The organism is Clostridium beijerinckii (assembly GCA_003129525.1).
GTDB lineage: Bacteria > Bacillota > Clostridia > Clostridiales > Clostridiaceae > Clostridium > Clostridium beijerinckii_D.
In genome coordinates, this window is record CP029329.1 from 3,816,030 (window position 1) to 3,931,372 (window position 115,343).

Annotated in this window: 107 protein-coding genes and 2 pseudogenes (2 of these 109 cut by a window edge); 15 read left to right on the forward strand and 94 right to left on the reverse strand. The window is 27.9% G+C overall.

Features of this window, described 5'->3' with window-relative positions; all coding sequences use genetic code 11:
- From DIC82_17195 to DIC82_17240, 10 genes are all read right to left on the reverse strand, one after another.
- A protein-coding gene (locus DIC82_17195) for a V-type ATP synthase subunit A (protein AWK52623.1) crosses the window boundary here: on the reverse strand, positions 1-820 show its start. The gene continues 959 nt to the left of window position 1, outside the view; only the first 820 of its 1,779 coding nucleotides appear in the window; it begins with the start codon at positions 818-820; its stop codon lies off the left edge, out of view.
- 19 nt (positions 821-839) lie between these two features.
- Entirely contained in the window at positions 840-1,151 is a 312-nt protein-coding gene (locus DIC82_17200; protein AWK53120.1) for a V-type ATP synthase subunit F, read from the reverse strand.
- Positions 1,144-2,145 (reverse strand): V-type ATP synthase subunit C, encoded by a 1,002-nt coding sequence (locus DIC82_17205; protein AWK52624.1) that lies wholly within the window; start codon positions 2,143-2,145, stop codon positions 1,144-1,146. Before DIC82_17205 ends, DIC82_17200 begins: the two co-directional genes overlap by 8 nt.
- 12 nt (positions 2,146-2,157) lie before the next feature.
- A complete protein-coding gene (locus tag DIC82_17210; GenBank protein ID AWK52625.1) occupies positions 2,158-2,748 on the reverse strand; it encodes a V-type ATP synthase subunit E in 591 nt (196 codons plus the stop codon).
- Positions 2,749-2,769: 21 nt separating this feature from the next.
- Positions 2,770-3,255: a V-type ATP synthase subunit K gene (locus DIC82_17215; protein ID AWK52626.1), complete on the reverse strand. Its 486-nt coding sequence runs from the start codon at positions 3,253-3,255 to the stop codon at positions 2,770-2,772.
- 13 nt (positions 3,256-3,268) lie between these two features.
- Positions 3,269-5,221 carry a V-type ATP synthase subunit I gene (locus DIC82_17220; protein AWK52627.1) on the reverse strand — a complete coding sequence of 651 codons (1,953 nt, stop codon included), beginning with the start codon at positions 5,219-5,221 and terminating at the stop codon, positions 3,269-3,271.
- Entirely contained in the window at positions 5,208-5,534 is a 327-nt protein-coding gene (locus DIC82_17225; GenBank protein AWK52628.1) for an ATPase, read from the reverse strand. Before DIC82_17225 ends, DIC82_17220 begins: the two co-directional genes overlap by 14 nt.
- A gap of 347 nt (positions 5,535-5,881) precedes the next feature.
- Entirely contained in the window at positions 5,882-6,154 is a 273-nt protein-coding gene (locus DIC82_17230; GenBank protein ID AWK52629.1) for a hypothetical protein, read from the reverse strand.
- 207 nt (positions 6,155-6,361) lie between these two features.
- The gene (locus tag DIC82_17235; protein ID AWK52630.1) at positions 6,362-7,963 is read right to left on the reverse strand and encodes a multifunctional 2',3'-cyclic-nucleotide 2'-phosphodiesterase/5'-nucleotidase/3'-nucleotidase; all 1,602 of its coding nucleotides are present in this window, start codon (positions 7,961-7,963) and stop codon (positions 6,362-6,364) included.
- A gap of 433 nt (positions 7,964-8,396) precedes the next feature.
- Complete coding sequence (locus DIC82_17240; protein ID AWK52631.1) at positions 8,397-8,948, reverse strand: hypothetical protein; 552 nt, start codon at positions 8,946-8,948, stop codon at positions 8,397-8,399.
- Between the two features lie 189 nt (positions 8,949-9,137).
- Between DIC82_17240 and DIC82_17245 the strand changes: the two genes are divergently transcribed.
- A complete protein-coding gene (locus DIC82_17245) occupies positions 9,138-9,698 on the forward strand; it encodes an ECF transporter S component (protein ID AWK52632.1) in 561 nt (186 codons plus the stop codon).
- A gap of 205 nt (positions 9,699-9,903) precedes the next feature.
- Here DIC82_17245 and DIC82_17250 read toward each other — a convergent pair whose 3' ends face one another.
- On the reverse strand, positions 9,904-11,568 hold the full coding sequence (locus tag DIC82_17250; GenBank protein ID AWK52633.1) for a B12-binding domain-containing radical SAM protein: 1,665 nt from the start codon (positions 11,566-11,568) through the stop codon (positions 9,904-9,906).
- Entirely contained in the window at positions 11,543-12,097 is a 555-nt protein-coding gene (locus DIC82_17255; GenBank protein AWK52634.1) for a hypothetical protein, read from the reverse strand. Before DIC82_17255 ends, DIC82_17250 begins: the two co-directional genes overlap by 26 nt.
- Positions 12,098-12,253: 156 nt before the next feature.
- Here DIC82_17255 and DIC82_17260 point away from each other — a divergent pair, with 156 nt between their 5' ends.
- Positions 12,254-13,732 (forward strand): ISNCY family transposase, encoded by a 1,479-nt coding sequence (locus DIC82_17260; protein AWK52635.1) that lies wholly within the window; start codon positions 12,254-12,256, stop codon positions 13,730-13,732.
- Positions 13,733-14,331: 599 nt separating this feature from the next.
- On the opposite strand, the gene DIC82_17265 is transcribed toward DIC82_17260, so the two are convergent.
- Positions 14,332-15,651: a hypothetical protein gene (locus DIC82_17265; protein AWK52636.1), complete on the reverse strand. Its 1,320-nt coding sequence runs from the start codon at positions 15,649-15,651 to the stop codon at positions 14,332-14,334.
- A gap of 410 nt (positions 15,652-16,061) precedes the next feature.
- Between DIC82_17265 and spoVB the strand changes: the two genes are divergently transcribed.
- Positions 16,062-17,561, forward strand: coding sequence for a stage V sporulation protein B (spoVB, locus tag DIC82_17270; GenBank protein ID AWK52637.1), 1,500 nt, complete (start codon positions 16,062-16,064; stop codon positions 17,559-17,561).
- A 128-nt stretch (positions 17,562-17,689) separates the two neighbouring features.
- On the opposite strand, the gene DIC82_17275 is transcribed toward spoVB, so the two are convergent.
- The 4 genes from DIC82_17275 to DIC82_17290 form a co-directional block, all read right to left on the reverse strand.
- Positions 17,690-19,309: a polysaccharide biosynthesis protein gene (locus tag DIC82_17275; protein ID AWK52638.1), complete on the reverse strand. Its 1,620-nt coding sequence runs from the start codon at positions 19,307-19,309 to the stop codon at positions 17,690-17,692.
- Positions 19,310-19,318: 9 nt separating this feature from the next.
- On the reverse strand, positions 19,319-20,293 hold the full coding sequence (locus tag DIC82_17280) for an RluA family pseudouridine synthase (GenBank protein AWK52639.1): 975 nt from the start codon (positions 20,291-20,293) through the stop codon (positions 19,319-19,321).
- 190 nt (positions 20,294-20,483) lie between these two features.
- On the reverse strand, positions 20,484-21,665 hold the full coding sequence (locus tag DIC82_17285; GenBank protein ID AWK52640.1) for an amidohydrolase: 1,182 nt from the start codon (positions 21,663-21,665) through the stop codon (positions 20,484-20,486).
- A 107-nt stretch (positions 21,666-21,772) separates the two neighbouring features.
- Positions 21,773-23,881 carry a cell division protein FtsA gene (locus DIC82_17290; protein AWK52641.1) on the reverse strand — a complete coding sequence of 703 codons (2,109 nt, stop codon included), beginning with the start codon at positions 23,879-23,881 and terminating at the stop codon, positions 21,773-21,775.
- 468 nt (positions 23,882-24,349) lie between these two features.
- Between DIC82_17290 and DIC82_17295 the strand changes: the two genes are divergently transcribed.
- Positions 24,350-24,979: a hypothetical protein gene (locus DIC82_17295; protein ID AWK52642.1), complete on the forward strand. Its 630-nt coding sequence runs from the start codon at positions 24,350-24,352 to the stop codon at positions 24,977-24,979.
- Between the two features lie 149 nt (positions 24,980-25,128).
- On the opposite strand, the gene DIC82_17300 is transcribed toward DIC82_17295, so the two are convergent.
- The 3 genes from DIC82_17300 to DIC82_17310 form a co-directional block, all read right to left on the reverse strand.
- A complete protein-coding gene (locus DIC82_17300; protein ID AWK52643.1) occupies positions 25,129-27,246 on the reverse strand; it encodes a hypothetical protein in 2,118 nt (705 codons plus the stop codon).
- 200 nt (positions 27,247-27,446) lie between these two features.
- Positions 27,447-28,433 carry a hypothetical protein gene (locus DIC82_17305; protein ID AWK52644.1) on the reverse strand — a complete coding sequence of 329 codons (987 nt, stop codon included), beginning with the start codon at positions 28,431-28,433 and terminating at the stop codon, positions 27,447-27,449.
- A gap of 288 nt (positions 28,434-28,721) precedes the next feature.
- Complete coding sequence (locus DIC82_17310; GenBank protein ID AWK52645.1) at positions 28,722-30,725, reverse strand: ATP-dependent helicase; 2,004 nt, start codon at positions 30,723-30,725, stop codon at positions 28,722-28,724.
- A gap of 518 nt (positions 30,726-31,243) precedes the next feature.
- Here DIC82_17310 and DIC82_17315 point away from each other — a divergent pair.
- A complete protein-coding gene (locus DIC82_17315; GenBank protein ID AWK52646.1) occupies positions 31,244-32,728 on the forward strand; it encodes a nicotinate phosphoribosyltransferase in 1,485 nt (494 codons plus the stop codon).
- Positions 32,729-32,803: 75 nt separating this feature from the next.
- On the opposite strand, the gene DIC82_17320 is transcribed toward DIC82_17315, so the two are convergent.
- From DIC82_17320 to DIC82_17330, 3 genes are all read right to left on the reverse strand, one after another.
- Positions 32,804-33,031 carry a hypothetical protein gene (locus DIC82_17320; GenBank protein AWK52647.1) on the reverse strand — a complete coding sequence of 76 codons (228 nt, stop codon included), beginning with the start codon at positions 33,029-33,031 and terminating at the stop codon, positions 32,804-32,806.
- Positions 33,032-33,395: 364 nt separating this feature from the next.
- Complete coding sequence (locus DIC82_17325; GenBank protein AWK52648.1) at positions 33,396-33,713, reverse strand: hypothetical protein; 318 nt, start codon at positions 33,711-33,713, stop codon at positions 33,396-33,398.
- A 217-nt stretch (positions 33,714-33,930) separates the two neighbouring features.
- Positions 33,931-34,248, reverse strand: a complete 318-nt coding sequence (locus DIC82_17330) for a hypothetical protein (GenBank protein ID AWK52649.1) — start codon at positions 34,246-34,248, stop codon at positions 33,931-33,933.
- 340 nt (positions 34,249-34,588) lie between these two features.
- On the opposite strand from DIC82_17330, the gene DIC82_17335 reads away from it, so the two are divergent.
- Positions 34,589-34,996, forward strand: a complete 408-nt coding sequence (locus DIC82_17335; GenBank protein ID AWK52650.1) for a transcriptional repressor — start codon at positions 34,589-34,591, stop codon at positions 34,994-34,996.
- Between the two features lie 125 nt (positions 34,997-35,121).
- A complete protein-coding gene (locus DIC82_17340; GenBank protein ID AWK52651.1) occupies positions 35,122-36,048 on the forward strand; it encodes a hypothetical protein in 927 nt (308 codons plus the stop codon).
- A 396-nt stretch (positions 36,049-36,444) separates the two neighbouring features.
- On the opposite strand, the gene DIC82_17345 is transcribed toward DIC82_17340, so the two are convergent.
- From DIC82_17345 to hisZ, 23 genes are all read right to left on the reverse strand, one after another.
- A complete protein-coding gene (locus tag DIC82_17345) occupies positions 36,445-36,993 on the reverse strand; it encodes a hypothetical protein (GenBank protein AWK52652.1) in 549 nt (182 codons plus the stop codon).
- Between the two features lie 114 nt (positions 36,994-37,107).
- A complete protein-coding gene (locus DIC82_17350) occupies positions 37,108-37,359 on the reverse strand; it encodes a hypothetical protein (GenBank protein AWK52653.1) in 252 nt (83 codons plus the stop codon).
- A gap of 31 nt (positions 37,360-37,390) precedes the next feature.
- Entirely contained in the window at positions 37,391-37,831 is a 441-nt protein-coding gene (locus DIC82_17355) for a hypothetical protein (GenBank protein AWK52654.1), read from the reverse strand.
- Positions 37,832-38,108: 277 nt separating this feature from the next.
- Entirely contained in the window at positions 38,109-38,705 is a 597-nt protein-coding gene (locus tag DIC82_17360; GenBank protein AWK52655.1) for a YihA family ribosome biogenesis GTP-binding protein, read from the reverse strand.
- Positions 38,695-41,025 carry an endopeptidase La gene (gene lon, locus DIC82_17365; GenBank protein ID AWK53121.1) on the reverse strand — a complete coding sequence of 777 codons (2,331 nt, stop codon included), beginning with the start codon at positions 41,023-41,025 and terminating at the stop codon, positions 38,695-38,697. The genes DIC82_17360 and lon overlap by 11 nt, the downstream gene beginning before the upstream one ends.
- 331 nt (positions 41,026-41,356) lie before the next feature.
- Positions 41,357-43,033, reverse strand: coding sequence for an ATP-dependent protease LonB (gene lonB / locus DIC82_17370; GenBank protein AWK52656.1), 1,677 nt, complete (start codon positions 43,031-43,033; stop codon positions 41,357-41,359).
- 293 nt (positions 43,034-43,326) lie between these two features.
- Positions 43,327-44,616, reverse strand: coding sequence for an ATP-dependent Clp protease ATP-binding subunit ClpX (locus DIC82_17375; GenBank protein AWK52657.1), 1,290 nt, complete (start codon positions 44,614-44,616; stop codon positions 43,327-43,329).
- 41 nt (positions 44,617-44,657) lie between these two features.
- Positions 44,658-45,257, reverse strand: coding sequence for an ATP-dependent Clp endopeptidase proteolytic subunit ClpP (clpP, locus tag DIC82_17380; protein ID AWK52658.1), 600 nt, complete (start codon positions 45,255-45,257; stop codon positions 44,658-44,660).
- A gap of 158 nt (positions 45,258-45,415) precedes the next feature.
- Positions 45,416-46,699: a trigger factor gene (locus tag DIC82_17385; GenBank protein AWK52659.1), complete on the reverse strand. Its 1,284-nt coding sequence runs from the start codon at positions 46,697-46,699 to the stop codon at positions 45,416-45,418.
- Between the two features lie 96 nt (positions 46,700-46,795).
- Complete coding sequence (locus DIC82_17390) at positions 46,796-47,617, reverse strand: hypothetical protein (protein AWK52660.1); 822 nt, start codon at positions 47,615-47,617, stop codon at positions 46,796-46,798.
- A gap of 128 nt (positions 47,618-47,745) precedes the next feature.
- Positions 47,746-47,940, reverse strand: a complete 195-nt coding sequence (locus DIC82_17395) for a hypothetical protein (protein ID AWK52661.1) — start codon at positions 47,938-47,940, stop codon at positions 47,746-47,748.
- 352 nt (positions 47,941-48,292) lie between these two features.
- Positions 48,293-48,916: a class II aldolase gene (locus DIC82_17400; GenBank protein ID AWK52662.1), complete on the reverse strand. Its 624-nt coding sequence runs from the start codon at positions 48,914-48,916 to the stop codon at positions 48,293-48,295.
- A 44-nt stretch (positions 48,917-48,960) separates the two neighbouring features.
- Complete coding sequence (locus tag DIC82_17405) at positions 48,961-50,508, reverse strand: 3-oxoacid CoA-transferase (protein ID AWK52663.1); 1,548 nt, start codon at positions 50,506-50,508, stop codon at positions 48,961-48,963.
- 435 nt (positions 50,509-50,943) lie between these two features.
- Positions 50,944-51,270, reverse strand: coding sequence for a phosphoribosyl-ATP diphosphatase (hisE, locus tag DIC82_17410; GenBank protein AWK52664.1), 327 nt, complete (start codon positions 51,268-51,270; stop codon positions 50,944-50,946).
- 189 nt (positions 51,271-51,459) lie between these two features.
- Positions 51,460-51,789: a phosphoribosyl-AMP cyclohydrolase gene (locus DIC82_17415; GenBank protein AWK52665.1), complete on the reverse strand. Its 330-nt coding sequence runs from the start codon at positions 51,787-51,789 to the stop codon at positions 51,460-51,462.
- A gap of 293 nt (positions 51,790-52,082) precedes the next feature.
- Positions 52,083-52,844 (reverse strand): imidazole glycerol phosphate synthase subunit HisF, encoded by a 762-nt coding sequence (locus DIC82_17420; protein ID AWK52666.1) that lies wholly within the window; start codon positions 52,842-52,844, stop codon positions 52,083-52,085.
- 156 nt (positions 52,845-53,000) lie between these two features.
- Entirely contained in the window at positions 53,001-53,717 is a 717-nt protein-coding gene (gene hisA / locus DIC82_17425; GenBank protein AWK52667.1) for a 1-(5-phosphoribosyl)-5-[(5-phosphoribosylamino)methylideneamino]imidazole-4-carboxamide isomerase, read from the reverse strand.
- Positions 53,714-54,334, reverse strand: coding sequence for an imidazole glycerol phosphate synthase subunit HisH (gene hisH / locus DIC82_17430; GenBank protein ID AWK52668.1), 621 nt, complete (start codon positions 54,332-54,334; stop codon positions 53,714-53,716). Before hisH ends, hisA begins: the two co-directional genes overlap by 4 nt.
- Positions 54,335-54,345: 11 nt before the next feature.
- On the reverse strand, positions 54,346-54,933 hold the full coding sequence (locus DIC82_17435) for an imidazoleglycerol-phosphate dehydratase HisB (protein AWK52669.1): 588 nt from the start codon (positions 54,931-54,933) through the stop codon (positions 54,346-54,348).
- Positions 54,934-55,099: 166 nt separating this feature from the next.
- A complete protein-coding gene (locus DIC82_17440; GenBank protein ID AWK52670.1) occupies positions 55,100-56,140 on the reverse strand; it encodes an aminotransferase class I/II in 1,041 nt (346 codons plus the stop codon).
- Positions 56,127-57,425 (reverse strand): histidinol dehydrogenase, encoded by a 1,299-nt coding sequence (gene hisD / locus DIC82_17445; protein ID AWK52671.1) that lies wholly within the window; start codon positions 57,423-57,425, stop codon positions 56,127-56,129. Before hisD ends, DIC82_17440 begins: the two co-directional genes overlap by 14 nt.
- A 131-nt stretch (positions 57,426-57,556) precedes the next feature.
- Positions 57,557-58,186 (reverse strand): ATP phosphoribosyltransferase, encoded by a 630-nt coding sequence (locus DIC82_17450; protein ID AWK52672.1) that lies wholly within the window; start codon positions 58,184-58,186, stop codon positions 57,557-57,559.
- A gap of 1 nt (position 58,187) precedes the next feature.
- A complete protein-coding gene (gene hisZ / locus DIC82_17455) occupies positions 58,188-59,333 on the reverse strand; it encodes an ATP phosphoribosyltransferase regulatory subunit (GenBank protein AWK52673.1) in 1,146 nt (381 codons plus the stop codon).
- 331 nt (positions 59,334-59,664) lie between these two features.
- On the opposite strand from hisZ, the gene DIC82_17460 reads away from it, so the two are divergent.
- The gene (locus DIC82_17460) at positions 59,665-60,360 is read left to right on the forward strand and encodes a DUF1275 domain-containing protein (GenBank protein ID AWK53122.1); all 696 of its coding nucleotides are present in this window, start codon (positions 59,665-59,667) and stop codon (positions 60,358-60,360) included.
- Between the two features lie 137 nt (positions 60,361-60,497).
- On the opposite strand, the gene DIC82_17465 is transcribed toward DIC82_17460, so the two are convergent.
- The 5 genes from DIC82_17465 to DIC82_17485 all read right to left on the reverse strand — a co-directional run bounded on the left by DIC82_17465 (position 60,498) and on the right by DIC82_17485 (position 64,799).
- Positions 60,498-60,722 carry a hypothetical protein gene (locus tag DIC82_17465; protein AWK52674.1) on the reverse strand — a complete coding sequence of 75 codons (225 nt, stop codon included), beginning with the start codon at positions 60,720-60,722 and terminating at the stop codon, positions 60,498-60,500.
- A gap of 148 nt (positions 60,723-60,870) precedes the next feature.
- Complete coding sequence (locus DIC82_17470) at positions 60,871-61,122, reverse strand: hypothetical protein (GenBank protein AWK52675.1); 252 nt, start codon at positions 61,120-61,122, stop codon at positions 60,871-60,873.
- Positions 61,123-61,483: 361 nt separating this feature from the next.
- A complete protein-coding gene (locus DIC82_17475) occupies positions 61,484-62,641 on the reverse strand; it encodes a tRNA 4-thiouridine(8) synthase ThiI (GenBank protein AWK52676.1) in 1,158 nt (385 codons plus the stop codon).
- Positions 62,641-63,789, reverse strand: a complete 1,149-nt coding sequence (locus DIC82_17480) for a cysteine desulfurase NifS (protein ID AWK52677.1) — start codon at positions 63,787-63,789, stop codon at positions 62,641-62,643. Before DIC82_17480 ends, DIC82_17475 begins: the two co-directional genes overlap by 1 nt.
- Positions 63,790-63,980: 191 nt before the next feature.
- Complete coding sequence (locus DIC82_17485) at positions 63,981-64,799, reverse strand: GTP pyrophosphokinase (GenBank protein AWK52678.1); 819 nt, start codon at positions 64,797-64,799, stop codon at positions 63,981-63,983.
- Between the two features lie 194 nt (positions 64,800-64,993).
- Between DIC82_17485 and DIC82_17490 the strand changes: the two genes are divergently transcribed.
- Positions 64,994-66,637, forward strand: a complete 1,644-nt coding sequence (locus tag DIC82_17490) for a hydroxylamine reductase (protein AWK52679.1) — start codon at positions 64,994-64,996, stop codon at positions 66,635-66,637.
- Between the two features lie 320 nt (positions 66,638-66,957).
- Here DIC82_17490 and DIC82_17495 read toward each other — a convergent pair whose 3' ends face one another.
- Both DIC82_17495 and DIC82_17500 read right to left on the reverse strand, forming a co-directional pair.
- Positions 66,958-68,427 carry a DEAD/DEAH box helicase gene (locus tag DIC82_17495; GenBank protein ID AWK52680.1) on the reverse strand — a complete coding sequence of 490 codons (1,470 nt, stop codon included), beginning with the start codon at positions 68,425-68,427 and terminating at the stop codon, positions 66,958-66,960.
- 128 nt (positions 68,428-68,555) lie between these two features.
- Positions 68,556-68,742: pseudogene (locus DIC82_17500) on the reverse strand (MBL fold metallo-hydrolase).
- Between the two features lie 157 nt (positions 68,743-68,899).
- Here DIC82_17500 and DIC82_17505 point away from each other — a divergent pair.
- Positions 68,900-69,772, forward strand: a complete 873-nt coding sequence (locus DIC82_17505) for an AraC family transcriptional regulator (GenBank protein ID AWK52681.1) — start codon at positions 68,900-68,902, stop codon at positions 69,770-69,772.
- 26 nt (positions 69,773-69,798) lie between these two features.
- On the opposite strand, the gene msrA is transcribed toward DIC82_17505, so the two are convergent.
- From msrA to DIC82_17530, 5 genes and pseudogenes are all read right to left on the reverse strand, one after another.
- Positions 69,799-70,272, reverse strand: coding sequence for a peptide-methionine (S)-S-oxide reductase (msrA, locus tag DIC82_17510; GenBank protein ID AWK52682.1), 474 nt, complete (start codon positions 70,270-70,272; stop codon positions 69,799-69,801).
- Between the two features lie 309 nt (positions 70,273-70,581).
- Positions 70,582-71,736, reverse strand: a pseudogene (locus DIC82_17515) (hypothetical protein).
- Positions 71,737-72,291 (reverse strand): RNA polymerase subunit sigma-24, encoded by a 555-nt coding sequence (locus tag DIC82_17520; protein AWK52683.1) that lies wholly within the window; start codon positions 72,289-72,291, stop codon positions 71,737-71,739.
- Positions 72,292-72,526: 235 nt separating this feature from the next.
- Complete coding sequence (locus tag DIC82_17525) at positions 72,527-73,597, reverse strand: hypothetical protein (protein AWK52684.1); 1,071 nt, start codon at positions 73,595-73,597, stop codon at positions 72,527-72,529.
- Between the two features lie 564 nt (positions 73,598-74,161).
- The gene (locus tag DIC82_17530; GenBank protein AWK52685.1) at positions 74,162-75,226 is read right to left on the reverse strand and encodes a galactose ABC transporter substrate-binding protein; all 1,065 of its coding nucleotides are present in this window, start codon (positions 75,224-75,226) and stop codon (positions 74,162-74,164) included.
- Between the two features lie 332 nt (positions 75,227-75,558).
- On the opposite strand from DIC82_17530, the gene DIC82_17535 reads away from it, so the two are divergent.
- Positions 75,559-76,323 (forward strand): dioxygenase, encoded by a 765-nt coding sequence (locus DIC82_17535; GenBank protein ID AWK52686.1) that lies wholly within the window; start codon positions 75,559-75,561, stop codon positions 76,321-76,323.
- Positions 76,324-76,803: 480 nt separating this feature from the next.
- Here the strand turns inward: DIC82_17535 and DIC82_17540 are convergent, their stop codons facing one another.
- From DIC82_17540 to DIC82_17555, 4 genes are all read right to left on the reverse strand, one after another.
- On the reverse strand, positions 76,804-77,241 hold the full coding sequence (locus tag DIC82_17540; protein AWK52687.1) for an ACT domain-containing protein: 438 nt from the start codon (positions 77,239-77,241) through the stop codon (positions 76,804-76,806).
- Positions 77,241-78,137 carry a homoserine kinase gene (locus tag DIC82_17545; protein ID AWK53123.1) on the reverse strand — a complete coding sequence of 299 codons (897 nt, stop codon included), beginning with the start codon at positions 78,135-78,137 and terminating at the stop codon, positions 77,241-77,243. The genes DIC82_17540 and DIC82_17545 overlap by 1 nt, the downstream gene beginning before the upstream one ends.
- A gap of 18 nt (positions 78,138-78,155) precedes the next feature.
- Positions 78,156-79,613 carry a threonine synthase gene (locus DIC82_17550; protein AWK52688.1) on the reverse strand — a complete coding sequence of 486 codons (1,458 nt, stop codon included), beginning with the start codon at positions 79,611-79,613 and terminating at the stop codon, positions 78,156-78,158.
- 235 nt (positions 79,614-79,848) lie between these two features.
- A complete protein-coding gene (locus DIC82_17555) occupies positions 79,849-80,787 on the reverse strand; it encodes a hypothetical protein (protein ID AWK52689.1) in 939 nt (312 codons plus the stop codon).
- A gap of 246 nt (positions 80,788-81,033) precedes the next feature.
- On the opposite strand from DIC82_17555, the gene DIC82_17560 reads away from it, so the two are divergent.
- Positions 81,034-82,011 (forward strand): lipase, encoded by a 978-nt coding sequence (locus DIC82_17560; GenBank protein ID AWK52690.1) that lies wholly within the window; start codon positions 81,034-81,036, stop codon positions 82,009-82,011.
- Between the two features lie 31 nt (positions 82,012-82,042).
- Here DIC82_17560 and DIC82_17565 read toward each other — a convergent pair whose 3' ends face one another.
- The 9 genes from DIC82_17565 to DIC82_17605 all read right to left on the reverse strand — a co-directional run bounded on the left by DIC82_17565 (position 82,043) and on the right by DIC82_17605 (position 90,585).
- The gene (locus DIC82_17565; GenBank protein AWK52691.1) at positions 82,043-82,240 is read right to left on the reverse strand and encodes a hypothetical protein; all 198 of its coding nucleotides are present in this window, start codon (positions 82,238-82,240) and stop codon (positions 82,043-82,045) included.
- 19 nt (positions 82,241-82,259) lie between these two features.
- Positions 82,260-82,817 carry a DUF3867 domain-containing protein gene (locus tag DIC82_17570; protein ID AWK52692.1) on the reverse strand — a complete coding sequence of 186 codons (558 nt, stop codon included), beginning with the start codon at positions 82,815-82,817 and terminating at the stop codon, positions 82,260-82,262.
- 91 nt (positions 82,818-82,908) lie between these two features.
- A complete protein-coding gene (locus DIC82_17575) occupies positions 82,909-83,541 on the reverse strand; it encodes a hypothetical protein (protein AWK52693.1) in 633 nt (210 codons plus the stop codon).
- Between the two features lie 43 nt (positions 83,542-83,584).
- Positions 83,585-84,883 carry a glutamate-1-semialdehyde-2,1-aminomutase gene (gene hemL, locus DIC82_17580; protein ID AWK52694.1) on the reverse strand — a complete coding sequence of 433 codons (1,299 nt, stop codon included), beginning with the start codon at positions 84,881-84,883 and terminating at the stop codon, positions 83,585-83,587.
- Positions 84,884-85,023: 140 nt separating this feature from the next.
- Positions 85,024-85,989 (reverse strand): porphobilinogen synthase, encoded by a 966-nt coding sequence (locus DIC82_17585; GenBank protein ID AWK52695.1) that lies wholly within the window; start codon positions 85,987-85,989, stop codon positions 85,024-85,026.
- Positions 85,990-86,240: 251 nt separating this feature from the next.
- Positions 86,241-87,698, reverse strand: coding sequence for a uroporphyrinogen-III C-methyltransferase (cobA, locus tag DIC82_17590; GenBank protein AWK52696.1), 1,458 nt, complete (start codon positions 87,696-87,698; stop codon positions 86,241-86,243).
- Positions 87,699-87,757: 59 nt separating this feature from the next.
- Positions 87,758-88,630 (reverse strand): hydroxymethylbilane synthase, encoded by an 873-nt coding sequence (locus DIC82_17595; GenBank protein AWK52697.1) that lies wholly within the window; start codon positions 88,628-88,630, stop codon positions 87,758-87,760.
- 99 nt (positions 88,631-88,729) lie between these two features.
- Complete coding sequence (locus DIC82_17600) at positions 88,730-89,422, reverse strand: precorrin-2 dehydrogenase (protein ID AWK52698.1); 693 nt, start codon at positions 89,420-89,422, stop codon at positions 88,730-88,732.
- A complete protein-coding gene (locus DIC82_17605; protein ID AWK52699.1) occupies positions 89,380-90,585 on the reverse strand; it encodes a glutamyl-tRNA reductase in 1,206 nt (401 codons plus the stop codon). Before DIC82_17605 ends, DIC82_17600 begins: the two co-directional genes overlap by 43 nt.
- A gap of 445 nt (positions 90,586-91,030) precedes the next feature.
- Here DIC82_17605 and ade point away from each other — a divergent pair, with 445 nt between their 5' ends.
- Entirely contained in the window at positions 91,031-92,800 is a 1,770-nt protein-coding gene (gene ade / locus DIC82_17610) for an adenine deaminase (GenBank protein AWK52700.1), read from the forward strand.
- A 156-nt stretch (positions 92,801-92,956) separates the two neighbouring features.
- On the opposite strand, the gene DIC82_17615 is transcribed toward ade, so the two are convergent.
- From DIC82_17615 to DIC82_17625, 3 genes are all read right to left on the reverse strand, one after another.
- Positions 92,957-94,054 (reverse strand): HD family phosphohydrolase, encoded by a 1,098-nt coding sequence (locus DIC82_17615; protein ID AWK52701.1) that lies wholly within the window; start codon positions 94,052-94,054, stop codon positions 92,957-92,959.
- Positions 94,055-94,181: 127 nt separating this feature from the next.
- Positions 94,182-94,988 (reverse strand): sugar-phosphatase, encoded by an 807-nt coding sequence (locus DIC82_17620; GenBank protein AWK52702.1) that lies wholly within the window; start codon positions 94,986-94,988, stop codon positions 94,182-94,184.
- Positions 94,989-95,117: 129 nt separating this feature from the next.
- Positions 95,118-96,116 carry an oxidoreductase gene (locus DIC82_17625; protein AWK52703.1) on the reverse strand — a complete coding sequence of 333 codons (999 nt, stop codon included), beginning with the start codon at positions 96,114-96,116 and terminating at the stop codon, positions 95,118-95,120.
- Between the two features lie 227 nt (positions 96,117-96,343).
- On the opposite strand from DIC82_17625, the gene ytaF reads away from it, so the two are divergent.
- Positions 96,344-96,970 carry a sporulation membrane protein YtaF gene (gene ytaF, locus DIC82_17630; GenBank protein ID AWK52704.1) on the forward strand — a complete coding sequence of 209 codons (627 nt, stop codon included), beginning with the start codon at positions 96,344-96,346 and terminating at the stop codon, positions 96,968-96,970.
- A gap of 149 nt (positions 96,971-97,119) precedes the next feature.
- Here the strand turns inward: ytaF and DIC82_17635 are convergent, their stop codons facing one another.
- The 18 genes from DIC82_17635 to DIC82_17720 form a co-directional block, all read right to left on the reverse strand.
- Entirely contained in the window at positions 97,120-97,629 is a 510-nt protein-coding gene (locus DIC82_17635) for a hypothetical protein (GenBank protein AWK52705.1), read from the reverse strand.
- 56 nt (positions 97,630-97,685) lie between these two features.
- On the reverse strand, positions 97,686-98,201 hold the full coding sequence (locus DIC82_17640) for a hypothetical protein (GenBank protein ID AWK52706.1): 516 nt from the start codon (positions 98,199-98,201) through the stop codon (positions 97,686-97,688).
- A 159-nt stretch (positions 98,202-98,360) separates the two neighbouring features.
- On the reverse strand, positions 98,361-99,857 hold the full coding sequence (locus DIC82_17645; protein ID AWK52707.1) for a cobyric acid synthase CobQ: 1,497 nt from the start codon (positions 99,855-99,857) through the stop codon (positions 98,361-98,363).
- A gap of 238 nt (positions 99,858-100,095) precedes the next feature.
- A complete protein-coding gene (locus DIC82_17650; GenBank protein AWK52708.1) occupies positions 100,096-100,764 on the reverse strand; it encodes a diphthine--ammonia ligase in 669 nt (222 codons plus the stop codon).
- A 25-nt stretch (positions 100,765-100,789) separates the two neighbouring features.
- On the reverse strand, positions 100,790-101,524 hold the full coding sequence (locus DIC82_17655) for a cell wall-binding protein (protein ID AWK52709.1): 735 nt from the start codon (positions 101,522-101,524) through the stop codon (positions 100,790-100,792).
- Positions 101,525-101,597: 73 nt separating this feature from the next.
- Positions 101,598-102,680, reverse strand: a complete 1,083-nt coding sequence (locus tag DIC82_17660) for a threonine-phosphate decarboxylase (protein AWK52710.1) — start codon at positions 102,678-102,680, stop codon at positions 101,598-101,600.
- Between the two features lie 101 nt (positions 102,681-102,781).
- On the reverse strand, positions 102,782-103,732 hold the full coding sequence (locus tag DIC82_17665; GenBank protein AWK52711.1) for an adenosylcobinamide-phosphate synthase: 951 nt from the start codon (positions 103,730-103,732) through the stop codon (positions 102,782-102,784).
- A 114-nt stretch (positions 103,733-103,846) separates the two neighbouring features.
- On the reverse strand, positions 103,847-104,455 hold the full coding sequence (locus DIC82_17670; GenBank protein ID AWK52712.1) for a histidine phosphatase family protein: 609 nt from the start codon (positions 104,453-104,455) through the stop codon (positions 103,847-103,849).
- 236 nt (positions 104,456-104,691) lie between these two features.
- Positions 104,692-105,066 carry a cobalamin biosynthesis protein CobU gene (locus DIC82_17675; protein AWK52713.1) on the reverse strand — a complete coding sequence of 125 codons (375 nt, stop codon included), beginning with the start codon at positions 105,064-105,066 and terminating at the stop codon, positions 104,692-104,694.
- Between the two features lie 184 nt (positions 105,067-105,250).
- Positions 105,251-106,009 carry an adenosylcobinamide-GDP ribazoletransferase gene (locus DIC82_17680; GenBank protein AWK52714.1) on the reverse strand — a complete coding sequence of 253 codons (759 nt, stop codon included), beginning with the start codon at positions 106,007-106,009 and terminating at the stop codon, positions 105,251-105,253.
- Entirely contained in the window at positions 106,006-106,611 is a 606-nt protein-coding gene (locus DIC82_17685; GenBank protein AWK52715.1) for an adenosylcobinamide kinase/adenosylcobinamide phosphate guanyltransferase, read from the reverse strand. Before DIC82_17685 ends, DIC82_17680 begins: the two co-directional genes overlap by 4 nt.
- 10 nt (positions 106,612-106,621) lie before the next feature.
- Positions 106,622-107,152 (reverse strand): cob(I)yrinic acid a,c-diamide adenosyltransferase, encoded by a 531-nt coding sequence (locus DIC82_17690; protein AWK52716.1) that lies wholly within the window; start codon positions 107,150-107,152, stop codon positions 106,622-106,624.
- Positions 107,153-107,274: 122 nt separating this feature from the next.
- Positions 107,275-108,369, reverse strand: coding sequence for a nicotinate-nucleotide--dimethylbenzimidazole phosphoribosyltransferase (gene cobT / locus DIC82_17695; protein AWK53124.1), 1,095 nt, complete (start codon positions 108,367-108,369; stop codon positions 107,275-107,277).
- A gap of 327 nt (positions 108,370-108,696) precedes the next feature.
- A complete protein-coding gene (locus DIC82_17700) occupies positions 108,697-109,476 on the reverse strand; it encodes a cobalt-precorrin-6A reductase (protein ID AWK52717.1) in 780 nt (259 codons plus the stop codon).
- An 83-nt stretch (positions 109,477-109,559) separates the two neighbouring features.
- On the reverse strand, positions 109,560-110,288 hold the full coding sequence (gene cobJ, locus DIC82_17705) for a precorrin-3B C(17)-methyltransferase (GenBank protein AWK52718.1): 729 nt from the start codon (positions 110,286-110,288) through the stop codon (positions 109,560-109,562).
- A gap of 6 nt (positions 110,289-110,294) precedes the next feature.
- Positions 110,295-112,067, reverse strand: a complete 1,773-nt coding sequence (locus DIC82_17710; GenBank protein ID AWK52719.1) for a GGDEF domain-containing protein — start codon at positions 112,065-112,067, stop codon at positions 110,295-110,297.
- Positions 112,068-112,439: 372 nt separating this feature from the next.
- Positions 112,440-112,844, reverse strand: a complete 405-nt coding sequence (locus DIC82_17715; GenBank protein AWK52720.1) for a glyoxalase — start codon at positions 112,842-112,844, stop codon at positions 112,440-112,442.
- Positions 112,835-113,407, reverse strand: a complete 573-nt coding sequence (locus DIC82_17720; GenBank protein AWK52721.1) for an N-acetyltransferase — start codon at positions 113,405-113,407, stop codon at positions 112,835-112,837. The genes DIC82_17715 and DIC82_17720 overlap by 10 nt, the downstream gene beginning before the upstream one ends.
- 137 nt (positions 113,408-113,544) lie before the next feature.
- On the opposite strand from DIC82_17720, the gene DIC82_17725 reads away from it, so the two are divergent.
- Positions 113,545-113,862, forward strand: a complete 318-nt coding sequence (locus tag DIC82_17725; protein AWK52722.1) for a hypothetical protein — start codon at positions 113,545-113,547, stop codon at positions 113,860-113,862.
- Positions 113,863-114,059: 197 nt separating this feature from the next.
- On the opposite strand, the gene DIC82_17730 is transcribed toward DIC82_17725, so the two are convergent.
- Positions 114,060-115,160, reverse strand: coding sequence for an IS4 family transposase (locus DIC82_17730; protein ID AWK52723.1), 1,101 nt, complete (start codon positions 115,158-115,160; stop codon positions 114,060-114,062).
- Positions 115,161-115,289: 129 nt separating this feature from the next.
- Positions 115,290-115,343, reverse strand: the 3' end of a protein-coding gene (locus DIC82_17735; GenBank protein AWK52724.1) for a hypothetical protein. The gene runs 948 nt beyond the window's last position; the window shows 54 of its 1,002 coding nt (coding positions 949-1,002); its start codon lies off the right edge, out of view; the stop codon is at positions 115,290-115,292.

Here is a 115,343-nt window from a genome sequence, read left to right on the forward strand (position 1 = left end):
GGAACTCATTTAAAACGTCTGTCATTTCATTACCACGTTCTCCGCAACCAACATAAACAACTATTTGCGCATCTCCCCATTTAGCAATTTGATGTTGAGTAACTGTTTTACCAGCTCCAAATGGACCTGGAATTGCAGCTGCTCCACCTTTCGCAACAGGAAAGAAAGTATCTATAACTCTTTGTCCTGTAAGCATTGGTTCAACTGGATTGATTTTTGCTGCGTATGGTCTACCTTTTCTTACTGGCCATTTTTGCATTAAAGTTACTTTTCTATCACCATTTGCAGTTTCAACAACGCATATAGTTTCAGTAACTGTAAAATCTCCATCTTTGATTTCTTTAATCTTACCTTCAATACCGATTGGTATCATTATTTTTTGTAAAACAACTGCTGTTTCTTGAACTGTTCCTATAACATATCCTTGAGATACTTTATCTCCAACCTTTGCAGTTGCTTTGAATCCCCATTTTCTAGTTCTATTTAATGATGGAACTGAGATACCTTTTTTTAAGAAATTAGACTGAGCTGCCTCCATAAATGCATCTAGTGGTCTTTGTATTCCATCAAACATTGATTCAATAAGTCCTGGTCCAAGTTCAACGCTTAGTGGTTCTCCAGTGCTTGTAACTGGATCTCCAGGCCCTATTCCTGATGTTTCTTCATATACTTGGATTGATGCCTTATCACCTCTCATTTCGATGATTTCACCGATAAGTCCACTTTGTCCAACCTTACAAACGTCATATATATTAGCTTCATCCATACCTTCAGCAATTACTAAAGGTCCTGAAACCTTAATTATTTTTCCGGTTTTCACCTTTTCAACCCCTACCTTTCTATAATATATTAACGCCTACAGCTTTTTCTACGTTATCACTAATTCTTTGCATACCTATATTTAATGTTCCTTGATTGCTTGGAATTAATATTACAGCAGGAAGCATTTCCCTAGCATATCTTTCAATTGTCTCTTGTATACCTTCCGCAACTTGTTCAGTTACAAAGATGACTGCATAATTATCCATAGCCAATTTATCAACAGTTTTCCTAGCTTCATCCTTATTAACCACTGGAAATACGTCTATTCCTAAAGCTTTAAATGCTAAAACTGAATCTTTATCTCCAACTACACCTATCTTCTTAAACATAACTATCACGCAGCCTTTCTCTTACTACTTCCGCAGAAATATTGTTGAGTTTACCAACCATTATAATTCTTATAATTTTTATTTCTGTTTCTTTAGCATAAATATAAGCTAGCAATGGCTCAACACCAAAAGGTATTATTTTTGCATTTTTCATAATATCCATTATAAAATTATCAACTAACTTTTCAAGTAAACTTACTGATTTAGTTTTAGTATAATGTTCTATACCACTTTTTATAAATTCAGCATAATTGCTAAAGGCAAGTTTAGTAGATATATTTTCAACTGCATCATTTATCATACCTAAAAGTTTATCTTTATCTATAGATCCACCTTCAATAATAACTGAATCAAAGAATTCTCTATCTTTATTTTGTTTTTTCACTCTTAAAAGAGTCTTTAAATTTGTAGAATCAATAAGGGCTACTACATATTTATCAACAAATTTATCGTTTATTTCATTCTTAATTTGTACTAATGCTTTAAACATATATTTATCTAATATAATATCAACTATTTGAGGATCCTTAGTCTTTTCAAAACTAGACATTGCTTCTTCAATTGATTCCCTCATAATTGGCTCTAAATCTCTTATATCACTATTTTCTATGGAATATTTTAATTTTGAAACATCAACAGTTCCAACAGGAATTAGCAAATAGGATAAGTCTTCTTTAAGAAACATACCTTTTAAAATAACTTTTATATTTTGATAATCATATTTAATACTCATTAAATCAACAAGCGATTTTACTGGACTTATGTCATACATTACATGAAATACTCTTTTCAATTCTTCACTTAATATTACTTCATAATCTTCTGCTTTTTTAATATTATTCATAAGGCTTCCATACTCTGTTTCTTGAAGCACTTTTAAAGATTCGTTTGCAGAATTTGAATCAATCATTCTGTCAATCTTTGATTTATCAAGGAGTCTTGTCTCATATACTCTAAGTCTTGGTATAACTTGACTAAATTTCATTTTATCCATTAGTTAACCTCCTTAACTAAATAGCACTTTTGCAACATCTGAGCATAAATCATCCTTTAATGAATTAACTAAAGCTTCAAAAGTATTATTCATTTCTATACCATTCTTCTCTAAGATAAATCCACCTTTAAAGTTTCTAGTCTCTTCACATAGAGTTACACTAGCTTTTGATCCAAGTTCCTTATTTATTTCACATACTAAACTCGTTTTGTCAATTTTATTGTATGTATCATTAAAAATAATTTTTTGTTCTCCTTCAATATTACTATTTAATATTGAATCTTTGACAAATCCTTTAAAATCATCTTCACTTAAATTGCAAAGAGCTTCTATACTCATTTGAAAAACTTCGCTTATAACCTCTTGTTTTGCTCTTAATTTTTCATTTCTGGCTTGCAATTCTGCACTTGAAAGTATTCTTTCTTTTCTTGAAATAGCTTCTCTTTCAGCTTTTTCTATAATAACTTTTTCAGTGGCACTAGCTTCTTCTTGTTTCTTGCTAAATATTTTACTTTTTTCTTCTTTGGCCTCTGACAGTATAATTTCTTTTTTATCTTCTGCATCTTTTATTATTTTAGAAGTTAAATTATTTATATTAGACATTATTTTCACATCCTAATCTTACTAAAATACACCATTTACTAATAAGAATGATACAACGAATCCTAATAATGCATATGTTTCAACCATCGCTGCAAGAACAAGTCCCTTAGTATTGTGCTCTGGATTTTTAGCTAATATTTGAATACCTGCTGCCGATACTTTACCTTGAGAAATACCTGACCATAAACCCGCTATAGCAATTGGCATACATGCAAATAACAAATATAAACCTTGTGCAAATGAAGTTTCTGGACTTAATTTAAAAAATACAAGTAATCCTATAACAAATCCATAAAGACCTTGTGTACCTGGTAGTAATTGAAGAATTAATGCTTTACCAAACTTTTCTGGTTGTTCTGATAATAACCCTGCTGCTGCCTCACCTGCTATACCAACACCTTTAGCTGATCCTATACCTGACATTCCAACGGCTAAAGCCACACCTAATGCCCCTAAAATAAATCCCCCGTTATTGTCTACAAGAAACTGAACTAAACTCATTTCCATTTTTAATTTCCTCCTAATCTCTTTTTAAATTAATATATTTATTTGTTGTTTCAAATGGTTTAAACGGTCTTCCTCCACCATCATAAAACTTTGAAAAGTATTCAACATAAGTAAGTCTAAGTGTATGAACATATCCGCTTAATAATGATAATAATAAGTTTACTGTTTGGAATATTATAAATAATAATGGGCCAATAATAAATATTCCAATTGGTCCTGGAACCATTTTTATAATCATATTAATGGCACCTGCAATAGAACCTCCTGATAATCCTATGGCCATAAGTCTTGTATATGATACTAAATCACCTATATAACTTGTAATACCATATAGTTCATATAGTCCTTGACCTATTTTTCCTCCTATTGATTCTGCAGCTCTTCCTTGAGTAAACACTATAAGTAATGCGCCTATTATTGCTCCTGCAATTGATATTGTTTTTAATACAGGTAAATCAAGCATTGAACCTGCTCCTATTCCACCAAGAGACAATAAGGTTATTGTCCAAGATCCTACATCCATAAAAGCGTCTAGCGGCTTACCCATTCTAATTAATACAAATGCCTTTATTGCTAGTCCAAAGAATATTTGTATAACTCCAAATACAAGGGACAATATTAATATTGTCATAAAATCTTTATTTGTATCAATCAAGCCTTTAAATTTTATTAAATCGCCAAATACTGATCCATACATCAAACCAAATACAATTGTTGGAAAACTTAAATACATAAAAAATTTAACCATTTTCTTCATCCCATCGTCAAAATGGAAAAACTTAAGTGCTAAAAGAGTTCCTATTAACATTAATAAACCATATCCTGCATCTGCTACCATCATTCCAAAGAATATTAGATAAAATGGGGTAACAAGTGGTGTTGGATCTAAATAATTATATTTAGGTAAGCTATACATTCCTGTTACAGCTTCAAATGATGAATTTAAATCATTATTTTGCAGTAAAATAGGAACATCATCAATTTCTTCTTCTTTTACATCTTCAAATTTTAAATAATAATCCTCACCTAAAACTTCTTTAGCTATTGTAGTAAATTTTTCATTTTGATTAATAGGCACCCAGCCTTGTATTAGCGTAGTACTCTCCGTTTTCAAAAAATTACTACTAATAGTCTTTCTAGACACTAAATTGTTATAGTATTCATAAGTTAATTTCATCATTTTTATTTCTTCATCATATCTAGCTAATTCTTCTTTTAATATTAATTTATCAGATCCAATAAGTGATATTCCCTCATTATAATCCTGAATTAATTTTAACGGTGTTTCTTCTTCATCAGACTTAAAAGGTCTAAACCCGCATTCTCTAAGTGTTTCTTCTACTATATTTACATTTTCTTTATTAGCTAATATAAAGAAATAAGTCTCTTGATTATCCTTAGATATTATTTCTACATAACAATCATTTAAATTATTTTTAAGCGTTTCTTCATATGGATTACCAACACTTCCTAAAAAATATGAAGTTTGTTTTAATTCTTTTAATGAGCTCAAAGGAGCATTAAAATTTTCATAAGGTTTTAAGTTTTCAAGACTTACTTCTAGCTTTGTCTTCTCATTTTCTAATTTAGCTAATTCATTCTCTTTTTCTTTTAATTTTTCATAGACTTCTTCCCAGTTACTATCTAAAACTTTAGATTCAAGTTCTAACATAGTTAAAGAAATCTTTTCTTGACGTAAAGATTTTATTAATGATTGTTTAGGCACATACTTTTCTAAAAACTGTATTGCAAATTTTACTTTTGATAATTGATCTTCCCACTTTGCCAAATCAGAATCAACTTGATCCTTAGTTAACTCTTTAAGAACTTCATTATTTTCTAGAAGATTTTCATCTTGTAGATTAATAAACTCAGTATTTGAAAAAGCTTGTAACTTTTCAATTAACTCCTCTTTCTTTGATTGAAAGGCTAACAAAGTGAATTTATTCATTTTAACTATTGCCATGAATTTTCACTATCCTCTCAACCACTAATTTAACAGCATTATTTTTTTTGTCCTTTGATATATTTCTTATATCTTCACATTCTTTTTTGCCTTTATCTAATATAGGCATTGCTTCATTGTTACCACTTTGAATAGCCTTGTTAATAATACTATTAGCTCTATCTTTTGCTTTAAACAAAACATCATTATACTGATTTTGTGCTTCTACGAATGATTTTTGAATAACATCTTTTGCTTCAACAGTTGCACTCTTTACAATTTCTTCTGCTTTAGTTTCGAACTTTCTTATTTCTTCAATTGCTTCTAATGCCAAAATATCACCCCCTTATATTTCTCAATTCTCTAAAAAATAAAATGACTATTGTTATATATAGTATTTATTACTTTATAGGTATATTATACATACTATCCATAATTTTCACAACATTTTCAACGTTAATATGTAGATTAAGTTATTTTATTATAAATAACTTTACACCTATACAAACTATCGCATAAAATCTTTAGTAATTTATTTAGATAAAAATTTAACTAAATTTTTATCAATCTCTATTTTATTCATAATTTTTTCATCATAAGTATCTATTGAGTAAGGTAGAACTAATACAGCACGATATAATAATAACGATACTATTTAATCACCATCCATAATCTTTCCTTTTAGATGATAATTATGCCTTTAATTGTAGTTTCGTTAAATAAAATATTATTATTGTCTGCTACAATACATCCGTCTTTCCCCAATTTAATTACAACAATTTGAGGTCCCATAGATAGTAATCTTGCACATACTTTTTCAGCGTTATTTTTACCAAACAAAAATTCGCATTCTGAATTACCAGGATAAACTATTGGATCTTTATGTTCATGGAATTCCTTAAAATAGATAGTTGTCTGTATCTGATTATATATATTTACCTTTAATACATCCACACCTTCACCGCGAACAGTCGATAATAAAAATTGTCCAAGTCAATATTTATAATTAAAAGGACGTCCTTTTGATGCAAAAATGTTAAAGACAAACCTTTAACATTTTTGAAGGTTTGTCTTTATATTATAAGATCTATTAGACTAAATTGTTGATATAAGCATATTAAACTATGTAGTTCTGTTTTTAATTATCCCTTAGTACACAAATTAAGAATATTGTTTCTCCTTATTATATTGATACTCCATATGTATAATATGGGTTAAAAATAATGTGGCAGCATTTTCATTGGTTATTTCTTTTACTGCTATTCTTCCACTTAATTCTGAGCCTTTAGTTCCATTACTATTTAAATAATTTGCAAATATTTCTTCATATGTTCCAAACTCTGCAATTACTTTTGTTTTAAACATGTCATATCCATCTCCACCTACTGCTAAAAAGTCATTAATAGCTACCGTATATTGTTTGGTTAAATCTATATCTTTCTCATTAACTTTAAGCTCTGAAACTCTATTACCGTTTTCCTTAGAAGCATCAAATGAAAATTTTATTCCACTTACTTGCAAAAATCCTCCTTGGTCTTCAGGATATGCACCTACTGATACCTCTAATGCTTTTTTAACATCTTCACCAGTTAATTTAATTACTTTAATTGTATTTCCAAATGGAAATACTTCTGCTAACTTTCCTTTTGTAATTTCACCTGGTTCAATTGTAGTTCTGATGTTTCCTCCATTTACAAATGCTATATCACTTTTTGTTTCATTTTTTATTGCATCTGCTGATAAATTTCCAAGATTGGTTTCTTTATTTCTTACATTTTCTCTTGCTCCATCTAACTGTATATCAGTACTTGCTACAACTTCAGAAAATATAGCATGATTTGCTGTTTTAATTTCATCTACTACAGCGCTTATATTTTTATCTTCTGCTAGTCCTAGATAATCAGTAGCTTTTAGTAGTTTAGCAAATTTATTTGTGACTTTGTGATTATCAATATTTATTTCAACCACGCCTAAATTTTGGTCATATTCCCCAGTTTGTGCTATTAGTGTATTGTTTATAACTAATCCTTCTGGTAAGTCAGTATGGCTATGTCCATCTATTATTACATCAATTCCATTTACTTTTTGCGCTATTTCTTTTGAAGTAACCGTTGAGCTTTCATCAAGTCCAATATGCACTAAGGCAACTATTACATCAGTTTTCTTATCTAATTCTCGAACCATATTTTTTGATACTTCTATTGGATCTTTAAATTCTACATTTTTTACGTTTGAAGGGTTTGTTTTGTATGCTGTTTCAGGAGTACACAATCCAAATATCCCTACTTTCATCCCGTTCATATCAACTATTTCATAAGGTGTTAACATTGTGTTTCCACTCTTGTTTAAAAGATTTGCACTTAGCATTTTAAATTTAGACAACTTACCTAATTCTATAAGCCTATCTGTTCCATAGTTAAAATCATGATTACCTGGAACCATAAAATCATACCCAACAGCATCTAAAATTTTAACAGCATTTTCTCCTTTACTAACATTTATTATTGGCATTCCATGCAAAGCATCCCCTGCATCAACAACTAAAGTATTTGGATTTTTTTCTTTGGTTTGTTTAACTATTGTAGCTATTTTTCCAAACCCGAAACCTCCATCATCAACTAGTACTCTTCCATGAGTATCATTAGTATGAATAATAGTAATTGACGTAGATTCTTTGACATTATCTTCTGCAAAAGTAAAAGTTACATTACTAAAGATTAAAGTTAAAGATAAAATTGAACTTAATATTACTTTTTTTCTCAAAATATCCTCTCCTTATTAGTAAATTTTATTATATAAATAATTTATCCATATATAATCAAAATTATGTTAACTCTATACACTTCTAACACTTATCATTACAATTCGGAAATTTAGTTAATTTAAGAGCTCTAGCTACATTACGCTCTAATTATCAATAATATTCTTTGCATCAAAATGGGACTATCTAAAAGTATAAATTTAATATCTACTTTTAGATAGTCCCATTTATTAATATAGCTCTAACTTGTAATTCTAACATTTTAATGCTTATTTCAGCAGCTACGTTGCATTATCTAGCATTTCCAATGCATATATTAACTCAATATAAATAACAAGTATCAATTATTAGTTTAATTCCTCCACCAAGTAAATATAATGTGATAATGATAAGAAAATTTTAAGTGCTCTCATTATTATAGTTTTTTTGTTTAATCTATAACAACTCTGCTATAGTTTTCATAGTTGCCTCTTCATTTTCTTCATCTATAGATATAATGTTTATTTTTATATTTTTTTCCATTAACATATTTTCTATTTCTTCCATAAAAGTACCTGATTTATCTATAAACTTCAAATCATTTATTTTTTTATCAGTATTTTCCTTGTTTATAAATTCCCCTCCCCATATAGGTGAAGAACATGTCAAATTATATCCACAGCTTGGACTACCATTTATAGCGATTAACGCTTTTATTTTATAATCATTATTAATATAGTCTTCAATTTGTTCTAATATTGGTTCAAATATATTTCTACAATGTTTTCTATAATAAGGAGTATCAAATTGTTCTTTAACATGTCCCCATCTTTTTATTCCATAAATTGTAATTTCAGGACATGGAAGTTGAATTATTCCATAATCGTTATCCATTAAATATTTTATTAAATTGTTTGATGTATTTCTAAATTCGCATAATCCTTCTACTTTTGAGTTCACGTTTAATATACAGTGACTCACAAGTACAATTTTTTTTGTTTTTTTCATGAATTCATCCCCTTACTATATATAATACAAAATCCAGAGTAATTTATGTTTAAAAGATAACTTTTTTCTATCTCCTTTTAAAATATACTCCCTTAGCATTATAGTAATTTATACTTTATATTACAATATTTTTCTGATATACTCATTAATGTAAATAATAATACATTGTTAAAAATGGGAGGTAAAAATATGACAAACAAGAAAACTTTCATTATTATAGTCTGTGCATTTGCAGCCGCAATGAATATTGTATTAGGCACATTAGTTGCACAACTAAAAATTCCTTTAATTTTCCTTGATACTATAGGTACCATTTTTGCTGCAATTTATTTTGGTCCTTTGTATGGTGCCACTGTAGGTGCAGTATCCAATATTATTACAGGAATGATTTTTAGTCCTAAAGATATTCCTTTTTTCTTAGTCAATGTAGTTGTTGGACTAATAGTAGGATACATAGTAAAAAAATATAGTTATAGCTTAACTACTGCTGTTGTAACAGGACTTATTCTCTCAGTTATTTGTCCATTAATAGGGTCTCCAATTGCCATTTGGCTATATGGAGGCATTACAGGTTCAGGAAATGATTTTTTAGTTCTATTACTTAGGCAAACTGGGTCTGATATTTTCACTTCTACTTTTATTCCAAGAATTACAGGAAATATTGTAGATAAAGTTGTATCAGCAGTTTTGGTTTGGGCCTTGATAAAAAAGCTTCCTGCTCAGTACAAGCCAGAAATAAATAATGTTTAATCCTGAAAATTAAAAACTAAATTTATCAGCAAAACAAATTTACTGGAATTAATATACATAATACTAATTCCAGTAAATATTTTATACACACCTATTTTTATTTGATTTACTAAAATATTCATGTAAATATGAATATTGTTATCTAACAGAGCCTTATATTAATTTGATAGTCATGTTTACTATTACAAATCAGTGATAACATATTTTATATATTCTGCAAATAGACATATTCATTATTATTGTTGAACACATAATATGAATCATCTTCTATTATTTCATTGCTTAAAACATATTTTTCTAAATTTACACTGAATTTTTCTAAATGATATTCTTTAAATGAATATTGATCTTTTAGTTTTTCTTTAATGTTCTTCTCTTCTTCTTTTTCCATATCACTTCTTAGAAACTCTGGTAATCCACGTTTCTTGTTAAATATCAAATAGTTAAATCTAACTATCTCTTTTAAATTTTTATTACTTTCCTCTAATATACTTTCATTAAAATCTAAAAATACTTTGTAATACTCTGCATTTCCAATGTTTCTATTAAAGTACCCTTTGTTCTCAAAAAACATTCCTAAACTATAATAAAAATCAAATGGAGAATCAAATTTTCCCTCAAAATATTTAATTATGTAATTAAACTTTAAAGAATTATAATATTTATCTACCATCTCTTCTACTTTTTTAAGCTTTAGCAACTCTTCATAAGAAAGCTTATCTGTTTTTAAAATTTCATATGGTGGATATGGTGAGTATTCCATTCCATATTTATCAGCATCTTCTCTCATGGAAGATCCCTTTAATAACTTTAGAAAACCAAGTTGTATTTCCTCTGGTTTTATTTCATACATATCATTAAAAGACTTTTTAAAAGAGTTATAATCTTCTCCTGGAAGTCCTGCTATTAAATCTAAATGCTGGTCTATATTTCTTAATGCTTCAATTTCTAAAACTTTCTCTTTTATATCAGTAAAATTAACAAACCTATTTATATTTTTTAAAACATCATCATTTGTTGTTTGAACTCCAACTTCAAATCTAAACCTTCCTTTTGGGGCATTTGCTAAAAGTTTTATTTCTTCTTCATTTAATATATCTGCTGATATTTCAAAATGAAATTGAGTATTTGTATCTTGTTTTATTAAGAAGTCCCATATAGCCATAGCAAATTTAGGATTACAATTAAATGTACGATCAACAAATTTAACTAATCTAACTTTTTTATTTATAAAATACATTAAATCCTTTAATACTCTATCAACATCTAAAAATCTAACTCCATGACTTGTAGATGAAAGGCAGTACTTGCAGTTAAAAGGGCAACCTCTTGAACCCTCATAATATACAATTTTATTGCTTAAATCCTCATCTTCCTCATACGGAAAAACTATTTCATCCATAGACATAAGTGGGCGTTTTTCATTGGAAGAAACTACATCATTGATTTTATAATGAAGCCCCCTAACCTCTTCTATCTTAATTTCTCCTAATTTGTATAAAATAAAATCCCTATACGTCTTTTCTCCTTCACCTTCAATAACATATTCCCCTACATTATTTTGAAGAAAAGTTCTTGCATCAAAAGAAACTTCTGGACCACCATAAAGAATTTCTATTTGAGGATTTACTCTTTTTATTAAATTAGCAACTCTTGAAATAAGTTCAACATTCCAAATATAAGTTGAAAATGCTACAATATCTGGTTTTTCTTTAATTATTTCTTCTAATATTCTCTCTTCTCTATCATTTATGGTAAGTTCTTTTATTTTAGCTTCATAATCAAGATCCTTTGTAAAATTCTTCAAATATCTAACAGCTAAATTACTATGAATAAATTTAGAATCAATTGCTGTAATCAGTACCTTCATGTTTAAATTTCTCCTCTGCGTTAACTTTTGTGCTTATTTTTTTGCCTCTTATAAAAAAAACATCTTCCCATTCTTTAGTTTCCTCTATTTCAAAATATTTTTCAAGGATTTTTTTTATTTCTTCAATATTTGAGCTTAAAAGTATATTCAAATTTCTAAATGTGAATTCTCTAACTTTTTCATTAGGCAATATAATCTTTATTTTATTATTAAACACCTTTCCTCTTTCCTTATTTATATCCCAAATAAATATTTCACCACATTCTTTTAAATATAAACTTATTTCCTTAATTAATTTCTCTTTTTCTAAACTGGTCCATATCTTGTTTAAATCAAAGAAGAATGTACATGCATCATATTGTCTATCTTTCAATTCTATTTTAGTATCACTAGATACATAATCTAATGATAATTCATCCTGTGCTTCTTTAGATATATTATATATAATTCCAAGATTTTTTTCTCCAACATCCAATATGTCTCCTTGTAAAATAACATCTTCTAAATCAAGTACTAATGTTTTCCCCATAGCTTTTCCTCCTACTTATTAATATTTGTAGTTGCTTGCGGAATTCCGCAAGCATTGATTTACCTAACTTTTTTCAAGTTAGGTATTTATATTTTCCTCCAGTATGTCAAAATATTAATAACAACAAAAATAAAAAACAAATGGAGGTAAAATAACATGTTTTCACTTAATAAAATTAAGCAATTAAATTTGTTTGATCAAGTTTCCGAATTAAACTATCTTTCAACTAAACAACCAGTAGGTTTTTTAAACTTACTTTCTGATAATTTCGACCTGGAAAGTTTTATTCCAGAATCCTTCTCAAATCACTATTACTCTACATTAGGCCGGGATAGAGATTATAAATTATCTTCAATATTATCTGCACTAATACTAATGCAAATATTTCATATTCCTACTAATGTTTTATTACATCTTTTTCTTATATTTTCTACTGAAATAAGAGAATTCTGCGGATTCTATGATTCTGTTCCTGCTGAATCATACTTTAGTAGATTTAAAACCGATTTTGAAAAAGATATAGCAGATTTATTTAATTCTTTAGTTCCTAATGTAATTGATATTTGTAACGAATTTAATCTTTCATTGCCGGATAATTCACCCTATAAAGACCGTAATTCTATGCTTATATATGATACTTCTGGCTTAAAGCCAAAAGTTAAAGAAAACAATCCTAAGACCCTTGTTTCTGAAATTAATAAGCAAAAATCGTACGCGAAAGCCATTAAGAAGAAAGATTACAATGCATACGCTGCGGCATATAAAAACATGCCTAAATTTTCAGAAGCTAATCCTAGTATAAAATTAGATTTTGTTAATGGTCATTTTGGATATTTTTATAAATTTGGTATTTTAACTAACGGATTAGGAATTCCACTTGGAATAAACTTCTTTGATGAAAACTTTTATTCTTCTGTAAAACAAGAATTTGAAACTCCTGAAGAACAAAAATATGCTTATGATAATGCTTCATTAAAATCAGTTGTTAAGCCATTTATAAATAATCTAAAATCAAAAACTAATTTTCAATTTAAAACTTTTTTAGGTGATTCAGAATTTGATAGTTATGAAAATTTCGGACTTTTAAAACAACTTAATTTTCAAAAAGTATTTATTCCCTTAAACTCTCGTAATCAAAAAAATACTAAAATTAATGATTTAGAATTTAATACATCGGGAATTCCATTATGTCCGCTAACCAAAGAACAATTTAAATCAGAAGGTAGTTGTGGTGGTAAAAACCGAAGCGTACGCTATAAATTCACCTGTCCTAAATCTTATAGGGATAAGAAAGGCAAATGCTATCTTACATGTGAAACTCCATGTACTGATAATAAAAGTGGTCGAATGACTTACGTCTATCCGGATAAAGATTTCAGACTTTATCCAGGTATACAAAGGAATTCCGATGAATGGGCTAAAACTTACAAAATACGTACTATTATTGAAAGAGAAATATCTTGTTTTAAGTTTAATCCTTGCATACAGTCACCCAATACAGTAAATACAACCACTATGCGCTCTGACCTTTATTTAACAGCTATATCAAAACTAATAAACGTTATATTGTCTCATTCTCTAAATAACCCCGAATATATTAGGAGCATTAGAAAACTTATTGCAATTGCAGCTTAATAACATATCCACAAATCAAAATATATTTTTATGATTTTTTAAACCTTTTATTAAAGGTTTTATTGTTATGCTCTTTTTTATGTGGATATGATCTTAATTTTAAAAAATTATCCACAGATTTTATTTTTCTATTTTGCAATCAACTAATTAATATTTGTCCACTAGCTAGAATCTGTAACATTCCAGTATATATGAAATTACATTTGAATCTAATAATCATTCTATAATTATATTCTAACATTTTTTTCCATAAGAATGAATACGTAAAGCTTATTTGTTTATTCTATTCTCAGAAATAATAAAACTGCCTAAAAATAATTATTCAATTATTTAAGGCAGTTTTATCGCTTTTTTTAACTTTAAGCACACTCGAAAATTTGCTTTACAGATTTTTCAATGTACAATTAATACATTTTAGTGTACTGTAAGGATAATTATTTTATAATTTTTTATAAGTTCTTGGTTGCGCTTCGCTCTTTTTTATTTGTGAAATATTCTTATTTTTTCTTAAAAAGTTCTTGGTTGTGCTTCGCACTTTTTTTTATTTGGGCGCACTTTTTTTATTGGTGAAAAGATCTTAATTGTGCTTCGCACTTTTTTTATTTGGGCGTACTTTTTTTATTTGTGTATATTTTGAAATATAATTTAGTTATTACTAAACAAGTTAATATAACTAAAAATGCACCTATAAATATCCAGACTAACTTTGGAAGATTAAATGTTGAGTTTAGATTGTTGCATTGTAATTTATAAATGCATCCTATTCCACTATCTAATATATAAATGTCACCTTCTGAGTATCTTATTCCTTTTATTTTGCTTTCATCTTTTAATTTTAATAAATCAGATTTAATACTGTCTGTATTTATTGCTGCTATAATATTTTCTTTAATATCAAAATATACTTTTGTATTCTGACCTAATATTTTGCCTTCTTTATCTATAGCTAAATACCTAGTGACTCCAACATCTGAATATTGGTAGATAGGTGCAGAAACAATTTTATTAGGAGGATTTGCAATAAGCGTTGAAACCAATTTTTCGCCTTTAAATCTAGGTGAACTTATAGGGTCACCACCACTAAAATCTGGCCAACCATACCACTTTCCTTTGTCTATTTTGTATAAATAATCGAAATCTCTATTTATAGGTCTATCTCCAACATTCTCCATGCCTCCAACAATTCCAATTAATTTCCCTTCACTATCTAGATCCCAACCTTTAATATTTCTTATTCCTGAAGCATATAATGATACCTTGTCATCATCTAAATTTACTTCGACTACACAAGCATTTGCTAACTTTTCTGCTTTTATCCTTTGTCCTTCTTCAGACGAATTTCCATATGGCATAAAAGCACCTGTTTTCTTTTCTCCATAATTAAATCCATTTAATGTTATATCCATAGAACTTTTATCATAAGGGATTTTATCTAAAGAATAATCATTTTCATAAGAAGCTACCCCTGAATTTGTAACAGTCCCTATAGATAAAAGAATCTTTGAATCTTTTATAATTAAATTTCTATCTAGATATTTGCCTTCACAAGGTATATCTCCTAAAATTGATTTTAAATTTTTTTTTTCTAAATCATACTTATACAAATTAGACTTAGAAATAAAATATAATTTATTTTTATAAAAGACCACATTTTCTATTTTTAACGTTTTATCTTGCAGCAGTGTTTCTTCTCTTCCATCGTCTTTAATAACCTTAATATAATTATCATAAGCTATATAAGTATTTTTATTTTCATCTTTATCAAAAGCTATAGAATTCTTACAATTCTTGTATGCAACACTCCAACTGATATTATTTTTTAAAATACTCATTTTATATTGATTAGAAAATTTAAATACTCCAAAGGCTAAAACAACTATTACAATTGAAATAATTAAAAATTTTAGAAACCTTTTCACTTCACTCTCCCCTTACTGTTTTAATTATGAATATGAAAAAATAACAAGTCAAAGATGCAATGTATATTTTGAGTCAGGCACGGAGGTATGTTTTCCTCATAGTGGCTCATTAGGTGAACATGCAGACGACCCATGACGCAAAATAGACTAGTATACTGACTTGTTATTATTTTGAATATCCTTTAAGCATCAGAAATAAATATCCATCTAAATATATCTTATGTATAATGTCTCTGTTAAATTTATATTGTAAAAATAATAAAATAAGACCTCTATTTGAAAATCTTGTTTATATTAGTTGTAGAATTTAAAAATTCATATTTAACTACTTATTTGAATATTCTTTATATTAAGGCACCTTCGGACTGTTGTTTTATTTGATGTGCCTAATTTAAAGGAGTGAATGAACTTTGGATAAAGATAACTTTTTAAAGAATTCTTTTTTACTTATTGTGTCTAATGTAACTACAGGAATACTTGGTTTTATATTTAACATATATCTTTCTAAAGTTTTAGGCGCTGAAGGAATGGGTCTTTATAATTTAGTTATGCCTATTTACAATTTATTTATATGTCTTATGACTGCTGGAATAGTTGCATCGATTTCCAAAATAACTGCTGTCTATAACCAAAAAGGCGAACATAATAATATAGTAAGAACTATTAGGGTTGTTTCTATGTTTAATATATCTTGGGCGTTTTTAATAGGAATTATAGTATTTTTTTCAGCTCCACTAATTGGGAAATATGGTGTCAATGATGTTCGAACTATAGATGCTATCCGAGTAATTTGTCCTGCTATGGTGTGTATTGCTATTTCAAATATACTTAAAGGATATTTTTATGGAACTTCTAAAATTGCAGTGCCAGCTATAATTGATATTTTTGAAAAAGCTATGAGAATTGTAACTGTAAGTTTGCTTATTTTCTTAACTCAAGCTCAAACCCTTGAAAGTATGGTAACCTTGGCTACGGTTGCGTTATGCATAGGTGAATTTCAAAGCCTATTTTTCCTATTCATTTATTATAAATATTCCATAAACAAAATGCCTGTTTCTTATGAAAAATCCGAAAGCAGATTCCAGCTTCTTTTTGATGTAGTACTTATATCAGTACCTCTTCTTATGAATGGATTCTTAACTAATATTCTAGGAACCCTTTCTACTCTTATTGTTCCTAGGCGCTTGATTGTCTCTGGCTTTAGTTATACTGATGCTTTAAGTATGATAGGACGATATAATGGAATGGCACTAAGTATAATTACAATCCCTTTAATTGTAGTTTCTACAATTAACACTCTACTAATTCCAGACCTTTCTCAAACTCTAGTTTTAGGGAAGCAATATGAGGCTTCACTTAGAATAAAAAAAGTTATTAAATTTGCATTCTTACTTGGAATAGCAACTACAACAATTTGTAGTGTAATTCCAGATGCCTTAGGTCAAATGTTTTATGGTAGAAATGATTTAGGATCATATATTAGATTTGCTTCACTTACTGCACCAATATTCTTTCCTGCAGTAACCATGTTTGGAATATTAAACGGACTTAATAGACAAGGTATAATTCTTAGAAACTCTTTAATTGAGGCTATAATTGAATTAATATGTTTATACATATTTACTGCAATCCCTTCAATTAATATATTTGGATATAGTCTAACCATGTTTATAGCTTGTTCAATTGGACTAGTGCTTAACATGTATGAAGTCAATAAGCATATTGAGCTTAATTTAAATAAATCAAATATAATAATATATATCTTGCTTGGATTTTTAACTTTCTTAATTATTAACACAATTTCAAAACACATATTCATAAACTCTCTAATCATAAACAATTTTATGGTAATCGGATTTGTTTTCTTAATATTTACCTACTTTGGAACCTTTGGAGAAAATGATAATTAAAAAATAAAAGATACATTCTTCTAGATTTCTAGATAGAATATATCTTCTATTTTTATTAGGCACAATCAAAAAAAATAACAAGTCCATCTGCTAGCATATTTGGGACTTGTTATTTTCTTTCATGTGCCTTATTTAAGTTTTACTCTTATAAATCTAGGTAGTAAATTAAATATTCTTGGGGATATGCTATCAATATCACTCTTTTTAATTCCACCCAACAATAGCATTATGTATAAGTAAACAAATCCTCCTATTGCAATAATCAATAGTGTTGTAATTCCTTTTAACATAATACCTGCTTTTGTTATTGTTATTAACATTAATGCAGGTGATTTTATGGTAAATATTACCCCTGCCATTACTATTGATGCAGTAAGTGGTTTAATTATATTTCTAAACATATGTATTTTTACCCTAAGAACCTTTTTTAGTGCTCTTTGATTTAAAAACATCGGTATTGCAAACCATAAAAAATTTCCTGCAACTACTCCTAAAATATTTATACTTGGCATTCCTACTAATATATAGTTAGCAATTATCTTAGCAACGATACCTATGCTAAACGTTCCAAGAACAAAATAAAGTTTATTCATACTTTGAAGTATTACAGTTTGTATTTGTACAACTGCCATAAGAATTAGTACTACCGATCCCATTACCATTAATTCAAAGCCTTGATCCGTTCCATATAACAATTCAAAAACTTCTCTTCCTAGTGAAGACAATCCTATTGCCGCTGGTATTGTTATTATAAAAATCATTCTAAATGCAAAAGTTGTTTTTCTTCTTATTTCTTTTTTATCTTTTAATGCCATAGCTGTTACTATTGCTGGTAATACGGTTGTCCCAAGTGCAGTTACAATTATAAGCGGAACTGATAATAATGTTTTATATCTTCCAAGAACTCCATAAAGTACTTGAGACTCCTGCAAATTAAATCCTGCAACTGCTAGCCTACTATTTACATTTACCATATCTACAAGACTACCAAAATTTTGAAGCCCTGAACATAAAGTAATTGGTAGACCATATTTTATTAGTTTTTTAATTATGTGCTTCGTTCTTATCCTTTTATTTGTGCCTTGAGCTTCTATAGAATCCTCTTCAAATCTTTTCTTTCCATAAATATAAACCATGTAAAGACACGCAACAAAAGCGCCTATTGAAGTACCAACAGTCCCTCCAGCACTACCATATTCAATACTTATTTTCACTAAGAAAAATGCACAAGTTAAACTAATTATAATATTTATAACTTGTTCTAGTACTTGAGATATTGCTATAGCCGTCATACTATTTTTACCTTGAAAATATCCTCTATAAGAGGATAAAATGGATGTTACAAATATACTTGGTGCGAGCATTAAAATTCCATAAGATGCCGCAGGATTTCCAATTGCACGTCCAATAGGAAAGGCAAATAGCATTAAGAATATAGTTAGTATTGCTCCAACTAAAGCTAAAAGAGTTCTCGCTATTTTAAGAGTTCTTACAGCATCGTTGGATTTTCCTATAGCTGTAAGTTCAGCAACTACTTTCGCAATGGCTGGCTGAGTTCCTAAATTTGTAACTGCATATACAAATAAAAATACCTCATAACAATTTTGATATATTCCATATCCATCAAGCCCTATTATCCTTTGGAGTAGAGGTATATAAAATACTGATATTACTTTAGTTAAAAGACCTGCTATCGAAAGAATTAAAAAGCCTCTATTACTGCTACTATTGGCTGATTGCTCTTCCATAATTACCTCCTATCTAATTGAAAATTTAAACACATCTTGTTTTATTTTTTTTAATATTGGAGGTATTGCTACTGCTATGGTCTTATTCTTTAAATAACTTAGCTTATCATTAACATTTCTAAAAATTAATTTATAAGCATATAAATATTGATAGTTTAAGCCATATTTATTTTCAAAAAATGAATTTAATTTCTTATCTCCATATTTATTGTCCCCAATTATTGGATTTCCCAAATGTGCCAAATGAGCTCTTATTTGATGACTTCTTCCTGTAATTAAATTAATATCTAAGAATGAATATGCACCATTAGTTTCTACTACACTTATTTCCATTGCTATTCTTTTAGAATTCTTAACTTCTGTGTCATGTACTGTTGATATATTAGTTTCAAGATTCTTTACTATATACCCTTCATAAAGACCATCTCTTACTTTACCTTTTGCTAAAGTATAATAATGTTTTCTTATTTCATCTTCTCTAATAGCTTCGTTTATGCACTTTAATCCATCGAAACTCTTTCCAAAGATAATTAAACCAGATGTATTTCTGTCTAATCTATTACATGCTGCTGGAGTGAATGTCAATTCATTTTCTGGCACATAATCTCCTTTAGCATTCAAATATGAAAGAACATAATCTGTAAGTGTTGGTTCTTTACTAGTATTGCTATCTGAATGAACTAATACATTTATCCATTTCTCAAGTATTAACATATTTTCATCTTCATATGCAATTTTGATTCCTTTCGGATCAACTTTAATAAACTTTTCTGTTTTATCTTCTTTCTTACTTTGTATGTATTTAATTTCTACTATATCGCCTTCTTGCAAAAAGTACTTTTCATTTTGCTTTGCACCATTGACTCTTATATCTTTTTTTCTTAAAGCTTTAAAAATTGCACTTAAAGGTACATCCTTTAACAATTTTCTTAAGAATTTATCTAATCTCTGACCTGCTTCATTTGGGCCTATTTCTATTTTCAAATATAATCACTCCTAATTTTTCAATGCACAATTGACAATGTACAATTGTGGTACAATTTCCTTTGGAAATCGAATCATTTTATATATTAAATGCCAAGGCATTTCTTATTTTTCTAATTGTTTCAAATCCCACAGGATTTGGTCCCTAATTGTTCATTGTACATTGTAAACTGTACATTGTCAATTGAAACTACTTTGTTAAATAGTTGAATGCTGCCAAAGCTTGAATAGAAACTCCAATTGGTAGACAATCTTCATCTATATTAAATAAATTGCTATGAGCAGGTTCTGTAGTTTTCTTTTCTTTGTTACCTGATCCTAAGAAATAGAATGCTGAAGGCCTTTCATTTGCAAAGTATGCAAAACTTTCAACTCCCATTTTAGGTGCCCTTTGCTCTAAAACATTTTCCTTACCTATAACTACACTTGCAGACTCTGTTATTAAATCTACAAATTCATCATTATTATAAAGACAAGGATAACTTTCATCTACATTTATTTCTGCCTTTGCCCTTGACATAGTTGCAATTCCATCTACAATTTCATTTAATCTTTTTATAGCAAATATTCTATCTTCCTTAGTCATTGTTCTGATCATTCCACTTAAGGTAGCTTCTCCTGGAATAATATTTTGAGCTGTTCCTGCATGAAGCGTTCCAACAGTTATAACAATTGGATTTACCGGAGCTATTTCTCGGCTTACTATTGTTTGAAGTGCTATTACAATATGACTTGCTATAACTATAGGATCAACAGTTGTATGAGGTGATGCTCCATGACCTCCTTGACCTATTATTTTTATGCTGAATGGATTTGATGCAGCATTAACCACACCCTTTTTTATTTTTATAGTGCCACATTCTGTTTCTTCATCCACATGAAGCCCAAGAATACAATCAACCCTTGGATTTTCTAGAATTTCTTCGCTTATCATATGCTGAGCTCCACCTGTAGTTTCTTCTGCTGGTTCAAATAATAACTTTACAGTTCCTGAAAATTTGTCTTTATTATCATTTAATATCTTTCCAGCACCCATAAGTATTGTTGTGTGAGCATCATGACCACAAGCATGCATCTTACCCTCAATCTTAGACTTAAAATCACAAGTTTTCATATCTTTAATAGGAAGTGCATCTATATCTCCTCTTAAAGCTATAGTTTTATTATTTCCTTCTTTTGTCCCTTTTATAATTCCACATACTCCTGTTTTTGCTACTTCAATATACGGAATTTCATTAGCTTTTAAGAAATCTTTAATAACTTTGGATGTTCTAATTTCCTCAAATCCGATTTCAGGATGTTCATGTAAATCTCTTCTTATTTGTATAAGTTCATCTTTTATATCCTCAGCTTCTTTTTTAAAATCTATCACTCTATTAGTTCCTCCATAATTCATTTTTTTATTTTCAAAACAAATACTTCATACTACCAACTTAATTCTCATACATATTAAATAAAATAACAAGCCAAAGATATATATTAAATAACACTCCAAAAAACTTCTATTATATCTCCGTCTTTTATGTTTGCTGTATATGATGATTTTTCTCCATTTAAATTTAAATTAATTATTCCTTTTGCTATTGTTAAATCAAAATCTATATAATCAAATATATCTACAATTATATATTGTAATTTTCCCTTTAATGTTGTATTTTGTCCATTTATATTTACTGTTATACTAGAAAATCCTTCTTTAGTAATTGCCACTTCATTTTGAGTTGTCATTTCAGTTTTATTTGGATTATTAATATAGTCAAATTTTATATTTTCATCATTATTATCTTCTGTTATATCATCTATATTATTTTCAAAATCTTTAACCTCTTCTGACAATTGACTTTCTTTAGGATTTTTAATTTGTTTTATAATATAATCTCCTTCGCAAATTTCATAATTGTCTTCTAAGATGCTTTCCTCTTTAAGTAAATTCACATCCTCTTTTAAGATATATTTTTTAAAATCACATACTTTGCAAGGCAAAAACACTTTTACTTCATCACCATTGCTTATTACATAATCTAAATCTCCTTTTTTCCCATTAACAAATATTACCGGATCGATATTTATAATTTTTCCATCTAAATAAATAGAAATTGAATTTATGTTCTTAATATGCTGTGATAATCTTGGTTGTGAATCTTTTCCATTCTGTGCATATTCTAATGTAATATTATCACTTGCTTTTACTTCTGTTTCAAGAGTTGCTTCTTGCCCATTAATTGTAATTTTAGCATTAGTTCCATATTCACCAAAAACAATTCTTTTACATCCATTATAATTAAATCTAACGCTTTTCCCATTTTTGCTTATTAATAATGAAGGATTTATTCCAGCTTGAAGTAATACATCCATTATAGTATGTTTATGAGAATTAAATAAACTAATTGGGTCATTATTTAAAATCACATCAATAAAATCATTACCTAAACTTCTTATTGCAGTTAAAGCTATTCCAAGAACAGTTACTCCAGCTGAACCCAATACATTGTCTGAAACACATTCTGTAACTGCTTGTCTATCTTTAATGGCAATTCTTTGAGGTTGCAATTTCAACTTATCTGCAATTGTTTCTAAAATACCTGGTGTGTGCGCTCCACCACCTACTAAAAACACAGCACTAGGAGCTTTGTCACCATTTAATTCTAAAATCTTCTTAGAAATTTCTTCCGATACTTTATTAACTATGACACTAACTAATTTAAATACATTTTCTGATAATATTGTATTTTCAATACCAAAAATATCAGTATATGTTACTTCTTTTTCTTTTCCAATAGATTTTTTTATATTTTCAGCAGTATTAAATTCAACTAAATATTCTTGAACAATAGCTTCTGTAATTTCATCGCCTGCCATTGGAACCATTCCATAAGCTGAAATGCTTTCTTTATAGCTTATTGCTATATCTGATGTGCCCGCACCAATATCTACTAATGCAATATTTAAAAGTCTTAAATTCCTTGGGATTGCAGCTTCCATTGCTGCTATTGGTTCTAATGTTAAATTTACAACTTTTAAATTAACCTTATTCATCACTGAATAAAGAGAGTCAATTACAGATCTCGGTAAAAATGTCGCAATAACTTCTTCTCCAATATTTTGACCCTTATGTCCAATTAAATTAGATATTAAAAATCCATTTAAATAAAAACTTTTTACTGAATAACCAACACAATATAATTTTCCTTCAGTTGTAGCAGCTATTTCTCCTTCTGCTTTTTTTACAGCACTTAATTCAAGACTTCGTACAATTTCTTTATCCACTTCTTCATCTTCATTAAGTTCAATATCTGCTTTTATATCAACCGTTCTTAAAAATCTACCTGCTGCTGCAATAGATACTTCATTTAATTGTATTTGAAGTTCTTCTTCCAGATAAGCTTTAACTTTTTGAACAACTGATGCAACTAGCGTAATATCATGTATTTGACCATCTATCATAGCTCTTTCTTCATGTTCTAAGTATTTCTCACATACTACGTGGAACTTCTTATCCTTTATTATACCTACTGTTCCTATAATTGATCTTGTCCCTATATCTAAGGCAAAAATTATATCTTTTTGATTAAATCTTTTCAATTCCATATAAACACAACCTTTATTGCTTTATTTATCCGATAGCTAGCATCCGTAACACTCCCACCTTTTCAAGTGGGATATTATATCTTCTTGTTATCTTTTTATATGCCTAAATCTACTATAAATTATATATTATATACTAAATTCATACAATCACCTAAAGGATTTGTTTACACTTTTTTCTATAAGGTTCAACTAGATTCAAGTAGAATTTTATATTCTATGTAAATTTAGTTAAACTTGTAATCTTAAGGATTATCTCACCTATTAAAACAAAATATGAGATAATTCTAACTTATTTACTTATTGTCCTTCCTCTGCTAAAATAATATAGTCATGATAAATGAGCAATTAGCTATACTAATATATTTAACTACTAACACTTATGTGAAATCTGTAAAAATTATTTAAGGCACTATCATACTAATTTGTTATTCTCTTAAATGTGCCTAAAAATTAAAAAGGTGGGATAATATGCAAAATAGATCTAATACATCTTTATTAAAAAATACGTATTTAGATGCTTATCATGCCGTAGAGGCTTGTTTAATACAGCATAATTTTGGTCTTTTATTTTCAAGAAAAGTAGAAAATCAAGTTTTTGATATTATGATTACAGCTCAAAATCAAAAAGTTCCAGTTAAAAAACTAGAATGTCATAAAGATTTGAATAAATTTTGTGATGATTTAATAAATGAATATAATAAATCTATTTCAATTATGCAACAAATTATTGAAGGAATATTTACTTTTTCATTACTCGTTTTCTTTTTTACTTTACTAGATGTAATATTTGAAAAAGGAGTATTAAAAAGTACATTAATAACTTGTCTATTAATCTTCATAGGATATTTTATTTCAAATACAATTTTAAGATTTAAAAAAAGTGTTACTTCTAAAATACGATCCCTTTTGATTTTGGGGATTGTACTAATCCCGTTTGTGTTAATGTCTTTCTTAAAAATCAAATTTGATTTATTAACTACAACCTTATCCTTTCCTAATAGCCTATTTTTAGTTCTATTAACTTGTGGAATTTCAGTAGTTTTTTACTTAATACTTTCAAAAAAATATGATTTATTTATATTTATAAAAAGTAATTAATTTTACCTAAAATATTTAATAATAATAGTTTATTTCTATTCTTTATGTCTCTAAAGCATCTATATATAATAAAAAGATAGCAGATATGTTTATATAAAAAACTATCTACTATCTTTATTTTCACATTTAAATTTTGGGTTTAAAACTGACTATAAGTATATATCTGAGAATTCAATATCTACTGTTTCAGTACTATTTTTTTCACAAAGTATATGTTTTCCTATGTCCGAGGATAGTTTGTTGTCTTCACTATCAAAAGGAAATGTTACTAAAAATTCAGTTCCCTCATTAAGTTTACTTCTACAAGTTATAGTGCCCCCTTGAATTTCCACAAGAGATTTTACAATAGATAAACCTATACCACTACCTTCATTTTTTCTAGATAAACTTGTGTCAACTTTTTTGAATCTCTCAAAAACTTTTTTCTGCATTTCTTCTGGTATACCTATTCCATCATCTTTTACACTAACAACCATGTTATTTTGATCTGTTTTATAGATATAAACCTTAATAGTACCATTTTCTTTTCCATACTTCACTGAGTTAGATAACAGATTTAACATTATTCTTTCTATTGAATTAGCATCAAATTTGAAATATAATTCTTCCATTTCTGTATCAAAAACTAAATTTATTTTCTTATTTTCCGCATAAGTTGTAATTGACAAGGTTATATTTTCAATTATACTTATAATATTTCCAACTACAAATAATGGTTTAAAGAAACCAGCTTCTATTTTGGATAAATCAATAATATTGTTGACTAATCTTATTAATCTCAAGCAGTTTTGTTTAATTATTTTATTATACTTTATAATATCATCTATGGTTAAATTGTCATAATATTTCATTTCCATTTGCAAAACAGAATAAATAACATTTAATGGAGTTCTTAACTCATGAGATATATTTGTAAAGAATTCATTTCTTTCTTCTAATAAATGATGTTCATTAATTACTTCTTTCTTATTATAATCAATGCAGTTAGACCATACATTCAATCCGTTATAAATACATTTAGCCATAGTTTTACAAGAACCGTAGCCGCATGCTGAACAGTTAATATTTCTCGACTCTTCACTTAGCTTGTTCATTTTAATGAATATTTCATCATATTGTTTATCAGAAGGTTCAATTATATCATCAACAATAATATTTTTGTTATATAATCTTTTAAAATCTTGAAGTTTTAAATTTTTATCGAAATAATTATGTAACCAATTAAATTTCTTCCGAATTAACTTTCCGCCTTTGTCTGTTTTTTTTATCTTCTTTAGCTTATCGAATTTATAATCAACTTCATCTATAGTAGTAGAATTTTCATACTTATTACAGGTGCCTGTACCAAAATTACAACCGTAAGAACAATTAAGAATATCTACAACTAATGGTATTTGTTTGTTGCTTTTTAAATTGTTATTATAGTCTTCAAGGTATTTATACGCATTGTGTGGACCGTTTATTTGTCTTATCCAAGCATCTTTTATATGTAGCTCAATATTTTCCTTAAGTCCTCCTGGTCTGCTGAAAAGAAACCCTAAACTACATCCTATATCATCAAATTTACCTTCCTCATATTGAGATAAATCTATGTGCTTAGCTTCCAAATATTCTGTAAGTTTTTTAAAGGTTACATTGTATTTTACATAACCATACGTATTTATATCATTAATTTCATCAGCTTTTGCCACACAGGGAGATAAAAATGCAATATCATCATGTATATTGGCATATTTTTTCATATAAATAGCTGTACACATCATTGGACTATGTACAGGTGCAAGTTTATCAATTAACTCTGGTTGATATTTTTGTATGTAATTAACTATTGGAGGACATGGTTGTGCTATCATGGTATTCAAATTATCTTTTTTCATTGTTCTTAAATATGCCCAAACAGTTATATCAGCACCAAAGGATACATCATAAATAAGGTTTACCCCTAGATTTTTTAAGTAACCTAATAATTTTTTATATTCATCAAAGTTTACTATAAGAGATGGCGCAGCAATTATTGATATTTTCTTTCCATTGCATAGATCTTGAAAAAATCTTTCTGTATCATCTTTGAAGTCTCTAGCATTATGATCACAAACTTTAATACATTTTCCACAATGAATGCATTTTTCAGTATTTATTTTTATTTTATTATTTCCATCAACAAGATAAACAATGTTAGCACCAGTAACTGGACAATTAGTAAGGCATTTATTACAGCCTACGCACTTTTCCTCATTTGAGTATATTTGTTCTACAAAGTTGTACATTTATAATTCCTCCTAAAAGCTAGTGAGTTTTATTTGGAGTTACTAGAAATTATTGTCTACACTTAACAAAAACTACTTTGAAATGTTTACTGTTTTTGTCATACATAACTCTCCTTCAATTAACTAGACTTTGCACTTTAAAGGGACAGTAAATAGTTTTAGCGTTTACACAAAACTATCTACCGTCACTTATTATATTACTATTTCACCCAAGCACCATTTACATCCAGCTTATAACCATCTATTGTAGTATTTTTAGCCATCTTTCCTGATGATTGTAGGTAATACCAATTTCCATCTGCATCTTTAATCCAACTTATTTTCATTTTTCCATTGTTATCTAAGTAATACCAGTTTTGATCTGTATCTCTATACCAACCTGTTTTCATTTTCCCATAATCATCTAAATAATACCAGTTTTTATCCGTATCTTTCAACCAACCTTTTTTCATATTTCCATCGTTATCTAAATAGTGCCATGCTCCATTTTCATTTTTCCATCCTTTATGAAATCCATTATTTCCAGTACTATTTTTATCTCTCCAACCGTTATGAAGACCATTGTTTCCATCAAAATTACCTTTTTCTTGTGTTGCATCTGTTCTAACAATCTTTAAATTGTATGTTTTTGTATTATCGTCATCTTCAGTATTTTCTACTTTAATTGTATATTGATTATAATCAGAGCTAGAATAGACTTTATTCTCATCATATTCATCTTTATATACTCTTACTTTAAATGTAGTTGTTGTTTCTGATGAAATAGTAATATCATCATTCACCTTATATACAGTATTAGAATTTTCTTTAAATATTCTTATATTATCTTCATCAGCTCCATGTATACCCTTTATTACTACGTTACTTGATGAAGTATTGGTATAATATGTTCTGTTGACTTCTAAATCACCTGATAATTCATGGTCATAATCATTATCTTCATAAAGATCTAAATTACGTCCACTCGAAGTAGCTAATTCTAAGTCTGTTAATTCATTGGCATCTAATGTTGAAGCATGAGCCTCTGTTGTAAATATATTATAGTTTGTTTGACCTACTACTGAAAATGCTCCTATTGTGAGTGCCATAGCAATTGTACGTTTAACATTTTTATTCATATATCTAGTCTCCTCCTCTAATTTTAATATGTTATATACATAAATATAGTCAAATATTTTTAACAACATTATCCATAATACATACTAGCTTTTTAATACTATTTGTTCATAATGTGTAAATTTATTATTTTAATTCCTAAATTTACCTCATATAATACATTTCGTAATTCTATTAAAAATCTGACAAACTAAATAATAAATATATACATTTTATCTAACAGCATTCACAACTTTGAAAGTTTTATAGTCATTTTCATTTTGCAATAAAATCATTCCACTACTTATACTAAATTTTAACTAAACAAGGTATGAAACAAATTTATATTCGCAAGAATATTACCATATATGTATTGGTAATTATATCTTCTGTATCAAATTATTATCAATCAATACCTTCAAAGAAAAACTCCTTAGAGTATTATCAAAACTTATTGTTAATTTATCATCATTGAGTTCTTCTACTTCTCCAATACCATAAGCCTTATGAGCTATCTTATTACCCACTTCATAGCCATAGGTCTCCACAGGCATATCATTTAGTTTCCCCTCAACTATGAATCTTGAAACATCCTTAAATTGCCCTTTTCTATTTCTTGGAGAAAATAAATAAAGCTCATCTATTGCTCTTGTTATACCAACATAAAATAATCTTCTTTCCTCTTCTAAGTTTTCTTTCATACTAGATGCATGAGGGATTGTTTCCTCACAGCAATTAATAACATATACATTTCTAAACTCCATGCCTTTTACTCCATGTATAGTACTTAAGATAACCCCTTCTCTTTTTGTTTTTTTCTTACTCTCTTCTATAGTTTGTTTTATTTCTTCAATATGTTGCAAAAATTCAAAAATAGTTTTAAAGCTTTCTGCTGATAATTTAAATTCTTCTATTATGTCTTCTAAGTCATCGCTACTTTGATTGAATTTTTGAGCATATCCTTTTAAGTGATCTATATAGCCTAAATCCATAACTATATATGCAATTGCAGATGATAATGACACTCTGTTTAAGTAGTGTATATCTTTCCTTAAGTCATCAAGTTTTTTCTTTTGGAAAGGTGGTGTGTCTTGTTTATCAATTAATATTGTAAATGGATTTTCTTCTTTTACATAATTTTTTATATAAGCAATGTTACTTTTACTTATATATCTAAAAGGTTTATTTATTATTTGCAAAAAACTATTTGTATCAAATTGATTAATTGATAATTTTAAATATGCAATTAAATCTCTACATATAAAATGTTCAAAGAAATTATATTCTCTATCTAGTAATGTAAATGGAATCTTTCTTTTTGTTAAAACGTCTATCATTGTCATAGACTCCATATTTGTTCTATATAATACTGCATTGTCTTCATAAGAAATACCCAACTTTTTATTTTCTATAATTATATCTGTTAAGCTTTCAGCCTGCATTTTTTCATTATAAGGACTAAACCATTTAATGATTCCATAACTATCTTTATTCCACTTTATCTCTTTATTGTTTCTTTTTTTATTGAAGCTTATTACATCTTTTGATTTATCAACTATATTCATTTTGCTTCTATAATTAATTGATAAGTAATATTTTTTACCATTTTTAAATATCTTATCAAAACTAACCATATATTCAGGCTTTGAGCCTCTAAAAGAATAAATGCACTGATCCTCATCTCCAACTGCAAAAAGGTTATTATTTTCTCCATCATTTATTAACTTTAAAAAGTCAATTTGCATTTCATCACAATCTTGAAATTCATCTACTAATACATATTTAAATAATTTCCTATATGCTAAAAGCATATCTTCATCTTTTTTAAGTAATTCCAATACTTCTATCGCTAAGTCATCAAAATCTCGTTTATTATGTTCTTTTTTATATCCTTCATACTTTTCTAAAGCTTCCTCAAAAATTTCTTTTGTAAGAGTTGGTTCGAATTCATTTAATGAAGCTCTAGAGGTTTTATATAAAGAAATATTATTTATTGCCTCTTTTATTTTATCTTCATTAACCTCATCAAAATATTTGCTTAAAACATTGCTAACTATTTTATGAGCAATACCACCTTCTATTATATCTATGCTTTCCCCACACCTTAAAAGCATCTTATAAAATAATCCATGAAATGTTCCAAAAAATGGAGATGTATTTTTATTAAAAGCATCTTGATATCTCTTTTTCATATTTTGAGCTGCAGCCTTTGTAAAAGTTATTACTATTATATTCCCATTAGAAACTTTTTTATTTTCTACTAGGTGATTAACTTTGTTTATTATAACTGTTGTCTTACCTGAGCCTGGTGCTGCAACTATCAAAGCATTTTTTTCTTCTGCTTGTACTGCACTCATCTGATATTTGTCAAGGTTGTACCCCACTATTTAAATCCTTCTTTCTTTTCACTTAGGAACGTTTAAAAATAACAAACCAGCATCTTATTATATTTTGTGTGATGCAAAATATACATAGCATCTTTAACTTGTTATTTTCTTTCATATGCCTTATATTAATTTTAATTATGTTAAATTTAAATTTTCTTGAATATACTTTATTTCTTATTCATATCTAGATTATCTATATTCACTTTAAATTCTGCCCATAATTATTATTTCTAAATAAAACTCTGAACTCCAAAATTCTCAATTTTTTCATGTTTTGGTTATGCTTTATGCGTTTTTCCTATGTGATAATTCTTTAAATTCAACTTAAAATTTTGAATATTGTTATTTTTATTTTGAAAACTTCAATAGATGTCAAACTTTAAGTTATAATCAACTATATTGTAATCAAAGAATTATAGTTGTACAATAGTTTTATATATTTTTATTTATAATAAAATTATACAACTATTATTAAAGAGAAATTATTTTATATATTTTATTCAAAGGAGATTATTATGAATAATAAATCTAGTTTCAATGTAAAAGATGAAAGAAACTTAACAATGTTAGTTGATTTTTATGAATTAACTATGGGCAATGGTTATTTTGATAAAGGACTTCAAGACAAAATAGCTTATTTTGACATGTTTTTCAGAAGAATTCCTGATGAAGGTGGCTATTGTATAATGGCTGGTGTTGAGCAGTTAATAGAATACTTAAAGTCTTTAAAATTTACAGATGATGATATCACTTATTTAAGAGATAAAAATACTTTTTCTGAAGAATTTCTTGAATATTTAAAGAACTTTAAATTTAGTTGTGACGTTTGGGCAGTTCCTGAAGGAAATCCAGTATTCCCAAATGAACCACTTGTAACAGTTCGTGGACCTGTAATTCAAGCACAATTTCTTGAAACAATGATTCTTTTAACTATAAATCATCAAACTTTAATTGCTACAAAAGCCAATAGAATCTGTAGAGCTGCTGAAGGTCGTCCTGTAATGGAATTCGGTTCAAGACGTGCTCAAGGATATGATGGTGCAATTTACGGTGCCAGAGCTGCTATTATTGGCGGTTGTAGTTCAACAGCTTGTACTCTATCGGATAGAATGTTTAATATCCCTGCTGTAGGTACCATGGCACATAGCTGGGTTCAATTATATGATACTGAATATGATTCTTTTAAAGCTTGGGCTGAAATCTATCCAGATGACTGTGTATTGTTAATTGATACTTATAATGTTGTAAAGTCAGGGATTCCAAATGCAATAAAAGTGTTTGATGAAATTTTAAAACCACTTGGTAAAAGACCTAAAGGTATCAGAATAGATTCTGGTGATATTACTTATTTAACAGGCAGATGCAGAGAAATGTTAGATAAGGCTGGCTACGAGGATTGTAAAATAGTTATTTCCAACTCTCTTGATGAACATATTATAAAAGATGTTTTAGATCAAGGTGCAAGTATTGACTCTTTTGGCGTTGGAGAAAGACTTATAACAGCAAAATCTGAACCCGTTTTTGGTGGTGTTTATAAATTAGTTGCATTAGAAAATAATAATGAGATAATTCCTAAAATTAAAATAAGTGAAAATGAAGAAAAAATAACTAATCCTGGTTTTAAAAAAATAATAAGAATCTTTGATAAAAATTCCCATAAAGCATTAGCTGATTTAATTACCTTAAGAGATGAAAAGATTAATGAAACTGAGCCTTTAGTCTTATTTAATCCTATTCATACTTGGAAGCGAAAAAAAATCAAAAATTATTATACTAAAGATCTTCAAGTACAAATATTCAAAAGTGGGAAGTGTATATATGAATCACCTAGTGTTTTAGATATCAAACAATTCGCTAAAATTGAAGCTGATAAACTTTGGGCTGAAGTACTCAGGTTTGAAAATCCTCATACTTATTATGTTGATTTATCACAAAACCTATGGGCTTTAAAACACTCTTTACTTCATAAATATACAGCTTCATATGAATCACAAGATTAAGTGTAAGTGAGAATCCAAAATAAATAGAGATTATAATATCTTAAATAAGATATTATAATCTCTATTTATTTGTATTTAGTAGTTAATATTTATAATTTTCTCATCTTCATACATGGATAAATTCAGAAAATTATAATCTTCTTTTATACTATCTTTAAAATTCAAACTACTTGATTCTGTGCACTCCTGAAAAATGCACTTTTCACCATCTTGCCCTTCTGATGATTCACCTACTAATATAGGACATTCCCTATAGCATTCAAATGTTTCTATTGCTGTTGACCAAAATGGACACCTACCCATAAACCCCGCCATCCTTTTCTTATCTCTCATAATTCATGAAGTGATTCTTAGCTTCAAATAAAATCTGTTAATAGTGACGTATAATTTTCTGTATCTGAAACTTAGACAAACTTATACCCCCAAGGGTAACAATGTGACCTAGATAGAGTATCCCCTCCACGTTATGCAACCGTTATCTGCCTCTAAAAAAAAGTAGAATAATTGCGTATGCAAGCGATGAGATAAACCTCACAATTTACAATTCCATTATATTACATATAATGTGAAAAGTAAAGATTTTACAATAATAATTGCATAATTAAAAAAATAAAAGAGCTCCTCATTTTATAGAGTGCTCTTCCTTAAAATATTATCCTTAAATGTTCTAATTATTCTTAAAAACAGAAATGTTTATAAGCTCATTTTGGAAAGCTCTAAGTAATGCTTTTTCCAAAACTTTCTCTTTATCAAAATTTTCTATATCCTTACATTCTGCGAAGACTTTATTTTTTTCACCTCTAGCACTTTTATACGTCAAAGTTACATTTGGCTTATCATATTCTACTTCTAATATCTTTATTCCCCATGATATTTGAGCGAAATCACCATCAACTGTTAATTTTGTTAATTCCTTTAATTTAGTATTATCTTTGCTTGGATCCTTTATTACTATTAATTCATCTCCAACTTTATATTTGCACATAAAAATACGCCTCCTTATTATTTATATATTTATACCATCGGTTATATTATTTACACTCTGTAATAAGATTACTCTATATTTATATAATCTCTAATGAATGTTAATAATTTAACATTCGTACTTTATTTATATTTTAACAGATTTTTTATTAAAATACAATATCTTTTAATTATGAATTGAACTAATAATCTTTATAATTTACTATTTCTTAAAATCTTTATTGATTTTTAAAAACAGAAATATTTATAAGCTCATTTTGGAACGCTCTGAGTAATGCTTTTTCCAAAACTTTTTCTTTATCAAAATTTTCTATATCCTTACATTCAGAAAAAACTTTATTTTTTTCACCTTTAACATTTTTATTAGTTAAAGTTACATTGGGCTTATTGTATTCAACATCCAATATCTTTATTCCCAAAGTTATTTGAGCAAAATCCCCCTCAACTGTTAATTTAGTTAGTTCTTTTAGTTTAGTAACATCCTCATTCGGATCATTTACTACTATAAGTTCATCTCCAACTTTATATTTCCCCACCAAAATACGCCTCCTTGTTATTTATATGCTTCTATTTTTACTCCAAGTTATATAATTTAAAACTTAAAATAAAATTCAATATTTTTTTTATTGTAACTATTCACACCATGCTATGATCAGTCACTATGTTAATTAATTAACACACTGTCCTTGTTTATATTTTAACAGACTTTCCCTTACTATTCAATGCTTTTTATTCAAATTATTCAGATTATTCAAACTTTCTAATAAATTGAATTAATAATCATTATTTCTAAATAATATTAATTAATTCATTGACTATTTATTTATATCTATGCTATAATTTCTACATAAAACTATTATAAGTGAGGTATTTAAAATGGATTATATAGCTTCTATTTTCAAAGAAAAAAAGCTAAAATTAACTCCTCAAAGACTTGCCGTATATAATTATCTAATTAATACAACTTCTCATCCTTCAGCTGATATTATATATACAGATATTCATGTCCAGTATCCAACTATGAGCTTAGCTACAGTTTACAAAGCTCTAAAAACATTAGTTGATGTTGGCTTAATTCAGGAAATAAACGTTGGTGAAGGTAATTTTAGATACGATGGAAATTCTTCTTCACATCCTCATTTACAATGTCTAGGTTGTGGCAAAGTTAATGATTTTAGAGATTTATCTCTTGACAATCTCAATTCTTTAGCCGAGGAGCATACTGATTATAAAATCATCTCTAATAAAGTTTATTTTTATGGTTATTGCACCGATTGTCAATAAAAATTATCTTTTGACTATAATTTTAAATACATGTTTATTTAAAATTATAGTTTTTTTATTTTATTACCTCTAGATGATTAATATGCACATAACTATTAACATATAATTTATTGAGGTGATACATAATGAAGATCTTAATAATAAATAAAAAACTTTTAGTAAATATACTATTCAGTATATTATTACTTTTTTTAATTGCAACTCTCCTTTATTTTGTTTCCAATAAATTTAAATATGTTCAAACTATATCTCCAATAAACATTTCTGAGAATAAACAATTTGACTTAACAGGTGATGGTAAAAAAGATACTCTACAAATATTAAATTCTCAAAATAAAATTGACTTTATTATAAATTGCTTTGATGATAATTTCTATCTTTCTAATCAAGTCGATGATAAACTCCTTTTTACCCCTAATAACCATTGGGAACCAAGAGTTCTTCTTAGTGATATTTCTAGGGATAACATACCTGAAATTATAATTCAAGGTTCAAAAAATAATAAATGTATTTCCTATGTATTTCATTGGAATAAAAAAAATTTCAATTTAATTTTTTCAAATAATAACAATATTTTTGGTATACTAGACAGTAAAAATTCTAGGACTCCTAAATGTTATTCAATATCCTCATCTGAAGGACTTACTTCATTAAATAGTTTTATGCTTATTAATGATGCAACTTTAGATACTAGCAAAGAAATTTCAACTCTTCCATCATTGGATTCTGTGACACAATTTATAGACATAATTCAACTTCCTTATGTACTTGATGATATTCCCGATATTTTTACTTCTTCAATTGATAAAGATAGTTTATCTTTACTTTGGAATTTAGATAAAGAAAATTATTCTTATTCCTTTCAAAATGCTTTTTTTTATGATTATAAATGGACTGATTCGGGAGATCCTTCATTAATACGATGGAGATTATCTTTCGAAAAAAGTAGTATTAAAGGTGGGGAAAATGATAAAACTGAATTACTATTACTAATAGATTTACAAAAAGATGATTCTTCTTATAAAATTAATAACATACAAAAAATCAAATAAAATTTTAAAGACCGCATAATGCGGCCTAAAGGGGGATGAGGGGTTACTTAATGAAGTAAACATTTATCCGCTAACTAACTGCTACTAATATGCCAGCCCTTTTAGGTTGGTATATTGGTACTAAGTTCCTGGACAATGTACCCATTATGGATATAAGTTCAACTAATATTCAGATGGGGATCAAGTTTCACTTATTAATTCATTAAGGTTGTAAAAGAATATTTTCTCTATTACATTAATATTATTGACATGTTTTCTTTTTGTATACATACTTTCAAAATTAATTTAGGATTTTAACATATTCAAAAAATAATAAGTCAGGGTGCTAATTTATTTGGTCTTAAAATATAATATCCTTCACGTTTTGACTTATTATTTTCTTTCATATTATTTGTTTTAAATATCTGTAAATTCTCCACTTTTATACGCTTCTATAATTTTATCTATAAACTGTATTCTATCAGGATGAGCATAGCTCCTTAATGCCATTAAAAAGTCTAAATTTTCATCATTATCATTAACATTAACATTAACATTTTTATTATTAGTACTCTTTTTATTATTTTTATCAACATTTGAACTTACAGTATTTTTTGAGCTAGTATTGTTACTAGGATTTGATTTCATATTTCGACTAGCATTTGAATACATATTTTTATTAATATCGTTATTTGTACTATTCATATTTCCTTGTGGAAAATTATTATCTAAATTCAAACCCATCATTTGAGCTAATGACCCTAGATTTCCAAAATTGAATCCATCGGTATTCATTGAGGATAACATATTGCCCATATTACTCATATCAAAATTTCCACCTAGTAATCCCATTAATTGCATGGGATCTATGCCAAAAGGGATATTTTTATTATTAGTATTACTATTATTAGTAGTATTGCTATCATTTATTATTGGATTTTGTTCCCTATGTTTATGCTTAGCCATTTTTTAATCCTCTCAATTATAATTGCCTCATTTTAATATATGTATTTATATATAAAAATGTTTATATTTTTAAGCATTTTTTTAGAGGGCTTATAAAGCCCTCTATCAACTATTCTAACAGCAACAATTAGATCCTTCGTTTCCAGAACCTAAAAATTTAGAAAAACTTCCACCACATAATAAGAATAGTAAAATAATTAAATATGATTTATTACAATTTAATAATCCTGATCCACATGCTATTAGCAGAAATAAGATTGGTGTACATCCACCACCTCCGAATAGTCCAGAACCACTAGACATTGAATCGTAACAACAGCACTCATCATGTTTCTTTTCACAACAACATTTATTCTTCTTAGACATATTTATCTCTCCTTCCTAAAAATTCTGGATACTAACAACCAATTCCACAACCAATTGGTGATCCGCCTCCGAATCCACCTAAACCACATCCTCCACCAAAGTTGGATTTTCCACCACTATTGCAAAGGAATAATATTACTAATAAGAACAAGTATGATGAACAGTTACCTAATCCCCCACCACCATGACTTTCTTTTTTACAGCAACAATCATGTTTTTTTTCACAACAGCAGTTATCATATCCGCCTCTTCCATAGTTACCTTTTCCACAACCACAATAAAACAATATTAATAAGATCCAAATCCAGCTTCCAAATCCACATCCGCCAGCAGCTCCTTGGCCAAAACCACCTGGAAAACATCCATTTCCTTGTCCTCCGAAGTTTGACCCGCAATCACAACTGTTAGACATTGAATTAGAGCAATCGTCATCGCATGAATTTAAACCATTTAGGATATCATTCATCTCCATATTTATTCCTCCTTGGAAATATTTTTTTCTTTTTTATATTATATATTATTCCCATTCAGAATTTTTGACACATTTATTATGGATATATTGCAAATATAATTTTTTTTAAATATATCACTAGAAATTAAAGTATAATTTCTAATAAATAAAACTACCTTTAACAGAAAATTACCCCCTACAGATTGTAGAGGGTAATTTTCTATTTTTATTACCAATAGGAAAGGAAATATTAATTCAAATATACTATCATACTAACTTGTTATTTTTTGAATATCCTTTAATCTAAATCAGTTGCAAATTCTAAGAAAAGATTATCAATAAGCTCATCGCTTCCATTTCTATTTAAAGATGAAAAAAAGTATAACTTGTCCTCTGCATTTAATTTTAATGTTTCTTTTATCACCTTTTCACTCTTTTTCAAATCATTTTTTGTAAGTTTATCGCTTTTTGTTCCAACAACTACAACATTATATCCAAAATGTCTAAACCATTCATTCATCATTATATCATCACCCGATGGTTTATGTCTTGAATCCACAAGCAATACAACTCGTTTTAATTGTTCTCTATTGGTTAAATACATCTCAACTGTTTTTCCCCAACTGTCTTTTTCGGATTTTGATACTTTTGCATATCCATATCCAGGCAAATCCACTAAATAAAAATCATTATTTATAAGAAAAAAGTTGACTAATCTTGTTTTTCCAGGCGTTTGACTAACTTTTGCTAATTTTTTTCTGTTTGTCAAAGAATTTATTATCGAACTTTTTCCTACATTAGATCGTCCAACAAAAGCAACTTCAACTCTATTGTCTAACGGATATTGTTCTCTTTTTACTGCTGAGGTAATAAATTCTGATTGTTTAATTCTCATTAGTATCCTCTCCAATTAACGCATTTTTTAATACCTCATTTATTTCTTTAGCAGAAATAATATTCAAACTTTTCCTGATTGAATTTGGTATCTTATCTATATCTTTCTCATTTTCCTTTGGAATTATTATAGTATCTACTCCAGCTCTAAATGCAGCTAAAGACTTTTCCTTTAATCCTCCAATAGGTAATACTCTACCTGTTAATGTGACTTCTCCAGTCATAGCTACATTGTGCTTAACCTTTTTACCTGATAACGCCGAAACAAGTGCTGTTACCATTGTAACTCCTGCTGATGGACCGTCTTTAGATACAGCACCTTCTGGTGCATGTATGTGAATATCTTTTTCTTTATAAAAAGCTTCATTAATTCCAAATTTAACAGCATTAGCTCTAACATAACTATACGCAGTTTTTGCTGATTCTTGCATAACAGTTCCAAGCTTACCTGTAAGTTCTAGTTTGCCTGTACCTGACATAACCATAGCTTCTATAGGAAGAGTATCTCCTCCATAGGCTGTCCATGCCATTCCCGTTACCACTCCAACCTTATCCACCTTATCAATTTTATCAAAATCAAAGATTCTCTTACCTAAGAATTCTTCAATTTTATCATTATTTATATCAAATTCCTTTTTCCCTTGCTTTAACATCTCTGCTAATGCTTTTCTTATAAGTGAACTTAACTTTCTTTCTAATCCACGCACACCAGATTCTCGTGTATATCCTTCTATAACTTCTTTAATAGAAGAATCTTCTATTTTAATTTTATTAGGTGCTATATCTAGTTCTTTAAATATCTTAGTTAATAAATGATTTTTCGCTATATGGAACTTTTCTTCATAAGTATATCCTGATACTTCTATAATTTCCATTCTATCTAATAGTGGTCTTGGTATAGTTTCTAAAGTATTTGCTGTTGCTATAAACGTAACCTTTGACAAGTTCATCGGAACCTCTAAATAGCTATCTCTAAATGTTTTGTTTTGTTCACTATCCAATATTTCTAATAAAGCATCAGATGGATCACCATTATAGCTTGAATTAATCTTATCTATTTCATCAAAAAGCATAAGTGGATTCATAGATTTTGCTTCCTTCATTGCATAAACAATTCTTCCTGGAATTGCACCAATATACGTCTTTCTATGCCCTCTAATTTCAGCTTCATCTTTCATTCCGCCAAGAGATATTCTCGTATACTTTCTATTAATAGCATGAGCTATAGATTTTGCTATAGATGTTTTTCCGACACCAGGAGGACCAACTAGACAAAGAATCGGACCTTTTTGAGATTTACTAAATTGCTTTACAGCTAAATACTCTATAATTCTATCTTTTACATCCTCTAATCCATAATGTTCATTATCTAAAATTTCTCTTGCTTTAATGACATCAATACTTTCCTTTGTGTACTTACCCCAAGAAATATCTAATACCCAATCTAAATAAGCTTTAATAACATTACCTTCGGATGATGTAGCACTCATATTCTTAAGTCTTGATAATTCATAGCTAACTTTATCTTTAACTTCCTTAGTAAGCTTTGCTTTCTCAATTCTTTCTTCATATTTTGCTATTTCCTTCTTTTCTTCATCATCGTCTCCCAATTCTTCTTGAATTGCCCTTATCTGTTCTCTTAAATAAAATTCTTTTTGTTCCTTTGCAACAGTATTCTTGACTTTATCAGCAATCTTTTTTTGAATTTTTGCTATAGAGATTTCTATTTTAACTCGTTCTAAAACCATCTCTATTCTTTTTGTCAAGTTAACAGTTTCTAACACTTCTTGCTTTAACTTTTCATCCGTAATAGAATAAGAAGCTACCATATCTGTAAAGTTGCTTGGTTCTTCTGAAGAATTTATTAATTTAACAATCTCTCCATAATTCTCTTCATTAAGCTTTAATAATTTTTTAAATTCTTTATCTAAATACTTAACATAAGCATCTAATTCTTCATTATTAACTACTTTATTACTTAATTTTTCTACTGAAACCTTTATATAATCCTCTTCATCCTCTATATACTTAACTATTTTACCTCTTTCTTGACCTTCTACAAGAACTCTAATAGTATTATCTGACATTTTGAGAATTTGCTTTATTTTACATATAGTTCCAATCGAATAGATTTCATCTTGATTAGGTTCTTCTACTACAGAATTTTTTTGACCTACAAGAAAAATTTCTTGTTCATCTAACATAGCTTGTTCAATAGCTGCTGTAGATTTTTCTCTTCCCACATCAAAATGTACCACTACATTAGGAAAAACAGTTAATCCTCTTAAAGGAATTAGTGGAATTGTATATAACTTTTTCATATTACTATTTCCCCCCATATCATAATCACCTTATTTATTTTGACTTATCTAGTATACACATAATAAATAATTTTTTCAATGATTCTTAAGATAAAAAACTTACTATTATAGTATACTTTTTACAAAATAAGTAAAAACAAATCATTTGCACTTTTAAATTTATTATAATAAGTTTTTATCAAACTATTTTTTACAAATTTAATAAAAGCAGATTTTTTGAATTATCTATTATAACATATATATTAATATTAAAAAGAAAAAGTGTGTAATAAAAATTTCAATGGACAATCCATAGTTAATTGTCCATTCTACATTTTCTGAAACAATTTCTTTAATTTTTTAAAATATTATTTCCTTCAGCCGATAATATTTCTCTATCATTTTCACTAATAATATTTTCTTCCTCTATAGCAACTTTAATTACATCTCTTAAGTTTCTTACTGAGATTATATCTATTTCGCATATTTCATTTAATACTTCATCATAATTTTCTTCTGGAATAATAACAATGTGCGCACCGCCTTTATAAGCTGCAGATATCTTTGCTTTTACCCCTCCTATAGCTTTTACAGATCCTAGTATACTTATTTCTCCTGTCATTGCAACAAATCTATTTACTTTTTGCTTTGTTATTGCACTATATATAGCTGTTGCAATACTTATTCCTGCAGATGGTCCATCAACTGGCATCCCTCCTGGAATATTTACATGTATATCATATTTATCAGTACACAAATCAAATAAATTATCTAAAGCAGTTAATACGTTTTGTACCGATGAATAAGCAGTACTTTTCATCTTAATTTTTTTATTATTATTAGTTATTTCTTCTTCCTCAACTATTCCTGTTATCTTAAGTTCTCCTCTTCTTTCCTTAACCTTTTTACAACTAACTTCAAGAGGCATTAACATTCCTACATTGGCTCCATATACTGCTAATCCATTAACAACTCCGATTTTAGATTTAGATGAAATTTTATTGCATATTATCTTATTATATTGACCATTCTCTAATACCCACTTAATATCATCTAATGTTATTTCTTTCCTATCCTCATTGATTGCAATCCCAGATGCTAATTGTATTAAGTTTATTACTTCCCTACCATTCGTACAATACTTACTTACCTCTTCAACTCCTTCTTTCATAATTCTTAGTCCAACCTTATTAACAGAATTTATTGCGATAACTTTTATTTCTTCAGGTAATAAAGCTCTAAAAAATACTTCAACGCATCTTGATCTTATAGCGGGTATTATATCCTGTGGAGATCTCGTTGTAGCTCCAATTAATCTAAAATCTGCTGGAAGCCCATTTTCAAATACTTCCTTTATATATTTGGGCATATTAGCATCTTCTGAACTATAATATGAACTATCCAAAAACACTTTTCTATCTTCTAATACCTTTAAAAGTTTATTTAATTCAATTGGATGAAGTTCACCGATTTCATCTAGAAATAAAAGTCCACCATGAGCTTTAGTAACTGCTCCTGCTTTTGGTTGTGGAATCCCTGCTACCCCTAGTGAACCAGCTCCTTGATATATTGGATCATGCACTGAACCTATAAGTGGGTCTGCAATTCCTCGTTCATCAAATCTTAAAGTTGTTGCATCCAATTCAACAAATTTTGCTTTATCTGCAAAAGGTGACAAATTTGATTTTCTAGCTTCTTCTAATACTAACCTAGCTGCTGCTGTTTTTCCTACTCCTGGTGGTCCATAAATAATAACATGTTGTGGATTTGGACCACACAATGCAGCCTTTAATGCTTTTATACCTTTTTCTTGGCCTATTATTTCTTCAAAGGTTGAAGGTCTACTCTTTTCTGTTAAAGGTTCTGTTAAACTTATTTGTCTAAGTTTATTTAAATTATCTAGCTCTTTTGTATTTTCTCTATCAATTACAATACTTCTACTTTTTTGTGGTTTATTTATTGAATTAAACATGACATAAACCATAAGAATTAATATTACTATTTGGAAAACAATTAATATATTTGTCATATTTTTTAAATATATTTATAAGTAATAATATGTTATGTATTTTTCTATATTTTATTATTATTAATTTAAATATACTTTTCCTCCTTCTATTTTTATTATTACTATTATTTGCTTATGCTTACAAATATATTCTTAATTTATAAAAAATATTAAAATAACCCCATCATTTAATTATTTTTACATAAATTAAATGATAGGGTTATATAAGTGATGTTCAAAAAAATAACAAGTCTTAATAAATAAAAATTTAAGTCACATCTTTTGCTTATTATCTTCTTTAATCTGCTATTAGTCTAAGCAGATTCAATATCTTTTTTAGCTCTAGCTTTTACTAGAGTAGGTCTAATTTTTCCATCTTCCAATCTTTCAATTGTAGGTTCTTTCTTATCTTTGATAGCTTCTTCAGTTATTATAACCTTAGTTATACTCTTATCAGAAGGAATATCATACATTACTTCATTCATTATATCTTCTATAATAGCTCTTAAACCTCTAGCACCAGTTTGTCTAGTTATAGCTTCTTCTGCTATTGCAACTAAAGATTCTTCATTAAAATCTAACTTAACATCATCTAGCTCAAATAATTTTTTATATTGCTTTACAAGAGCATTTTTAGGTTTAGTTAAAATTTGAATTAAAGCTTCTTTATCTAAAGATTCTAATGTAACAAGTATTGGAAGTCTTCCAACAAATTCTGGAATCAAACCAAATTTCAATAAATCAGCTGGCATAATTTCCTTAAGCAAACTTCCAACATCTTTTTCATGTTTAGATTGAATTTGTGCTCCAAATCCCATAGAACTTTTTGTTGTTCTATTTTCAATTATTTTATCAACTCCATCAAAGGCTCCACCACAAATAAATAATATATTAGAAGTATTTATTTGAATAAATTCTTGATGAGGATGCTTCCTTCCGCCTTGTGGTGGAACAGATGCAACAGTTCCCTCTAATATTTTTAGTAGAGCTTGTTGTACACCTTCTCCTGATACATCACGAGTAATAGATGGATTTTCAGATTTTCTTGCAATCTTATCTATTTCATCAATATAGATTATTCCTCTTTCAGCCTTTTCTACATCATAATCTGCATTTTGAATTAACTTAAGAAGAATATTTTCAACATCTTCTCCAACATACCCAGCTTCTGTCAATGTTGTCGCATCAGCTATTGCAAAAGGTACATTTAAGAATCTTGCTAACGTTTGAGCAAGTAATGTTTTACCTGAACCAGTTGGTCCGAGTAGTAAAATATTACTTTTAGACAATTCAACTTCCATCTCTTCTTTATTAGTATTAATTCTTTTGTAATGATTATAAACTGCTACTGCTAAAGATTTTTTTGCTCTTTCTTGCCCAATAACATACGAATCTAAATATTCTTTAATTTCATTTGGTTTTGGGATACTTTTAGGATCAAAGTCAACAGTTTCTTGGAATTCATCTGCTATAATTTCAGAACATAAATCAATACATTCATCACAAATGTATACTCCTGGGCCTGCAATTAATCTTTTCACTTGCTCTTGAGTTTTGCCACAGAATGAACATTTCAACTGTTTCTTTTCATCAAATTTAGCCATATACTCACCTCACTTAAAACGTATAAATTAAAATTTTTCTCTTATTTATCTTTTCCTATTTTGTGTGTAGATATTACATCATCTACTAACCCATAATTTTTAGCTTCATCTGCACTCATGAAATTATCTCTTTCCACATCTGCTTTAATTGTTTCTAAAGGCTTACCAGTATTTTCACTTAAGATTTTATTTAAAGATTCTTTAATCTTTAATATTCTCTTTGCATGTATTTCAAAATCTGTTGCTTGCCCTTGGAATCCACCAAGCGGTTGATGTATCATTATTTCTGAATTTGGAAGTGCATATCTCTTACCTTTAGCTCCACATGTAAGCAAAAATGCTCCCATTGAAGCTGCCATTCCGATACATATAGTTGATACATCACATTTAATGTATTCCATAGTATCATAAATAGCCATTCCTGAAGTTATTGATCCACCCGGACTATTTATATATAAATAAATATCCTTATCTGGATCTTCACTTTCTAGAAATAATAATTGTGCTACTATTAAATTAGAAGTATCATCATTTACTTCTCCACTCAGCATAATTATTCTTTCTTTTAGTAGTCTTGAAAATATATCATAGGAACGTTCTCCCCTACTTGTTTGCTCTACAACCATTGGTACTAAACTCATCTAAATCCTCCCTTTACTATTAGACTTTTATCTAATTATAATTATATATTCTTTTTGTTAGTTTGTTAATTATTATTTGAATAAATTGCCAGAAAAAAATTTTTTTTCTGGCAATTTGTTAATTTATATACTTATTCTATATTATATCTCAAAATAAATTATTTGCAATTTTCTTTTATAAATTTAAGAGTATTTTCAATCACTATATCTTTTTCAATCATATTTTTTTGAGACTTAAGTAAAATTTTAGCCATTTTTTCTGGATCTTTAGGTCCATATATTTTTCCTAATTCTAAAGCTTTTTCATTCAATTGTTCTTCAGTAGCTTTAATTTCTTCTGCCTTAGAAACTGCTTCAAGAACTAAATCAGCTTTAACTTTTCTTTCTGCATTTTCTTTCATGAAATCTCTCATTTTTTCAGTTGTATTTCCTGTAAATTCCATGTATTGATCTAAGCTTAATCCTTGATATTTTAATCTTCCTTCAAGGTCCTTCATCATATCATCAATTTCTTTGCTTACCATAACTTCTGGAACATCCATCTTTGAATTTTCAATTATTGCAGTAATAACAGCTTCTTCAAATTCTCTTTCAGCTTTTTCATCATTATTTTTTGCTAATGTCTTTTTAAGATTTTCTTTCAGTTCTTCAAATGAATCAACTGCTGATATATCTTTAGCAAATTCATCATCTAATTCTGGTAATTCTTTAACTTTGATTGATTTAATTTCAACTTCAAACATTGCTGGCTTTCCGTTTAATTCTTCTTTTCCATAAGATTCTGGGAAAGTAACGTTAACTTCTTTCTTTTCGCCTATTGCCAAACCAATTAATTGTTCTTCAAAGTTATCAATGAAAGTGCCTGAACCTATTTCTAGAGAATAATCATTTCCTTCGCCGCCATCAAAAGCAACTCCGTCTACGAATCCCTTAAAATCTATAATAGCTATATCGCCTTTAGCTATATTGCCTTCTTTTTTAACTTCTATTCTAGCATTTTTTTCTTGCATTTCTTTAATTTGCTTTTCTATTTCGCTATCTTCAACTTCATATACAGCTTTCTTTATATCTAATCCCTTGTATTCTCCAAGTTCTATTTCTGGATAAGTAGTAACTGTTGCAGTATAAACTAGTTCTTTACCTTCGCCTAATTCTACTATATCAACTTGTGGATAATCTACAGGTCTTATATTATTTTCGCTTAACGCTACTGGATATGATTCATCAATTGCAAAGTTAACAGCATCATCATAGAATGCTTCCACTCCATAGAATTTCTTAACCATTGCCATTGGAACTTTTCCTTTTCTAAATCCTGGTATGTTGTATCTGCTCTTATTCTTATTATAAGCCTTAGTTAATGCCGCATCAAATTTTTCAGCTTCAACCCTTATTTCTAATTTTATCACATTTGTTTCTATTTTTTCCACTTTAGCTTTCATTTATTCTTTCCTCCTAAAATAGTGTTCATCTTAATTTAACTAAGTCATTATACCATAAACCTCTAAATCTTATCAAATAATTTATTAATATTATATTTATTGAGCATAATTTCCATTTTCATCTATATAATAAATCTTGCCATCAATCGTAATTCGTATTCCTTTTTCTTCTTTTTCACCAATATCTATATTAGTTCCAACTAATTCCCAGAATACATTATCTGTATCAGTTTGAATATCAGTCATCCATAAATATTGATTAAGAGCTGCACTACCAAAATACGGTCTATTGCTCGTAAAAATTATTTTTTCTTCACTAATAAATTTTGGGTTTACGTTCCACAAATATTGAGGATTTGATTGTATTGCAGCTTCTTTTGTAAAAACTCCTCCACTACTAGAAATATATTTATCCTTAGATATTATTTTAGTAGTTCTATCTACATTATATAAAGTAATTACTGAATTAGTATCTGTTACAATCATTTGCTTGCCCGATGGACTAATATTAAAACTTACACCAACATCTGTAGTATTTAAAGTTTCAAATACTTTTCCACCATTATTATCATCTACATAAATTGCTTTTGCAGTATTCCCACTAATTAGAGTAATATCAATTGATTCTTCTAAAGGCCTTTTGACTTCTTCTTTTAATGGTTTTTCATCTACAGTTTCTTCCTTAATTGTTGTTTCTTCTTTTATTGTTTCAGTTTGTTCTGAAATATTAGCAGTATCGCTATCAATCCACGCTTGTATATTTTGCTTAATGTTCATGTAATCTATAGGGTTACGCACAACTTTAATTACCATTACAGATATTGCTAATACTATAGATAACGAAATTATCATAACATTTCTTCTTCTTTTCTTCATTCTCTTTTCATATTCTCTACTAAAAATACTTGGCTTTCCCAACGATGGCCCCCTCCAAATCTTTTTAATTTATTTTTATAATAAACAAAATTATTATATATTATTCTTTTCCCTAAATCTACAATTTATTTTATATTTTATAATTAAATAAAACTTCTATGGCAATAATATTATTTTTTGCAACTACCTTTGTCTTTACAACTATTGCACTTATTTTGATTTTTTTTTCCTTTCAAACAGCATCCTCCACATTGAAGCAATCCTTCTTCTCTCAACTCTTCTAATGTGAGTTTACAAATATTTTCTGAATATCCTTCATAATCAACAGTATTTTTTAACAACTCTTCTTTATAAATTCTAATCATTATTTTTCTCCTATCCATATATTATTTACTTATGTTTATATATCATATATGTTAATATTTATACTTTTAAAATCAATACATACTAACTATATTTTTACAATTTATATAGTATACTGCTTCAAATTTTTATAACTCCACAATATCACAATATAATATTCATTTATTCCACTATTAGATAAACATAAGAAAACCTGTATAAATAAATCTGCAAGTTTTCTTATAATTACATTATTTCATAAGTAATGTAAAAGCAAAAGATGCTATTTAAAATTTTATAATCATATTTTAAATAACATCTTTATATTAGTATTATATCATATTTTACACAAAACAATTTTTGAAATTTTTCTCTTTATTGTAACATTAGTTCTTTTCTTGTAAGTCTTGTAGGTTCTTTAAGTTGATTTAACATTAATGTTTTATAATAAACTTCAGCTACTTCTTCAACATATCTTGCTTTTAACAATACATCGTCTATATTTTTGCTTACTACAACAACTCCGTCTCTTTCTAATAAGCACGCATCACCTTTATTTAACTGTTCTAGTACATCCTTTGCTAATTCAATAGTTTTTGTTTTTTCATAGTTAGCTACATATATATATCCCCCATAATTTGCAGAATCATAAATAATTGGTGGAATTACTTTATTTGCTACAGAAAAAGTGGTTGCATACATAGAATGTATATGCATTATAGATCGTATATCCTTTCTTGCTTTATATATTTCAAGATGAAGTAATAATTCACTACTTGGCCTAATGCCCTCCAATACTTCAATCTCCTTTCCACTTAAATCTACAACACAAATGTGTTCTTCTTTTAAATTTTCTCTCTTTATTTTTGAAGGTGTTATAATTATATATCCTGTGCTCTCATCCCTAATACTGAAATTTCCTGTTCTTTCTTTGCATAAATTATACTTTTCTGCATCCTTAGCTATTTTTATAAGTTTAATTTTTAGATTTTCCAACATAATTATCACTCCTTAATAACATTATAGATGGTAATTTTGTATATTTAATTTAGCCCCATTAATTTATCAACAAATATTCTCTTATCCATTAATTTAAGATTATTATCTATTATTGGTACGAAATCCATTACATCTAATATATCTCTTTGAATATCTATTCCCGGTGCAATCTCTGTTAAATGTAATCCATCTTCTTTCAACTCAAATACTGCTCTTTCGGTTATATACATAACTGATTGTTTAACTTTCATAGCATACTTACCACTAAAAGTAATTTGTCCAACAGAATCTAAAAACTTTTTATTTATACCCTCATTCATAATTTTTAGTTTCCCACCATCTATTTTTATCTCTAATCCTTTAGCTGTAAATGTCCCACAAAAGACTACTTTTTTTGAATTTTGAGTAATATTAATGAATCCGCCACAACCTGGAACCTTTGGTCCAAATTTACTAACATTGATATTACCGCGCTTGTCCACTTGTGCAAGTCCTAGAAATGCTATATCTAAGCCACCTCCATCGTAAAAATCAAATTGTGTAGGTTGATCGATCATACATTCTGGATTTATTGATGCTCCAAATTTATTACCACCTTGTGGAATTCCTCCGATTGCCCCTGGCTCTACAGTTAAAGTGAAAAAATCTCCAATTCCTTCTTCATTAGCAATATTTGAAGTTCCTTCTGGCATCCCAATTCCAATATTTGCAACTTGCCCTTTAACCAATTCCATTGCTGCTCTTCTATTAATAATTTTCCTCTCATCTAATTTTAATGGTTCTAATCCATCTACTACCATATTTACATCCCCAGTAAGTGAAGAGTCATAGCTATGACCTAATATTTGAGCTTGATCTTCTTCATCTTTTGCTTCAACTATATAGTCAACATAGATTCTTGGTATTTTAACATTCCTTGGATTTAAAGTCCCTGATTTAACAACTTTTTCAACTTGTACTATAACTATTCCCCCACAATTTTTAACAGCTTGTGCTATAACTGTGGCCTCAGAATAAGTAGCTTCATGGTCCATTGTAATATTTCCCTTTTCGTCAGCATATGTGCCTCTAATAAATGCCACATCAATATTAGGGCATTTATATATCAAGTTTTCTTCACCTAAAATATCTATCACTTGAACTATATCTTCTACAGTTTTTTCATTTACCTTTCCACCTTCTACTCTCGGATCTACAAAAGTATTTAATCCAACTTTTGTTATAGTACCTGTTTTTTTGCTTGCTTTATCTCTAAACATATGAGCCATTACCCCTTGTGGTAAATTATATCCATATATTTTATTATCTCTCATCAATGCTCCCAATTTAGGTGCTAGTCCAAAATGTCCACCTATAACTTTATTTAGCAATCCTTCATGAGCTAAGTGATTTAACCCCTTGTTTTCACGATCTCCTGATGCTGCTGCAAACATTAAAGTTAAATCTTGTGGACTTTTTTCTTCTAAAAATCTTTCTTCTAAGCTTTTCAATAATGATTCTGGAACTGCTAATAATGCAAATCCCGATGCTGCTACAACATCACCATCTTTCACTAATTTTGCTGCTTCTTTGGAACTAATTATTTTTGTCATAAAATCTCATCCCCTAAATCTTTTTATCATTTATTTTCTGTTTGTTATTTTTTTATCAATATTATATTTTTAATTTTAATTGTTTGTATATTTTTTGTCAATCTTTTTTTCTGATTATTCTGAACATTATTTTTATTGTTTTTCTTTTACACTATAAAAACTTAAACATTCACTCACTTTTAAATATTTTCTAATAATCATATTCTATTTTATTGTTATCAAATTACTTTTTATCTATTTATACATCTTGAGTTATGAATATAGATATTTTTTTAACTATATTTTTCATAATAATTGATTTGTTAATCACAATATAAGCCTATATTTTAATAAAAAAATAGATCTTACATGTTATTTAATGAAAAATAATATGTAAAATCTATTTTTAAATGTAATTACTTAATTGATAAATTTATTGTTTGATTTTTTATTTATCTAAACATTTGTTACTGGTTTTCTTTCACCCTTAAAGTTATTAATTTTATTTTTTCTTTTTTCAAGTTCAGTTGAAACTTCTTCAACTGAAATTCCCATTTGAGCCATTAAAACAAGTACATGATATGTAAGATCACAAATTTCATTAATTTGTTCTTCCTTATTGTCATCTTTACAGCTTATTATAACTTCTGTACATTCTTCACCAACTTTTTTTAATATTTTATCTGTTCCCTTTTCAAAAAGATACCTTGTATAAGACCCTTCCTCTCCTTCAGTCTTTCTTTTTAAAATAACATCATATAAAGCACTTATATTCTCATCCATTTTTTAATCCTCCAATTTTATTCAGTTAAGAGTTAATAGTTTTGGTTGAAATGTCTCCGACATTTCTAAAATTATTTTTTTCAAATTTCGAAGAAATTTATTCATTAATTGTTCATTGTTAACTGTTAATTGTAAATTGTTAATTGTAAATTGTAAATTGTAAATTGTAAATTGTAAATTGTAAACTAATTATAAGTCTCTGTAAAAACAACTCCTATTTCCAGTATGACATGCTGCTCCGGTTTGCTCTACAAGTATTAAAATTGTATCATTATCACAATCTATTTTTATTTCTTTCACATATTGAAAATGTCCAGAAGTTGCACCTTTATTCCATAGCTCATTTCTGCTTCTACTATAAAACCAAGTCGTATATCCCTCTAATGTCTTACTTAAACTTTCTTCTGACATATATGCAAGCATCAGAACATCCTTAGTTACATGATCTTGAACTATAGTTGGCACTAACCCATTGCACTTTTCAAAATCTACTTGCTCTACTCTTTCACAAATTTCCATATATACTCCCCCTTCCAAATCTGCAATGTAATCTAAAACGGCATTTTATCTATAAATACTTAAGTATTTTTATTGTTTTATTTAGCTTGTTAAATAAATATAAAATTAGCAATACTTAAAATATATAATTAAATACAACATATTCTAATATGGTTTACCATATTACCATATATATTCTTCAGAATATGCGCCAAAAATGCGGGTTTAGAGGATTTCATTGTAAAAATTTTCAATTATTCAACAACCTAGTTTAATTTTAATTTTTTATATCCTAGGCATTATAAGCTCACTGTTTAAAGACGTACAGGAATACTTTTATTACTTAAATATTGTTTAACTTCGTCAACTGTCAATTCCCCATAATGAAAAAGTGAAGCTGCAAGCGCTGCATCTGCTATGTTGCTCTCAAACACATCATAAAAATCCTCTAAGCATCCACATCCTCCTGATGCAATTACAGGAACATTGGTTATGTCGCTTACAGCTTTAGTTAGTTCTAAATCAAAGCCCTTTTTAGTTCCATCTGCATCCATAGAAGTTAAAAGAATTTCTCCAGCACCAAGTGAGGTTGCTTCTTCAACCCACGTTAACAAATCCATTCCCGTATCAATTCTTCCACCGTTAATCACTACATTCCAGCCAGTATTATCAGCTCTTCTCTTTGCATCTGCTGCCAATACTATACATTGGTTACCAAAATAAAATGCTCCTTCTTTTATAAGGTTTTTATCTCTAACAGCTGCTGAATTTAAACTCACCTTATCTGCACCTGCTCTAAGTATAGATTTTATATCTTCTAAAGTTTTTAATCCTCCTCCTACAGTGAAAGGAATAAAAATCTTTTCAGCCACACTTTGAACAACTTTTTCCATTATACCTCTATTTTCATGAGTTGCAGTTATATCTAAAAAAACCAATTCATCTGCGCCTTGCTTATTATAATATTCTGCAAAAGCAACAGGATCACCAACATCAACTAATCCTTCAAAATTTATGCCCTTAACAACTCTGCCTTCCTTCACATCAAGACAAGGAATAATTCTTTTTGTATGCATATCTTAGCATCCTTTCTATAATTATCAATATTCAATTGTCAATGCTCAATTATTAATTTAAACAATAAGCCACATACAACTTTGTAACTCTAATTTTTTCAATTTAAAAAGAACTTGTTCTTTTATTGACAATTGATCATTAATACTTTTTTTCCATTACACTCTTGAAATCTTTATTGCTTCCTCTAAAGACAATGTTTTAGCATATATAGCCTTGCCAGTTATTGCTCCATATAAGTTTATATCCATCAAGTCTTTTATATTTTCTATGTCACAAATTCCACCTGAAGCTGTAATATCAATATTAACAGTTTCTTTTAGAGCTTTAAGCATATCCACATTAGGACCTTCTAGTGTTCCATCTTTACTTATATCAGTTACTATTATATTCTTAACGCCTACGCTTTCCATCTTCTTTGCAAAATCTATGTAATCTAAGTCACTTCCAGCTAGCCAGCCTCTTCCATATACCTTACCGTCTTTACAATCTATTCCAACTGCAATCTTTTCACCGTATGTATCTACTGCTTTTTTTAATAATTCCTCATCTTCCATAGCTATAGTTCCAAGAATTACCCTTGCTACTCCATTATCTAATAGATATTTAATAGTTTCAAAAGAACGAATTCCGCCTCCTAATTCTACAGGAATCTTAAGTATCTTAGCAATTTTTATTACTAATTCGTGATTTTGATTGCTTCCACTTTTTGCTCCATCTAAATCAACCAAATGTACATATTCTGCACCCATATCTTCAAAAGATTTTGCTGTTTCAAGTACATCCTCTGCAACTATTTCCTTTTTATCATAATCTCCTTGATATAATCTCACTGGTTTTCCATCAATTATATCAATTGCTGGTAAAATTATCATTTAATCATCTCCCCAAAATTTTTCAAAATAGATAAGCCTACAGTTCCACTCTTTTCAGGATGAAATTGAGCTCCCATAACATTCTTACATCTAACAACACCTGGAATCTTATTTTCTCCATATTCACTATAAGCTACTAAATCCTTATCATTATATCCCTGCACAAAATATGAGTGTACATAATAAACAAATTTACCTTCTTCTATGGAATTAAACAATTCATCTTTTTTGTTATATATTAAATTATTCCAACCAATGTGAGGAATCTTAATATTATTTTTTTTATCGTCTTTCATCTTAACAATACTGCCTTTTAATAATCCAAGTCCTTTTCTTTCAAATCCTTCAAAACCATTTTTAAATAATAATTGCATACCAAGACAAATTCCTAAAAGAGGCTTATTCTTAGCTACTTCTTCTTTTATTATCTTATCTAAAGATAACCTTTCTATAGTGTCCATAGCATCAGGAAATGCGCCAACCCCTGGCAATATTAATGCATTAGCATTTCTTATTTCTTCTTCATGTGATGAAATTTTACTTTCAAGTCCAAGAAAATTAAGAGCATTCTTAACACTACTTAAATTCCCCATTCCATAATCTATTATAACTATCATTTATACACCCCTTACAAACTTCCTTTAGTTGATGGAACTCCATTTTCATCATTTCTAAATTTTGCTTCCTTTATAGCTCTTCCAAATGCCTTAAATAATGCTTCTATTTTATGATGATCATTTTCTCCATACAAAACTTTTAAATGAAGTGTTATTCCAGCATTAAAAGCAAAAGCTCTAAAGAATTCAACTACCATTTCAGTAGCCATTTCTCCAACTTTTTCTCTTTTAAAATCACAATCAAAAACTAAAAAAGGTCTATTACTTATATCTAATGATACTAAAGCTAAAGTTTCATCCATTGGTACATAAAAAGTTCCATATCTATTTATGCCTACTTTATCTCCTATTGCTTCTTTAAATGCTTCTCCAAGTGTTATTCCAATGTCTTCTATTGTATGATGATCACATATATCTAGATCTCCTTTTGCTAACACTTTCAAATCAGTTTTGCTATGAAATGCAAATAAATTTAGCATATGATCAAAGAACCCAACTCCTGTATTTATTTCACCATTTCCACTTCCATCTAAATTTATTTCTAATTTAATACTAGTTTCTTTTGTTGTTCTATCCTTTTTTGAGCATCTATCCAACATATGAACCCCCTTAAATCTATAATTTCTAACTTTTTGAAATAAAACTTTCATAAAATTTTCTCATTTTAGATTTATTAACTATATCTATCACATTAATAAATTTAAAACAAATTATATCCAAAATTAATAATTCAACATTGATAATTGAGAATTTATAATTGATACTCTATTTATATACAAAAATCTTTTTTATTCCATCCACTACTTTTCTATTTTGCATAGGTGACCCAACAGTAATTCTAAAAGTATCATCACTAAAATTTCTAATTACAATACCATTATTTTCGAGTCCCTTTATAAGAGCTTCTTTATGTGTTGTTCTTCCATATATGTAATTGCCTTTAGATGGATAAAAATGTATATTCATTGCCGCATTTTTTTGAACTTCTTTAAGATTTTTATATAATTCTTCTCTTTGTTCAATTATTTGCTTTGCATTATTTCTAACCTTTTCTGGATATCTTAAAACAATAGCCGCTAAATTTTGTGAAATAGAGCTTATTGTATACGGCACCTTATAGTTTAATAATTCACATATATTATCTTCATGAGTTATTAAAAATCCAATTCTTAAGGATGCAAGTCCCCAAGCTTTTGAAAGTGTTCTTGTTACAATTAAATTTTTATACTTATTTATATATTGAATCATGGATTTCCCATAAAACTCATAATATGCTTCATCTATAAGAACTGTTGTATCTTTAAATGTCTCTAATATAGTAATTATATTATCTAAATCTATTCCAATTCCAGTAGGATTATTGGGATTTGAGAAAAGAATTAAATCTACATTTTCTTGTTTTGCAAGTTCTATAAATTCTTGTACATTAAAATTCATAGATTTACCTATATCATATGTTTTAAGTTCTCCACCAAATCTTGATACATAAAAATCATACATTACAAAATCAGGTCCTAAGCTTAATGCTTTCTTGCCTTGTGTAATTACCTGGCTTACTGCAAGTTCTATCATTTCATCCGATCCATTTCCTACAATAATGTTTTTACTTTCTGAACCTGCATAATTTGCATATAATTCTTTTATAGTCTTCATTTCATTAGTAGGATACCTATGTAACCCTATGCTATTTAAGCAAGATTTCATATTCATCTGTATATTTTCATCCATCTCTAAATAGATTTCATTACTATCTAGGTTAATTGTATATTCATCATAGGAATTAATATACTCGTTATAGATTCCCATTGTTTAATCTCACTTTTACAGAATTAGCATGAGCTGTTAGTCCCTCTTTATTAGCTAATGTTATGATTTTTTCTCCATTTTCCATAATTGCTTCTTTTGAATAATAAATGAAAGATGATTTTTTTATAAAACTATCTACTGATAAAGGTGAGAAGAATCTTGCTGTTCCACTTGTAGGTAATACATGGTTTGTTCCACCAAAATAATCTCCTATTGGTTCTGGGCAATATCTACCTAAGAATACAGAACCAGCATTTCTAACCATACCTAAGTATTTCATAGGCTCATCAACCATAATTTCTAAATGTTCAGGTGCAATAGCATTAGAAATATCAATACATTCTTCAATGGTTTTACAAATTATTGCACTTCCGAAATCTTTAAGAGAAGTTCTTATTATCTCTTCTCTTTCAAGAGTTTTAACTTGTCTTTCTAATTCAATTTCAACCTTTTCGTATAACTCTTTAGATGTTGTAATTAATACAGATGATGCTAATTTATCATGTTCTGCTTGAGACATTAAATCTGCTGCAACAAAACTAGGATCAGATTTTTCATCTGCAATAACCAATATTTCACTAGGACCTGCAATCATATCTATATCAACTTCTCCAAATACTAATTTCTTAGCTGTCGCAACAAATATATTTCCTGGTCCTACAATTTTATCAACTTTTCCAATGGTTTCAGTCCCATAAGCTAAAGCCCCAATAGCTTGTGCTCCTCCAACTTTGTATATCTTATCTATTCCAGCAATTCTTGCAGCTACTCCTATATACGGATTAATTCCTCCATCTTTATCTGGTGGTGTTACCATTACAATTTCATCTACACCAGCAACCTTTGCTGGTATTACATTCATTAGTACTGATGATGGATACGCTGCAGTTCCTCCTGGAACATAAACACCAACCCTTTCTAGCGGAAGAACTCTTTGACCTAAATAAACCCCATTATCTTTGGTCATTAAAAATCCATTTGCCTTTTGCTTGTTATGATATTCTTCTATATTCACCTTAGCTTCCTTCAATGCTACAATAAAATCATCTTCTACACTATTAAAACATTCATCTATTTCACTGGCTGAAACTTCTAGAGTTTTAAGATTAACTTTATCAAATGTCTTAGTAAGTTCAAATAAGGCTTTATCTCCTTCTTTTTTTACTTTTGACAAAATGTTATTCACACTTAAAATTATTTCTTGTTCCGTTTCCGTAGATCTTCCTTTAAGTTCATCAATTAAGCTTTTCTTATTGCTTTCAGTAATTTCCATAAACTTTAACATATATAAAATAGCCCCCTTTAATTTCATAACAAATCAATAACCACAAAAAGTAATTTCTTAATTTACTATATGATTTTTTAATAATTATTTAAAATATGTTAATTATAATTATCAACATTTCACGAATTTTGTCAATTATTAATCACTTCTTTAATTCTATCTATGAATTCCCAAATTTCATTTTGTTTCATTTTAAAACTTGCTTTATTTACAATTAATCTTGCACTTATTTCACAAATCCCATCTAATACAACTAATCCATTTTCTTTGAGTGTTGTACCTGTTTCCATAATATCTACAATACCATCACATAATCCTAGTATTGGTGCAAGCTCTACTGAACCTTCTATTTTTATAACTTCAACATCCATGCCTTTCTTTTTAAAGTAATCTTTTGCTACCTTTGGATATTTAGTTCCTATTTTCACATGGCCAACTTTCTTAAAGAGATCAGTTTCTGGCAATGATGCCACTATAAATCCACACTTTCCAAAACCTAAATCTAATACTTCATAACAGTTATTATCACTTTCTAAAATAGTATCTTTGCCAACAACACCAAGATCAGCTACACCATGTTCTACATAAGTTATTGAATCAGCAGCCTTTACTAAAAAATATTTTATATCTTGTGTTTTATCTTTAAATACAAGCTTTCTTCCTTTATCTTTTAATTCTGAAGGATCATAGTTCGCTTTATCTAAAATTTTAATTGTTTCTTTTTCTAATCTGCCTTTGGTTAATGCTATACTTATACTCATTTTATCTTTCCCCACCCTTAACAATTTTTATTTCTTGAATATTTTCTTCGGGTAATAATTCAACTATATATCCTTGACTTCTAAGTTCTTCACTCTTTTTTATAGCTTCAATTCTATTTTTTTCACTATAATACATCTTATATACATTTTCACCTTCATTTAAATTTTTATTAAGTTGCACATTTGGAATTACAGAATTAATATCTATTGAAAATCCTATAGCTGGAACATTAGCATTAGATGATTTAATTAAGCTATCATATCTTCCACCTCTTAAAAGTGTATTTCCTACACCCTCACCATATCCTCTGAAAATCATTCCTGTATAATAATTAAGCCTTGGAACCATTCCTAAATCAAAGGTTACATTTTCTCCATACCCCAATGCTTCTAATTGTGAATATAGAACTTCTAAATATTCCAAATTCTCTTTTATCTCATCATTAAATGCTAATTTCTTAGCATCTTCTAAAATTTTCTTATCTCCAAACATCCAAGGTAATTTGTTAAAGAATTTTTTATACTCTTCTTTAATATCTAACTCCTCTAAATAATCATCTAAACTCTTTAAATTTTTATCTTCTATGAATTGAGCAATAACTTCTCTACATTCTTGATCTATATCTAAATTCTTAAATGCTCCATTAAAGAATCCAATGTTACCTATTTCAAGTTTAAAATCATTTAAGCCTAACTTCTTTAAAGCTTCTAACGCTAAAACTAATACTTCTAAGTCAGATTTCTTATCTTCTATTCCTATAAGTTCAACGCCACAATCTGTGTACTCATTTCTTTTCCCACCAAGACTTTCATGAACTCTAAATACATTAGAAGTATATCTTAGCTTTATAGGGAATTTTGCATCCTTAAGCTTAGTTTCTACTACTCTAGCTATTGGAATTGTCATGTCAGGTCTTAAAACCAATATACGCCCTCTATTATCAAAAAACTTATACATATCTTCTTCTCTTAAGGTTTGAGAATTATAGTTAAATGTTTCATAAAACTCTAATGTTGGAGTTATAACTTCTTTATATCCCCATTTTTCAAAAATATCATCTATATCTCTTTCTAAAGATCTCTTTATAACACATTCATCTAATATTAAATCTCTTGTACCTTCTGGAAGCATATTCTTTTTATTCATTTTAAACCCCACCTATCATTTATTGCTTGATTATTGCGCCGTTGTATCATTGCATCGATTTAGCATGCTAAACTATCATTGAATTAATAATAGCTTATTTTTTTTGCCATGTCAACAATCCATTTTTTCTTACATATATTTATAACTAATATTTTTATTGGATAATTTTATTTACTATTTAATTATCGCATATAAAAATTAATGTTATAATATAGATTAGTTTATTTATAAAAAACTTTTCCATACTAAGTATGTGGATATTAAATTGAAAGGAGACTTTTTAATATTGATTACCAAAGATATAAATAAAATTAATAACAACAAAAGAAATATGCAAATGCCGATTAAAACTTCTGAATCTGTTCGACTTGGAGTTCTCCTTGCGATAGTTGGAGGCTTTTTAGATGCTTATACTTTTATTTGTAGAGGTGGTGTTTTTGCTAATGCACAAACTGGAAATATTGTCCTAATAGGAGTAGAAGCTACAAAAGGAAATTTCAAGCAAGCCTTTATGGCTTTTTTGCCAATCTTAGCCTTCATAACTGGAATAGTAGTAACTGAAATAATAAAGGACTTCAGCTTTCCATCTTCTACTTTTGTTACAGGTACAGAACGTATTATTTTAATTATTGAAATTATAGTTCTTTTTATTATAGGATTCATACCAACTAATGTACCTAATGCATTTGTAATTATTCCAATTTCATTTGTTTCTTCAGTTCAAATTGCTTCATTTGGGAAACTAGTCGATTCTCCTTATAGTACAACCATGTGTACTGGTAATTTGAGGACTGCGACCCAAGCAGCTTATAAGGCTTTTTTAAGAAAAGATAGCAACTCAGCTATTAAAACTGCTCGGTATGCAATAGTAATCTTTTCTTTCATAATAGGAGGTTGTTTTGCTGGAATACTAACTTCACAAATTGGAATTAAATCAATATGGTTTGCTGTAATAGTATTGATTCTCTCTTTAAGCTTATTTAGCATAGATGATTATATTTTTAAATATCGTTCGCAAAAAAATTAGACAAACTATCCGCTAAAATATTAAACTCAAATAAATATCTATACAAAAAATAATAGACTATTTTTCTAAATAATCGTTTAATTATCTAGAGAAATAGTCTATTGTTTTTAACTTTTATTATATAATTTTAATAAAACTTATTGAGCCACAACATTAAAAAATAATGCTTTTCCAACTTCAGTATCTTTTATTGCTTTTTTAGCAATTGAAGCTGCATTTTGAGAATCAGCAAGACTACAATCAAAATGAATTTGAAGTCCTTGTTTTTTTACAAATTTAAAAACCTTTTCGTTTTCAACCTCAATATTTTCTACTATCGATACAATGTCATCTTGTCTTAAAGCACAATTTACTACTATCATTATTTATACCTCATTTCTAATAATTTCTTTCAAAATAACAAATCTATGTTCTTTAATTGATTTTGTAACATGACTTTTAGAATATTAAGCATGTCCTATATATATATATATCATATTTTTATACATATTTCAATTTTTTCTATTAATATTATTCACACTTTATCCACGGGTAATCATTTTGATCAACAACATTATAAAATAATGCTTTACCAAATTTGGTCTTAAATACTGCATTATGTGCAATAGAACATGCTTCACCTACATTATTATAATTACATTCAAAAAAAATTCGAATTCCCTTTTTACTAATAAATTTAAAAATGTTTTTATCTTCAATTTTAACACTTTCTACTATTTTTATTATGTCATCTTGTCTTAATGGGCAATTTACTATTACCATTATTTACGCCTCATTTCTATTACTTTTTTCCCAAAAATGATATAGTTATTCTATCTAATTATTTTTTAAATATTATATTCCATTTAACATATATATTGTATTATAAGTATGCTTTAGATAAAGTTCAAGAAACAGCTTATGAATATTATCACATGTTTTAATTTACTCTTTAGTTATTTTAAATATAGAAATAATAATACCTCGAGAGAATTCTCGAGGTATTTAACTAAGACACATAAAAAATAACAAGTCAATATACTAGTCTATTTTGTATCATAAAGGAAGCTCGACTCGTATACACTCGCTGAGTACTCATAGAGAAGCGACCATCATCAAATCATAGATTGCACCTTTCACATGTCTAAAATGTCACAACTTCAATATCCTTAATTGATTTTTCCACTAGTTCATCTATATTTAATTTTTCTTCTTCTTTTCTAATTTTCTCAAGCTTTGGGTTAGTCTTTGGATGTTTTGGAACAAATATTGTACAACAATCCTCATAAGGAAGAATTGAAGTCTCATATGTTCCTATTTTTCTTGCTATGTCCATTATATCTGTTTTATCCATAGCTATTAACGGTCTAAATGCTGGCCTATCAGCACAATCATCGCTTACTATAAGTCCATCCATAGTTTGACTTGCAACTTGCCCTATGCTTTCTCCTGTACTAACTGAATCAATTCCATAAATATCCGCAAGCTTGCATGCTATTCTCATCATAAACCTTCTCATTATTATAGTTAGTTCGTCTTCTCTACATTTATCTATTATATCCATTTGTATCTCTGTAAACGGAACAATATATAGATTTATTTTTTCTGTATATTCTGCTAATATTTTAGCTAAATCTTTAACTTTGTCCTTAGCTCTTTCTGATGTATAAGGGTGACTATGATAATAAACGCAATTCACCTCAACACCTCTTTTAGCCATAAGATATCCTGCTACTGGGGAATCTATTCCACCAGATAACATTAACATCGTGCTACCATTCATTCCATATGGTAGACCTGCCGAAGCTTTTGTTACATCTTTATTAGACCAAATATAAGTATAATTATTTCTTATTTCAATATTTATTACAACGTCTGGTGTCTTAACATCAACATTTATTTCACCCTCGTAATTATCCAGAACATATCCACCAACTTTTCTTGAAACTTCCATAGAATTTAATTCAAAATCTTTATTAGCCCTATTAGTAATTATCTTAAACGTCTTTTCTTTTGCTTCTTTAACTTTATCTAAAGCAGCTTCTTTTATTTTGTTAAAGTCTATTTCCACTTCCTTAACTAAACATACTTCAAGTATTCCAAACACCTTGCTAATTCTTTTAATACTTTCTTCTATTTCGTCAGTCTTAATAAAATATCTTCCACTATCATGTATAAATTCTGCTTCTATACCTTCAAGCTTCTTACCTATATTGTCTCTTAATTTTCTTTCAAATTTACCTCTGTTTAATCCTTTTAAAAATATTTCTGGCGCATACTTTACTAAAATAAGTTCACTCATTATTTTTTAATCCTCCTTAAAAATTTAAGTCCTTTTTCTAAAGTTTCTATTACATAATCTACTTCTTCTATTTTATTATCATCTGAAAAAGAAAATCTAATCCCTCCTGATATTTCATCATTTGTAAGTCCTAATGCTTTTAATACATAGCTCCCACCAATTTTTTCTCTTTCTTTAGATGAGCAAGCTGAACCTGTAGAAACATAAATTCCTGCTTCTTCCAAGAAGTGAAGTAATACCTCACCTTTTACTCCTTTAAATGATACATTTAAAATATATGGAGAAAAACTTTCATTTAATAAACTGTTAATTCTTATATCCTTTATATTATGTAGTTTTTCAACGAATCTCTTTTTTATGTTAAAAACCTTTTTATAATTTTCATTCATATTTTCATAGGCTAAATTAGCTGCTAGGCTTAATCCCATTATACCAGGTATATTTTGTGTACCAGCCCTTATTCCAAATTCTTGTGATCCACCCTCTATTAAAGGAATCACATTACTAGGCTTTTTAATATAAATAAAACCTGTTCCTTTCGGTCCATGAAATTTATGCCCACTTACAGTCAAAAAGTCTATATTCATTTTCTTAACATCTATATATAACTTACTATAACTTTGAACCCCATCTACATGAAATTTAGTTCTTGTACTACCTTCCTTTATGATTTCTCCTATTGTTTTTAAATCTTGGATTACTCCAATTTCATTATTCACATGTATTATAGATACAAGAACTGTTTCTTTAGTTATAGAATTCTTTAAATGTTCTAAATCAACTTTACCATTTTCATCTATTTTTACAAATGTAACCTTAACACCACCATCTTCTAACCTCTTTATTGTATTTAAAATAGATGCGTGTTCAAAAGGTGTTGTAATAAGATGGGTTCCTGGCTTTAAAATCCCCTTAAGAACTAAATTATTTCCTTCACTTCCACCCCCATTAAAATGTATTTCATTTTCACTAGCATTTATAGTCTTAGCTAAAGCTTCTCTACATTCCTTTATCTTTCGTTCGCTTTTCAATCCCAAATTATGTAGTGAAGATGGATTTCCATAAAACTCTTTCATTCCAAAGGCTACTTCATCAATAATCTTATCTAAAGGCTTTGTTGTTGAGCTATTATCAAAATAAACTTCCATTAAATCTTCTTCCTTTCAAGTTTATACTCCTTTTTTCTATTCCACTCCCAATCACTGACTTTTCTTATAAACTTACTATGTAATATACATGTTTTATTATAACAAAAAAACAATATCTGCATAGTCCCTTTTATGAATTAAGTGACATAAAAAATACTTATTCAAAATATAAAAAGTAAATATCAAATTTATTAGTTATCTCCAGTTCTATCTTTACCATCTTTTTTTAATTTAACTATCTCTGCTTCCTGTTCTTCTATAATCTTTTTATAATTTATTTCCTTTTTTCCCCATTCCTTACTCAGATTATTAATTAATGATGCCATTTCATCTGCGCTTCCTACAATTCTATTGAATAATAACAAATTAGATTGTAGAATCTCAGGAATTTCATCATGTGAATATCGAAGTCTATGGTCTATTTCACCATAACCTTCTTCAAAAATTGTTCTAACTTGTATTTCCGCAATAACCTTTTGGCTAGTTGGATAAAATTCTACTAAGTAATGTACTGAACGATATCCTGAAGCTTTTGACCTTACTTCAATATTTTCATCTTCAAAAACCTCTATATTATCTCCATCCCTAACATTTGCTGTTATCTCAATAACCTTCCAAGTTTTTAAAATAAATTCATGTATTTCGTGCCATTGATCTTTAAATATATGTATAACCCTTATTCCTATCAAATCATTTATTTCATTCTTATAGTTATCTACTGTAAACTGAAATTCATCACCATATTTACTTTTTCTATCTTCTGTTTTTCTTATAACCTTTTCTATTAATCTATCTGGATCCTTAATTCTAGACTTAACCAAATGTACCATTTGTTGCGAACGCAATATATTAGCTATAAACTCAGCTTGATTTTCATATGAATTTTTATATTCAATATAATCTTCATAAATTTCTTTAAGATTATTAATGTTAGTAATGTTTTTAGGAATTATTTTCTTAGAGTGTGGACATTTTAATAGAAATTCATCTATATTAAAACTCTTTTTCAATATTACACCATCCTTTTATTTACCTAATTATTCTTTATTACTTTATATTTATTATACTACATTAATATTACTCTAAAAAATACAGATAAATTTCTCACTAATTATATATTTTAGTTGCATATTTTAATCATTATATGTAAAATTAAGTTAGAGTATTAATAATATTCTAACAATTTGTCTAAGGGGGAATATCTATGCAAGAAGAAATGTTTTGTTACCAATGTGAACAAACAGCTGGAGGAAAAGGATGTACCAAAATTGGCGTTTGTGGAAAAACTCCGGAAATTGCAGGAATGCAAGATTTATTAATTTACCAATTAAAGGGTATTAGTTCTTATTGTACTAAATTGTTAAAAAAAGGTGAAAAAATTGATAAACACATAGTTTCTTTTGTTGAAGATTCTTTGTTTATGACATTAACAAATGTAAATTTTGATCCTGAAGTTCATCTAAAGGCGTTAAAAAAATCTCAAAACATAAAAGAAGAACTAAGACAAAAAGTTCAAGAAGAAGTAACAACTTCAGAAGCCCTATATAATTTAAGTGATTCAAAAGATGAAATACTTGAAGATTCTAAAAAAGCAGGTATTATGTATGATGAAAACTTAGATCCAGATATTCGTTCTGTTAGAGAAACTATAAAATATGGATTAAAAGGTATTGCTGCCTATTCTCATCAAGCAAGATTTGTAAACTATAATAGCGATGAAGTAGATGAATTTTATTTCAAAGCTTTAGCTGGACTAGCTGATATTAGTTTAACTCTCGATGATTTAATTAAATTATTAGTAGAAACCGGAAGTATAAGTGTTAAAATTATGGAGTTGTTAGATACTGCTAACAATAACTTATATAATTCTCCTTCTCCTACAAAAGTAAATGTTAGCATAAAAAAAGGACCATTTATTATAGTATCTGGTCATGATTTAAAAGATTTAGAAATGTTACTTAAACAAACTGAAGGAAAAGGCATAAATATTTATACTCATGGTGAAATGTTACCTTCTCATGGATATCCTGAATTAAATAAATATCCTCATTTAGTAGGTAACTTTGGAAGTGCATGGCAAAATCAACAAAAAGAATTTGATAACATACCTGGTTGTATTTTAATGACAACAAACTGTTTAATGAAACCTAGAGATTCCTATAAAGATAGAATATTTTCAACTAGCGTTGTTGGTTGGAATGGAATTAAACATATAGCAAAAGATCAAAATAGTAATAAAGACTTCTCTGAAATAATAAATAAAGCTTTAGAATTAGGCGGATTTGAAAAAGATGAAGAAGTTAAAGAAATATTAGTTGGCTTTGGTCATAAAGCAACCTTAAGTCATGCTGATACAATTATAAATGCAGTTAAAGACGGAAAGGTTAAGCACTTCTTCTTAATTGGTGGTTGTGATGGAGCAAAACCTGGAAGAAATTATTATACTGAATTTGCAGAAAAGGTACCTAAAGATTGTATTATTCTTACATTAGCTTGTGGGAAATATCGTTTTAACAAATTAGAGTTTGGTGAAGTTGCAGGACTTCCAAGGTTGCTCGATGTTGGACAATGCAATGATGCTTATTCTGCTGTTAGAATAGCTTTAGCTCTGGCTGATGCATTCAAATGCGGAATTAATGATTTACCTTTAGCAATAGTACTTTCTTGGTATGAACAAAAAGCTGTAGCTGATCTTTTAGCATTGCTTTCATTAGGAGTAAAAGGAATTTACATTGGTCCAAGCTTACCAGCGTTCCTAAGCCCTAATGTTCTACAATTCTTAGTTGATAATTTTGACATCAAACCAATTAGCACACCAGATAATGATTTGAAACAAATATTATCATAATATATATACAATTAACAATGTACAATTAACAGTTAAGAATGAATGATGAAATTTTACCATTTTAATTTAAGCTTATATTATAGATATATTAATAAAGTTTCTGCTAATTAGCTTATAGATTACATCTATAACTTTAGTAGAAACTTTATTTTATCTGTTAATTTTATGTTCTGCATAACTTTCATAAATCTTTCTAATACATATTTTCATTAGCATTTCAACATTAATAAATTCTGTTATTTGTGTACTAAAAAATAAGAAGAACTTAAACCTTTTATCTTAGGTTAAAATTCTCCTTATATGTACAATATTAACTTTTATTATTTACTAAAACTTTTTCTTCTAGGTTCATTTTTCTTTGGCGTAAAAAATGTGCTTTTAGATGTAGTTTTATTTCCAACTACTCCAGTTTTAGTTCCCGTCATTCCAGTTTTAGTTGTATTTTTATTTTCTGTAATTGATGTTTTAGTTACAGTTCTATTTCCTGCGATTGCAGTTTTAGCTACATTGTTATTACCTGTCTTTGTAACTTTAGATGTACTTTGGTTTCCAGTAGTTGAAGTTTTAGATGTATTTCCTGTTCCTTTAGCTTTAGGAGTATAACCAAATCTAGCTCTATTCCCTGTTGCTTTAGTCTTAGGACTTGGTGTTAAATTCACCATTGGGTATTTATGTCCTTCAATTACATCTATTTTCTTTTTAATCAATTTTTCTATATCTTTTACATATGGTATTTCATCTACATCACTAAATGATATAGCTATTCCACGTTGCCCTGCTCTTCCTGTTCTTCCAATTCTATGTACATAAGTTTCTGGTATATTAGGTAAACCGTAATTAATTACATGTGACAATTCATCAATGTCAATTCCTCTTGCTGCTATATCTGTAGCTATTAATACTTGTATTTTTTTGTCTTTAAAGTTTTGTAATGCTTCTTGTCTAGCATTTTGAGATTTATTCCCATGAATTGCTTTTGCTCCTATTTGTGAATCTTCCAAATACTTTACCAATCTATTAGCATCACTTTTAGTTCTTGTGAAAACTAATGCTGATTTAATTTCATCTGTTTTTAATAAGCTTATTAATAGCTTTTTCTTATTAGTTTTATCTACATAGTATAGTGATTGTTCAATCTTATCAACTGTTGATGATACAGGTGTTACTTCTACTACAACTGGATCTACTAAAAGTGTGCTTATTAATTTTTTAATTTCGTTCGGCATAGTTGCTGAAAAGAATAATGTTTGTCTTTTTTTAGGAATATATCTTATAATTTTTTTTACATCATTTATAAATCCCATATCTAGCATTCTATCAGCTTCATCTAATATGAATATTTCTATTTCACTTAAATCTATAATTTTTTGATTTACTAAATCATTTAATCTTCCTGGTGTTGCTATTAATATATCTACACCTTTTCTTAATACTTCTTCTTGTGGTTTTTGTGATACTCCACCAAATATTACAGCACTTTTTAAATTCAAGTTTTTACCATATGATTGAAAGTTATCATATATTTGTATTGCTAACTCTCTTGTTGGTGTTAAAATTAGTGCTTGTATTTTTTTCTTCTTTGCAGTTTTACTTGCATTGTGTAATAACTGTAGTGTAGGTATTGCAAAAGCAGCAGTTTTACCGGTTCCTGTTTGTGCACATCCTAACAAATCTTTTCCTAGTAAAATTGATGGAATTGCTTCTTCCTGTATTTTACTAGCTTCTTTATAATTTTCATCTTTCAATGCTTTTAATATTGGTTCTATTATTTTTAATTCTTCAAATTTCATATATTATATATCTTCCCTCTTTTTCTTTAGCACAACAAAAATGGCCATGATTAATAGCCATTTTTTATTAATACTTAAATCTATTTTCATAAGTATAACATGGTTTACGTAATATAGATAGCTTTATATTATTTAGACTTTAATAAATACCACTGTATTTCCAAACACACCCCAACTTCTTTTATAGCAAACATCTTCTGTATTTCTGCTTTAAGAATAAATGAAGTACAATGTCATGGATATAATTCTTTTATCATTAGTTACCTCTTTTACATATTTCACTATATTGCAAATCCCACTATCACAACATCCCGTAAATTAATCTGTTATATCTTCATTCTATACAATATTTTTGCAATGACGAGTGCATATATTCCTTGATGTAATGTAAAAAGTACTTTATCATATTATTTAATACAACGTGCGATTTTATCTAAACAACAATTAAATTATTAGGAAGGATGTTTTTTATATGCACGACAAAGATTCTAGTAATAAATCAGGGTATTTAAACAAAGATTTTCAACTCTTTCATTTGAAAGATAAAAAAAATCAAGATTTTGAATTTCATTATCATGATTTTAATAAGATAATAATATTTCTTTCTGGACAAGTTGTTTATTTAATTGAGGGAAAAGCTTATTATTTAAAACCATGGGATATTTTACTTGTAAATAACCATGATGTTCATAAACCTATTATTGATTCTTCTGAAACTTATGAAAGAATAGTTATTTGGGTTAACCCAGATTTTATAGAAAATCATAATTATGAAAATTGTGATCTTTTAACATGCTTTAAATTGGCAAATGAAAAAAACTTCAACCTTATTCGACTTGAAGCTAAATTTCAAAGCAATATACAATTTATAACAAAATCACTAGAAGCATCTATTAATTCAAATGACTTCGGTAGTAAGCTTTTAAATAATTCATTATTTATTCAACTACTTGTATATTTAAACAGAGTACATCTTGGCAATATGTATTTAAACAATGACGATGCACTTAAATATGATAAACAAATTGAAAAAATATTAAAATATATTAACAGTAATTTATGTACAGATCTTTCTATTGAATTTTTATCTCAAAAATTTTATATTAGCAAATATTATCTTATGCATAAGTTTAAAAAAGAAACCGGGTATACTCTTCACAACTATGTAATTCAAAAAAGACTTTTGATGGCAAAAGATCTTATAACAAATGGAGAAACCATTACTAAGACTTATATACAATGTGGTTTTAATGATTACTCCTGCTTTCTGCGTTCCTTTAAAAATATTTTCCATAAATCTCCCAGTGAATTTTCACCTAAGAATAAAAGAATTATCTTAAAATAATTTATATTTTAAGATAATTCTTTTAACTAATCAAATTTTATATGACAGTATCCAGTTGGATTTTTCTCTAAATAATCTTGATGATATTCTTCTGCTGTATAATATCTTTCTAACGGTTTAACTTCAGTTACAACATGATCTTTATATTGCTCTTGTATTTTCATTTTATTTTTATTAATTATATATAAATCTGATTCATCAGTATAATAAATTCCACTTCTATATTGAGTTCCTACATCACCGGCTTGCCTATTTACTGCTGTAGGATCAATTACACTCCAAAACTTATCTAGCACGCTCTCTAATGGAACAACTTTTTCATCATAAGTAATATAACATACCTCTACAAAATCTGTGTCATTATAACACACTTCTTTATAAGTTGGATTTTCTGTTTTTCCATTTGCATATCCTACTTCAGTTTTTACTACTCCTGGTATCATCGCGAAGAATTTTTCCACACCCCAGAAACAGCCTCCACCTAAAACTATTTTTTTCATATTATCACATCCTTTAATAGCATTATAAATCTAAATAATACTACCTTGCAATTATATTTATGCATATTAGAATAACAAATAAAATGCCACGAGATAACCTTTCAAGAATCTTTTTCTTTTTGATTTAATTTTCCATTAAAATTAAATCAAAAATAACACTGAAAATAAAGATAGGATAATCTACTTTTTAATTATCCTATCTTTTTTTATTATAATTTCATCTTAGTTTTTATAGAGTCTTATAATTTAATCATTCTTATTTTTCTCTTTATTCTGTGAGTTTGAATTATTTCTCCCACTACTGTTAGATTTTGAAGAGTTGCTGTTACTACTATTACTTTCTAAATCACTACTCTTTTCTGACTTAGAAGAATTATTATTTTCTTGTGACTTTACATTATTACCATTATTTTGTTTTTCAGTTGTTATATCTGTAGTCTTTGTTTCGTCTGTAACATTATTATTTTCTTCTTTTTTTCTATTTACGTTACTATTTTCTTCTTTTTTAACACTACCATTATTGTCCTTATTATTAGAAACGTTACTATTACCTTTTTCTGTTTCTACAATTGTAGCTTCATCTGAATCAACAGATGTTTTAGATGAAGTTGCATCTTCAGTAACCACATCAGCATTCATATCAGTGCCTGTACTATTTTCTATAGTAGTTTCACCACTATCAATATTTTTTCTTAATTCCTTAGTTTTCTTTTGTATATCTTTTACTGAACTAGTTTTATAGTCTTCCACAGTTATTGTTGAATCTAATTCTTGAAGCTTTTGTATAAGATTTAACTTACCAGGTGTTATTCCAAGTTTCCTTGCTTCATCTCTTCTTACAAGAGCCACTTTTTGAGTTTCAACCTCTGCTTCTGCATTATTGTCATTTAATGTTTCTTCTACAATTTCTTTTAAAGATTCGTCTAGCTCAGTTGCAACATCATCTTTATTTGTAGATGTTGTGATTTCGATTGCAGATAGACCATCTTCTTTTATGTATCCTTCAGAAATTGCATTTGAAATCACAGTACTAACTGCCTTTTCAACATCAGTATTTACTAAATCAGTACCTTCTAGTATTTTTTGACCATCTTCATTATAAGCCTCAACTGACACTACCTTGTCAAAAGTATTTACTCCTAATTCAACACTTGGATTAATATCCATACTAACATATGCCACTGGGTTTTTAGCATATGCATATCCACCTCCTGCTAAACTTAAAATCACACCAACTGATAGTGCTAACGCTATGTTTTTCTTCATCAAGATTTCTCCTAGCATATTATTTATTTTATTTTTTATTACATTGCTTTTATTATAATAACCTGTCTTTTTCTTTACAGACTTTTCAATACGTCTTCGAGTAGAAGAATCTAATAATAAGTTAATATCGTCATCTAGTAGTAATTTAGTGTCTCTTATATTCAAATCATCTAATATGTCAAATAATTTATCTTCCACTTATACAATCCCTCCTAATACTGTTTTCAGTTTTTGCATACATCTGGATACTTTTTTATCAATAGTATTAACCTTCACTCCAATATTTTTTGAAATATCTTTTGAACTTTGACGTAAATAATATTTCCTTATAATTATTTCACTGTCAGGTTCCCCTAGAGACTTTATAGCATCTATTAATGCTGAATTACTCTCTTTTAATAAGATTGAATCAGCTACCTCATCTACCATAGAATATAAATCTTGTGCTACATTATCTATAGGAATATGATTGTTATTCTTATTTTTTCTGTACATATCTATAGCTTTTCTTTTTGCTATAATTGCTAGAAATGATTTAATTGAGCCCTTTTGTAGATCTATTCTATTTTTATAATTAAATACTTCAAAAAAAACATCACTTACACATTCTTCTATATCTTCTTTTGAATACATTCCAGAAAGTTTATTAAATATTATTGTATAAATAAGTGCCATGTAATTATCCATCATTGTTTTTAGCCCTACTTCAGGCTTATTATTCAATAATTTCAGTAATTCAATATCGGAAATCAAAGTGCACCTTCTTTCTATTAAGGTATATGAAAAAATAATTATACATTTATTTTTTATAATACTTAAAATTTGATTTATATAATATATTTCGTAATATAAGTGGAAAATCTGACAGAAATTTAATAAAAATATAATATTTATTATTATATTCTTGAATTTAATGTGTTCATCTATAAAATCAGTGGATTATAGGTAATAATATTAACTACTGATTTTATAATTTAATTACTTATTATTACTTTTTTTCTTTATTGGCATTATTATTTTGTGAGTTTGAATTATTATTGATTTGTGAATTTAAATTGTTACCATTATTTTGTTCTCCAGATATAGTTGTCGTATCCTTTTCTATACTACTTGAATTATTGCCTCCTTCTTTTTTACTATTTGAATTACTATTTTCTTCTTTTTTATCATTACCATTATTATTAGACAGATTATTAATATTTTCATCAGTAATCACACTATCACTTGTGTCAGTGTTTTTGCTCTCCTCTGTAATAATCTCACCATTCTTATTATTTTTTCTTAGTTCTTTAGTTTTCTCTTGTATGTTCTTTACAGAATTATCTTTATAACTTTCTATATTTATTGTTGGATCTAATTCTTGAAGCTTTTGTATTAGATTTAACTTACCAGCTGTTATTCCAAGTTTCCTTGCTTCAGCTCGTCTTTCAAGAGCCACATTCTCTGTTTGAATATTTGCATCAATATCATTATTATTTAACGTTTCATCAGTAACATCCTTCAAAGATTTTTCTAGTTTATTTGCAATGTTTTCCTTATTTGTTGATGTAGTAATTTCAATTGCAGATGAACCATCTTTATTTATATATCCTTCAGAAATTGCATTTGATATCACAACACCAACTGCATTATCAATATCATAGTTTATTAAATTAGTACCTTCTAATATTTTTTTACCATCTTCATTATAAGCTTCAACTGATATTATCTTATCAAAAGCATTCATGCCTAATTCAACACTTGGATTAATATCCATACTAACATATGCTATTGGAGTTTTAGCATATGCATATGCATATCCACCTCCAGCTGAGCTTAAAATTACACCAACTGTTAATGCTAATGCTAACTTTTTCTTCATAAAAATTCCTCCTAAAATATAATTTATCTTTTTTACGAGTATATTGTTTTTATCATAATAGCCCATCTTTTTCTTTATAGATTTCTGAATACGTTTCCTAGTCAAATAATCTAATGATAAATTAATATCTTTTTCTAATAATAAAGTAGTGTCTTTAATACTTAAACCATCTAATTTTTCAAATAACTTGTTTTCCAATATCAAAATCCCTCCTAATACTTTTTAGCTTCCTAATGCATCTAGATGCTTTCTTTATCAATGTGTTAACTTTCAAACTAAAACTTTCAGAAAAATCTTTTGAACTTTGCTATAACATAATAATTTCTTTAAGACCTCTAAAAAGATGCCTTAATTTGATTTACATAATACATTTCGAAATATCTCCTAAAAATCTGACAAAATAGATAAAAATTATATTTTTTAAATTTAATTAAATGTTAAGCTATTTTTATATATAATTCATGTGATTTACTATAATAAAAGAAGAAATTTTTAGTTTCAATAAAGAAAAGAGCCTTATTAAGACTCTTTTCTTACATGTTCATATTTTATATTTATTTTATCATCTAGATTTATATAATCCCAATTACCATTTTTAGTTTTTTTAATCCTAGTGACGCCAGTTGCTTTTAGTACTTTTAAAGTTATTATTCATAAAAAAACTACTTAATATATACTTCTCCAATTACATATATAAATAATTTATTCTTTTTTAAGATTATATATTGCCACATTACTATTTTACTAACATAAACAGTGTAATTAACTAGGTATATATCGTTGATAAGGAATACGAACCGAAACTCCTGTCTCATCGAATTTATATTTTGTCCCCTCAGTTGGATTTTTATGCTCAACTAAATTCATTCCACAAGCATAAAGAGCATCAGCCATACCACGAGCGTCTTGAATAACAGTACCTGTCATAAATCCTTTTTTAATTAAATCTATAGCTTCTGGTACCGCATCAACTCCAACAACTGCAATTGTTTTTTCTTTATCGCCATTGTTATATCCTCTAGCTTGTAATGCTTCAATGGCACCTATTGCCATAGCATCATTATTTGCAATTATAACTTCTATTTTATCACCATATCGCAAAAATAATGATTCTGTTATATTTTTGGCTTGTTCCTTATCCCAATTAGCAAATTGTGATGCAAGCTCCTCTGTTTTTATTCCTGAATCTTTAATTGTTGACACTGAATATTTTGTTCTATTAATTGTGTCTAAGCTCTCAGCTCTCCCCTTTAACATAATATATTGCATTATATCATCTTCATTTTTATCTATATTTGATTTGTTTTTATTCCATTCGTCAACAAGAATTTCACCTTGAAGAACACCTGCTTGCTCTGGATAAGATCCTATAAAAATAGATTTTTCATAAGATTGAATAGAATTTTTTTTATATGGCTCTCTGTGAAATAAAATTACAGGAATATTATTTTCTTTAATTTTATTAATTACTTCTTGTGCCTTATTTATATTAACTAAATCTACTAATAAAAGATCAAACTCCTTATTTTTGAGTATAGTATCAATAATTTGATTTTGTGTAACTTGATCATCATTACAAGAAAAAAATGTAAATTCAACTTTACCCTCATTTTCTTTCTGGGTTTCTTTTAAACTATTAACAATTTCAGACACATATAGATTATCAATATCAAATACTACTACAGCTACTTTAACAGGCTCTCTTGTAATAACACTTGCATTAATTGTTCCTATTATTGAATTATTTCCTATTAATATGGAAAGCGTCATAGTTACAATTATAATAATTATTAATGCTTTACTTGATTTCCCCATCGCAACCTCCATATTATTTTTACAGTAGTAATAAAAAATATTAGTATCGTTATTAATTTTAGTATTTACTTTAATAAAAAGTTTATACTAGACATCCATTGATTTTGTTCTATTGATGTTTTTAGTCCATTTATATTTTAAATTTTTCATTAAAGTCTATAAACTAAAGAAATGATTTCGTCTCAAAATATAATTTTAAGCTTTCCCCTTAGATTACTATAGAAATGGTTAACTAATTTTTGCTTTTAAACTATATGTGATAATATATAGCTATATGAATACATATATTTCTATTATTTTAAAATTACATTCCAGCGATTATTATATTTAAGGAGGAATTAAAAATGATTCAATCTTTATTTTTAGCCCATGGTTCTCCAATGATGGCTCTTGAAAATAATGACTATACTAAATTTTTAGGTGCACTTGGAAATAGCATAAATCCAAAAGCTATTGTTGTTTTTACAGCTCATTGGGATAGTGAGATACTTACTATTTCATCTTCTGATTCTACGTATAACACAATGTATGATTTTTATGGATTTCCGAGTGAACTTTATCAAATTAAATATAAGGCAAAAGGCTGTGCTTTAATTGCATCAAGGATTGAAGATAAACTAAAAAAACAAGGCATTGAAGTAAAAAAGGATTTAACTAGAGGATTGGACCATGGAGCTTGGACGCTTCTAAAACATCTTTACCCAAATGCGAATATACCTGTTATACAAATTTCTATAAATTCTCATTTACCTATTGAAGATCAAGTTAATATTGGTAATGCTCTTCAGGATCTTGGAGAGGAAGATATTTTAGTAATTGGTAGTGGCAATACTGTTCATAACTTAAGATTAGTTAAATGGGAACAAACATCTGTAGATTCCTTTGCACAGGAATTTGATGATTGGTTAATTGATAAAATAAAAAATAAGGACTTGACTTCTCTCTTTAACTATAGAGATTTAGCGCCTAGCTCTAATTTAGCAGTTCCAACAGCAGATCATTTTGTACCATTATTTATAGCACTAGGTAGTAGTAAAAATTTAAATCCTGAAATTCTGAATAGACACTATGAATTAGGGAATTTAAGTTATCTTTGTTTTAAATTTTAGAATAATACTTTAGATTTCATCGATAATTTTATGATGTTTGTTGTGCTAGCTAATTTAACTAACACAACAAATTAAATTAACTAGGTATATATCGTTGATAAGGAATACGAATTGAAACTCCTGTCTCATGGATTTGACCTTGCAATTGCTTCTAAATTCTCTTAGGGTCCATTTAACATAATATATTGAATTATATTATCTTTATTTTTATCTATATAAGATTTGTTTTCAATCCATTCATCAACAAAAATTTCTCCTTTAAATATACCAGCTTCCTCTAGATTAATTCCTGCGAATATAGCTCCTTAATAGGATTTAAGAGATTCTATTCTACTTATCCTTTTCACTCAATTTGCATTTGAAAGTTTTTTATTATTAATGTAAATTTTCGTCTTAGACTAATGTTAATGATAAATACTTATCTCCATATACTAAAAAAATAGCTTTGAAGTGATCCCCATCACCTCAAAGCTATTTTTTCTATTCCATCCCTATAAATTCTACTTTTTCTACATTCCTAATTTTAAGAAAACCATTAGTTAATGTTTTTATATCCCCCTCCACAGTTGAAAGATCTATCGTTATGCTTAAATTAGCATATCCATTTAAAGGTATACCTTGATTTATTGTCAAGATATCTCCTCCTTGTTCTGAAATATAATTACTAATATTAGATAAAAGTCCTTTTTCATTTTTAAATATAATATTGTAAGTAATTTTTCTGCCCTCTGAAGTTTCAGAAAAATCAAATACAAAATCTTTATATTTGTAATATACACTTCTGCTTATTCCTGCTATTTTTACAGCTTCAGTTATTTCTTTTACTTTACCGTCTTTTAATAGTTTCTTTGCCTCAAGAACTTTTTCATAAACATCAGGTAAAACTCTTTTATCTATAACTAAGTAATCTCCACTCATTAATTTGTACCTTCTATAATGGTTGCCCCCGCATCATCTAAAGATAACTCTAATATATCCCATTCCAATCCTTTTATTTTTAAAAATTTTCTAAGCTCATTGCTAAAGCGCTCATCCTCTTCGTTAATAATTGCCATGATTGTTGGACCTGCTCCACTTAGGTAGCACCCCCATGCTCCTAATTCATAGCTCTTATTATACACCTCTTCAAAACCAGGAATTAATTTACTTCTGTAATTTTGGTGAAAGGCATCTTTACATGCGTGTTTTATTAATTCATATTTACCACTAGAAAAACATGCTACCATAAGAGCTGCTCTTGAAACGTTGTAAATTCCATCTTTTAGACTTATCTCTTTTGGAAGTACACTTCTTGCTTTTTTTGTAGATAATCTGAAATTAGGAATTATTGATACAAACTTAATTCCATTTCTCACATATACTTTATCATAAAAAGTCTTATTTTCATCAACTATTGCAACAACCATCCCCCCCAGTAGTGCTGGTGCAACATTATCTGGATGGCCTTCAATTTCTACAGCCATCTCTAATAATTCATTTTCTGAAAACTTCTTGCCTAAGATTTCGTTAGCGCCTACTAGTCCCCCAACTATGCACGTAGAGCTACTTCCAAGGCCTCTAGATACTGGTACATCTTGTTTGATTTCACTTATTTCTAATCCTTTTATTTTATAGCCCGCTTTATCAAAACAAAATTTCATTGCTTGATAAATTATGTTTCTTTCATTACAAAATTCTTCTGGCATTCCCTTGAATTTTAAACCCTCTTCTAATTCTCTGAATTCAAAATCATTATATAGATTTAATGCTATTCCGAGTGAATCAAATCCAGGCCCCATATTTGCTGATGTGGCTGGTACTCTAACTTTAATCATACGCATACGCATCTTCCCCTATGAATTTAAGTAAGAAAGTAGAGCATCTCTCATTTCTGACTTATCCCAAACTTCATCATGTAATACTGTAGCAGTTTCTAAAGTGCTTAAACTGTTTGGTATTTTATTATTTGTTTTATTTGATAACTCTTCCAAAACCTTAAAATCATTTATTCCCTCAATATCAATATTAAGAGCATTACAAATGCTTGCTGGAAATTTGAATGGACTTGCTGTTGAAAGTATTAAAACTGGTTTATCATCTTTAGTTTCTTCTACATATTTATTTTTAACTACATATGCTACAGCTGTATGAGTATCCATTAAGTAATTGTCTTTTTCATAAACTTCTTTTATTGCTGCATATACTTCTTCAGTATTTGCAAAATTTCCATAGAATTCTTTAATGAAGTTTTTGATTTTTTCATTTACTTCATAAACACCCTTAGTGTTTAAATCTTTCATAAGCTTACTAACAACTTCAGCATCTCTTCCACTTGCTTCAAATAATAATCTTTCAAGATTTGATGAAACAAGTATATCCATCGATGGTGATTCTGTTAAAACAAGTTCTCTCTTCTTATCATATACCCCTGTTTCAAAGAAGTCTGTTAGAACTTTGTTTTCATTTGATGCACAAATAAATTTATCTATTGGCAATCCCATTTGTTTTGCATAATATCCTGCTAAAATATTTCCAAAATTACCTGTTGGAACCACAACATTTATAGCATCATCTTTTTTTATTACCCCTTGATTTACTAAATTAAAATATCCATAAAAATAATATACTATTTGAGGCACAAGTCTTCCAATGTTAATTGAGTTTGCAGACGATAAAATAAATCCTTTATCAGCTAATCCTGTTCTGAAATCATTATCCCCAAATATTTCTTTTACTCCATTTTGAGCATCATCAAAATTCCCCTTTATTCCAACTACCTTAACATTGTTTCCTTCTTGACTTGACATTTGTCTTTCCTGAATTGGGCTAACTCCATTTTTAGGATAATAAACCACAACTTTAAAACCTTCAATATTTTTAAAACCTTCAAGTGCAGCTTTCCCTGTATCTCCTGATGTTGCAGTAAGAATTGTTATATCTTCTTTAACATTACAAATTTTCTTAGCCCTTTTCATAACTTGTGGTAAAAATAATAATGCTGCATCTTTAAATGCACAAGTTGGTCCATGATATAATTCTAAAAAGTTATTTTTAACTTCTACACTAAATCTGTCATTATATGCATCATTAATTGCGTCCATTAATTCAGTATCATCAATGTCTGTAAAGTATTCATTGATAACCTTAAATGCTAAATTCTCATACTTGATGTGTGTATCTTTTTTTAATTCATCATATACCTTAGGAAATCCATCTGGAACATATAGCCCACCATCTTTAGAAATTCCATTAATTATTGCTCTAGCAGATGCTATATCTTTCTCTAAGCCCCTAGTACTTTTAAACTTCATTTTAATCTCACCTCAAAACTGTATTATTAGCACATTTTTTAATAATAAATCTGTATTCTAATATATTTTGACTTACTATGTTCTTTAATATGCATTAAATATGAATATATATCCTTTTCACTTACAAATTTTAATATATATAAACATATTTCACTTTTTATATATATTACCATGTATTTTATCCATATACAAGTGTTTTTGTATAAAATACATAATAATTATTTTATAAGATTATTTACATATAAATGTTTAAAGGCATTATTTGTATTGCACATTTATTTATTCTTAAATCTGGACATTCTGGTATTAGAATATCATTTTTCTTTAAACATTCTAAAAGTGGTTTACATTTTTCAAAAAATTTTTCATAGAACTCTTCTTGGCCTGTTTTTCTAAGTAAACTTATAGAATCATACTCCTCACTACAAGTTTTTATTACTTTTCCTACAACCTTGCAATGGCAATTAATGTTATCAAATAAACTGCATCTATTATTCATAAAATTATTTATATTTACAGTTAAAATTACCGTTCCGTTTCCTGTTTTCATTATCAAATCTTGTGTATTGTTATAAGTTAAAATACTTCTTATATATGTGAACATTTTAAAAAAAATTGAAAAGTTAAAATTACTCTTGCAGTCTTTAGATAAGGTATCTAAATATTCTGGTCCAAATATAGTTATTAGATTTATTAATGTATCAATATATGATAAAACTCCCTTGTTGGTTATTATTCCTTCAATTTCAATCAAATCACCTGTAGATATATTATTATTTTCTATATCTGTTTCATTTTTATGTTGTAATTGCTTCTTTTCATTAAGATGGTCCATTAAATTGCCATTTAGCATAAAAGTAGTATAGGTAGTTTTAACTTGTTTCTCTTCTCTTACGCATTGTCTTGCATCCATTTCCTTATCCATATGATGATGTTCAAAATTATTATTAGCTTCTAATTTATTTTTATCTTTAAAGCCTTCCCTCTCAATTCTTGTAATACTTCCTTGATTAGAACTTTCACTCCTATCTCCTTGGTGAAATCCAGCTGATAAAGTTCTATCAAATGATTGAGTTTTGGTTATTGTTTCTATAAATCCTGTTAATACTAGTGAAGATAAATTTCTAACTAAATTTTCATCTAAATAAACAAGTATGTCAAAAGGATTGTTCATGTCTACTCCTTTCAAAAGGATTAATAACTAATATGTTTATACTTATATATTATTCATATTAATGCAAAATATTATTTATGGATTTATTTTTACTTTAATCTATGTAAAGAAATTACAAAAATCTTAATTTACTAATTTTTTTTAATTTCTTATGATATAATTTACAGTATCAAAAATAAGAAGGGAGATTAGCCTAATTTGTTTCGACTTACATATATACTTTCTTTATGATTAGGCACATATTTTATGAAGAGAATTTTAAAAATGTTTTTTCTAATTTTACTTATTGGAATTATTATTTTAACTATAATATTTAACAAAAGAATAATGTTATGTTATGGAATTGCTGAAAAGTATATTTCTTTGAAAAACCATATATGGGCAACAAACCAAAAATTTGATATTAAGACTTCTTCAAATTCTATGAATTATAGTGATGTTGTTTATAAAAATACTAATGGAACTTCTTTAACATTAGATATTTATGGACCAATAAAGCAAGTGTATAGTTCTTCCCCTGTACTTTTATATGTTCATGGTGGAAGCTTTGCTTACGGTGATAAAAGCATTCCTAATGCTTTAAGTCCAGTACTTGATACCTTTAGAGAACAAGGCTATACAATTATAAGCACTTCTTATGAGCTTATGAAAGATAAGGAAAACTTTAACAAACAAATTTCAGATGTGAAGGATACTATTAGGTGGATATATAAAAATAGTTCTGTCTATAACTTTGACACAAATGAGATAGGAATTATTGGTGTTTCTTCCGGAGCTCACCTTTCCCTTATGGCAGGCTATAGTAATAAAGATGAATTTACAGATGATGCTGAATTAAGTACATATCCATCAAAAGTTAAATACTTAATTGATTTTGCAGGTCCAACTGATTTAAGTCTTTTAAACACTCGAGGATTAAACTATGATTTATCTAAGATTTTTTCATCAATTACAAATAAAGGGGATTTAATGAAACAATATAATCCTATAAATTATGTTAATTCTACAATTCCAAACACCTTGATAATTCATAGCAGTCTAGATGCTACAGTTCCTTACGAAAGTTCAAAAAAACTTTATGATAGTTGTATCGAATCAAATGCCAAAGTTAATTTAATTACTTTAAATAGCACTGCACATGATTTATCAAGTATCTCAAATGATGATATTATTTCTATATCTGAAGGACTATTAAAGTTTGTAATATTTAATTCTCCTTTATAGATTCTTACCTTCTATTTCTTAAATATATATATTAGAAACGAAGGTCATGCGTTTGTGGCGGTATTACTATTTCGGATTTAGCTGTAGATATTTCCTTAGTAGAAGTTGTTCCATTTTGAAGTGAGAGTCCAAATTTTATATTTGGGTTCTCAAACTTACTCAGCCAACAAAGTAAGTCGAGTTTCATTTTTCTCTCAGTTAAATCCTCACGTAATCCAAACAAATGCATGACCTTAATTTGAGTGGTTTTAATATTCGTAACTCTTTATATTTTCACATAATACTATTTGTATTTTCTTATCATCAATCACTTTCTTATAAGAACATAAAAATTCATTTAGCTCATTATCGTTTAAGTCTATATTCCTTTTACTTATTAATATTACATCTTCGTTTTCTAATAATATCTTAAGATCATTTTTTTCATTTTTTATAAAATATTCAGACATTGCTTTAGTGGATATTCTGCTTTTATACTTTTCTTGAAATCCAATAGTTTTTTTCATTGTTTCATAATTTAATCTCGAGTTATTCATATTAACTCCTGGAATTTTGAATTGTTCCTCTATAGAAGATGAATCAAATCCATATCTCTCTAAGATTTTTTTTTGAATATTAAGTAATTTATCTTGTGATATATTGTTATCAGTCATATAAGACATTATATTTTTAGAAAAGTCTGCCATATTCATTTTACCTTCAGAAAGTTCATAATACATAGAATATATGTAATCTTCAAACTTATCTATGTCTTTATCTTTTGCTTTATTTTTTAATTCATTAAAATCTATAATTTTATCAGACATATTAATCCTCTCCTTTTTATTATATAATAATAAATATCCATCTAATATAAATCTTTTAATACATTTCCAAGAAAATTTTAATCCTCTTACGTTATTTATTAATTAAATTCATTCTTTCATTTTTAGAAAATACACATCCACAATAGTCTTGTCTATATAGGTTATATTCATTAGAAAGTTCTATAGAACGTTTATATCCTTCTTTCTTTTTAAAATCTGAATATAAATATTTTACGTTATATTCCTGTGATAAATTATCACCAATTTCATTTAGTTTTTGTGCATTTTTATAAGGGCTTATAGATAATGTAGTTGTAAAGTAATCATAGCCTTCCCCATTAGCTATAATCGCAGCTTCTTTAAGTCTTAATTCATAGCACTTAAAGCATCTTGACCCGCCTTCTTTTTCTTCTTCTAATCCTTTTGATATATTATAAAAGCTTTCTGTATCATATCTTCCTTCAATAAATCTTATTTCATTCTTAACTTTAAGAGATGAAATAAGCCCTTTTTGTTCGGCTACTCTTCTTGAGTATTCCTCCATAGGATATATATTGGGATTATAAAAGAAAATGCTTATTTTAAAGTATTGTGATAAATATTCTAGCACATAACTGCTACATGGTGCACAACAACTATGCAATAGTAATGTTGGTGTTTTTTTATCATTAATTAAACTTTCTATTAAAGAATCTAATTCTTTTTGATAATTAATTTTATTCATATTTAGGTCTTCCTTTTATAATTTCTATTTTTATCTTAATTATTTAAGATAATTTTACTGAAGTTTCATTTGTTGCAAATTCTTCAAAGACTTCTAAAAAAGTATTAATATGGCTTTCTTCATGCTTTACGCTTAAAAATATTGCTTCAAATTGTGAAGGAGCTATATTTATTCCACTCTTTAACATATACTCGAAATATCTATTAAATCTATCTACATTACAAGTCTTAACATCATCATAAGTCCTAACTTCTTTTAAATTTGTAAAGAATATTGTCAACATTCCTCCAACTCTATTTATTGCTATTGGAAGATTATATTTCTTTGATATACTTACTATACCTTCTTGAAGTTTAGTTCCTATATTTTCAATATAATCATAATAATCCAAATTATTTTTTAGCTTATTTAAAGTTGCAAGCCCTGCTGCCATTACAATTGGATTACCTGACATAGTTCCTGCTTGATAAACTCCACCAAGAGGTGCTAGTTTTTCCATTATTTCTTTACTTCCACCATATGCTCCACATGGAAGTCCTCCACCCATTATTTTAGCATACGCAACTAAGTCTGGTTTAACATTAAATAAAGATTGGGCACCTTTAAATGCTACTCTAAATCCATTCATTACTTCATCAAATATCAATAATGAACCATATGCATCACAAAGTTCTCTTAAAGTTTCCATAAAATCATCTTCAGCTTTTATTACTCCCATATTCCCAGCTACAGGTTCAATAATAACTCCGGCAATGTCATTTCCATATTTCTCAAAAAGCTCTTTAATTTGATTCTTATCATTATAAATTCCTATTAAAGTATTTTCTATACTTTCATTTGGTACACCAAGTGAACCTGGAATTCCTCCAGTCATTACACCAGAGCCAGCTTCTATTAAAAATCCATCAAAATGTCCATGATAACATCCAGCAAATTTAACTATTTTGCTTCTCTTAGTATATCCTCTTGCAAGCTTTACTGCACTCATAGTAGCTTCAGTACCTGAATTAACCATTCTAATCATTTCAACATTTTCTAAATTAGTGCACATAAACTTAGCCAAATCCAATTCCAATTTTGTTGGTGCGCCAAATGCTAATGCTTTTAAACTTGTTTCTTGTATAGCTTTCACAACATCTTCATCACAGTGTCCAAGTATTAATGGACCCCAAGCTAATACAAAATCAATATATTCATTATCATCTTCATCTTTAATTATTACACCTTTTCCTGATTTTATAACAGGAGGATTTAAATTAACTCCTTTAAATGCTCTAACCGGACTATTAACTCCGCCAGGCATATACTTCTCTGATTCTTTGAATATTTCAAGGTTTTTCATAACACTTCCTCCTCAGTCCGCAGATAATATCAATAAATTGTTAAATGTTTAAATAAATGTTTAACAATTTATACTTTTAAGTTTTTGTATGCTTAACTTCTTAAATGCTTAAGAACTTATCTTCTTTTATTGTAAAATTCTTATCTTTTTAAAACTTTTGCAGCTTCTAAAGCATGATATGTAATAATAATATCCGCACCTGCTCTTTTAATAGACGTCAAAGTTTCCATCATTACTCTTTCTTCATCTATTAATCCAAGTTTTCCTGCTGCTTTAACCATAGCATATTCTCCGCTTACATTATACGCTACAAGTGGCATATTAAAGTTTTCTTTACAATCTCTAATTATATCCAAATAAGAAAGAGCTGGCTTAACCATAATAAAATCTGCACCCTCTTCTATATCTATTTGTGTTTCGCGAAGAGCTTCCATTCTGTTTGCTGGATCCATTTGATAAGTTTTTCTATCTCCAAATTGAGGTGCAGAATTTGCTGCTTCTCTGAATGGGCCATAAAATGCAGAACAATATTTTGCTGAATAACTCATTATGCTAATATTTTTAAATCCATTTTCATCTAAGGCATTTCTTATGTAAGAAATTCTTCCATCCATCATATCTGAAGGTGCAATTATATCTGCACCAGCCTTTGCATGAGATACAGCTATCTTACCTAAATATTCAAGGGTTTCATCATTATCTACATCTTCCCCATGAATTATTCCACAATGGCCATGTGAAGTATATTCACACATGCAAACATCTGTTATAACCAGTAAATCTTTATCTATTTTTTTTATTTCTCTTATTGCTTCTTGAACAATTCCATTATCATTATAGCCTTCAGAACCACATTCATCTTTATGTTCTGGTATTCCAAAAAGAAGTATCCCTGCAATATCTGCTTCTTGAACTTCCTTAATAACTTCATGTAATCTATCAATAGAAAAATGATAATTTCCATCTAATGAAGAAATCTCATTTTTAATATTTTCCCCTTCAACAACAAAAATAGGATAAATAAAATCCTTTGTTCTTAAAGTTGTTTCTCTAACCATATCACGGATGGCAGAATTAGCTCTAAGTCTTCGTCCTCTTTTAATCATAACAATTACTCCTTCTTCAATTCACAATTAATTATCTATATTTTCACTTATTTTTATAACAACAGTCTCTAATTAAACATTTTTGTGCTATCGCACTTTTTTTGTATGTGTATAAGTTCTTATTTGTGCTATCGCACTTTTTTTGTATTTGCATATTCTGAAGAATATATATGGTACTATGGTTTAGAATATATATTCTTCAGAATATTTATGGTAAACCATATTAGAATATTCAATATTTAATTACTTATTTATAAATCTTCTACTTCCATCAAGAAACCATCTTCCGAATGTTCTTTGCATATTTTTGCTTTTATTCCTAGACTCTCTAACGCCTCATTTGTCTTTGGTCCTATTGCTATAACCTTTTTCTTTTTTATTTCTTCCAAGCCTAACATTTCCACCATGTTTTTAACTGTTGATGGGCTTGTGAAAAATACTATATCCACTTCATCAAAAGATCTTTTATTTTTTACATCTCCGCAAACTGTATCATATACATGTACTTTGTCTACTTCTATACCAGTCTTTATAAGTTCTTCATATATGTATTCTCTACTTTTAGCTGAGCATGGTAAAAGTAACTTTTCATTTTCTTTTAAGTGTGGTTTTAATATGCTTACTAAGCCTTCACCAACAAATTCCTTAGCTTTGGCAAAGCATATAATTCCTCTTTTATTTAAAGCCTTTTCTGTGGCATGACCAATAGCAGATATTTTTGCTTTAATTTTTCTAACATCATAATCTTTTTCAATTAGATAATCAAAAAATGTTTCTACACTATTTACTGAAGTAAATACAATATAATTATAATCTTCTAATTTACTTATGTACTTATCTAAATTGTTTGCACTGCTTTTTATTTCTATGGAATTAAAACTTGTAACCTCTGCACCTAATTTCACTAATTTATTTTTTAAATTTTCAGATTGTTTTTTTGATCTAGTAATACATATATTCTTGCCAAACAATGGTTTATTTTCATACCAACTTAAGCTTTCATTTAAGTTCACAACTTCTCCAACCACAATTATACATGGTGATTGCAGTTTTGCGTCTTTTACTTTTTGTGAAATATTATTTAAGGTTCCTATTACCTTTTTTTGTTTGGCTGAGGTTCCTCTCATTATAACTCCACATGGTGTAGATAGGTCTTTTCCATTATCTCCAAGCTGTCTAACTATATTGTCTAAATTACTTAAGCCCATCATAAACACTAATGTACCTTCTTCAACAGCTAAAGCTTTAAAGTTTACATTTAAGTCTTGTGCAGATTTACCTGTTATAACATGAAAGCTCTGAGCTAAACCTCTATGAGTTATTGGAATCCCCGCATAATTTAAAACTGCAATGGGAGACGTTATTCCCGGAATTACTTCAAAGGATACATTTTCATTAGTTAAAGCCAGTACCTCTTCTCCGCCTCTTCCAAAGACATACGGATCTCCACCTTTGATTCTTCCAACTATATGCCCTTTTTTTGCAAGACTAACTATAAGTTCATTAATTTCTTCTTGAGTCTTAGAATGAGCTCCAGGCTCTTTCCCACAATAATAGATTTCACAATTTTCGTTCAAATAATTTAATACATTGTTTGAAACTAACCTATCATATAATACTGCAGTACATTCTTTTAAAACTCTAACAGCCTTTAATGTCAATAATTCTTCATCCCCAGGACCTGTTCCTATTATATATACTTGACTCATATTTACGCCTCCTATGTTCAATGTTCAATTATTGATAAATGATCATTGCGTATTGATAATTATTTTATTATCTTCAATGCTAATTTTCGTCCAAGTTCAATATGTTCATCTTTACTTCCTAATATATCCTTCTTAACTATTTTCCCACCCACATCATATATTCCAATCATATATAAATCATTTCCTTGAATTTCTGAATATGCTCCAATTAAACTATGGCAATCACCATTTAACATTTTCATAAAACTTCTTTCGGCTTCAACTGTTAATTTTGCATTTAAATCTTCTAACTTTTTAAAATACTTTTTAGCCTCACTTATCTTTAAACATTCAATACCAAGTGCCCCTTGAGCAACTGCTGGCAGAAATTCTTTTGGATCAAAGTATTCAGTTATTAAATTTTCCTCATTTAACCTTTTTAAACCTGCAGCAGCTAATATAATCCCATCTAAATTCTGTTCTTTCATTCTTTCTAATCTAGTTTGGACATTTCCTCTTATTGAAACTATTTCCAAATCATTTCTAAGTAATTTAAGCTCACATGCTCGTCTTATGCTACTTGTTCCAATTATTGCTCCGCATGGTAGATCTTTAAAAGGTATATTGTCTTTTGAAATTAGAACATCTCGTATATCTTCTCTTTCAGTTATAGCAGCAATTTCAAATTCCTCTCCTAACTCATAGGGAACATCCTTCATACTATGAACTGCTCCATCTGCTCTTTTGTCTAAAAGTGCAAGTTCTATGTCTTTAACAAATAGTCCTTTTCCTCCAATTTTGGCTAAAGAAACATTTAAATTTCTGTCCCCTTCTGTAACTATAAGCAATTTTTCACTATCTATATTAAATTTATCTTTCAAACTTTTCATTATTATTTCTGTTTGTGTTTGAGCTAATTTACTTTTTCTTGTTGCTATGATCAAATTATTCATAAACTAATCTTCCTCCATACTCTTTTATTTAAAACTATATTTTAAATTTAAATACCTAAAGTAAAATAACAAACCAAAGATAATAGTATGTCTAGTCTATTATTTTTTTGAATGTGCTTTAATTAAACAGTCTACAATTTCTTTAGGAAAATTAATTCTTAATGCACTTTCACATTTACCTTCATCAAACAACTTTTTAAAATCGTCATTCCCAATAAACCTAAGTATTTCATTCTTATATTCCGGAAATTCTTTTGCCTTATTTCTTATCTTTCCTATAAATCCAATAAAGTCATCATATTCTTCCAAAAGATTTTTTACTTTATTAGAAACTAAAACTGCACCTTTAGGATTACCATATCTAGTATTTAATGCAAAAGTTATATTTTCTGTATTTCTTTCAATTGGAACAACTCCCATTCCATTAGTGAAGTGCGATGAATCTATATATATTTTATAATTTTCATCACAATATTTTTTTATTTTATTTTTTAAGGTTTCATCATCTAATGCAATAATTATAAGATGTTTATCTTTTAAAAATTCATAACTAAATTCATCATATATAAGTTTAAGTCTTCCCATTGAATCTTTTGAAATTTCAATTATTTCGTCACTAAAAGTATGTGATAATACCTCAACATAGCATTTATTATTTACAAAATGCTTAGTTTTTATTGCACCAGCCCTACCGCCACCAATTATACCAACTCTAAGTTTACTAGATATTAATGAAATATAAGAATAATCTATTTCTTCATTGCAAATATCCTTTCTATTATCTTCATACATTCATCACCACATCCTTTTAAGGTTTCTTCTTTCATAACTTCAATGGCTCTATTTATATAAAAATCTGATGTACTTTTAATTAACTTATTGGCCAAATTAATGTCCTTTTCATTATCACTTTTATGTGCAAAAGTTTGAATTCTTTTTTCTGAAATTTCATTCCCAAAAGTTTTTAATCTTTTAACTTTAGGTGAAATACTTCTTAGTTTAAGCCAATCTTCATATTCTTTTAGATACTTAGTCATAATGTCCTTATGTTCTTCCATCTTTTCTTTTCGCAATTTTTTATTTTTATCATTTATATAACTTATAGTATCTATATTATACACTTCTGTTCTATCTAACAACGCAACTTCTTTTTCCACATCTCTTGGAACTGATAAATCATATATTATAAGTTTATTTCCTTCTTCATTAATATCTTCTTTTTTAACCACTGGATGAGGTGCTGATGTACAACCTATAAGACATTCAACTTCGTCTATAAATTTATTCTTTTCTTCGAACCCAATCACATTAACTCTCTCATCATATATTTCATCTTTAATTTTATTATTTCTAACAACCAAATAAACAAGCTTTGAACCATGAGAAAGCAGATATTTCAGAGTAAGCTGCCCAACTTCTCCATATCCAAAAACCATAAATTTAGTACATCCATGACTAATAGCTTCATTGACTACTATGGAAGCTGATGATACTGGAATCTCAAATAACTTTGATTCCTTCCTAAATCTTTTTCCACAGGTTATAGCTTCTTGAAATAGTCTATGTAATTCTAAGGTCACTGCTTCTATATTTAAAGCTTCTTCATAAGCATCTTTAACTTGCCCTAAAATTTGATCTTCTCCCAATATTTTAGAATGAAATCCACAACAAACTTCAAACAAGTGCCTATAAACATCTTTACTCGTAGTTATAAAAATATATTGTTTATATTCATAATCCCAACTAAAAATCTTAAAAATCTTTTTTAATAATTCTTCCTCATCAAAAGAAGCATTAAAATAAATTTCCGTTCTATTGCAAGTAGCTAAAAGAACTACTTCCTTCATTTCCCTAAGTAACTCTTGCATATATTCTTTATGTTTTTTAGGTTTTATTATAAACTTCTCTCTAATTTCTAGTGTCGCATTTTTTCTAATACCTATTAAGCCTATCATCAATTGTCACCTCACACACTTTTGTACTTTCTAATAGAAACTCGACTCACATTCGCTCGCTGAGTAACCAAATCAAGATTTTGACTCTTACTTAAGTTTATCATAGAAGTTACTTTTTCCAAGTAAATCTTATATAATTGTTAAATAAATATATAAAAAAATCTAATTCAAAATTTTCGCTTAAAAATCAACTTATTAAATCATATTTTCCCCATGGGAAATATAAAAAATTAGTTCATTTCTCTATTTTAATAAACTTATCAAATATATTCAAATACTTTTTAACATATACAATAGTATTTAGCTATATATATAAATTATATTTATTTTATGTAATCATTTTTTTCCTTTGACAATGTTGTTAAACTTAACTATAATTTAGAAAATATATTTTGATGGAGATAATAAATATAATAATTAAAATTTATAAAAGGAGTGAATTATTTTGAATAAACAAACACTAGTAAATCATATTAAAGCTTCTAACAGAAGTATAAAATGTGACTTAGTGATTAAAAATATAACTATAATTGATGTTTTTAATCAAGATAGATTCGTGGATACCATTGGTATCAAAGATGGATATATTGTAGGCATTGGCGATTATGACGGTGATGAAATTATAGATGGTACCAACAAATATATTTGTCCTGGTCTTATTGACTCTCATTGTCATATTGAATCAAGTTTAGTCACTCCTACTGAATACTATAAAGTTGCCTTATTAAATGGTATCACATCTGTTATTGCAGACCCACATGAAATATCAAATGTAATGGGGACTGATGGCCTAAATTTTATGCTTGATGTATCAAAAGAAATTCCCTTGGATATCTACTTCATGCTTCCATCTTGTGTTCCAGGTACTAGTTTTGAAAGTTCAGGTGCAACTTTGCTTGCTACAGACTTAAAAAAATTTTATAACAATGATAAAGTTTTAGGTTTAGCTGAAGTTATGGACTACCCGGCAGTGTCAAATTGTGAAGAAAATATGATTGAAAAAATTTATGATGCTATTACTAATAATAAAGTTATTGATGGACATGGAGCAGGTTTGACACCTATGATGACAAATACGTATAGAAGTGCTAACATCTTAACTGATCATGAATGTAACAATGCAGAAGAGGCTCTTGAAAAGGTTAGACGTGGCATGTACGTCTTAATTAGAGAAGGTAGCGTTGCTAAGAATTTGAAAGAATTATTGCCAGCAGTTAACGAAAGTAATAGCAATAGATTTTGTCTTTGTACTGATGATAAACATATAGATGATATTGCAAATAACGGTTCAATTAACAGCTCAATTACTTATGCTATAAATGTTGGTTTAAAACCTGAAACAGCTATTCAAATGGCAACTATTAATCCGTCTAATCTCTACAAATTAAATAACAAAGGTGCTATTGCTCCTGGGTATATTGCTGATTTTGTTTTATTAGATAATTTAAAAGAGTTTAAAATATCTAAGGTTTATAAAGAAGGAATACTGGTTGTCAATAATGGTGAAATTATCAATTGTAATGATGATTTAATACAACAGTCACCCATGAAATATACATGTAGTAACTCTGTAAATCTGCCAACATTAAATGAGGATAGCTTTAAAATTAATATTCCAAATAAAAAATCCAACAAATTAAATGTGATTTCAATAATTCCAAACAAGTTAGAAAGCATTCACTTAAAGCTTAATATTTCTGATATTGCTTCAATGAAACATGATAAATGTGAAATTTTTAAATTTTCGCCAGAAGATGACTTAATAAAAATTTCTGTTATAGAAAGACATAAGGCCTCTGGTAATATAGGTCTTGGAATTTTAAATGGCCTGGGAATTAAAGAAGGTGCAATTGGAACTACCATTGCCCATGATTCCCACAATCTAATACTTGCAGGAACAAATGATAAGGATATGTTATTTGCAGCCAAAGAGCTAGAAAAAATGCATGGCGGTATAATAGTTGTTAAAGATGAGACTGTTCTCGCACATATTACACTTGAAATTGCTGGTCTTATGACCAATAGAAAATATACTGAAATTGAATCTGATTTAGAAAACCTTCATTCTGCTATTAAGATAATAGCTCCCAATATTGACTTTAATCCATTTTTAACACTTTCATTTTTATCCTTACCAGTAATCCCAGATTTAAAAATTACAGATAAAGGTTTATTTGATGTTGTTAACTTTAGATTTATAGATATCTTTGAATAATCTAGATACCAAACTTATATGTATAGCCAATTATAGAAATAAAGGTCATACTTTTGTGACTGTTTCTAACAACTTCACAAGCATCTTCTTTATTTCTAATTGGGTATATTTTTGTAGTAAAAGTGCAATTTAAAGAGTGAGTTTATATTCGCACTCTTACATATCAAATACTATACTATCAATAACTATTGAAATTTCCTTAATTAAATTGACTTCGATATTTATTCTGCTTTCATCATAGCTTTCCAATATATTTACAATGGGTCTTAATGGAAAACTAGTTATTGTTTCTTCAACTCTAGCTATCTCTCCAGTACTAAGTTTTACTAATGTACCTTTTGGAAATGGTATTACTATCCTGCAAAAAATATTAACTATATCATAATCAAACATTTTACCTGCATTTGCCATCAAATATTCTAATACATCGCTTGGAAACTTTGCTCTATGATTAGGTCTATCTGTTGATAATTTATCATAAGCATCTGCAATGCTTACAATCTTACTTAAATCTGTAATTTTATCATTTGAAAGTCCATCTGGATACCCCTTTCCATCTGGCCTTTCATGATGTTGAAGAACTATTAGTTTACTTACTGAATTTAAATTATAAGCATCAGCTAAATATTTATATCCAAGTCTTGTATGCTGATTTAAAATTTCTGTTTCTTCTGGTGTAAGTTCAACATTCTTTGTTATAATTTCTTTTGGAACTAATGTTTTTCCTACATCATGTATTAAAGCTCCCATACAAAGACTTGAAAGTTTTCTTCTATCTAATTTTAAAGCTATACCTATAATAAGTGATATTATAGCTACATTAACAGAATGTGAATAGATATAATTATTCATGCTTCTTATATCTACTAATGAAAGTAATACATCTTTATTATTAAATAAATCATCCATTATATCTTCTGCCATCTTATCAATATTATTGAAGTATCCTTGGTCCTTTGCTGAGAATTCCGCTTTGCCACCTTTTCCAACACTAAACCTCTCTATATTAGAAAAGGCTTCTTTTATAGTTGAGATTGCCTTTTGCCTTATTTCTGGTTTTATAATATCTTCAATTTCTTCATCACTATATTCATCAATTATATATATTGAAAGAATATTTATTTCTTTTATCTTTTGAATAGTCATTTCTCTCAAAACTACTCCGGCTTTCAATAAAGTTCTTCCTTCAATATCATATAAAGTTTTACCTAATACAGTATTAGGTTTTACACTCTCAATTGGAATCAATCTCATCGCTAATCCTCCTATTATCATTGTTTATTAAAACTATATTATTTAAATATACAATAAACTTTTTCTTTTGATTATTAATCATACTTTATTCTTATAAAAACATTTTAAATAATTATTTTTATACAGACTAATTTAAAACAAATTTTTCTATGACATTTGCTATTCCATCTTCATCATTTGATGCAGTTATAAAATTAGCAACTTCTTTAACTTCTGAAGTTGCATTTCCCATAGCTACTCCAAGTCCTGCATACTTAACCATTGACAGATCATTGCCAGCATCTCCACAAGCAATTATTTCTTCTCTTTTTATTCCAAGATATTCGCCAAGTCTTTTTAATCCAAGCCCCTTATCTACTTGTTTATGAGTAAATTCTAAAAAATATGGTGAACTTTTAAATACACTATATTTTTCATAAATTTCACTTGGTAGTTTTTCTATAGCTGGATCTAATATGTCTTGTGGATCTATCATCATAACCTTTATGATATCTTCCTCATCATCAACTTCATTAAAGTCCTTTATATTAATATCAATTTCATTAATTGTTGCTTCATACTCTGTATATTGACTAATCTTAGGTGCTATCAATCCATCTTTTGCAGAAAAAGCATGAATATTAATATTAAGTTTTTTACTTATTTCATATATGTATTTTAAATCTGAGCCTTTTAAAGAGACCTTTGACACAATTTCTCCAGTCTTAGTGTTTTGAACTAATCCTCCGTTAAAGCTAAGTACATAATCTTCACCTTTTAACAAATCAAGTTCTTCTAAATATCTTTCTAATCCAAGCAACGGTCTTCCTGATGCCAATACTATTTTTACACCCTTTGCTTCTGCTGCTTTTATAGCTGCTTCAGTCTTCTCAGAGACTTTCTTATCCGTTGTAAGTAGTGTTCCATCCATATCTAATGCAATTAATTTGTACATATTTATTCCTCCATTTGTATAATAGTATTTTTCTTATACATTGTATGTATATTATTGAATTTACATCTGTTTTTATTTTGATACAAATATTATATAATTTAATCTTCATTAAATTATAACATAAAATATTTATTTCAAGTCTGCAGGATATACTAGTCCCATTTGTTTTCTGATTTCCTCCATAATTTTGCTTGTATTCAAAGAATTTCCATAGCTATTTATTTTTGATTCTAAAGTATTATTATTAATTAATTCAATAAATTCTTTTACTTCGTACATCATGTTTTCTTCTATTTGTTCAACTGAGATTACTTCAGTCTTTCCATTTCTATATTTAATAGTTATTTTATTCATCTCATTAATACTATCTATTATTATTGTTCCTTCTTCTCCTTGTATTTCTGATGGTAAATATGAATTGGCTATTTTAGAATATATAATACTTCCATCCATATCATCATATTTAAACAAGGCAGATCCTTGCCCATCAACTCCTGATTCTAGCATGAAATTATTAACTTTTATCTCTTTTGGGACTCCAAACAAACATACCATTGGATAAATACAATATACTCCTATATCCATTGTTGCTCCATTAGATAACTCTTTTTTAAAAGCATTTAGTATAATTCCTTCTTTATATTTATCATATCTTGAAGAATATTGGCAATAACTCGCAAAGTATCTTCTTATCTTTCCTATTTTAGGAAGATTATCCTTTACTATTTTAAAGTTAGGAGTAAGAGTTGTTTTCATTCCTTCCATTAAAAGGACATTATTTTCGTGTGCTAATTCTATAATAGACTTGACTTCTTTAGAATTTGATGCCATTGATTTTTCGCAAAATACATGTTTTTTATTAGATAAAAACACTTTAGCTTGCTCATAATGAAATGAATTTGGGGATGCAATATATACAGCATCTATTAAATCACTTTTAGCCATTTCTTCTAAATTAGTAAAAATATTTTCTATTTCATGTTTTGAAGCGAATTCTTTTGCAGTTTCTTCTTTTCTAGAATATACAGCTCCTGCAACAAATTCATCGACTTTTTTAGCACCATTTAAAAAATTATCTGCAATTTTACTCGTTCCAATAATCCCAAATCTCACCTTTTTATGTTTCATCTTAATACCTCACTCCTCTTAATCATAATGTTTTATTATTGCTTATTGTTTACTATTCTTTCTTATAGTTTACATCCATCCTCTATTAATTTCAATTATTATTGATAAATCCATTTTATATTACTATAAAACTTATAATTTTGTAACAAAAAAAACTCTAATTTTGTAACTAAAAGTAGTTTTTTTCATAATATAAATTGTATCTATAAACTTATGAGGTAATATTTATGCTTGAGTCCTTATTGTTAGTATCCTCTTTATGTATAGATTCTTTTGTTGCAAGTATTGCTTATGGTACTTCTAAAATTCGCATACCACCTTTATCTATAATATTAATAAATTTAGTATGTACTATTACTCTCGCTTGCTCATTATTTATCGGATCTATATTTAAAAGCTTTCTTCCCGGCAATCTTCCTACAATTTTAGGTTTTTTACTTTTAATGGCTATTGGAATATATCGATTATTTGAGTATATTTTTAAAGCATATATATCAAAATGCTCTAAATCTAATTCCCCACTAACCTTCAAAATGTTTGATTTTCAATTTATTTTGCAGGTTTATGCTGATGAAATTAAAGCTGACTTTGACAACTCTAAATGTTTGAATGTTAAAGAATCATTTTATTTAGCTCTAGCATTATCTTTAGATAGTCTTGCAGTTGGATTTGGTTCTAGTTTATGTAGTATTAATTATATAGAAGTTTTAATATTGTGCTTTGTTATAGGAATGTTTTGCGTGTCCTTGGGAGTATTTCTTGGAAGAAAATTTGCTCAAAAGATACATTTTGAATTATCTTGGCTTTCAGGATTATTACTTATTATATTAGCAATAATTAGAGTTTTAAAATAAATTAATTCGCTTTAATATTACTCTTATATGCTAAATTATGTTACTTAGAATATTAATGTAAAAAATAAAATCAATAATTACCTTATATTTTTTATATAAGGTAATTATTGATTTTATTTTTTCAATTTACAATGATGATTATGAATCAATTAAAGACCATATCTTTTTGATTGTTTATCCAATTCATCCAGATTTTCTTCTAGAAATTTATGAAAAGTATTTACATTTACTTTAAATGCAAATTCTTCAGCTGTTAAAGACTCCATATATCTCATAATTATAGAAGAGATATCTCCATCTTCCACATTATAAACCTCTTTAAGAACATCTATTATAGTGCCACCATTAAACTTTCTAAATTTAAGCTCTGCTTCTTTCTTTATAGCAGACAATTTATGTCCTCCAAATAATTCTACTTGTTCTTTTAATGAGTCATATCCAGTTCCCAACATATTCAAATATTCATCTACCACTGCCTCTTTAGTATTTTTAATGCTTTTTCTAGACATTATATCTTTTAGTATTTCATATGCTTTATCATCTGATATTAAAAATGCTTCTTTTAATATATCTGTGTTTCTAAAAAAAGTTTTGTCCTTAACATTATATTTTGCACGTTTTTCTATATATTTAAATAACTCTTGATTACTCACTGTCATAATAAATTACCTCCTTAGTTAGCTGCCATAAACCTTATTAAAATCTTTTGTTGGAATTATAAATTAACAAATCTATCAAATTGTTTATCTAATTCTTCTAAATCTGATTCTAAAAATTTATGAAACGTTTCTTTTTCTAATCTGAAGATAAATGATGGCGAATTTAGAAATTCTAAATACTTTTCTGTTATCTCCATTATATTTTCATCTGCAATCTTATAAATATCCCTAAGAACATCAAAAAATGTTCCCCCTTCATATTTTTCCAATCTTCTCTCTGCAGCATCTCTTACACTTGATACTTTGTCTCCGCCAAATACATCAACTTGTTCTTGAATTGATCCATATCCTTTTTTCAACATATCAATATATTCATTGATAACATCATTTTTAGAATTTCCTATATTTTTTCTTGCCATTATATTTTTTAAAACTTCATAAGCCTTCTCTTCTGGTATCCAAAATGCATATTCTAATATATCTGTCATCTTATAAAAAACTTTTCCCTTAACATTTCCCCTTGCACGACCTTCTATATATTTTAATAACCTCTCTTCAGTAGCTGTTAGCATACAGTTCCACCCCTAATTAAAAAATTTTATCTGATGTATAGCCGTCTAACACTTTCATCTGTTTATAGAAGAAGAGTTTATCACGACCCCATATGATATCCCCTTAGGGTACAAGTTTAACTAAATTCAGCTGCACTATAAAATTTCACCTGAAAAGTTTCACTTTATTATTTCCATCAACTTATCAATTTCTATATTTTTTTCAAAAAGCTTTGATAACTTGTCGTATTCGTTATCTTTATACTCATTTACTTTTTCTATAATAACTTCTTCTGATATTCTTATATCATTAATTTCTTTAAGGGATTTTATAAATGCGCTTATAAACTCTTCTGAATCAAATATGCCATGAAGATAAGTTCCTACAACCATTTTTTCTTTATCACATACACCAGCAATATTTCCGTCTAAATCCTTTATAAATGGAATTGCTTTTTTCCCTATTTTACTTATTCCATTATGAATTTCATAACCACCTATTATATTTCCTTCTATAGACTTTACTAGTTTAAGATCACATAAAATTTGACCTTTAGTTTGTTTTGTAATCTTTGTCTCATTAAATCTTGTTCTTATATCCAAAAATCCAAATCCATCTTCCTGAGAAATTTTTCCTTCAACACCCAACTTATCAAGAACTAAAGTCCCAAGCATTTGATATCCACCGCATATTCCAAATATCGGTATTCCATTTTCTTTCAATTCTATTATTTTATCAAATAATTCATTTTCTTTTATATTTCTTAAATCCTCAATTGTGCTTTTTGTTCCAGGAATTATTATTAAATTGGGATTTTTTAATTCATTAGGTTTTGTAACATATCTGACTGTAACTCCTTGTACTCTTTCTAAAACATTAAAGTCAGTAAAGTTCGACATATGTAAAAGCCTAATAACAGCAATATCTAGAGTTCCATCTGCCTTTTTATTCTTAATTCTTTCAGTTACACTATCTTCATCTTCAATATCGAATTTTTCATAAGGCATAACTCCAAGAACAGGAATATTTATAATATCTTCTAATTGCTTTATAGCAGGTTTAAATAATTCTATATTTCCTCTAAATTTATTTATTATTATACCTTTAACCCTATTTCTTTCTTCTTCTGATAATAACATAATTGTTCCAACAATTGATGCAAAAACTCCGCCTCTATCAATATCTGAAACTAAAATTACAGGTGCATCTGCAGTTTCTGCCATGGCCATATTAGAAATATCACTGTCTTTTAAATTTATTTCAGCACAACTTCCCGAGCCCTCAAGTACAATAATGTCATGTTGTTTGCTTAATTTGTCATAAGCTTTCTTTACTTTTATTTTTAGTTCCTTATTAAGTTCTTTGTATTTATATGGCTCAATATTGCAATAAACTTTTCCATTTACTATTACTTGTGTATGATCACCACTAGGCTTTAATAAAACTGGATTCATTAAAGCATCTGGTTCAATTTTGCAAGCTTCTGCTTGAACTACCTGAGCTCGTCCCATTTCTAGTCCATCTTTTGTAACATATGAATTCAATGAAATATTTAAAGCCTTAAAAGGAGCTACATTTAAACCATGATTTTTCAAATATCTGCATAAGGCTGTTACTAAAGTACTTTTTCCAACAGAAGATGCTGTTCCCAAAAACATTATGCTTTTATTATTCATTTATATACCTCTCTCAAATTCGATTTTCATTGCTAAATCTTTATTTGTTAAATGATTATCAATATAGAATTTTAAATTTTTACGCCTTAATTTTAAATATTTATTTTATCCGATAGCTAGCATCCGTAACACTCTTATTTCTGCAATTGGGCGATAACGACTGCACGCTCATGGACATTGTGACCCTTGTGGTTATAAGTTCAACTAAGATTCAGATTTGGATCAAACCTCACCTGAATCAAGTTTCACTTGATACCTTATCAATTGTTAAATATCCGAATTCCCCTACTATCTCTTTGCTAACTTTATTGAATTTAACACCTTGTTTAAATATTGGGCCATCAAACACTAATGTGTGATATTCTCCATTTTCGCCACTTGGATCACATCCTAATTTTTTCACTTCACTAACAACTTCTTTATTTAATTCTTTTCCAAGAAATTCTTCTCCGAGTGCTTTTAAATTTATCTTTTTAATTACAGCCTTAAAACCATAATCTATGAACTCATTAGTTAAACTTTCTCTGTCTTCTTGCCACAATGGAAACTTTCCTTTAATATCTACTGCATTGCATCTATCTAAGCACCATTTTCTATGAGCTTCTATATCTATATCTCCAAATACACAAATCTCTGCCTCATTATCTTTTGAGCATTTTAATGCCTTTTCAAATTCTTCTTCATAAATTTTCCCATCACTACAATCAACTTCAATTAGTGGAATTTCTAATTGCTTTGAAACTTCTTGTAAAATATTTTTCGGTATTCTATGAAAGCATGAGTCATTTTTATTGTCAAAGGTAACTAATAGTCCAATTACCTTATAACCTTTTTTTATCATTCTATATAACGATAGGGTACAGTCTTTGCCTCCACTAAATGAAACTACAACCTTTTCTTTATTCATATTATCTTACCTCATTATTATTTTCTTACTTAATTTCAAACTCTGCAGTCCATTCACCATTTGATTTTACTACTCTATATTTACCTGCCTCTAACTTTTCTAAATTACTTAATGAAATAATCTGACTATCTGTTTTTCCTGGTTTTAAAATACATGCAATTTCAATAAACATAGGTTCTTCTTTAAAATTCACTTTAATCCACTTATTATTTTCTAATTTTTCTACTTCATATTGTAACCCATAATAAACCTGTTTACTACCATTATTTGTAATGTTAATTTTAATTTCTTGTTCTCCTAAATCATATGTGCTTTTTTCAGTCTTCATAGTAATATCTTTGAACTCAGCTTCACCTTCAGTTGTTTGATTTCCAGAAGTATTATCAACCCAAGCTCCATTTGCTCCTAAATAATATCCATCTATAGTTGTATTATAAGCCATTGAACCATTTTCATTTAAGTAGTACCAAACTCCATTATCTTTTAACCAACCTATCTTCATTGCACCTGAATCATCCATATAATACCATGTATTATTTACATTGATCCACCCAGTTGCCATAATTCCATCATCCTTAAGATAATAAAAACTACCGCTGTCATTTAGCCAACCATTTTTCATACTACCATTTGCATAATAGCTCCAACCTGTATTAACATTTATCCATCCATTATTTAAATCTGCATTAGCTTTAGTTGAAGCTCCTGTGCTTACTCCTATTACCATACATATAGTTAAACTTATAATTCTTTTATTCATAATTCATCACCTTTCAATTATAAATACTTTATATTATCTTGTATTTTATATAATAAATTTAAATCATATATTACTATTCATTTTTATATAATTCAAATATATTTCTTATATTCTTAATTAATTTAGAATTTTCTTCATGAGATCTTACTGCAATCCTATAATAACTATTATCTAACCCTTCATAATTGCTGCAACTTCTTATTAATACATTATTCTTTAAAAGTTCATTTTTCAAATTCATTTTACTAATAGTTTTTAAGAAAACAAAATTCACATTTGGTTCATAAACTTTTAATCCATTTATTTCTTTCAATTCATTATATAAATATTCTTTTTCATCTTTTATAAATTTTATAGATTCCTTTATATAATTTTTATCCTTAATTGCAGTTTTGGTAGCTATTTCTGCTAAAATATTTATATTCCAAGCTGGAGATATCTTTTCAATATTGTCTTTTAATGAAACATTACTACATATCCCATATCCAATTCTTAAACCTGGAATCGCAAAGAATTTAGTTAAAGATTTTATTATAATTAAATTTTCATATTCATTTATGTAAGAAATCATTGATAAATTTTCTTCTATAAAATCTAAGAAGGACTCATCGATTAACACCATAACATTGTTTTTCTCTGCCTTAATTAAAATTTTTTTTAATAAGTCTTTTTCAGTTATAGTTCCAGTTGGATTATTTGGATTACATATAAAAATTAAGTCTAAATCACTATTTATATAATCTAAAATATCTTCTTGTATACGAAAATTATTTTTTTCTTTTAATTTATAATAAATGATATTTCCATTTATAGCTTTTGTTGCTTCTTCATATTCTAAAAACGTGGGCGCTAAAATCAGTGTATTCTTTGGATTAATTCCTCTGACTACATTAAATAAAACTTCTGCTGCTCCATTTCCTAATATTAAATTTTCTTTATTTATATTTTCAAATTCTCCTATTGAACATTTAAGTTCAAAATAAGTTATATCCGGATATTTCTCTACTTCATCTAACCCATCTATAATTGCCCTCTTTGCACTATTTGGCATTCCTAATGGGTTTATATTAGCTGAAAAATCAAGTATTTTATCATATTCTATTTTATTTTCTCTGCTTATTTCTTTAGCATTTCCACCATGACCAAAGCTTGCCATAACTTCCTCCTTATCTATTGTACAATAAATTTATTAAAAATAAATATTAACTTCACTATTTTGCTAGCTAAGTTGTATACCATACTAATCCTAGTTCTTAGCTACCTAAATAATAGCCCTACTAGTTCTCTAATTACTAATGCAAGTCCAAATCCCATGAAGGAAGATAAATAAAGAACTTTAGCCGTTTTATGAACATCATTAATATCAATTTCCTTAAGCTTATCACCTATTGTAGGCTTTTCTACAAGTTTTCCAAAATAATAATTTGCTCCTCCAAGTTGTACTCTCAAGGCTCCAGCTATTGCTGCTTCTGGATGTGCACTATTAGGACTTGTATGATTATATCTATCTCTTTTATAAATCTTAAAGCTATTTTTATAATCATATTTTAAGATTGCAGAAGCTAGTACTATTAAGAAACCAGTTATTCTAGCTGGAATATAATTAAAGACATCATCCAATTTGGCTGGAAAATATCCAAAATCCATGTATTTATCATTTTTATATCCAAACATTGAATCGAGTGTATTAACAGCTTTATATGCGAAAGCTAATGGTGCACCAAAAACTCCTGCATAAAATAAAGGTGCTATTATACCATCTGCCATATTCTCTGCTATGGTTTCAACTACAGCTCTTATTATTCCTTCTTTATTCAAACTTGTAGTATCACGCCCTACAATAAACGATAATTGTTTTCTTGCACCATTTATATCTTCTTTTAATAAGAATTTAATTACCTTATATCCCTCAACTACTAGTCCTTTTGAAGCTATACAAAAATATATCAAAATTCCTTCTAAAATAATTCCAAAATAAATATTAAATTTTCTAGATATATTTACAATTTCAAATGCAACTCCAAATGTTATTAAAACTGTAAATATCCAAACAATAAGTCCTGCGGCTTTTAAATAATTCTTTAAAATACTTCTAAATACATATTCAAGTTTTTTTGCAATATATCCAATTCCTCTAACTGGGTGAAATGGATTATTAGGATCTCCAATTATTAAGTCTAAAATAAATCCTATGCTTAATTCAATCATATAAGTCTCCTTTTTAGGCATATGACACAAGATGACTACATACTAACTTGTTATTTTTTTATTATGCCTTAATTACTTTAGTTTCTCAAGTAAAACAAATATTGCTATTCCTTTTTATTTTACTTGAGATACCTTTTTTATTATAAATTGTTTATTTTCTTTTATTTCTATAGTTAATTCATATCCTTGACCATTTTTAGGCTGCCATTCATAAAATTTCTTTTTATCATCATATAACACTTCTAATATAATTCCTATACTTCCACCATGAGTTACTCCAAATGCTGTTTTTATATTTTCTTTTATAAAATATTCTATGAGTTCTATAAAGCCCTCTTTAATTCTTTTTCTAAATTCAACTCTGCTTTCCCCATTTGGACATTTTATCTTTCCTTCTTTATCATCTATCCAATCTATGTATTCTCTTAATAGTTTTAAATCTTCATATGATTTTAACTCAAAATCTCCAAAATCATATTCGAAAAATTTCTCTAAAATATCATATTTATTTCCCGGGCAAAGAATTTCTATTGTTTGATTTGCTCTTTTTGCTCCACTAGTAAAATAAAAATCACATTTTGGATATTTAAATTTTTTTATGTTTTCTCTTAACTCAAAAATTCCGGTTTCGCTTAAATCTATATCGCTTTTCCCACAATATAATTGTTTTTCATTACAATAAGTTTTTCCATGTCTGATTAGGTATAACTTAATTTCATTCATACATTATCATTAGTGACAAATTTATCCGATAGCTAGCATCCATAACACTTTAACTTCTTTAAAGTAAAAGATAATATCTACAAACTCCTTAATAAATTCTTCTAAGCTTTAGGTAAAGATAATCGTATTTCTATTAAGAAAACTTCACCTGAAACTAAGAATGACTTTATTATATAAAGCTATCACTAAAATTCCCTCCTTTCTTTAAGGAAAACCCTATCTCATTTTTGGGTTCCTTACTTCAATTTTTCTTGTAATCCAAAGAATATCCTATAAACGGATGAAGAATGTTTTGTTAGAAATTGCAATACACGCCCTGTTTCTTCTCTCCAAGCTCTATCTTGCTTTTCTATAGGAACAATTCCTGAATTTATTTCATCACAAATTATTATCTTATCTTTTAAAGAATTTATATTAGCTTCTAAAAGCTCCACTGAATTAATTTTATTTAAAACACAAGATCTTGTGAAAACATGTAATCCACATAAAACTTTTTTATCAAACTTTAAATGTTCGTCTATGCAAAAAAATATGTCTTCATTTTTTATATTATATTTTTCTTTTACAAATTCCAATTTTCCATTATAAGCTCCACCAAAAATCAGTATCATTAATTCTCACCTCAAAACTATTTAGATACACTACTCTTAAGTTATACTTATACTTCAAATTAAATTGGTCATTTTATGGTCCTAGTTGCTAATGTTCAATGCTCAATTTTTAATCATCTAGCATTTATCATTAAACACTGATAATTAAATCTCCAAATATAAGTACGATTTTCACTCTTGATATCTATAATATTATACCTAAAGCTAATATTCCTATTACTTCACCTAAAACTAATGCAAATCCAGCTACATCTCCTGATATTCCACCAAATTCCTTTTTACACTTCTCCACTGACCATATAATTCCTAGGGTTATTGATGAAACTAATAATATTCCATAATTCCCCATCAAAGCAAATGAAACCATAATCATTAATGCTAATGAAACTATCATAAGTATTTTATCTTGAGCATTAGTTCCTTTTTTGAAATAAGTTCCAAGGGTACTTTCTTTTATTGTAGTTCTGCTTAAAAGAAAATACGCTACAACACTTCTACTTGTTATAGGAATTAATATTAATGTAAAAAAGGAAATTTTTTTTTCTAAAATAGAATACACGCCTCCAAATTGTAAAAAAAATAAAATTAATAATGATATTACCGCAAATGCTCCGATTGTAGAATCCTTTAATATTCTAAGCTTTTCTTTTTTATCTCTTCTTGAGAGAATTGCATCACAAACATCCATAAATCCATCTAAATGTAGCATTCCTGTTACTACAAATGGCACCATCATAATTATTACACTTTTTAAAATAATTGAAACATTTATAAAGCTAATTAAATAATATACTATGCTCCATATAATTCCAACTATCAACCCAATAGTTGGATAGAATTTCATCATATTTTTAACGCCATCATCATCCCATTCAATATATGGTGTTGGAAGCACAGTAAACATACTTAGTGCCATTAAAAATCCTTTGTATAGTTTCTTCATAAGCCAGTCTCCTTAACTGATTTAAGGTATTTTACATTTCCAAAGCTACATTCAATAACATTATCACAAGATTTTGCTAATTCTTTATTTATAATAGCTAATTCTCTTTTAAATTTTTCTGTTATTTCATCATACTCTATAGCATCGTTAAATATATAATCACTTACAACCACCGTATTTTGGGCTTTTTTTATAATTTGTTTGAGTCCATTTAATATGTTTGTTGAAGGATTGTTTATAATCTCGTTTCCTATAAACATTTCATTAGTTAAAAGTGATGTAATGCTATCTAGTAATACTGTATCATCAGATTTAATATTATTAATTATTTCATGCAGATTTCTTTGTACTTCTAAAGTTATAAAATTTAATCCTTCTCTATTTTGTATGTGTTTCTTTATTCTTTGTTCATCTTCTTTATCATAAGGCTTCATAGTTGCAATATATATAACCTTATCTAATGAAACTCTCCTCATATTCTTTTGCTTAGCACGTGACTTACACCAAATCATAGATTTAGATTCTCTGCTTAAAGTTAATGCTATTTTTTCACCAACTTCAGATTTACCACTTTTAGAGCCTCCAATTATTAAATAATTCATTGAGTGCCCCTTACTTTTCTATACCTATTCTTGAATTTATACCTTTTTCATATGGATGTTTCACAGCCTTAATTTCAGAAACATAATCTGCAAGTTGTACTAATTTTTGATCAGGATTCCGTCCTGTTAAAACTACTTCTAACTCTTTTGGCTTGTTTTTAAGAAATTCTACCACTTTGTCTAAAGGCACTAACTCCAGATTAGTTGATGCAATTATTTCATCTAATATAAGTAAATCAATATTTTCATCTATAGCTTTTTTAGTAACTTTCCCAAATCTCTCTTCATGTTCTTTTCTAGTCTCCATTTGTTCTTCTGGGCTCATAAATTTAAAAAATTTCTTTACTGGAATCCCTTTAAATACTTCAAAGTTTGCTCCAAGTTTTTCAATAGAATTTAGTTCACCCGTTTCATTATCCTTTAAAAATTGAGTTAATAAAACTTTCTTATTACGACCTACAGCTCTCATTCCAAGTCCCATTGCAGCTGTAGTCTTTCCTTTTCCATCTCCACAATAAATATGAATAAGTCCTAGTTCCATAAAATCTCTCCTTTATTAGTTTTAATGACATAAAACATATTACTACCTATCTTTAAAGTAGCCATATTATAATATTCTAGTATTGTCAAAGCTCTATTAATTTATTACATAATTCACCAAGTCTACATATTATCCATTTCTTTAAGTTCATCTAAATAACTATCATTAATTTCTGCTTCTTCAAAAGTTGCCATATTATTCATTATTGCACATGCTGAGTCAATTATCGAAAATGCTAATGGACATCCACTTCCTTCTCCAAGGGCCATATCTAAATTTAAAATTGGACTTAAATCTAATTCTTTCATTACCACGTTAAATCCTAATTCCCTTGAACTATGTGAAGTAAACATATACTCTCTTGTTTTTGGATTTAGTCTAAAAGCAATAAGTGCAGCAACTACCGAAATGAATCCATCTATAACAACTGGAATTTTATAATAAGCTGATCCTAAAAATACTCCTGCCATAGCTGCTATATCAAATCCTCCAACTTTAGAAACTACGTCTATTGGATCTTCTTTAATTGGTTTGTTTAGTTCTATAGCTTTCTTAATAACTACCTTTTTCCATTCGAAAGTTTCGTCTGTAATTCCACCGCCTCGTCCTACTACATCTTCCACTTTAATATCTGTTAAAGATGATAAAACCGCGCTGCTTGTTGAAGTATTTCCTATACCCATTTCTCCAACTCCAATGATTTCATAGCCTAAATTTTTTGCATCTTTGACACATTCAATTCCAATTAATATTGCTTTTCTAGCTTCTTCATAACTCATAGCAGGACCTTTAGTCATATTATATGTAGATTTTCTTATTTTTTTATTAATTACATCTGGATGATTAAAATCACAGTTAATTCCAACATCAACAACCATAAGTTCTGTATTATTTGCTTTTGAAAGAACTGCAACACCCGTTAGCCCTTTAGTAAAATTGATAGTTTGAGCTAATGTCACAGATTGTGGTGCTGACGCAACTCCTTCTTCAACAACACCATTATCTGAAGACATTATTATAACGACTTTTTTGGTAATCTTGTTCTTTACCTGACCTGTAATACCAGAAAGCTTTATTGCTATTTCTTCTAATTTTCCTAAACTCTTTAATGGCTTTGCAAGTGAAGTCATTCTTCTATCTGCTTCTATTATTATTTCCTTATTTACATCTTCTATTTCATTTATAATATTATTTAATTGCTTCAAATTAGAATTCAATTTATGTATCCCCCAATATGTTTCATTTTCTTCTCTATACATTTTACCACTTTTTAAGCAATGATTAAAAGCTACTAAAAAATAATTACTACCCTTAATGTAAATCAAGTAAAAATTAAGAGAAGCCTTCCATTTAATTGCAGGACGGCTTCTTTTTTCATTGCTTTTTATATTTTCCAACTTATTTATCAAGAGAATTTTTAACAAAAAAATTATTTTGCTGGTTCCCATTTACAACGAACTGGTGATACAATAGCATTTTCTTTTGTTAATAGTCTTTTCATGGTTTTCCTCCCCATATAATAATATCAACATAAAAAAAGCACTCTATTTAAGTTGCTTTAAATTATATTCACTTATTAAATATTCAACTAATTCTTCTTCATTATAAAATATCAAATCCCCTGTAAATTTTGGTCTTTCTATTACTATTAATTTAATTTTACATTCACGAGCAGCCTTAAGTTTTTCTAACACTCCACCTTCAAGTCCACTATCTTTAGTTAAAATTGCTTTAACATCATATTGATTTATAAAAGCTTTTTCAAGTTCATAAGATATGGGCCCTTGAAGTGCGATAATATCTTTAATACTAAGTCCCGCTTCTACTATCTTTGTCAAAACTTTAGGAGATGGTAAAATTCTATGTATAACTCTATATTTAAAATCTAATTTCAAAAACTTAGAAACATTATTTCCACCTGTAGTATTTAAGATATTTCCATCTATTCTTTTTATAATCTCAATAGCTTCATCATAATTTTTTACTCTTATAATATCTTCATCCGTAATATTTTCTAGTATCCCTTGTCTTTCATATCTCACATATTGAATTTTAAGATCATTTGCGCATTCTGACGCAGTTTTAGTAACTTCCTGTGCATACGGATGGGAAGCATCAACTAAAACATCGATTTTATTAATTCTGATCCAATTTGACATTTCTTCTTTATTCAAAGGTTTTGTATTTAATACTTTAATATTAAATTCTTTAAGTAACTCACCACCATAAATTGTAGCTGTTGTAACTGCAATCTCATGTGTATATTTATTTATTAAAGACAAAATTTTTCGTCCTTCTGAAGTTCCTAGAATAAACCCAATCATATTCTCTCCAATCCTAAGTTATCTAAAAATAACTTTACTACTATACAATCATACTTATAAAATATTTTTTTTGAAGAGGCTAACTATTTTTCTCTCTTATTTTCATAGCCTCTAGGTGTTATAAATTTTCCATCTTTATAGTAACTCTTTGAATTCCCAACTATTACAATTGACATCATATCTACTATTTCAGTATCAAAATCTCCAATTGTAAATAATTTATAGCTTTGACCTTCTCGAAGTGCATGTCTTATCACTGCTATTGGGGTAGAATCTTCTCTGAATTCTTTTATTATATCTATACATTCCCTTAAATATTCAGGTCTCCCCTTACTCTTTGGATTATATAAAGATATTATAAAATCTCCTTCAGCCGCTAATTTCACCCTCTTTTTTATATCTTCATAAGGTGTCATAAGATCACTTAAGCTAATATTGCAGTTATCATGCATAAGTGGCGCTCCAATGACAGACCCTGCTGCACTTGATGCAGTTATACCTGGAATTATTTCAACATCTTCATTTTCTCTAAGTTCAAGTATTAATCCTGCCATTCCATAAATCCCAGCATCTCCTGTACTTATTAATGCTACATTTTTGTCTTTACATAAACTTAAGGCTTCCTTACATCTAGTTTTTTCACCTTTCATTCCTGTTGAATATAATTCTTTATCTTTAACTAACTCTTTTATCATATCTATATACTTATTATATCCCACAATAACATCACTATCTTCAATTGCTTTTAAAGCCCTTAGACTCATATTTTCTATACTTCCAGGACCTATTCCTATAACTCTTAATTTTCCCATATAAACTTAACCATCCTTTTTATTTTCTTCCAAATATTCTATAAATACGCTTACTATCTCAGGGTCAAAGTGTCTTCCGGAACATATTTTTAGTTCGTCAACTGCGTCTTCCATGCTCATGGCCTTTTTGTATACTCTATCATGAGTCATGACATCATAAGAATCTGCCACACTTACAATTCTAGCTACTAAAGGTATCTCTTCACCTTTCAACCTGAGAGGATATCCATTTCCATCCCACCTTTCATGATGAGTTAGAACACCTCTAGCAATACTATCTAATTGATTAGATGCCTTTATTATCCTGTACCCTTTCTCTGTATGAGTTTTAATTGTTTCAAATTCCTTATCAGTTAATTTACTAGGCTTAAGTAATATTTCTTCACTTATACCAATCTTTCCTATATCATGTAAATGAGCTACTATTAATAATTCATCCATTTCAGACATTGATAAAGATAATTTTTCACCTATAGAAATTGCATTTTCTAATACTCTTTCCGTATGTTCTTCTGTCTCTACGCTCTTAGTTTCAAGCCCCATCTTTAATGAATACATTATAGAACTATTAATACTGTTTTGTTGCAACAATTTGTGACGATATACTTTATCCTCTGCTTCCTTTAATATATCATATACACTCTTCTCTAAATTACTAGTTACTGATGTTCCGAGTGCTATACTTATATCAATTAGCTGATTCTTATATTCCTTACAATTATCCAAAATTTTATTTATTATAATTTTACATTCATCTTTACTAGTATTTGGAATTAGTATCACAAATTCATCTCCGCCAATTCTAAAAACTAAATCCTCTTCTTTACATGAATCCTTCAATACTTTGACTATTATCTGTAATAATTTATCACCTTCTACATGACCTACTGTATCATTTGTTATTTTTAATCCATTAACGTCACCCATAATTACACCAACTGGAAGATATTCCTCTGCTAGAAGTTCCTGTGCCTTCTCTTCAAAGTAAGTTCTGTTATATGCACCTGTCAAAATATCTGTATAACTTAAATATCTTAATCTTTCTTCGATTTCTTTTTTTTCAGTAACATCTAGAACAAGTCCAACAATACCAATCGTTTTTTTATCTTTATCTATAACAGGTTTCTTTATTACTTCGCGATATATTTTTTTCCCATCTTCATTACTAATTAATAGATCTGTGAAGATAGGCCTTTTATTTTTTATTATTTCTTGATCATGTTTGACAAATGTAATCGCTAACTCGTTACTAACTTGTATATCAAAATCATTCTTTCCTATCAAATCATGTACATCATTTTTTTTATGAAACTCACTATATTCTTCATTTGTATAAATGTATTTGCCTTCTATATCCTTATAAAAAACCATTCCTGGCAATGTATCTACTATTACTTTTAATATATTTTCCTGATCTTCTATCACTTTATCTTTTTCTTTTACAATTTCTATATTAGTATCTATGCCTGCTATAGCTTTGATGCAACCATCTGTATCTATTAATGGGAATATAGTACACTTCCTATACACTCCATCTACATATCCTTCTTCAATTCTTGGTTCCAAATTTTTTATAACTGAATTACATTGATTATTATATTCTTGAGCTAATGAGTCATCAAAAACCTCTTCATTTTTTAGCCCGATAAAGTCTTTAACTTTTCCTTTATGTATTTTTTTATATTCATCATTTGCATATATAAATCTTAGTTCCAAATCCTTTATCCATATAGGTTGTGGAATATTTTCTATTAATAATTGAAATATTTCATAGTTCATATCTCTATTTCCCCTAACAGTTCATTATTTCAATAATTTAAATTTTATTTTACATTATTGATTATAACATATAGTCTAGTTTCATTTAAAGTTAACTTTGGGCCTAATTAAAAAAATAACAAGTCAATCTACATCGCATTTTGGACTTGTTATTTTCTTTCATATGCCTTAAATGAAACCAGATGAATTCCTACAAACATTAAATTTAAAAGCACAATAATAAAATACTGCAGATTTGATTTAGATTGATATTCTCAAAGCTTAATTATTTTATTTTTATAATTAATTTTAATTGACGAAACACAATTAAAATTATCAATCTTATTCTCATATTCACATTTAAAATACAATCGGATACTTTACTTTATTCAATTATATTTCTCTATCTCGCATTTCAATTTCAGTACCTTCTGGGGCTTTTATTTTAAATAAATAACTGTTTTCAATTCTATACAGTGCTTCTCCATTTTTAAGTTTAAAATTGTTATAACCGAGTTCTTTTATTCTATCAAATTCTTCTTCTAAATTATCTACTAAAAAACACATATGGACTATTCCTTCATTTAATTTATCCCAATTATTTAACTTATCTTCCTTTTTTCCAGTTTGCAGTTCAATCATAAATGTGCCTAATTTTAACCATGTATTAAAATTTCTATTATGAAAATTCTTTGTTTCTTGTATAATATTAAACCCCAAAATCTTAGTATAAAATTCAAGAGATTCTTTATAATTATTAGTTTGAATACATACATGATGTATCATTTTTATTCCCATAATGTCCTCCTATTTTTATTTAAATCTGAATAATATTCATTTTTCAATATGTTATAAAATAGCTCATTAACTAATTTATTATTTAATAATTCCACTGATATCTCTCTATTGAACTTGTAATTAAATCCACATTTTTCAATTACTCTCTTAGATTTAAAATTAAAATTATAATGATTACACCAAATTAAATCTAAGTTCATTTTATCGAATCCATATTTTAATAGAAATCTTACTGCCTCTGGAATATATTCATTTCCCCAATATTTAGGATTTAATACATACCCAATTTCTCTTTGATTTAGGTGTTTAAGTTTTTCATCTGGAATTCTCTTGTGCATTCCAATTCCACCAATTACTTTACTTTCAGATTTCAATACAATTGCATAAGAATCATTATTTTCAATAAACTTTTCAATGATTTCTTTACTCTCCTCTTCATTTTTATGAATAGGCCAGCCTGCATTAGGTCCAACTCTATTATCACTTGCATATTCAAATAAATCTAAGTAATCACTTCTATTCCAGCTTCTTAAGATTAACCTCTCCGTTTCTAATAGCTCCATAACACCCTCCAAATATTTTAACAACAACTACTTGGCAAATTGTTTTATTTTCATCCTTTAATACAATTCAAAAAAATCACACCTTCTGTATATTTTTTATTTAATCGAGAACACTAAAATTGAAAGGTGGTTGTATAATGAAAAAATTTACCCTGTTATTATTAATTTTAATATGCTTATTATTTAATATAATTAATCCAACACCTGCATTTGCCATCAATGTTTTTAAAGAAGGAGTTTATAAAGCATCTGATTTTAATTTTTCACAAGATAATACTTATAGCGTTCAAAACGTTTCTAATGTCAACAGTGTTAACTTGCTCCTTTTTGATGAAAATCAACTTATAATACAAGCTATACGATTAGATCCTGAATCAGCAAAATATGCTTTACTCCCGCTCAAACCTAACTACAGAATTGTAATCGTTGGGAATGGTGAAATATTTATCGCTTAAAAGGCACTTTCAACAGTTTTGATGTTGCATAAAGACAAAATATTTATAGTATAATATTTGAAACTCCAATCAATAACATTTTATTTGGTTGGAGTTTTATAAATTGTAATATAGATGTTTTTAAGTGATATTATGTATATAAAATATTGTAAAGATACCCCTTGGTTTTTCAAGAAAATTTTAACTTTAATAATTAGTCACAGTAACAAAATATTCCTTAGAGCATATCTTTCTAATATATTAGTCTGAAACTTTCGGAGTACATCAAAAGTGCTTAAATTACTTTTAAATCTATATTTTATTAAAAGTAATAAAATATAGATAATAAGGGCACTATATATTTGTATGGTTATTGCGTTAAGGGTTCTTCCGACCCATTTTTTAATGGTCAGATGTTGTTTTATCCATTTAAAGAATAACTCAATATCCCAACGCTTTTTATAGAGAGATACTATGTCTTCAGCTGGCATATCGAATATGTTAGTAACTAAACGGAATTCTTCGTCGGAGTCCTTAGTAAAATATAGAATCTCTCTATATTTATATTTAGTTTTATTTTTACTATAATCAGACCCCATTGTAACAATATAATCATATAGATTATCTACTCCAGTATAAATGGATAAATACTCCTCCGTAACAGAGTTGCTTTGTTGTCTTGTGATAAATTTATAATTATAATGACTCATCTCATCATACCAAGAGTACTTAAAATATCCCTTATCAAATAAATATATATTTTTATCCGAATTAACATAGCCGTCAATACAACTACGTTCTCCTACTTTAGCAGGGCGGATGCTAATTTTATCAGGTAACTTAGTTCCAAATGATAAAAGAGTACTAATTCTAATAGCAGATTTTTCATCTTCATAATAGAGTTCAGGGGCTAAGCCCTTACCTATACTAACTACTGATGAATCTATTATTTTAATATCTTTAAAGTTTTTTATTTTAACTGAAGAATTCATTTCTTTATCAGCTTTTACCAATAATTCTTCGAAAACATTTCTAAATAAATCTGATGACTTACTCTTATTTAATCTAGATATTTGGGAATAACTTGGCATGTTGAAATCCTTACTTATCTTCGATGAATTTTTATATTTAGCATTAATATCTCTTAAGCCATCACAGCCGGAGATTTGTAAAAACAACATTGTTAGAATATGATCCCGACCTGTATAACACTTTGAGTATTTATATTCATTATTCGCTTTTCTTAATTTTCTTCCAATATTCCCATCAATAAGTTTAATTAATTTTCTAAACACACTTCTATTTGCAAGTTTATCCATAATCAAAAACAACCTCCATTCTTATAATTGAAGGTTGTCCTTGATACTCAATAATTATTCATTGAAAATTGTTGCTTTATGCAACACTAAAACTTTCAACAGTGTCTTTTTATTGCTTATTTATACTTATTAGAATAATATTTTTTTTATAAATGTCTTTTGTATTATTTTATAGATTAAAAT

Bases quoted from the DNA above. Each gene is read 5' to 3' on its own strand.
- DIC82_17320 (AWK52647.1), bottom strand. From the start codon at position 33,031: ATGGGTAGGTGTCCATTTTGGTCAACAGCAATAGAAACATTTGAATGC.
- DIC82_17460 (AWK53122.1), top strand. From the start codon at position 59,665: ATGCAAATGCCGATTAAAACTTCTGAATCTGTTCGACTTGGAGTTCTC.
- DIC82_17475 (AWK52676.1), bottom strand. From the start codon at position 62,641: ATGAGTGAACTTATTTTAGTAAAGTATGCGCCAGAAATATTTTTAAAA.
- DIC82_17205 (AWK52624.1), bottom strand. From the start codon at position 2,145: ATGGATAAAATGAAATTTAGTCAAGTTATACCAAGACTTAGAGTATAT.
- DIC82_17585 (AWK52695.1), bottom strand. From the start codon at position 85,989: ATGATTAAAAGAGGACGAAGACTTAGAGCTAATTCTGCCATCCGTGAT.
- hisA (AWK52667.1), bottom strand. From the start codon at position 53,717: ATGATAATTTTACCAGCAATTGATATAATTGATGGAAAACCAGTGAGA.
- DIC82_17565 (AWK52691.1), bottom strand. From the start codon at position 82,240: ATGCATTTGTTTGGATTACGTGAGGATTTAACTGAGAGAAAAATGAAA.
- DIC82_17540 (AWK52687.1), bottom strand. From the start codon at position 77,241: ATGAGTGGAGATTACTTAGTTATAGATAAAAGAGTTTTACCTGATGTT.
- DIC82_17685 (AWK52715.1), bottom strand. From the start codon at position 106,611: ATGAATTATTTAATAATTGGAGGCTCTAAAAGTGGTAAATCTGAAGTT.
- DIC82_17600 (AWK52698.1), bottom strand. From the start codon at position 89,422: ATGTATGAAGATAATAGAAAGGATATTTGCAATGAAGAAATAGATTAT.
- DIC82_17420 (AWK52666.1), bottom strand. From the start codon at position 52,844: ATGCATACAAAAAGAATTATTCCTTGTCTTGATGTGAAGGAAGGCAGA.
- DIC82_17355 (AWK52654.1), bottom strand. From the start codon at position 37,831: ATGGAGATGAATGATATCCTAAATGGTTTAAATTCATGCGATGACGAT.
- DIC82_17220 (AWK52627.1), bottom strand. From the start codon at position 5,221: ATGGCAATAGTTAAAATGAATAAATTCACTTTGTTAGCCTTTCAATCA.
- DIC82_17505 (AWK52681.1), top strand. From the start codon at position 68,900: ATGCACGACAAAGATTCTAGTAATAAATCAGGGTATTTAAACAAAGAT.
- DIC82_17555 (AWK52689.1), bottom strand. From the start codon at position 80,787: ATGAACAATCCTTTTGACATACTTGTTTATTTAGATGAAAATTTAGTT.
- DIC82_17345 (AWK52652.1), bottom strand. From the start codon at position 36,993: ATGGCTAAGCATAAACATAGGGAACAAAATCCAATAATAAATGATAGC.
- DIC82_17215 (AWK52626.1), bottom strand. From the start codon at position 3,255: ATGGAAATGAGTTTAGTTCAGTTTCTTGTAGACAATAACGGGGGATTT.
- DIC82_17240 (AWK52631.1), bottom strand. From the start codon at position 8,948: ATGAAAAAAACAAAAAAAATTGTACTTGTGAGTCACTGTATATTAAAC.
- DIC82_17635 (AWK52705.1), bottom strand. From the start codon at position 97,629: ATGACAGTGAGTAATCAAGAGTTATTTAAATATATAGAAAAACGTGCA.
- DIC82_17625 (AWK52703.1), bottom strand. From the start codon at position 96,116: ATGAAACATAAAAAGGTGAGATTTGGGATTATTGGAACGAGTAAAATT.
- DIC82_17570 (AWK52692.1), bottom strand. From the start codon at position 82,817: ATGTCTGATAAAATTATAGATTTTAATGAATTAAAAAATAAAGCAAAA.
- DIC82_17690 (AWK52716.1), bottom strand. From the start codon at position 107,152: ATGGAACTAGGACTTATTCATATTTATTGTGGAGATGGAAAAGGAAAG.
- DIC82_17300 (AWK52643.1), bottom strand. From the start codon at position 27,246: ATGTACAACTTTGTAGAACAAATATACTCAAATGAGGAAAAGTGCGTA.
- DIC82_17550 (AWK52688.1), bottom strand. From the start codon at position 79,613: ATGAAGTTTAAAAGTACTAGGGGCTTAGAGAAAGATATAGCATCTGCT.
- DIC82_17725 (AWK52722.1), top strand. From the start codon at position 113,545: ATGAAAAAATTTACCCTGTTATTATTAATTTTAATATGCTTATTATTT.
- DIC82_17385 (AWK52659.1), bottom strand. From the start codon at position 46,699: ATGAAAGCTAAAGTGGAAAAAATAGAAACAAATGTGATAAAATTAGAA.
- DIC82_17435 (AWK52669.1), bottom strand. From the start codon at position 54,933: ATGTTGGATAGATGCTCAAAAAAGGATAGAACAACAAAAGAAACTAGT.
- DIC82_17605 (AWK52699.1), bottom strand. From the start codon at position 90,585: ATGATAGGCTTAATAGGTATTAGAAAAAATGCGACACTAGAAATTAGA.
- DIC82_17710 (AWK52719.1), bottom strand. From the start codon at position 112,067: ATGAACTATGAAATATTTCAATTATTAATAGAAAATATTCCACAACCT.
- DIC82_17535 (AWK52686.1), top strand. From the start codon at position 75,559: ATGATTCAATCTTTATTTTTAGCCCATGGTTCTCCAATGATGGCTCTT.
- hisH (AWK52668.1), bottom strand. From the start codon at position 54,334: ATGATAGTTATAATAGATTATGGAATGGGGAATTTAAGTAGTGTTAAG.
- DIC82_17490 (AWK52679.1), top strand. From the start codon at position 64,994: ATGCAAGAAGAAATGTTTTGTTACCAATGTGAACAAACAGCTGGAGGA.
- DIC82_17400 (AWK52662.1), bottom strand. From the start codon at position 48,916: ATGTTGGAAAATCTAAAAATTAAACTTATAAAAATAGCTAAGGATGCA.
- DIC82_17375 (AWK52657.1), bottom strand. From the start codon at position 44,616: ATGGCTAAATTTGATGAAAAGAAACAGTTGAAATGTTCATTCTGTGGC.
- DIC82_17545 (AWK53123.1), bottom strand. From the start codon at position 78,137: ATGATTAAAGTTAGAGTACCAGCCACATCAGCAAATATGGGGCCTGGA.
- lon (AWK53121.1), bottom strand. From the start codon at position 41,025: ATGAAAAAGTTATATACAATTCCACTAATTCCTTTAAGAGGATTAACT.
- hisD (AWK52671.1), bottom strand. From the start codon at position 57,425: ATGTTAAAGTTTATGGAAATTACTGAAAGCAATAAGAAAAGCTTAATT.
- hisZ (AWK52673.1), bottom strand. From the start codon at position 59,333: ATGAATAAAAAGAATATGCTTCCAGAAGGTACAAGAGATTTAATATTA.
- lonB (AWK52656.1), bottom strand. From the start codon at position 43,033: ATGACAAATATATTAATTGTTTTCCAAATAGTAATATTAATTCTTATG.
- DIC82_17670 (AWK52712.1), bottom strand. From the start codon at position 104,455: ATGAATGAAATTAAGTTATACCTAATCAGACATGGAAAAACTTATTGT.
- cobA (AWK52696.1), bottom strand. From the start codon at position 87,698: ATGAGTCAAGTATATATAATAGGAACAGGTCCTGGGGATGAAGAATTA.
- DIC82_17315 (AWK52646.1), top strand. From the start codon at position 31,244: ATGAATAATAAATCTAGTTTCAATGTAAAAGATGAAAGAAACTTAACA.
- DIC82_17620 (AWK52702.1), bottom strand. From the start codon at position 94,988: ATGTACAAATTAATTGCATTAGATATGGATGGAACACTACTTACAACG.
- DIC82_17470 (AWK52675.1), bottom strand. From the start codon at position 61,122: ATGGTAATAGTAAATTGCCCATTAAGACAAGATGACATAATAAAAATA.
- DIC82_17210 (AWK52625.1), bottom strand. From the start codon at position 2,748: ATGTCTAATATAAATAATTTAACTTCTAAAATAATAAAAGATGCAGAA.
- DIC82_17530 (AWK52685.1), bottom strand. From the start codon at position 75,226: ATGGAGGTTGCGATGGGGAAATCAAGTAAAGCATTAATAATTATTATA.
- DIC82_17395 (AWK52661.1), bottom strand. From the start codon at position 47,940: ATGATTAGAATTTATAAAGAAGAGTTGTTAAAAAATACTGTTGATTAT.
- DIC82_17440 (AWK52670.1), bottom strand. From the start codon at position 56,140: ATGGGAATCTATAACGAGTATATTAATTCCTATGATGAATATACAATT.
- msrA (AWK52682.1), bottom strand. From the start codon at position 70,272: ATGAAAAAAATAGTTTTAGGTGGAGGCTGTTTCTGGGGTGTGGAAAAA.
- DIC82_17275 (AWK52638.1), bottom strand. From the start codon at position 19,309: ATGGAAGAGCAATCAGCCAATAGTAGCAGTAATAGAGGCTTTTTAATT.
- DIC82_17730 (AWK52723.1), bottom strand. From the start codon at position 115,160: ATGGATAAACTTGCAAATAGAAGTGTGTTTAGAAAATTAATTAAACTT.
- DIC82_17305 (AWK52644.1), bottom strand. From the start codon at position 28,433: ATGTTGTTAAAAATATTTGACTATATTTATGTATATAACATATTAAAA.
- hisE (AWK52664.1), bottom strand. From the start codon at position 51,270: ATGGATGAGAATATAAGTGCTTTATATGATGTTATTTTAAAAAGAAAG.
- DIC82_17715 (AWK52720.1), bottom strand. From the start codon at position 112,844: ATGGGAATAAAAATGATACATCATGTATGTATTCAAACTAATAATTAT.
- DIC82_17680 (AWK52714.1), bottom strand. From the start codon at position 106,009: ATGAAGAAACTATACAAAGGATTTTTAATGGCACTAAGTATGTTTACT.
- DIC82_17645 (AWK52707.1), bottom strand. From the start codon at position 99,857: ATGAATAATAAAAGCATAATGTTTTTGGGAACAGCATCTTCTGTTGGA.
- DIC82_17700 (AWK52717.1), bottom strand. From the start codon at position 109,476: ATGATTGGGTTTATTCTAGGAACTTCAGAAGGACGAAAAATTTTGTCT.
- DIC82_17660 (AWK52710.1), bottom strand. From the start codon at position 102,680: ATGGCAAGCTTTGGTCATGGTGGAAATGCTAAAGAAATAAGCAGAGAA.
- DIC82_17720 (AWK52721.1), bottom strand. From the start codon at position 113,407: ATGGAGCTATTAGAAACGGAGAGGTTAATCTTAAGAAGCTGGAATAGA.
- DIC82_17325 (AWK52648.1), bottom strand. From the start codon at position 33,713: ATGTGCAAATATAAAGTTGGAGATGAATTAATAGTAATAAAGGATCCA.
- DIC82_17560 (AWK52690.1), top strand. From the start codon at position 81,034: ATGAAGAGAATTTTAAAAATGTTTTTTCTAATTTTACTTATTGGAATT.
- DIC82_17495 (AWK52680.1), bottom strand. From the start codon at position 68,427: ATGAAATTTGAAGAATTAAAAATAATAGAACCAATATTAAAAGCATTG.
- DIC82_17665 (AWK52711.1), bottom strand. From the start codon at position 103,732: ATGATTGAATTAAGCATAGGATTTATTTTAGACTTAATAATTGGAGAT.
- DIC82_17250 (AWK52633.1), bottom strand. From the start codon at position 11,568: ATGAAGGTACTGATTACAGCAATTGATTCTAAATTTATTCATAGTAAT.
- DIC82_17350 (AWK52653.1), bottom strand. From the start codon at position 37,359: ATGTCTAAGAAGAATAAATGTTGTTGTGAAAAGAAACATGATGAGTGC.
- DIC82_17640 (AWK52706.1), bottom strand. From the start codon at position 98,201: ATGCTAACAGCTACTGAAGAGAGGTTATTAAAATATATAGAAGGTCGT.
- DIC82_17200 (AWK53120.1), bottom strand. From the start codon at position 1,151: ATGTTTAAGAAGATAGGTGTAGTTGGAGATAAAGATTCAGTTTTAGCA.
- DIC82_17340 (AWK52651.1), top strand. From the start codon at position 35,122: ATGAAGATCTTAATAATAAATAAAAAACTTTTAGTAAATATACTATTC.
- ytaF (AWK52704.1), top strand. From the start codon at position 96,344: ATGCTTGAGTCCTTATTGTTAGTATCCTCTTTATGTATAGATTCTTTT.
- hemL (AWK52694.1), bottom strand. From the start codon at position 84,883: ATGAAAAACCTTGAAATATTCAAAGAATCAGAGAAGTATATGCCTGGC.
- DIC82_17415 (AWK52665.1), bottom strand. From the start codon at position 51,789: ATGGAAATTTGTGAAAGAGTAGAGCAAGTAGATTTTGAAAAGTGCAAT.
- DIC82_17260 (AWK52635.1), top strand. From the start codon at position 12,254: ATGTTTTCACTTAATAAAATTAAGCAATTAAATTTGTTTGATCAAGTT.
- DIC82_17675 (AWK52713.1), bottom strand. From the start codon at position 105,066: ATGATACTGATTTTTGGTGGAGCTTATAATGGAAAATTGGAATTTGTA.
- cobJ (AWK52718.1), bottom strand. From the start codon at position 110,288: ATGGGAAAATTAAGAGTTATAGGAATAGGTCCTGGAAGTATAGAAAAT.
- DIC82_17615 (AWK52701.1), bottom strand. From the start codon at position 94,054: ATGAGATTGATTCCAATTGAGAGTGTAAAACCTAATACTGTATTAGGT.
- DIC82_17465 (AWK52674.1), bottom strand. From the start codon at position 60,722: ATGATAGTAGTAAATTGTGCTTTAAGACAAGATGACATTGTATCGATA.
- DIC82_17450 (AWK52672.1), bottom strand. From the start codon at position 58,186: ATGAGTATAAGTATAGCATTAACCAAAGGCAGATTAGAAAAAGAAACA.
- clpP (AWK52658.1), bottom strand. From the start codon at position 45,257: ATGAGTTTAGTACCAATGGTTGTAGAGCAAACAAGTAGGGGAGAACGT.
- DIC82_17335 (AWK52650.1), top strand. From the start codon at position 34,589: ATGGATTATATAGCTTCTATTTTCAAAGAAAAAAAGCTAAAATTAACT.
- DIC82_17595 (AWK52697.1), bottom strand. From the start codon at position 88,630: ATGAATAATTTGATCATAGCAACAAGAAAAAGTAAATTAGCTCAAACA.
- DIC82_17655 (AWK52709.1), bottom strand. From the start codon at position 101,524: ATGAATAAAAGAATTATAAGTTTAACTATATGTATGGTAATAGGAGTA.
- DIC82_17650 (AWK52708.1), bottom strand. From the start codon at position 100,764: ATGAATAAAGAAAAGGTTGTAGTTTCATTTAGTGGAGGCAAAGACTGT.
- DIC82_17245 (AWK52632.1), top strand. From the start codon at position 9,138: ATGACAAACAAGAAAACTTTCATTATTATAGTCTGTGCATTTGCAGCC.
- DIC82_17575 (AWK52693.1), bottom strand. From the start codon at position 83,541: ATGAATAAAATTAATTATCAAAAAGAATTAGATTCTTTAATAGAAAGT.
- DIC82_17290 (AWK52641.1), bottom strand. From the start codon at position 23,881: ATGGAATTGAAAAGATTTAATCAAAAAGATATAATTTTTGCCTTAGAT.
- DIC82_17360 (AWK52655.1), bottom strand. From the start codon at position 38,705: ATGAGAATTAAACAATCAGAATTTATTACCTCAGCAGTAAAAAGAGAA.
- DIC82_17255 (AWK52634.1), bottom strand. From the start codon at position 12,097: ATGGGGAAAACATTAGTACTTGATTTAGAAGATGTTATTTTACAAGGA.
- DIC82_17295 (AWK52642.1), top strand. From the start codon at position 24,350: ATGCAAAATAGATCTAATACATCTTTATTAAAAAATACGTATTTAGAT.
- DIC82_17480 (AWK52677.1), bottom strand. From the start codon at position 63,789: ATGGAAGTTTATTTTGATAATAGCTCAACAACAAAGCCTTTAGATAAG.
- DIC82_17405 (AWK52663.1), bottom strand. From the start codon at position 50,508: ATGACAAAAATAATTAGTTCCAAAGAAGCAGCAAAATTAGTGAAAGAT.